We start from the raw sequence: 115343 nt of genomic DNA, 5'->3' as shown, positions 1-115343 counted from the left end.
ATTAATTCAGCCATTAGGTATATTTATTGTGACTGAGCAGTTAGGGTTATCAAAAGAGAGTTTACAGTGGCTATTAACAGTAAATGGTGCAGGAATGATTGTTGGCGGAGCATTAGCGATGGTATTTGCGAAAAACGTTGCTCCGCAAAAGATGTTAATTATCGGTATGCTTGGTCAAGCAATTGGTATTGGCATTATAGGATATTCTACAAATTTATGGGTGACACTTACAGCGCAGCTTTTTAGTGGTTTAGCTCTTCCTTGTATCCAAATTGGTATTAATACGCTTATTATTCAAAATAGCGATACTGATTTTATAGGTCGTGTAAATGGTATTTTAAGTCCGCTTTTTACTGGTTCAATGGTGGTAACGATGAGTATTGCCGGTTCTTTAAAAGAGATGTTTTCATTAAGTATGATGTATGAAGGGACGGCTTTACTTTTTATAATTGGATTATTGTTTATTTTACCTATATACAATTTAAAGCCAGTAATAGTGGTGGAAAGTGAAATAAGTGGTAAAGGAAGTGCTGTACAAAATGAATCCTAATCCAAATGTTAAATACCCTATTGAAGGGAATCAAAACGTTCAATTTATAAAAAATACAATAACAAAACCTAATATACTTGTTGGTGACTATTCTTATTATGATACGAAAGATGGAGAAACATTTGAAGATCGAGTATTACATCATTATGAATTTCTAGGGGATTGCCTTACAATTGGAAAATTTTGTAGTATTGCATCTGGAATTAACTTTATTATGAACGGAGCGAATCATCGAATGGATGGATTTTCAGCATATCCATTTAATATATTTGGAAATGGGTGGGAGAAGTATACACCTAGTTTGTCTGATTTACCTTATAAAGGTGATACAGTTATAGGAAATGACGTTTGGATTGGTATGGATACAACAATTATGCCCGGAATAAAAATAGGGGATGGTGCAATCATTGCAGCTAAATCTGTTGTGACTAGAGACGTTGCACCATATACAATTGTTGGTGGAAACCCTGCAAATAAAATAAAAGAGAGATTTTCAAATGAAATAATCCAAGAATTATTGCAAATTCAATGGTGGCATTTTGACATTGAAAAAATAACTGAAAATATTGATGCTATTGTCCGAGGAGATATTGAACCATTAAGAAAGCTAAAAAGGGAATAAAAAATGAATGACAAATAGTATCATACCTCCGAATTTTGTTAATGATAATAGAACAAGGAGGTGTGATACTATGGCACAAGACGTTTTATGTGAAGTAAACAACTGTAAATTTTGGGCAAACGGTAATAAATGTAGTGCAGAGGCAATTTACGTAGTAAGTCATAAAGGTAAACATGCATCTACAACGGAAGAAACAGATTGCAAAACATTTGATCCAGAAGTGTAATTTCTTTAAGGGTAGCCAAATCGTGGTTGCCCTTTTATTAATCATAGTATTGATAATAAATATCATTTTCATTCATTGTTTTTAACTTTTCTTGTTATTTTTTCATATTTTTTTCATAAGTGATGTAATCCAACTCAATTCATGTTCAATTCGTGATTTACTAAATTCAATGACTTCAGTAATAAAAGATGAGGTGACATCTAGAGTCTGAATAGCAGTAAGCTGATTATGTAGTACGTTTTGACGTACAGTCAAAATCTCTTTTCTATCCTCATAGTCAAGTTTTTCAAATAGCGCAATACGAACTAGAAATTCTGTATTGTTTGTCGCAAGTTTTTCAGGAAACTCTCGTAACATTTCAGAAAAAATTTCTTCTCCTGTTTCTGTTATATCGTACATATTTCGGTTTGGTTTTCCGACTTGTTTATGTATTTTTTTCGTTATAGCACCCATATTTTCAAAGCGCCGAAGGGCAGGGTAAAGCATGTTGTGATTTAACTCAAAATTCTCACCTAAACGATTTTGAACATTTTTTTTGATTTCATATCCATGTTTTGGTCCTGTCGTTAATTCTGCTAGCAGTAAAATGTCAACGTACATAAAACTCCCCCTTATATATTTCTCAAGTTCTCTAATGAAAACTCTCCTTTTGTATATGTTAAAATAACATATGATAGTTTATACAACTTTGAACTGCCGACCTATCACTTTTATTGTAAAAGAAAAGGGAGGAAAGAACTATGGCTTCACCTGAAAATGTTATTTTAGTTCATGAAATTTCAAAGCTGAAAACAAAAGAAGAGTTATGGAATCCATATGAATGGTATCGTTTGATGAGGGATAATCACCCAGTTCATTATGATGAAGAGCAGGATGTATGGAATGTTTTTTTATACGATGATGTAAATCGTGTTTTATCAGATTATCGCTTATTTTCAAGTAGAAGGGAGCGCAGACAATTCTCAATTCCTCCTTTAGAAACTAGAATAAATATAAACTCTACAGATCCACCAGAACATCGCAATGTACGTTCCATTGTTTCTAAGGCATTTACTCCAAGAAGTTTAGGACAGTGGAAACCTCGAATACAGGCTATCGCAGATGAACTTGTACAACATATCGAAAAATGTAGTGAAGTTAATATCGTTGAACAGTTTGCTGCACCTTTACCTGTTACCGTTATTTCTGATTTATTAGGAGTCCCAACAACAGATCGTAAAAAAATTAAAGAATGGTCTGATATTTTATTTATGCCGTATAGTAAAGAAAAGTTTAATGATCTGGATGCCGAGAAAGGGATAGCATTAAATGAATTCAAAGCATACCTTCTACCGATTGTTCAGGAAAAGAGATATCATTTAACCGATGATATCATATCTGATTTAATTCGAGCTGAATATGAAGGCGAAAGATTAACCGATGAGGAAATTGTAACCTTTTCATTAGGTTTACTAGCGGCTGGGAATGAAACCACTACAAATTTAATTATTAATAGCTTTTATTGCTTTTTAGTAGATTCACCTGGAATTTATGAAGAGTTAAGAAAAGAACCTAACTTAATTTCAAAAGCGATTGAGGAAGTATTACGCTATCGCTTTCCTGTTACATTGGCCCGGAGGATTACAGAGGATACAAATATATTTGGTCCTTTAATGAAAAAGGATCAGATGATTGTTGCGTGGGTTAGTGCAGCGAATTTAGATGAGAAAAAATTTTCACAAGCCTCTCAATTTAATGTACATCGAACAGGAAATGAAAAACATTTAACCTTTGGGAAAGGTCCTCACTTTTGCTTAGGAGCACCACTTGCACGTTTAGAAGCTGAGATTGCATTAACTACCTTTATAAATGCTTTTGAAAAAATAGAGCTATCTCCATCTTTCTGTTTAGAAACATGTATATTAGAAAATGAACAAACATTAAAATACTTACCTATTCGATTGAAAGCCAAATAAAAATCATAACAAGGTGCATACATTTGCATCTTGTTTTTTGTTTCTCAATTGTGAGTTTTCGGAAATTACCTTAATATGGAATTATATAAAGCGTAGAGGAGGATTCTTATGTTGACTTGTAATGGAAGTAAATCATTTCAAAAGTTTATTAAAGGTGTTACAGATCTTATGGAAAACAGTTTATTTGAAGAAGAAATAGTGTGTGGCATTGAAAAATTATTAGAAGAACTTTTAGAAAAGAAAACATGGCTTCCGTTAGATAAACAGAAGGCCAATTTGACTCAATATGCACGACATTTATTGTATGAAGATCCGCTCAAACGTTTTGAAGTACTAGCTCTCGTATGGAAAGATGGACAATCTACACCTTTACATGATCATGACGGCACATGGGGAGTAGAAGGCGTATTTTCAGGAAGGATAATGGTGCAGAACTTTATACAAACGAAACAACTTGGAAATTCACTTGTTTATTTAACACATACAGGAAATCTTTATTTGGGAGAAGGAGAAACTGATAAAGTAATTCCACCAGCGGATTGTCATATTCTTGAAATCAGCAAAAATGAAAGCGTTATTACGATTCATGTCTATGGAAAACGGTTAGAAAAGTTTAAAGTATATATCCCAACTGAAGAAAAAAATGTGTACATGTGTGAGACAAAATACATTAGTTATAATTCATAGTTTAAAATCCGAAGCTTTTTTAAAAAGAAAAGCTTTGGATTTTATTTTTAATTATTTCTTGACCTGAAACGCTTTTCATAAATTATAAATAAGAAGTACCTCACGAGGGTTGTATGAAAACGATACCTAATAATTAATTAAAACTCGTGTATTTATAGAAAGTGGTGAAGAAATAATGAAATTAATCGCAATTGATTTAGATGGAACTCTTCTTTCAGGGAATAAAATGATAAGTAAAGAAAATGCAGAAGCAATTCGAACATGTCAAGAAGCTGGTCATGTTGTAGCAATTTGTACAGGACGTTCTATTGTTGACATTGAGCGATTATTGTTAGAAGTTGATTTAGAGTGTCCAATCATTGCGGAAAATGGCGCCCTTATATATAAAGATAAAAAAATGATGAAGAGATATCCAATTCAAAATATGCAGGCACTTGAAATTGTAGAATATCTTGAAGAGAATGGTTTATATTATCAGCTTTATACTGATAAAGGTGTGTATGTGCCGGATTATGGAGTAGAGAGTGTACGTAATGAAATTGAGTATGTGAAGAATTCAAAAGAAAATTTCGACTTGAAAGAGTTAGAAACAATCGCAGCATTATATCTTGAGCATACAGCGTTTCATAGTGCGGAAAGTTGTAAACCAATTGTAGAAACAGATATATATGTGCATAAACTATTACCATTTTCTTATGATATTGAGAAATTAAAAAAACTAAAAGAAACATTTCTTCATAATACAGATTTAGCAATTACATCTTCATATTGGCACAATTTAGAGATTAATCATCGAGATGCTCAAAAAGGGAATGGATTATATACTTTAGCAGAACATCTTAATATTTCGGTTGAAAACACTGTAGCGATAGGTGATGGGCTAAACGATGTTTCTATGATGGAAAAAGCAAACATATCAATTGCAATGGGGAATGCAGTTGAAGAAATAAAAGCAATGTGCAAATACGAAACGTTATCAAATGAAGAACATGGTGTGGCACATGCTTTATATAAATATGTAATGTAATTAAAAAAGAAAAAAGAATCCAAATGGATTCTTTTTTCTTTTTATTAGGGGTAAGGTATTCTATGAGATTCATAGAAGCCTTATTACATTTTATTATATAGAATATATTGGAATAAATGTTTATATTTTTCATAAAAATTGTGAATATTTTATGAACTTTATATTTATTGCATGTTTATACCGCTATTAGTGACACGTATGACTCTCAAGTGAAAATTCAGTGAATGTAAGGAGGAATTCAAGTTACCTAGACAATAAGTGAGGAATCAACGAAATATATACTAATTAAAGGTATATTCAGTATATATATTCTTTTCTTATTTTAATTGAAAAATAAAATTTGTTCGAATAATTATTCTACAGCTATATACCTACACTAGCTTTCTTCGTATAATGGAGAAGTATGAATTTTACATTTGTATTAATTTTACATATTGAGGTGAAAAAGGAATGAATTCGCGGCTAATGGAACTTATTGATGTGAGTACAATAGAAACCATGGCAGAACAATTTTATAAATTAACTAACATATCACATCAACTTCTTGATGCTGAAAAAGAGTGTGTTTTTTCATTCGGAATGAATGAGATGAAAAAGAGTAAACTTCCAAAGATTGAAATCCCCATTTTCTTATACAATCAACATTTAGGATCTTTTGTTGTATGGTCCAAAAAAAGTGAAATTTTCAGTTGTCAAAAATACTTTGAAATGCTCTCGAATTTAATTTTAGATGGTGCAATAAAAATATTTCAAAGTAAAAATACAACGTTGCTTTCTCGGAAAGAGGAGGAACTACATACGATTTTACAAAACATGCCTGTTATGGTCGATGCGCTTGATTATAATGGAGATTTTGTTTTGTGGAATCGAGAATGTGAAATTGTAACCGGTTATACCGCTGAAGAAATAATTGGAAATCCCAATGCACTGCAATTATTGTATCCTAATCATAATTATCGCCATCAAATACAAAAGAAATTTTTAACTTGTGGAAAAAATTTCAGAGATTGGGAAATGCACTTAACATGTAAAAATGGTGAAATCAAAACAATAATGTGGTCGAATATATCAGAACAGTTTCCTGTAACAGGATATAGTTATTGGGCTGTTGGTGTAGATATTACCCATTTAAAAGCGATAGAAGAGCAGTTAAAACAACAAACATCTGAACTGGAATTAATTTTTAAAGCTTTACCGGATTTATGTTTCTTAACAGAAGATGATGGTACAATCATAGATTACAAGGCAGGATCTCCTACAAAGTTTTACGTACCCGCAGAAGCTTTTATGGGAAAAAAGTTTTACGAAGTATTACCATCTTCAGTAGCACAGCAGTTTCAGGAAGCCATTAATCAAGTGAAGGAAAAAGGAACGAATGTAATTGTAGAATATCCACTCACACTTAATGGAAGTATTGATTTCTTTGAAGCGAGGTGCTTACCATTATTACATGATAAAATTATGATTATTGTACGCGACATTACAGAGCGAAAAAAGACAGAAGAATTGTTAAACAAATCAGATACACTTGCAGCAATTGGTCAATTAGCAGCTGGCGTGGCTCATGAAGTAAGAAATCCTTTAACTGTAATTAAAGGTTTTATACAGTTATTCCAAATTAATAAAGAAGATCAAGAAAGATATTTTGATCTTATGCTTTCTGAAATTGAAAGGATAGAAGCAATCCTACAAGAATTTCTATCAATTGCTAAAACAGATGAGATAAATACAGAAAAGAAAAATATTTATCAAATTTTTAAAAATGTCGTATCGTTAATGAATACAAAAGCAATTATGACAAATATTCAAGTTGAACTATTTACGGATGACAAAGATATAATTATTGAATGCTCAGAAAATCAATTGAAACAAGTATTTATTAATATTTTGCAAAATTCAATCGAAGCTATGCCAAATGGTGGGGAAATTTCAATTCACATAAAAGAAATAAATGATGATGGTGTCATCATTCATGTAATAGATGAAGGAATAGGAATACCTGAAGAAAGAATTAAGAGATTAGGTGAACCTTTTTATAGTACGAAAGAAAAAGGGACTGGTATTGGATTAATGTTAAGTTATAAAATTATTGAAAGTCATCAAGGGACAATTAGTATCATGAGCGAGGTTGGTGTCGGGACAACAGTAACTATTCACTTACCGAAAGTACTAAGTAAACAATCTCTTTCTAATTGTGACGACAAATGTATAACGATACCCACTAGTAGTAATTCTTAAATGAATTAATACCCAATAACAAAGCGATTAGTGAAAACTAAGCTTTTTGTTATTGGGTATTTTTTATATTTAATTTAGTAAACTTTACCTTTTCTTTACCTTTGTTTTAATTTCTATTAAGTTTTAAACATTATATTAATATTTGTACAAAGCAATGTATAGAAATTGTACATTACTTTTAATATAGAAATGTGATTATTATTTGGAATATTGTAAGGAGGAGATTATGACAAGGTGAAAAAGCAAGAGAAGAAAAGTGGGAGAGTAGTACCTCTCCGGTTAAATATTTTATTCCTTTGTGTATTTTTATTATTTTCTGGCATTATTATTCAGTTAGGGAAAGTACAAATTTTTGATGGAGAAACATATAAAAATGAAGTAGAGAAGAGAGAAAATACAACCGTGGGTCTTTCTGTACCACGTGGGAAAATATTTGATCGTGAAGGAAATCCAGTAGTTGATAATAAGTCTTTACGTACAATTACATATACAAAGGTGAAAGGTGTAAAACAAGAAGAAATATTAAAATCAGCAAGACAACTTGCAGATATTATTGAAATGCCACAAGAAGATATAGATAAGTTAACGGAGACTGATAAGAAAGACTTTTGGATGCAATTAAATCCAGAACTTACTCAAGACTTAGTATCAAAAAAAGAAATAGATAAGTTCCGAGATAAGGATATTACCGGAAAAGAGCTAGACAAAAAAATAGAAGATTTAAAAAGGAAGCGCGTTACAGATAAAAATCTTCAAGAATTAACGGCTAAAGATATAGAAGTGTTAGCTATTAAAAGCAAAATGAACTCAGGTTTTCAAATGGCACCTCAAATTATTAAAAAGAACGTTAGTGAACAGGAATATGCGGTGATTAGTGAAAATTTAGCGAACCTTCCAGGGGTAGATGCATCAGTTGATTGGGAGAGAATCTATGTAAATGATGGGTTATTCCGTTCTGTCCTTGGTAACGTTTCAAATGCTGATGAAGGATTGCCACGTGAAAGATTAGATTATTATTTAGTGCGTGATTATAGCCGAAATGATAGGGTCGGCAAAAGTTATATAGAACAGCAATACGAAGATGTACTTCATGGTACAAAAAAAGAAGTAAGAAGCATTGCTGATAAACAAGGAAATACTATTAGAACGGAAACTGTTACTGAAGGGAAAAGCGGTAAAAATTTAACTTTAACAATAGATATGGAATTGCAAAAAAAAGTAGAGGAGAGTATAGAAAAAATATTAAAACAATATAAAGGATCAGAATCAATGTTAGACCGTGCTTTCGTAGTGATGATGAATCCAAAAAATGGCCAAGTATTATCAATGGCTGGGAAAAAGCTTGTAGAAAAAGACGGGAAAATGGAAGTAGAAGATTATGCTTTAGGCACGCTGACTAGTTCTTATGAGCTTGGATCAACGGTTAAAGGTGCGACAGTGTTAACAGGGTTTGAAACAAATGCAATAACTCCTGGAACACATTTTTATGATGCACCTATGAAGTTTAAAGGAACTAAGGAGAAGAAGTCTTGGAAAAATTTTGGTGATATAGACGATCTAAGAGCGTTACAAGTTTCTTCAAACGTTTATATGTTTAATATAGCATTAAAAATTGCTGGCGTGGATTATGTGAAAAATAGTTCACTAGATATTAAACAAGAATATTTTGATAAAATGAGGTATTATTTCAGGCAATTTGGACTAGGCGTACAAACTGGTATTGATTTACCAAATGAAACTGCAGGACAAATTGGAAGAAAAGATAATCAGCCTGGTTTCTTATTAGATTATTCTATTGGACAATATGATACGTATACACCACTTCAGCTTGCACAATATATTTCCACTATCGCAAATGGAGGGTATCGAATGAAACCACAAATTGTTCAAGAGATTAGAGAACAAACCGTTCAAAAAGATGAGGTTGGTAAAGTAGTACAATCAATAGAACCCGTTGTTTTAAATAGAATTGATATGAAACAAGAATATATTAATCAAGTAAAAGAAGGATTTAGAAAAGTATTTCAAGAAGGAGATGGAACGGGAGTAAGAGCGTTCCAAAAAGCACCATATAAACCAGCTGGTAAAACAGGGACCGCACAAACTGTATATGGTGGAGAAAATGATATTGGGCGAAATGAGAAAGGCGACCGTAGAGAATGTTATAATTTAACATTAGCTGGATATGCGCCATATGATGATCCAGAAGTAGCATTTTCTGTTGTAGTACCGTGGGTTAAAAATGATAAATCAGGCATTAACTCCGATATTGGAAAAGAAGTTTTAGATGCTTATTTTGATTTGAAAAATAAGCGATTAACTGGTGAAGCGCCAAAAACAGATGACTCTAAAGAGAATTAAAATGGACGAAACGTCTCTAGCATTCATGTGAACTAGAGGCGTTTTTATCTGGGAATAGATTAGAAATGAGGTATATATGAAGCTGTTTATTCTAAAATATTGGAGGAACATAGGTAGCTACATCATAATAATAATTGAGATTATATTTATTAATAACTCTTTTTTTATTTTAATGAGCTAAAATAATTCTATTAACGATTCACGTTTTGTAAAATAAATCATATATTGATAGCATAGGACAAGCAGAAAAGCTTGTTCTAACCTCACAGAACACTCCTTATCACGGTTAGGCATCTACATAGGTAGATGCCTTTTTTTATGTTGATGACTGAAAATTATTTATCAACATAATGTTGCAAGCACATTAGGACTATTAGGGGACGATTACATGTACAAATAACAGTATGCTTAATTAAAATAGTGAAATGTAAGGAGTGAGGAATAAGTGCTAAATATTTTAGTAGTTAATTTTCCAGCAGAGGGACATGTAAACCCTACATTAAATTTAGTAAAAGCCTTTACTGAACGAGGGGATAATGTACATTATATTACAACGGCAAACTTTAAGGGTAGAATTGAAGATTTAGGAGCTACTGTACATACTCATCCGGATCTATTAAAGGGGATTTCTATTGATGCTGAAACCTCATCTGGGTTAAATGCTTTCTTTCATGTGCATGTTCAAACTTCTTTATATATATTAGAAATTACGAAACAATTAAGTGAAAGCATAAATTTTGATTTCGTAATTTATGATATATTTGGTGCGGGAGAGTTAGTAAAGGAGTATTTAAAAGTTCCAGGTGTAGTGTCCTCACCTATATTTTTAATTCCTTCAGAGTTTTTGAAGACATTACCTTTTCATCCAAATGCAGATATACCATTCCAACCAGAGAAGATCTCTGAAAAATTATTAAACCAGATGGAACATGAATTTGGAGTAAAACCAAACAATAATCTTCAATTTATGAATAATAAGGGTGATGTTTGTCTCGTATACACAAGTCGTTATTTCCAACCTAATAGCGAATCATTCGAAGAAAATAACATTTTTATTGGACCGAGTATTTCAAAGCGTAAAACAAATATAAAGTTTCCATTGGAATCACTTAAAGAAAAGAAAGTTATTTATATTTCAATGGGAACACTGCTTGAAGGACTCGAACCATTCTTTAATACTTGTATTGATACTTTTTCAGATTTTGATGGGATAGTTGTAATGGCAATTGGTGATAGAAATGATATTTCTAAAATTAAGAAAGCACCAGATAATTTTATAATTGCTCCATACGTACCTCAATCAGAAATATTAAATGAAGCAGATGTTTTTATTACACATGGTGGTATGAATAGCGTACACGATGCCATTCATTATAATGTCCCATTTGTAATAATACCGCATGATAAAGACCAGCCAATGATAGCGCAAAGATTAACTGAGCTTGAAGCGGCACATAGACTATTGAAAGAACATGTTAATGTGCACACTTTAAAAGAGGCCGTAACAGATGTTCTTTCAAATGAAAAGTATAAACATGGTATAAGAAAACTTAATGATAGCTTTTTAGAATGTGGTGGTTCAAAAGAAGCAATTGCAGTTATTGAATCTCTTTTAAATAAAGTAAAACTTTAATCGATAGGGATTTTACTACCCATAAATAGCGGGATAAATAGTCGTAACTGTATACAAGCATAGAGGTTCTCACCTTTATGCTTGTATATTCTTATCCAGCAAATTGTACAGCAGTATTTGCATGTAAAAAAGCAGTATCAAAAACGGGAACAGTGAGATCATTTTGGGAGATGAGTAAAGGTATTTCAGTACAGCCTAATAATATACCTTCAGCGCCGTTTTGAATTAATGATTTTGTAATTTGTAATAGCTTTTCTTTAGATGTTTCTGAAATGATCCCTCTACTTAATTCATCTAATATGACATGGTGGATAAAAGTTCTTTCCTCGTCATTTGGGATAATTGTCTCAATGTTATATTTCGCTAATCGTGATTTATAGAAATCTTGCTCCATCGTTTGTTTTGTTCCTAATAGTCCGATACGTTTTATATTCTGTTCTACCATTTCTTTAGCACTTACATCACCAATGTGAAGAAGCGGGATAGATATTGCTTGTTCTACTTCCTCGGCAAATAGATGTACGGTATTTGAACACATTAATAAACATTCAGCCCCAGATTTTTCAACTTTCTTTGCAACTGTAACTAGTTCATTTTTCACTTCTTCATATTGATGGTTTTGTAATAAAGTAGTTACTTCACCAAAGTCCATACTATATAAAACTAACTTTGCATTTTGATCGTATTGAGAGAGTGTAAGTGTATTAATATGTTTATAGTATAATGATGTAGATTCCCAACTTAATCCTCCAATCAAACCAATAACTTTCATAATGCATTCCTCCCGAAACGATTTTGAATTTATTATTTCATAATTCCGATAAGAATACAATGATTTAAATGATCTATTTAACAAAAAATAAAAATAGTAAGAAAAGTGTTGAAATTTACATTCTTTAGTGCCATAATACGAATTACAAATTAATACTTATCCAGAGAGGTGGAGGGAACGGCCCTAAGAAACCTCAGCAACCCCTATGCAATTTTATAGGAAGGTGCTAATTCCGCAGAGGACACGATGTGTTTTTTGAAAGATAAGAGGATTCTTGAACGTGACAGAAAATGACCTCTTATGTAAGAGGTCATTTTTTTGTTGTATAGAAAGGGAGTGTCGATGCATAATTCATTTTTAAATTAAATATAGAGTAATAAAAGTTGACTAATATGAGAGGGGAATTGTCATGAACAAATTATCAACAAAGTTAGTAGTAGCAATCGGTATTGGAGCAGCATTATACGGGATATTAGGGCTTTGGGGATTTTCTATTGCACCGAATACATTTATTAAACCAGCATTAGCTATATTAACTGTTTTTGGAGCATTATTTGGTCCAGTGGCAGGACTGTTAATCGGACTTATCGGTCATACCGTAACAGATACGATTGCTGGATGGGGGATTTGGTGGGGCTGTTATCCTACCTTATTAATTTGTCCACTACACCAAGTTAAAAAGGAATTAAAAGACACAGTGATGTGTATTTTTTTTACCCCAAAAAATTAACCTATCTTAAAAAATGTCCGGTATGGTAATATATTTGTTAAGGGTATTTTTGGAAGTTGTAAAGTAGTTTCAGATAGGGGGAGAAATTTGGATAAAATCACTGAATATAAGGGGTATTGGGGAATTAGTTATAAGAGAATTAGAGGGGATCAATTATATGAAGTAATGGTAGCTGGTATCACCAAAAGATATAATGATTTTTTATACATGATGGTTATGGGTACAAATGGAAAAGTTTATTTTGATACTTATAAATATCTAAATGAAGAACTAGGAAATGAGGGATTTAGCAAAAGAGAATTAGCACTTCGTGCTTTAAAGTTACTTTATTCATACATTGAGCTTTTTAATACAGACATAAGATATTTAGATGTGGATGATAAGAAAAAAATTATAACTTTCCTGCAAGGTGGTCAAGGTATTGGACAATATATATTGTATGATTTTATAACTGTACGGAAGAATGCTACTGTTAATTCTTATTTAGGGGTGTATAGAAAATTTTTTCGTTTTTTAGGGATAAAAGGAAACGTATTTGAAGAACAAAGTGGGGTTAAAAAAATTATAGGTAGTGGTAGTGCTTTTAACTCTAAAGCTAATGCAATAGAAGTACAAAAATACTCAATGAACTTAAAGGAAGTTAAAACAAAGATAGTCCCTAAATACATAAAATATACTGAATATTTAGAAATAATGAATTTAATTGAGGATAAATACACACTTCGAGAGAAGATTATAGTCAAATTAATGTATGAATACGGGCTTAGAATTGGTGAGGTTTTAGGTTTAACTTTAGAGGACATTCAAGGAGAGCATATAACAAAACAAAAAGGTAGGTGTCGATTAATATTAAGGAATCGTTTTACAGATAAGCCTTGGCAATACACAAAAGGTTGTTTAAAGATTATATCACGCAGTAATTACAATAATGAGATTTATAATACAGAAGGTGGTGGTTTTCAGATTATTAATATTTCACCTACAACATTTAATTTAATTCAAGAATATATTGATGAAACCACTTCTCCTTTTTCTCTGAGTGATAAAGCCTACAAAAATTACTCGGAGAAAAATATAGCCGATAAAGTTAGTCAAATGGATATTGATAGAAACGCATATATCTTTCTTAGTAAGAATTACACACCAATAGCTGGTGGAGCTTGGAATATGATTATGAAAAACATTTTTCAACAAGTTGGGATCCAAATTGATAGAGGAAAGAAAACTGATAATCTTAACCATCGTTTTCGTCATGGTTTTGCAATGTTTAAGGTATTACATGAAGCGTTTGATGAGATTAAGTTAGCATATGTTATGCGTCATTCAAATACTAACAGTGTGAGCGCGTATTTTAATCCAACGGAAGATGACTTAATTGTTTTCGCTATTAAGCAAGATAAGCTAACTAAGAGAGGTTTAAGGCTATGACAACAGCACCGAATTCATGGGAATTTGATAAATTCCCAACTAAATTAAGTAAGACATTTAAACAGTATGTAGAAAATAATCTAAAAAATGAAGAGTTTAAATCTTTGTTTTGGAATTTCTTTGAGGATCGTTATTTGCATCAATGTTTTTCTTTATATATTCGCAATTCAATTCGTTATAATTTGGAAAGATTCTTATACAGTATATTGAGAAATTACACTATCCGGCATTTTTCTTGGAAACAATATTGTGTGAGTATGAAGTGTATTCGAGAATATAAGACTTGGAGTGATAAAACCAAGAGGATAGCAAGAAAAATGTTGTCCGATTTATATCTTTACACGATAGAAAATATACATTTGAATATAGTAGATTTTAATGAACTAAAAGAAAATAAAGAATTTCTGATTCAGGAAGAACGAAGGACCACCTTAGGAAAAAATGAGTATTTCTTAGATCGAATTAGCACTAACTTTCCTCTTGGTAGTTCACTAGACCAGCTGCACTTTATTGCGGAAGGTCAAATGATAACGAGAGATTATAAGAGTAGTAAAGCCAACATACTTAACTTGAATATTTCTAACAGTCAAATAAAAGCCTTACTTATAGGATTTTATCAAAGTGAAGAACAACAACCTCTTTTACTAAGGTATTTTTTATACTTGTTTCGTTACAGTTTAATGTCGATGAATAAGGAACCGCATTCTATTACTGATTTTACGTTCGAAGTTTTTAAAAAACAGTATCGATTTTATCAAAATCAAAGGCTTAATGAGTTAACTCTTGTATTTAATGAAAAAAGTTATAAACTTTCTCGATATCTCGTTCGATTTTATATGTATCTTTGTAAGGTTATAAAAGAGCAACATATTCAACATAATATTTTTGAGGGAACGTTCTACAACGAACACATTTTAGGGAAAAAATGTTTCTCTGTTTACTATGAAAAAGGATATAAGTTAATTCATTATAATCCTTTTGAAGAGGTACCGTTGGAAAATAGATGGCAACTAATACCTTCTGATGGCTATGCAAACACTAATAAAAATAGGCCGTGTGGTATTGATTTTTTACAAATTAAAGATAAGTCTCTACGCGAAGATTTAAAATATTATGCTTGGAAACAAACTAGTATGTCGGTGAGAACGATGGCGAGAAATATTTATACAATCATTGAATTTTTGAATTTTATCTCTAGCTATAAACAATTAAACAAATTTGGTGAGAATGTTTATGTGAATGCGGATTTGTTGGAACAGTGGAGTTTCTATATAGGTGGTAAAGAAACAAATACAAATACAATAAATGGTTATATCAAGGGGTGTAGGAGTTTTTTAAAATTTTATAAAAAGAAATATCAAATTCCGATCTTGTTAATCGATATGCTTAGGCAAAAACCTCAAGATTATGATGGTGGAAATCCAATGACTAAACATGATATCAATTTGTTTTCTAAAAAGTTTCAAGAAAAAAGGTCACAAAGTATTATGGGGGAACTTTGTTATATAATTTTTAATTTGGCGACTACAACCAAAATTCGTTTTGGGGAAATATTAAATTTAGAAAGAGACTGTATTTTAGAGAAATATGAGCAAGCTGGTGTAATTAAATACTATTCAAAAGGATCTGGTAATCAAAAGATTAAAGTGACTCTAACAATTGAAAAAATTAATCTTATTGAAAAGGCCGCAAGTCTCACAGAAAACGCATACAGTAAAGCTAGTACAGATATTAAAAAATATATTTTTTTGAAGGAAGATGACCAAATAAAAGGGAGGATCATAGATTTTACTTGGCAATTTTGGAATGTTTTTTCTAAGAATCAAAAAGAATTAGAAGGACAACTTGATGGTAAATATCGTCCTTATGATCTTCGATCTACTTTTATAAATAATATATATACCGAAGGTATAAATGATAAAATACCAACTTCTGTAATCGTTCAAATGTCTGGAAATAGTATTCATACAGCTAAGAAGTATTACCGTAAAGCTACTGAAGCTCAAACATATGCTGAAATTTTTGCAGGAGTTACAGTCTCATCAGTCGATGTATATGGGAACATTTTAGAAGAAAAAGATGTTGAGGTTCTTAATCCAGTAGAAGATGGACTTGGTGGATGTAATCAAGGAAGTTGTGTAATTGAAGAAGAACAATACGAATGCCTTATTTGTCCTCATTTCGCTACTACCACCAATAGAATACCGTTATTTAAGAAACACATAACAAGGCTAAAAATACTAAAAGAGGGTATATTAAATAGCCAAGAACGAGGAATAATTGAAGCACAACTTAAATTATATACAGCCTATTATGTAAAACTACTTGAAAAAAATGGAGGTGAGCAAGATGGAGAAAAAGTTTAAATCCTTAAAAGAACTACCAACTTATAAAAATGTACGAGCAGAACTTATCAATTTAAACCTAAAAACTTTTGTGGATTTTTCTATAACTCCTAATATAAATTTTGCAGATGATTTATGGGAATTTGGTGAATTTAAAAGATTTTCAAATGAGGATTGGGCGTATAGTTATGATTTTACTCAATTTGATACAATATATAAAAATTATGCTAAATATATGATTTTAAGAGAGTTATTTAATAGACACCTACGTTTTACAACTGTAAAGAAAAGATTCTATTATGTTAGAGATCTCATTTATTATTTATCTAATCATTATATGTACTATCCTAATCTTATTGATGCTTCTTTTCTTAAAGGATTTTTAGCTAATGTACCATCTGAACGGAATTTAACAGATAAAAAACAGGCTATTAAGACGTTTTTGTCAGAGATAGAACTTAGGGTACCTAATGTTAATTTTTCGGATTGTTATAAATATCTTAATAAACACGACAGTAGGAAAATTAAAATTGAGAGAGAACAAGGGAAGCATAAATTTGTTCCACTGGATATACACAACAAAATAATTTCTCTCGCCATCCAAGATTTAAGAAATGAAGATTTACTCATTACTCAACGTGCGGCTGCTTGTATGATTGTTTTATTAGCTGACACTGGAATGCGTGTCGGTGAATTCAGGATATTGGAAATAAATAAGTTAGACGAAATAAAGGTTACAGGTGAAGATGATGTCTTTTATTATCTTAACTTTAAGACTTACAAGACAGTAAAAGAAAAAGAATATAAATGGACTAGAAGTTTTATAACAGAAAATGCCCTACTTGCATATAACAAACTTACTGAGATATACAAAGAAAGAAGGAAAACACAATATTTATTTGTAAACGATAAGGGGGTAGAAGTGTCAAAAACTTTATTACGTTACCGCCTAGTGCAATTTTTTTATCGACATCAAAATCAATTACAGCTGGATAAAATTGTAGATCATGAGGTAAGTCAATTTGCTGTGACAAGAAAGAGAAACTATAAATCGCTAAAATTTGTTCCAAATGATGAAATGGATAAAGATATATACTATGTTACTTTTCATCAATATCGAGTCGTATTAGCTACGATTTTATACAATAAGGGTTATCATCTAGACTTTATTCGCCAACACATGAATCATTTAACTGAAGAAATGACTCAACATTATATTCGATTTAACGAGATTGAAAAATTAGAAGTAAATGCGATTGAAACGTTGAGAAAGAGGTCAACAAAGGATGGTTTGACACTTAATACGAATATATATGAAACCTCTGATAAATATATAATGGAAGAACTTCGAACTGAAGAATATCAAGAAGTTTACAACCAAATAAATAAATTTTTGAAAAATAATAAACTAAATATTTTTACAGATATAGATGAGATCATATCTAAACTTTCAAGAACTGACAATCCAATCGCAGATACAGAATTAGGTATATGTGCAAAGTCTTTCAACAAATTATGTGAACGTAATCAATATATATCAAGTATTAACGATGCTTATTATCTTGGTGTTCAGATTCATTCGTTAGAAGAATTACCATTCTCTTTAAAACGATTCCAAGAAAAAGCGAACATCGTTGCATACAATGAAAAATTGTACAAGAAAAATCCCAAATATCGTAATGAACTTGAAAGGGAATTAAAAGGTATTAAAAAGTATATTGAACGAAAGTTGAATCCCGAGCTAATGTTACTTAAAGATGAAATAGGTTCGGGAGGGGTTTGTGATAGATATCCTGAGTTAGAAGGTATTGCAAGTAGTATTAATGATATTGAAAAGGAAGTGGAAAAATGGAGCGAGAAAACATTATAGTTGCAACCCAGGAATGCTTAAAACAGTTTAATTTAGGTGATTTAAGTTTTTATAAGGAAAGTACTCAAGAACAATTTTTCACGATTGAACGATATTTCCTCGAAACCGAAGAACGAATTAATAAAACACTTAAAGAAATTAAGTCGGTAAACTTCAATATTCGTGGGATATGTAGGGCAATAAATATTTCTAAAAGTACCGTTTATAACAATCCGAATACATTGCGTTTATATATTGAGAAACGTATTGATGATATTGAAAAGCAAGATTTATTATCAAAAAATAAACAAAGAAAAACACAGGAACGAATGTCAGAACTTGAAAACTTTATTGATAAAGCCATTATAGATCAAATAGAATTTAATAATTTGAAAGTACATAATGAACACTTGCAAGCTGAGGTTCATCGACTTGCTGAAAAAAATAAATTATTGGGCTTAGAACGTGCCGAACTTGTAAAAAAAATAAATGATATGGAATTAGAACTTAGGCGGTTACGAAATAAAAAAGGAACTGTCATTTCATTTACTCAGGATAATATTTAATTTATTTAGTCAATGTTTGTAAACAATATTGCTAATTAATCCATATCAAAATCAAAAGTGCGCTCTAATCTTTAAATTTGAAGGGATGGCAAATGAAAAAGAGAAAGTTGAATCCTGATGTAAACTGAAATGACATCTATTATTTCTATATATTGTAGCGTCTGTATACGTAGTACCTGCTATTAATGGTATCTTTAGTAAAATTGAAGAATATGTAGGCTAAAGCATCCATAGCGGTGCTTTTTTGTTATATAGGATAATATCATATAGGAGTAGAAGCCATGTATATGATAAAAAAGAGCAATTCTGGTAGGAATCCTGATTGTTCCTTGAAATGTATCCTATATTTGCACCAGAACCGGTTAAAATTAAGATGGTCTAGGTGGAGGAAGGAATCTTATGGTGTCTTTTTAGTGAGTTCATTTATATAATTATATTATATAAATGAACTGATTACAGAAAGGTAAGTGAATATTATAATTAATTTTGAACCATTTAATCCAACAATAAATGACATAGTAATCAAACTTGCTATGGTACTGTTTATACCGTTATTCTTAGCATTGTTTGTCAAAGTCATCCTTATGAAATTCATGATAGTAGGAACTAATTTTATAGTGTATAATATTAAATTACCAACAAAAGTAGATACTTCTTAAAATATAGATACCAAGGTGGATATGTTCTGACTAAAAATAAACAATTTTTATCTAGATATAAGTTGTGTACCATTCTTAATTTGTTTAATAAAAAATTCAATTTGAGGGAAGGCGAGTTTCTAATTCTTGTTTAAGTGTTAAGAACCTATTTAAAATGGTATCATTCTCTACTTCCTCAATTAATTTTAATCTCCTATCTAGTAGGTTTTTATTTTGAAATAAATCTAATTCCTTTTCAATATTTTTCAATTCTTTTTCATATTTAATGTCGAATTTTACATTTGAATAATCAAATGCCGCTAGGATGGGGGCATTATCTTGTTTTTTTGTATTAGGATTAATAATATATCGAGCCATTACTTCATTCAGTGCTCTGTCATTAGTCACAAATATAGGTATTTTATCATATTTGATTTCTCGACATACATTAACAACCCAAGCTAAATCAGTAGCAGCGTTCCAAACCCCGTGAATATAAGAATCTCTTTTAGATAAATGTTTCTTTTTTTTAATGTGAATTAAACTCTCCATACCTTTTCCATTGCTTAGTTTAAATCCACCAAAGATTAAAATAGCAACTCCTAAGTGTGCTAGACTTATAAAATCTAATTTCTCAGTGATAAATTGAAAATAACTTCTTAATTTCTCATGATTTTTTTGCTTTCTGTCATCTATAAGTTGTTTTATCTTTAAAATACATATATACGACATAATTAAATTTGTAGTGATATAGGGGAGATCAATAGCTTTAAAAAGAGGTTCCATTATTTCCTTTAGGAAATTTAAGTTATTATTAGATTGGAATTTCCCGGTAGGATATAATACTTGTGATACAGATAAATCTGATAATATATATTCAATACAGTCTACTCTTTTTACGAATTTAGGTATGTTCAAAGAATAATTATTTAAAATATCCCTACAACTTTCATTTAATGCTTGATCCGTATTATATGAAACCTTAAATTCCTTAATGAATTTTATCATATCAAAAAAGTCAGTTAAGGTTTCTAAGTCATTACTTTTTTTCCAACTATCAATAGTTTTTAAAGGATCTAAAAAATAATTTTCTATATAGATGCAGATGTTGGAATCAAGTATTAATATATACTTATTAATATCATACTTCTTTAAAAAGTTTTCTATATTTATACAACGATTTCTGTTTGTAATGGGTGATGAGTATAAAAATGGCATTGGATCATTCCTTATTTAAATTGTTAATATGTATTATATCAATTAATATACTTATTGAACATTAAAAAATTATTTTAGACTAATAGAATTACATCAATTTATATTTAATTGATGATAATTATACCTATATTGTTAACATAAATAAAAGAAGAGGAATTACCAAAATTTTCCTAATGCATAATAAAACATATAACAGATATTAATTCGTTTTTTATATTCTAACACCTTTAATTTTATAGATTTTAGAGTGAGGTTTTTCAACAAAAAAGCTAAGTGCAATTACGTTAATGGGAATGATTATATTTAAAATTATCTATATAAAAATTATGGTATTATATAGCTATATTAGGAATTGAGGAGGTATATTTTTGGGTTTTGAAAGAATACCTATATTACTAAAACGATACGATTTTAAGTCGAAAATGAATATATGCCAACAATACTCAAGAGAAATTATGTCTATTAATGGATTGGTAAGTTCTCAAAAATTAATAGACAATGTGTTACCGTGGGAATTAGAGACGTTTGCTTTATTTTCTACCATTACATTCAAAGAGTATTCTAACCGTAATTTTGAAGACCCAAAAGAACAAAAAAATTTCATTAAGATAATTAATACAATTAAAAATTATATACCACCAATATTAGAGGATTCTAAAAATAACAATAAATTTTTGGATTATTTTTTAATAGTTACTGGGTTAAATCAACTCCAAATACAGGAGAATATAAGGTATAAGCTCTATAGGTATTCTTATATTTTTAATTTTGAAAATGAGACTATAAATATGAAACAAGAATTCTTTAAGAAATTTGGATGCTATTATACTGAATTTAAGAAAATAGGCTTTATTATTCATTGTCTTTGTACTAAAGAGCTAAATGGATTTTTAAGTCCCAATATCCAAGATTATATATTTAAATCGTACCATCATGTAATTAAACACCTTCTTATCGAACGTGAAAATTACATATTGCTTCAAGAATAAATTACCAAAGATATTACTCATTATATATACGGGTTCAAATATTTCTACCAATTCCCTTTTATTTCTTATGATCAAGAGATTTTTTTACCATTACCTCATCTTATTATGCAATCTGAAACAGAGTAGAAGAACAGAGTAGAATGGCGATCAATTGCCCATCCTAATGGCATTCCAATCTTTCTCGTTTCTTTCTCGTTTTATCTTTTTACAATGATTTAAATGTAAACTAATAATAAAAGTTTACATTGGAACATTTTATTAAAATTTTTATACAATAGAGTGTAATTAAAAATGTATTAATATGAAAATGGTATTTTTTTCGTGCAAAAAGCCTAGTTCTTACTAGGCTTTTTGTTCAACCCATTTATATTCTACACAATAAACTCCAAAGTAAAGCATTATTCAAAAGTTTATATTCTAACACTTTTTTTGAAATTTAACGTATAATGTTATGAGCATTTACAACATAGTCTTGGTCGACATAAGAAAAACCACTGCGATTGCTGTGGTTTTTCTTATTAGGGGTCGCCATACAAAAAAGAAAATCGTACGTGTAGACACAATTTGGAAACAAACTAACTATTTTCTTGTACTTTAATAAAAAACAACTGCAAGAGTTGTAGTTTTTATGTTTATGTTTTATGTTTTCTTTTCCCTTTTTGCATTCATCTTTTAATCAGATGAATGCTTTTTTTAGTACATAATAAAAAAATAAAAAAAAACCAGAAAAACTGTCACAAAATCCGTTTTTCTGGTTTCTATATAATACAGGCATCAAATTGAGAGTGAGGTTTTAACTAACATGTTAGCCATAGAAAATGAAGAAAGTCATGCTTCTGATATGACTTTTGAAGATTTATTTAAGCAGTACTATGTTTACGCTGTGAAACAGATCATATGGATTGTTAAAGAACAATCTATCGCTGAAGAGTTAGCTCAAGAAGTATTTTTACAATTATATCGTTCCGATTGGAAAGCAATTGAAAACATACCTGGATGGTTGATTAAATCTTCTACTTATGTAGCTTATAACCATTTGCGATCTGAAAAAAGGCATCAAGCGAAGATTGATAAGGAAATACAATACCACGAAGTACAAAATGTCTCATCATTAGACGATGATTGGATAAGAAAAGAAGAAATTACAAAAGTACAAACGATACTAAATAAAATGAATGATCGAGACCGAACCCTTTTACTAATGAAATTCTCTGATTTTCAATATAAAGAAATTGCAGAAGTACTTCAAACTGAGATATCTTCTATTGGAACGTTATTAGTCCGAGCCAAAATGAAATTCCGCAAGATTTATAAACAAATGGAGGAGGCATAACAAATGAAATGTTATGATATCGGATTTATTCAAACATATATTGATGGAGAACTTTCTCATGATACAAGAAAGGAATTCACAAAACACCTAGATACATGTGAAACATGCCAAGATTTATTAGTAGAAATCAGTAAATTAAACCAATGGGAGAACGTAATGCTAGATGAAGAATCTGCACATTCACCACAAGAAATCAAAATTGATGTAGAACAAGGATGGAAAACATTTGAAAGTCGTTCAAAACTAGACAATGTTTCTAATATAAATTATAAAAAACAACAAAAGAAGGGAATTTTTACAAAAATGAATAAAAAATCAAAACGTTTCATGTATACAGCAGTAGCAGCAGCAGGACTTTTCACAACAGCAATGATTCCACAAGTACAAGTGGCGGCTACAAATGTTGCCTCATATTTTTCGGATGCCGTTACAAATGATAAAGTTGTAAATGAAGGATCGAAAGATGAAAATGGTGTCACAATAGATGGAATGAAGAATGGTCAATATATTCCTATTGATGAAAAAATTACAGATCAAGGTATTACTGTACATTTCAAAGAGTTATATATCGCTGATTCACGTATATCTGTTCATTATAGAATGGAAAAAGCTGATGGAAGTTTAGTACCATTTGAATTTGATACAACGGGATTAAAGCTTGGAAGTGATGGTAAGGTTAATGGACAACAAGAGGAAAATCCTGAGCTTAAAAATGGAGAGGTAATATCCTTTATCCAAGATTCAGATGATCGTCTCCCTTTTGAACTTATGGCATCAGGGAAAAAATTAGAGCATGTAGGTATTCGTGATAAAGATAAACCAGAAGGTGTCGTTACATTTGTTGAAGGTCCTGAAGGGAAAGACGCTTTTAAACAACCCCTTACGTTAGATGTAAATATAAATAAAATAGGAAAAGTAGCTGGATCTTGGAAAGGTCAAATTCAAATTGATACAGCAAAACTTAAAAAATAAAGCAAATCAAAATGAAAAAAAGAATAGTACAATATGTATCTAATGCTCAGTTTATATGTTTCCTTGTTTTCCTTACATTTATTTCTTATATAGTTTTTACTCTATCTTTTATTTATGATTTAAGTTTATAACCTTAAATCAATCATTTAAAACCATTACAAGATAAAAATCCCATAAAAAAGTAGTAAAATAAATAACCGGTTCCTTAACGTATAGGGAATCGGTTATTTTGTGTCTAAACGTACAATTTTCTTTTTTTGATATGGTGCCCCCTTAGAGTAGGAAATTCGTCTCATTTTATGTCGAAATTTGCTTAACGTATATTTTCGTTAAAATGTGGGCGGTACCCCATGCCCATCAAGCTAAGAAAAAACTGTACTCCAAAAGGAAAATTTTGGATGCTTCTAATGCAAATTACACTTATATTATAAGGATTATGATTTAAGATTTGAAATGTAAAGTATACTTGACCTAAACAAAAATTAAATGTAAAGTATACTTAACGTAAAGTTTGCTTTACTAAGATGGTAGGTGTAAAGAATGAAGAATAACATAAAAAATTTGCGTGCCAAATACGATTTTACACAAGATGAATTAGCCGTGATGTTAGATGTATCAAGACAAACGATTATTTCATTGGAGAAAGAACGTTATAATCCCTCCATTACGTTAGCTTTCAAACTCTCGCGTATATTCAGTTGTCAAATTGAAGATATATTCATTTATGAGGAGGATTAAATCATGAGTAGGACTAAAAAGGCGAAGGAAAGTCGATTTATATTTTTAATTTCCGGCTTATTTGTGACTGGTGTATCGACTTATATAAATTTTGATGATGTAATAAATGGTCGATTTCCAGATGTTATTACTATTATGTCTTTTGCATTAGGGATTAATCAATTACTTATGGCATACTTATCTCCACACTTATTTCCAAAAGATGAACGTTCGAAGATGATTTTAGGAAAATCGATGTTCGTGAATTATTTTGTCATATTTGGTACAATTTTGCTTCTATTTATCCTAACCGAATTTAGCGATATTAATTGGGATGCTCAACAAGTCTTAGTAGTACTCACTTCAATTTTGATGTTAACAATCCCTACTACGATGGTCATCTATTCAAAAATTATATAGTTCTTTAAAGAATAATTTTATCAATTGGATAAGGCTAATTTAAGTGTGTATTAATCATTTAAATTAGCCTATTTTATTTCACTAGATTGCCTAAGTTTACATGCACAAGAACTTCAATGCCTCCTATCACCCTCAACCATACAAGAAATCGCTAAGCGGACGGGATTTGTGAAACGAACAAGTAAATACCAAGCAAACGAACTTGTGGCTCTTTGCGTCTGGCTCAGTCAAGAAATTGCCAGTACATCACTTACTCAGCTATGCAGTCGATTAGCGGCTTCGACAGGTGTCTTAATAAGCCAAGAAGGACTTAATCAACGCTTTAACAATGCGGCTGTCGCGTTCCTTAGAGAAGTCTTCACTTTACTCCTTACACAAAAATTATGTTCGACACAATCGTTAAATTCACGCATGCTTGGTGCTTTCAAACGTATTCGCATTTTAGATGCGACAGTTTTTCAGCTCCCAGATTCTTTCGCTAACGAGTATCAAGGTTCAGGTGGAAGTAGTAATAAAGCTGGAGTGAAGATTCAATTGGAATATGATTTACTAAGTGGTCAGTTCCTTAACGTACAGCTTGGGCCGGGAAAGAATAATGATAAAACATATGGTACCGTTTGCCTTGAAACCGTAGAGGCGAGCGATTTGTGTTTACGTGATCTTGGTTACTTCAATTTAGGAGACTTACAAACTATTCAGGATAAAGGAGCTTACTATATCTCGCGGTTGAAGCTGAATACACGGATTTATATCAAGAATTCTGAGCCAGAATACTTCAACAACGGTACGTTAAAAAAGCAAACAGAATACATCCAGCTTGATATGACACAAATGATGTCGGGTCTAATCCCCGGTGAAACGATAGAAATTTGCGAGGCATAAATTGGCCAAAATCAGAAACTTCCAGCACGTGTCATTATCCATCGTTTAACCGATGATCAAACACAAACACGCCTAAGAAACCAAGTGATACGTGAAAAGAAAAAAGGCATTGTCATGAAGGATAAAAGTAAACGTTTAATGGGCATGAATGTATATATCACGAACACGTCTCTAGAAGGAGTACCAACGAATTACGTGCACTCACTGTATTCACTTCGTTGGCAGATTGAAATTTTGTTTAAAACGTGGAAGTCATTTTTTGAAATTGATGAATGTAAAAATATTAAAAGAGAACGCCTAGAGTGCCATTTATATGGCCAACTCATCAGCATTCTCCTCTGTTCTTCTACGATGTTCCAAATGCGACAGTTTCTGCTGAAAAAAACAAAGCAGGAGCTGAGTGAATACAAAGCGATTTATATGATTAAAGATTACTTTCCGTTACTGTTTCAAGCGATAGCCCTTGGCACAGAAGAACTTTTGAAAATTATGCATCGTCTTTATCTACTGCTCAAAAAGAACGGTCGTAAATGTCATCGGTATAAGAAGATGACCGTCTTTGATATTCTAGGGATTGTGTATAAAACGACGGTGAAGCATAGACAAGCTGCCTAGCGAAAAAATCACGTTTTAATAGGCTTCTTTAGTATGCCTACTTTTCTATCAATTGCTAGTTTTGAACCAAGGATCGTTTCATATCTAGTAAGTTACTTGGTTAGCTTGATGGGCATGGGGCGGTACCCCTATTACTTTTGAACTACTCAGAAAAGCTAACAAAAGTACCTAACACAACTGTGCGAAAGATTGTACTAGAATACACTCATTACTATAATTGTGTGCTAATTCAGGAGAAATTAAACTACCTATCCCAAAAAGAATATAAGAAACAGGTAGTTTAGGTATTATGATGTTCATCGTATTTTCAGGTCTCACATCATAAGGCATTTTGTTTATTTAACAGCAATAATGGAGAAAAGCGGTATAGAAGCATAAGCAACTTGCTCAGCTTTTGTGTAGATTAATTCGTGAAAATCTTGTCTTGTTTGAATATCCCGAAATCCTAACTGAAATAGTACTGCCTTATCCCATTCTGGTCGCATAGCAAAAGTGAGTGGTAAATTTTTAGCAATCTCATCTCCTTCGCTAAATAATATTTTTTCATCATAAACTGGAAATCCCAATTGTTTTGCTTTCTCAATATCGTTTTGATAAATTTCGGCATGCATTTTCTTTGCTAATGTGATATTCCAATTTGCATCAAAGATTAGTAACTGACCATCTTTTTTTAACCAATTATACCATTCTGTGTATGTTCTTTCCGGATAATGAAGTGTCCAAGTTACATTACGTGAAACAATAACATCATATGACTCTATATCATCGAAAGGAGAAGCATGTGAAACATGAATAAAATTTACAGAAACTCCTGATTGTAATGCATTTTTTTTTGCAGTTTTAATCATATATTCTGAAAAATCTAAAGCAGTAACCTCGTGCCCCATCTGAGCTAATAAAATAGCAAAGAAACCTGGACCAGTACCAATTTCTAAAATTTTAAGAGGACCTTTCTTACTAATATATTCTTCTAAAATTCGTCGCCACGCTTCTTTTTTAAATCCACTTAGTTCTTCCTGAATAATGCCATCATATATTTCAGCACTTTTGTCCCAGTATTTTTGATGTCTTTTTATTTCTTCCATATTACTCCTCCTGATAAAAAATATTGACAAACTAAACTTACTTTTAATATGATAATCGTAATCATTACGATTTGCAACATAAAATTAGAAAGAGGGTTTGTAATGAATAAAAAGATAATCACTTCATTGTTGACTGTTTTGTTAGTTTTTGTTTTAGCAGGATGCAGTGAAGACAGTAAAGTTACAACTAAGGAAAATAAAGATACGATTCAAGTGGCGCTAACATCTGATAGTGGTGCAGATAAGTTAGATGCAGCTTCTTATGATGGATCAATGCCATTATATACTGCGGTGTATGATCCTTTAGTAGAATACGGAGAAAATGGGGAGATAAAACCTGCATTGGCCAAATCATGGGAGGTTTCGGAAGATGGAAAAACATATACTTTTCATTTACGCAATGATGTCAAGTTTTCTGATGGATCTAATCTCAATGCAGATGCTCTTCTATTTTCCATTAATAGATGGAAAGGCAAAAAAGAACATGCTTGGTTAAAAACAGCAGCGACTTTGGAAAGAGCGGAAAAAATAGATGACTATACTATTAAAATGATATTTTCTGAACCAAGTGTTTTGATTTTTAATGAGTTAACAGCAGCTCGTCCGCTCCGGGTAATGAGTCCAAATTCTGTGGAACCTGCTGGAGATCCAAATGGTAAGTTTGTAAAAGCGATTGGCAGTGGCTCATTGAAAATCGACTCTCACAAAAAGGGGAAAGAGACCGTACTAACTCCAAATAAACATTATTGGAAATATAATTTGAAAAATAAAAAGATAATTTGGAAAGTTATCCCTGATGCGCAAACTCGTTCTTTAGCACTGCAAGAAGGAAGCATTCAGATAGCCGGAGGAGAAATGAGCAAGATATCATATCAAGCCTTAAATGTATTTAAAGATAATAATGCCTATAAAGTAGAAAACAAACCGGGTACAATGAGTTATTTTCTTGCAATCAATAATCAAAAAGAAGCTTTACAAGATGTTAAAGTTCGCCAAGCGTTGAATTATGCCATTAATAAAGAACATTTAGCAGATAAGGTATTAGATAAAAACGGATTACCAGCTAAAGGTTTATTTGCTAGGACTGTACCTTTTGTGACAGAATTGAATAACTCAGGTTATACCTATAACCTAGATAAAGCGAAACAATTATTGAAAGAAGCGGGATATGGTGAAAACGGGAAGGTTTTAAAGCTTAAGTTAGCTTTCCAAACAGAAGAATTTCCTGAATGGAAACAAATTTCAGAAACTATACAAAGTAATTTGAAAGAAGCTGGAGTTGAAATTTTACTTAATAGCATGGAGTCAACCTCCTATTATAATAATTTATGGGAAAAACGAGATTATGACTTATTAATCTATAGAACCTATGCAGATAGTCTCAATCCACAAGGTTTTCTAGATTCCCTATTTGTGGTAAAAAGTGATGGGAAAGGTGTAGCTTATACGGATGAAAATCTGTCAAATTATATTATAGAAGCTGGCAAAGCTATGACTAATGATGAACGTCAGGCAGCATATGATAAAGTATTTTCTTATATGAATACAAATGCAGTGACTGTCCCTCTTTTCTATCCAAATGATATCTTTGTACATCGTGCTGATACAAGAGGTTTTACTTGGGGACCAATCATTGATGACCCGGTCATTTGGAATAACCTAGAAAGGGTAGAATAGAAGATGTGGCGTTTTGCTCTAAACAGATTATTTATCATTTTTTTAACTCTATTTTTTCTCAGTATTTTTTTGTTTTTTCTTGTTCGAATAATTCCCGGTTCACCAGAAATGGTCATACTATTACAGCGTGGAGGAATTATAAATACCGAAGAATTGACTAATCTAAGAGAAGAACTTGGTCATAATACATCATTATTTTATCAATATATTGGGTGGGCAATGAAAATAATAAGGTTCGATTTTGGTGTTTCTTACCAATCGAACCTCCCTGTGGTAGAAGAAATATTTTCACGAATAAATGGCACACTTTTATTAGCTGGACCTTCTCTAGCTATTTCAACGTTGGCTGGGATAATCATTTCTTTTTATGCCGCTCTTTATAACGGAAGTAGATGGGACAAATGGATTGGCAATATATCTATTTTTCTATCATCACTGCCAAATTACTTGGTTGGACTATTATTGGTATTAATATTTTCTATACACTGGAAAATTACTCCTGTTTATGGTAATGATACGTGGTTACATTTCATTCTCCCTATTGTGACTACTAGCTTACCCCTTAGTGCAGTTTTTGTACAATTATTCCGGCAAATCATAGGGGAAGTAATAGAAAGTCTTTATTTTGAAGCGGCTCGAGCAAGAGGTTTAAAAAATGTAGTTTTATACAGTAGAACTCTCTACCTGCCTTGTATTCATGGATTTTTAACGGTGATAGCTGCTAATATTGGTAGTTTGTGGGGGGGTATTATTGTAATTGAAACTATTTTTGCTTGGCCTGGGGTAGGGAATTATATTATTCATGCAGTTTCTGTCAGGGATTATCCAGTTATTATAGGGTTTACATTAATAATGGCATTGTTTACTATGCTTATCTATTTAATAATTGATATGCTTTTAAGATATATAGATCCACGTCAAAAGTGGAAAGAAGGGGGAAGAGAATGGTGAAAAAAGCAGCATGGATTCTCCCGATAACTTGTTTTATTTTGTTAATCTTTGTAATAATAATAGGAATTTTATTTACTCCATATAACCCATATGAAGTAAATGCGTCAGAGAAATTACAGCCACCAAATTCCCTTCACTGGTTTGGAACCGATCATTTAGGGAGAGATATATTAACTAGACTTGTTATTGGAGCACCTTATACTTTGCTTTTTCCGGCCATCGTCTTAATACTTTCTTCTATTTTAGGGACATTCTTTGGACTTATTAGTAGTTTATGGGGGAGAAAAATAGATACTATAATGACTGCTATCATGGATTCCTTCAGTTCTATACCGAATTTGCTTTTTGTTGTTGCCATTACTGGTATTTTGGGTCCAGGGCTTGTTAATACGTTAGTAGCTGTTCTAATTTCTTGTTGGGTTCAATATGCAAGAATCATACGTAACGTGTCGGTTGTTATACGAAATCAACCATTTATTCTCGCTGCACAATTAAGTGGAACATTTGGAATCAAATTGATTTACCGACATCTGCTACCGAACACATTACCTCTTATTCGTGAACTGTTTTTTTTAGATATGGGGACCATTATTCTGATGATATCCAGTCTATCTTTTCTTGGTTTAGGAGCGCAACCACCATTGCCAGAATGGGGTGGCATGATACTTGACGGCAAAAGTTATTTCCAGATTGCACCATGGATTACTTTGATTCCTGCTTCCTGTATTACCATTTTTGTTATGTTATTTTATTTTATTGGAAAGGGGCTAAAAGTAAGTGACTGACAATATATTACTTGACGTGCAGAAACTTTCCATCAAATCAGGCGAGAATATACTAGTAAAAAATATTTCTTTTCATATTTGCAAAGAGGAGATGTTTTGTTTAGTTGGGGAATCTGGCAGCGGTAAATCAATTACTTCTCGCACAATAATGGGATTATTAGACAAGAGAAAAATAAAGATAGATGGTGCCATAACGTTAGATAAACAAAAAAACAATTTGACAATGCTGTCAGAAAAGGAGTGGCAGAAAATCAGGGGGGAAGAAATAGCATTAATTTATCAACACCCCACACTGGCATTACATCCGTTTTTAAAGATTGGAAACCAAATGTTGGATGTGCTAAGAAGTAAAAAGTCATTAGGAAAAAAAGAAGCAGAGAAAGAAGTATTTCAACAACTATCGGAAATGAACTTTTCTGACCCCGAAAAAATAGCAGCTGCTTATCCTTCGCAGCTAAGTGGGGGTATGAATCAACGTGTCATGATTAGTATGGCATTGTTACTACGGCCTCGTTTGTTAATTGCTGATGAACCAACGACTGGTTTAGACACAATTAACCAACAAAAAGTTATTCGAAAACTATTAGAGCTAAAAGAAAAATATAAAATGTCCATTTTATTTATTACACATGATTTACGCCTAGCGGACCAAATTGCAGATAAAGTGGCAGTGATGAAGAACGGTGAAATTATTGAAGTAGCACCGCTTTCTACCATTAGAGAAAATCCACAACACAGTTATACAAGAGAATTATGGAATACACTCCCTAATTCTCAGGGTAGCGAGGGAGGTTCTAAATGCTTTTAGAAGTAAAAAATATTTCTGCATCATTTCAACACTCAGAAAAAAAGATACTTGATAACGTTTCTTTCCTACTTAAGAAAGGACAAAAATTAGGCGTTGTAGGAGAGTCTGGGGGCGGAAAAAGTACACTGACAAGAATTTTATCAGGTTTTCATCCATATACAAATGGAAAAGTACAGATACAAAATCGAGTAATTAAAGAAACAGCTAAAGATAGAAAATGGATAAGCAAAAGATTACAAATGGTTTTTCAGAATCCACTTTCCTCACTAGACCCTCAGCAGACTGTTCAACAGATTTTAGAAGAGCCATTGCTTAATTTCACTTCACTTACTACAAAAGAACGCAAACAAAAAATTTTGGAACTATTAGCAGAGGTGAATTTACAACCTGACGTTTTAAAAAGAAAAAGTAATTCATTAAGTGGGGGACAGGCACAAAGAATTTGTATTGCACGATCATTGTTAGCTAATCCAGAAATTCTTGTATGTGATGAGCCAGTTACAAGTCTTGATATGACAACACAGTTAAAAATAATGAAACTACTAAAGAGAGTTGGTAAAGAGCAGCAATTATCAATTATTTTCGTTTCACATGATATTTCGCTTGTTTTAGAATTTTGTGATGTAGTCCTGGTACTTAGAGACGGGAAAATAGTTGATTATTTTGTAGCAAAGGAGTGGATGCATGCAGATAGAGATGCTTACACAAAAAAATTAATTGAATCAACTGGAATTATCTAAATTATTTAAAAGTATGATTTAATATGTAACTGCAAATGAAGTCTATGTATATGTGAAGTAAGAAAAAAGAGGGCGTATCCGGCCCTCTTTTCTGATTTTAAAATATTATTTATAAAAAGGTTAATTATGGTTCCATATTTTATGAGTAGTAACTAATATCTGATAGGAGTGGAAATAATGATTAACATTAAAAAACTAACTTCTTTTCTAATTGTAAGCGCCTTATTTGTAATTCTTATAAGTGCAAGCGTGTATGGTCTATTAAGTAATAAATAAGATGCTAATAGCTGCACTATTCAAAACGCAGTACCGATTAATGAAGGGAAAATTTATGCTATGAGCTGCAATAATTATGCTTTTCTTAGTACTGAAAATGGACAAACGGATTCAAAAGGAAAAGTTAGTCCTAATTTTACCACCAAAGTTATGCTGAAAATAGACAATGATAGAATTTTCATTGCTGGTATGCAAGGGAAATGGAAAGTTGTAGGATCAAATGGAAGAGATTTAGAGAAAGGGAAATTATCAGATCCACGTACTCCAAGATTTGTTAAAAAAGTACCCATTTTCTTGTCCATATATCGAGACAAGAAAATGGGTACTTCTTTAAACGGAGACACCAAAGTGGATACTTTCTGAATAGACTTCAAATTATAGATTTGAAATAAATACAAGATCTTTGCAAGAAAGACGTGAGGTTTCTAAAAAGATACGATGCTTTACCTCTTCATTTAAACCAATTAGAAGCACACAATATAATACTTTTATTAAAATTAATGAAATAGAAGACTAACTTTATATATCTATAGAGTTAGTCTTCTATTCATAACAACAATTATTTATGAGAATTCAGGTCCTTTTTTTCGTTTTAGGAAACAAAGAATTGCTTAGCTTGATAGCGATATGGCGGAATCACTATAATTAGTCTGTTATCGATTATTTGTTAAATTCTTTGAAAATACATCTTTCGTGATGTAGAAAGAATGCATACCTGCAAATTCTTTAAATTCTTCATTTAAATTTTTGATTTTTTCTTCAAATTGAAATCCGAGCTTTTTCAAAACTCTAATTGATGCTTTGTTTTCAGGGAATACAACAGCAACAACACGCTCTATCCCTATTTTTAAAAATGCGTATTGTAAAAGGGCGTATGTGGCTTCCGTTGCATAACCTTTTCCCCATTTATCATACGATAAAGCATAATACATTTCTGTAGATGTAATCTCAAAGTCTAAAGGATCTAATTCACAATATCCGCTAAACCTTTGAGAAGGTTTTTCAAAAATAGAAAGATTGAATTTAGCAATATTATTTACGTTGTTTTTTTGTTCATCTCTATGCTCCATAGAATAATATCTTGTATTTCTTCTAGTGAATACGACGGAGATGGCATAAAACGGTTTGTTTTGGGATGTTTTTGTAATTCGTATAAAGGTTTTGCATCAGATATGTGATAAGGTTTGATTAATAATCTTTTGGTTTCGATATGAGCCGTACTAACAATCTACAGTACTACGTCTAATCTTGTTTCATTAGTTATTTCAGTAGTATTAATAGCATCAGCTGGAGAATCATTGTTAGTTTGACTAGGTGTCTTCTCTTTATCAGCACGAAACTTGTTTAGCATCTCCATAATAATCCATAAGGGGACACCTTTATCTTTTAACATTTTCCATGAGCAGAAGGAGAATCTTGAGTATTCTTTACTGTACCCACAGTTGAATACTTTGTAGATTGATTTACCCTATGTGCATTTAAACCAATTTCCATTCCTTACACCTGTTTCCTTTAAATGTTTATATATAGATATTACGAGTTAAAAGATACTTTGGAAATATAAATTTATGGAACTATTACTATCAATATTCATTGAAAGATCAACTCTTAGTAGATATTTTTATAAGTATTTTAGTAATTGAATGATTTCTTTTTTAAACTCAGGACTTGCTAATTTCAATAACTTAGGGACTTCTCTAAAGTGTTTTACAAGGGCTTTATTGATTTTATTAGAGTAATGCTTTTTGTCACCTGTAAGCAGGTCTACAATGTCGTTTTTTAACGAAGTACTCACTTTCCCCCATAAAAATTCTGATTCTGTCTTATGTTTATCAATAAATATTTTTACTTGATTAATAAAAGGATCATTTTTATGCTGAATAGCATCTTGTAACTGTGTAATTGTCATCACTTCTGCTTGAAGAGATTGGTACATAGGAGCTGGATTAGCATTTTCGGCAGCACTTACATTTGTTGCGAAAACTCCAATACTACTACATCCAATCATACTAGCCAAAGCAATTCCTGTACATTGTTTTACAAATGATTTTGGTTTTCTTGCGTTCATAATAAATCTGCCTCCTATATTAATATTTTGTCTTACAGGTAAATGCTACCATATTTATAAGGAGTTTGGGCATATCAAATGTTACAATAAAGTTAAATATTAGGATTTTAAACTTTGTGATAATACGTTTAAAGATTCAATTGGACCTGGTAGTTTGGAAAGTAAGTCTTTTTTCTGAAGTTGGATATACGTTAGAAAGGGCTGTTAAACTAGGAATAAATGATAAGGGGCTAAATACTGATGGAAATGTGAGTATGATTAAAATAAAGATTTGATGATAAATAAGAGCACATTTGTATATCCGCTCTTAGAAAGGGAAGTAGACAGTCAGTGATAATACAAGAAAATGATTTATTGGATATAAAAAGGAGATTGGAACACAAGAAAAAATTCAGCGTCGATAAATTGATATGAGCTTTTCTACATGTGAAAGAAAAGAGTCTAATTTTACGAAAGATGAAATCCTATCAGCAGCTCGTGATTTTAAACCTTTTTCTATTGATGAATATGGAGAGAAGAGTTTTGGTGGTAAGCACCCTGATGCAGATATTCTATTTAAAAATAAAGGGTCAAAACGATTAGATAGGGCACATTATTTTACACTTGGTGCAAGAGTAAGTTCAATATTACCAATGAAAATAGCTTCTTATTGTAATGCTTTAGAATGCCTGTTTACTACCGATAAGTCTGAAGTAAGCCGCAAAATTGCAGAACGTGTTGCATTAATGTTAGGCACTTCAGATGAATCAAAGAAAGAGTAATTCGACCTTATTAAAAAGGCTTATGGATGTCGTTCGACTGTGGTACATGGTCAACATATTAAAGGCGAAGAAAGTGATTTCATTGAAATTTCTAAAAAATCAGATGATATTCTAAGACAACTACTTGTTGCAAAACATGAGATATTTTCAAAAAAAGATTTAGAGATAGAGACGTTCTTTACTGATTTACTCTTTAAAACTAAATAACAACTCTACTCAATTTACTAGAAATACCACCAACTCATGATGCACCTATAGATGCAGTAACGATAACTTTTAAAGAAAATTTAAAATAAGATAATCAAATTAAAAAATCTATACAAAAAGAACCAATCATAAATTGCCCGGTTCTTATTGTATATCTAAGAATTATAGTTAACAATAACATGAAATTTATTTTCACATAGCTAATTAACTTTAAATATATACCTTTCTAAAAGAACCCTAAATTATTACACAAGACCAATTAGATTTAGTTCGATAAAATTTTAGTTTTGACTTTCTTGTCTAAATAGTTTAAAGTTTCATGTCTTTGTACAACAGTAGAGGAGGTGTAGAAAGACATAAAAGTCTAAACTAAAAACTTATGAAGAATCGTTGATAAATAGCCATTATTATAAATTTTGTAGGTACTTTCATGTCTTAATAACAGGACATGAAAGTCTAAAACTTTTGAACATAGGACAAGAAACTCTAAACTACTTAGCCAAGCAATATCTGTAACTTATATTATAATAACATATGAAAATAATGAGAAAATCATACCTTTTGCCTAATTACACGTGTGAATATTCTGATACAATAGAATTAAATAAATTTAAAGTTAGGGTGAAGCGTAATGTGGGATAGTCATTTCCATGGTCCTCCAAGTAAAGTGAAAGTTGAAGAGATTTCTTCGGAAAACAATAGTGATAAAACTTTTAAAGTTGGACAAATATATTCACATCCATTATATGTTTATAAACTAGAAATTTCTAAAATTGAAGCGTATATAGGTGAAAGTTATAGTTATAGAAATGCTTCTATATTTGTAAAGCCTTGCTTTCTTAATAGGGAAAATGAAATTGTTAAATTAGATGAGTATGAGATGACTACAGAAGAATTGAACGCAGACAAATGGTGGATTGAATCAGAAAAATAGAGGTGAGAATACTATGATTAATTTACTTATAAATACAGGGCTTTCTAAAAAGCTGTTAAGTGAATGGCATCCTACCAAGAATGGTCACTTGAATCCTGAAGATATTACATATGGAAGTTACGAATATATTTGGTGGGAATGCTCTGAGGGGCATGTTTGGGGATCAACTCCTAGTGATAGGCTGAAAGTTGAAGATGAGCTTTGTCCAAAGTGTATGAAGAAAAAGCAGCAGCTAGATAAATTAAACAATGTTAATAAAATAGAAACTAAATCACTTAGAGATATTGATCCAGGTTTATCTAAGCAGTGGAATTTCAAAAGAAATGCAGATGTAACACCTGATATTGAGATGATTGACGAAGAGAATTGGAATGTTAGATGGTGGATATGTGGTAGGGGTCATGAGTGGAAGGAGTCTGTTAGAAGTAGACTTCATGATAAAACTGTGTGTCCATACTGTTCAAATAAGAAAGTTTGCAAAGACAACTCATTAGCAACAATGTATCCAGAGATAGCAAAGGAGTTTTGTATCTTTGACACATGTTATCGGCAGAAAGTCCGAAATCCATATGAGGCAATTTATACTTCAAATGAAGAAGTAATGTGGGTTTGTAAAGAAGGTCATATGTGGAGAGAAAAAATAAATTTAAGAGTAAAAAATGGTAAGGGATGTAGAACGTGTGAAAAGTATCAACAGTCAATTGCTCTTCATAACCCAGAAATAGCAAAAGAATGGCATCCTACAAAGAATAAAGAAGTATATGGTGTAACAACACCTGAGGAGACATCTACCAGATGTAACGAAAGAGCATGGTGGGTTTGTGGTAAGTGTGGACATGAATATAAAGCAATGGTCAAAGCTAGACATGAAGGGGCTGCAAAATGTCCGTCATGTTATCCTCCAGAACCAAGGGTAAGAAAAAAGAAAAGAGAAGCTTTATTTCAAACTTATAATAAGATGGAAGATAATAGGGTTATCTTTGAGAAGAATTTAAGAGAAAAATTTAAAGATAGTGAAGGATAGCTTGAAATCTTTTTTCAAATTTGTGCTGGGAAGCTAGAAAAACTAAAAAAGTGTTCTTTTTGCTTTTTTTAGTTTTTTACATGTTATTTTGCGGAAATGAATTTAAATAAAATTCCAGTTTTATCTAAATTTATAGGTTGTAAGAATGTAGTGTTTTACTGTATAATTTCATTTATCACGCAAAATACTCAATTTGATTGAGGTGCAGATAATCATGTTAGATTTAGAAAAAGGCGATATTGTTAGAGTAATAACTAATGATTGTTCAGAATGTAAAAAAGGTAAGAATGATAAGTACGATAGAATCGAGCTATTTTTTGGCGAATTTGAATTAATTAATGTTAGGGTAGTGACTCCAAAGTACGTTAATTAGTCCTAACAAATGGGTGCGTGATACCATTAGAGCATATTAATATGTGCAGAAGTACCTATAAATATCAAAGGTGCTCATTTTACTATATCTAGACCTTGCTATTTTGTGTAGCAAGGTCTTTTATTTTATGTTCTATTTATGAAAGTGAATTTTGTACGATAGAATATTTTCAATGCTCCTTGAAATGTGTCCTATATTTGCACCAGAACCGATTAAAATTTAGGTGGTTCAGTTGGAGGAAGAAAGCTTATAGTATCTTTGCAGCGATTTTATTTATATAATTATATTATATAAATAAAAAAATAATAGAAGGGTAAGTGAATATTATAATTAATTTTGAACCATTTAATCCAACAATAAATACCATAGCAATCAAACTTGCTATGGTACTGTTTATACCGTTATTCTTAGCATTGCTTGTCAAAGTCATACTTATGAAATTTATGAGAGAATCAATTGCTGGCAGGCTAGCCTATCTATCTTGTCTATTTTTTATGTACTATGTATTTAAATTTGTTACAGAATAGAAAGGCATCTTATGTGATTTGAACTATAACTTCGCCCAAACGGCAAGGTTATGGTTCTTTTTGTTTGTGGCAAAGTTATGGTTCTAAAAATAAAATGTAACAATCAACTTAATAACAAGTTGCCCCTAAAACGATAAAAATGAACTTCATTGCTATAAAGGAATCTAATTTTTCGTTTTGGGGGTAGTATAGAATTTTAACTCGTTTGTGATGTGGCGCTAAGCTTATAAGGGATCACTATATTAAAGAATAAAATTGTACGTTTAGACACGATTTGGCAACAAACTAACTGTTTTCTTGTACATTAATAAAAACTACAGTAAGAGTTGTAGTTTTTATGTTTTCATTTCCCTTTTTGCATTCATCTTTTAATTAGATGAATGCTTTTTTTAGTACATAATAAAAAAATAAAAAAATAAGAAAAACTGTCACAAAATCCGTTTTTCTGGTTTCTATATAATACAGGCATCGAATTGAAAGTGAGGTTTTAATTAACATGTTAACCATAGAAAATGAAGAAAGCCTTGTTTCGGATATGACTTTTGAAGATTTATTTAAACAATACTATGTTTTCGCTGTGAAACAGATTATATGGATTGTTAAAAATCAACCTATTGCTGAAGAGTTAGCGCAAGAAGTATTTTTACAACTATATCGTAGTGATTGGAAAGCAATCGAAAACATACCTGGATGGCTGATTAAATCTTCTACTTATGTAGCGTATAACCATTTGCGATCTGAAAAAAGGCATCAAGCGAAAATTGATAAGGAAATACAATACCATGACGTACAAAATGTCTCATCATTAGACGATGATTGGATAAGAAAAGAAGAAATTACAAAAGTTCATACGATACTAAATAAAATGAATGAGCGAGAACGAACTCTTTTACTAATGAAATTCTCTGGTTTTCAATATAAAGAAATTGCAGAAATACTTCAAATTGAAATAACTTCTATTGGAACGTTATTAGTCCGAGCCAAAATGAAATTTCGCAAGATTTATAAACAAATGGAGGAGGCATAACAAATGAAATGTTATGATATCGGATTTATTCAAACATATATTGATGGAGAACTTTCTCATGATACAAGAAAGGAATTCACAAAGCATCTAGATACATGTGAAGCATGCCAAGATTTATTAGGAGAAATCAGTAAATTAAACCAATGGGAGAACGTAATGCTAGATGAAGAATCTGCACATTCACCGCAAGAAATCAAAATTGATGTAGAACAAGCATGGAAAACATTTGAAAGCCGTTCAAAACAAGACAATGTTTCTAATCTAAATCATAAAAAACAACAAAAGAAGGGGATTTTTACAAACATGAATAAAAAATCAAAACGTTTCATGTATACAGCAGTAGCAGCAGCAGGACTTTTTACAACAGCAATGATTCCACAAGTACAAGTGGCGGCTACGAATGTTGCCTCGTATTTTTCTAATGCAGTTACAAACGATAAGGTTGTAAATGAGGGGGGTACAGATGAAAATGGTAACAAAATAGATGGAAGGAAGAATGGTAAATATATTCCTATTGATGAAAAAATTACAGATCAAGGTATTACGGTACATTTCAAAGAGTTATATATCGCAGATTCACGTATTTCAGTTCATTATAGAATGGAAAAAGCTGATGGAAGCTTAGTACCATATGAATTTGATACATCAGGATTAGAGCTTGGGAATGATGGTAAGGTTAATCAACAACAAGAGGAAAACCCTGAGCTGAAAAATGGAGAAGTAATATCCTTTATACAAGATAAAGATGACCGTCTCCCTTTCGAACTTATGGTAGCAGGTAAAAAATTAGAAACAGGCATTCGTGATAAAGATAAACCAGAAGGCGTTGTTACATTTGTTGTAAATCCTGAAGAAAAAGATGCTTTTAAACAACCCCTTACGTTGAATGTAAATATAAATAGAATTGGAAAAGTATCTGGATCTTGGAAAGGTGAGATTCAAATTGATACTTCACATTTAAAAAATAATACGAATTAACATGAAAAAAAGAATAGCACAATATGTATCTAATGCTCAGTTTATATGTTTTCTTGTTTTCGTTACATTCATTTCTTATATAGTTTTCACTCTATCTTTTATTTATGATTTAAGTTTTTAGACTTAAATCAATCTTTTAAAACATTATAAGATAAAAACTTCATAAAAAACTGTAAAATCAATAACCGATTCCTTAATGTATAAGGAGTCGGTTATTTTGTGTCTAAACGTACAATTTTTTTGATATGGTGACCCCTACTACTACTATTTTTTGAGGCAAGTTTATGAGTTGAAAAAAGATTTATGGCAATGTAATGCTTCAAATATTACAAGGATGTTCTCTAAAAACTATACCTTTTGATATGCAATGAAATAAAAATGATATAATGCTAACCTATATAACAAAAAAGCACCCGCTATGGATGCTTTAGCCTACATATTCTTCAATTTTACTAAAGATACCATTAATAGCAGGTACTACGCATGCAGATGCTACAATTGCAGAAATAAGTTTAACAAAAAACAAGCTTACAGTCATATTAACACCCCCTGCTCTAATAATAAGCAGAAAACATTACATAAATTTTAAAATCTTATTATATTAATGTTATTTTTGTGTTTATCTTTGTTACAAAGATAAACACGCTCATTAAAGAGCGTGTTTTAATACTGCCAATAATTCATTTATACTTTTCATTTCTTCAATGAAGTCTTCATGTCTTGAATATAGCCAAAATGTGTTCTTATCTTCTTCTGAAACAAATTCTTTAAGTTCGCGTTCTAATCTTTCGTACTTTGCAAAAAAAGCCCTCGAACATTACTGGCTAATTAGTTTAAAGTTTCTTGTCCTATGTTCAAAAAGTTTAAACTTTCATGTCCCGTTATTGAGACATGAAAGTACCTACAAAATTTATGGTAATGGCTATTTATCAGCGATTGTTCATGTGATTTTAGTTTAAACTTTCATTTTTGGGACTTGATTGGGCCGAGAAAATCCAAACTAAAATTTTATAGATTTACAGAACTAAATACATGTAATCTTGTGTGAACGTATAGGTCTAAATACTACGTTACTTTTATTTATAAAGAAAAGGCATTCTAAGATGTGATTTGAATTATAAGTCCGCCACAATTTGAACCATAATATTGCCAGAAAGCATACTTTTGGACGCAGATATATTTCTATAAAAATCAAAGTGTCAAAAGGTTCGGGATAACCTTTTGACGGACTTCAAAAATATATAGATCTTAGGTTAGAATGGGCACAATCCTATACAAGATTAAATGGGTTTATTTCGTTAAATCTATAAAATTTCAATTTAGAGATTCTTTTCGAAATAGTTTGGAGCTTCATACCTTTGTACAAGAAAGAAAAAATTTTGATGAGTTTAAACTTAGCTAAGTTTAGCTTGATAGGCATGTATGGTGAGATCAAGTTATCGGGATTTTTTCATTTCTACAATAAAATTATAAAATTCTGATTTAATTTTATAAAGTAGAAAAATATTACATTTTAAGGAAAATAATACTATGATAAAAAGCGAAGGTAATTAATCATAAAAAAAGGAGGGATTATAATGAAATATTTAAAAAAGAAAGCAGTTCCTGCGTTACTTGTTGGGGGAATGTTATTTAGTAGCGGAGCAATGATTACTAACACTGCTTCAGCTTCTACATATGACTCTAGTCAAGAGTTAGTAGATTCAGTGAAAGGATATGAATTATCACCTGTTGATATGGCAAGAGCTGAAGCAGTTGGGGCATTACCATTGGATAATAACCAACAATCTCATTCTTTAGTTCAAGGACCTCAAAAAGTTGCAAAAGTTAAAGTCAGTCTTGCAAAAGTTAAAGCGGGTGTGAAAAAAGCATGGAACAAACTTCCTAATGTTATAAAAAAAAATGTTAAACTTGAAACTGTTTTAAAAGCGGTAGAAAAATATTACGGAAATTCAAAAACTGTTGAAGAATTAGTATATAAATCCCTAAGATCAGTTGTACCAGGTGTCGTTCCTGATTTTGTAGTTAAGGGTGCTGCGAAAATTATTATGTCTTTCATTTCGATTGAAAAGTAATAAAAAATACCAACTCTTTATATTAAAAAATATTAAAGACATTGAAAGGGGAAAATTCACATGTTAAGTAAAAAAGTTGCTTCTTTTGGTCTAGCGACTATAGTTCTTATGAGTGGAACAGCTAATGCAGCATCTGCAATGGAGCAAAGTTCAACTCTTGATTACCCTATTTCTTCTATTGAATCCACAAAAAAAACGGATAAATTTTTAGATAAATTGATAGATTTTAAAGACAAAGAGAAAGAAGCAAAAAATTATGGAAAGAACCTTCCTAATCATAGAGATAAAATTGTAGTAACACCAAAAGCAAAAGAAGCTTTTAATAACTATGAGCAAAATGGAACAAGGATTAATCAAGCTTTAAGAGAAGGGAAAGTAGATGGATATCCTAAAGAGTATGTAAAAGTAGCAAAGGAATACGCTGCAGAGATGGATAAAGTATTTAAACAGAACGCTGCCAGTGTACCAGATACAATTATGGTATATAGATATACAGATGAGCAACAGTTTGGAATTGCACCGGGGACATTTTTTCCAAAAGATCCAAAAAACCCAAAAGAAACTATAGTTAATAAAGAATCAATTGAAAAGTTCAAGAAGAAATATGAAGGAAAAACTGTTAAAGACAAAGGTTTTACAAGTACGTCACTAGCTATTCTTGATAAATATCTAGGAGAAAAGGCAAAAACAATTCGTATGGATATTGAAGTTCCAAAAGGAACACATGCTGTATATATGGGAAATGAATATGCAGAATTAATATTACCAAGAAATGCTTCATTAAAAATTAAAAAAGTTTCAGGAATTGTTGAAAAAGGAAAACTGATTGTAAAAGTTGATGCAAGCGTGATAAATAAATAGTTTAATAAATCATCACCTTTATAATTATATAAGGGGTCACCATACATGCCCATCAAGCTAAAATTTTGAAGTACCCCCAAAATGAAAATTTTCTTTCTCTACAGTTAGTTACTTTGAGAAGTCAGCTGTTTTTTTCGTTTGGGGGATGATCTATTTTCTTAACTTGACATTCTTTTCTTTATTCTCTATAAGCTATTCATTTTTTCTTTCGAAAATAATATTATAGGTTTTATTCACTAACTCTAGGGTGTTTCTTATAAAACCTTGATAAGGCGTTTGAAGCAGCGAATCTATTTCACTAGCTGCTCTCTGCGCATAGATAAGTGCTTCCTCTAAAACATTTTTTTATACAATTGAAAGCCCAACGAACGGAATCGAGTATTGGGAACTTAATTTAACCTATTACAATGATTCCTTTTATGGCGGAGCTAAATGTACTAATTTCAATCTTCATGTAGGATGGAAAAATTTAAAGGTACAAGATGATAAATCAGCAGCTCAAATTATAATTAATAAAATTAAAGAGAATCTACTTTAAGTCAAAAAGCATTCGAAATGGATGCTTTTTTTCTTTGTTATATAAAAATTATAAAATAAATATACTTAGAAGTTAATTTAAGCATAATGAAGACATTACTTCATATAATGAAATAGAAAGTTTTTCTGACATACAGCTGGTACCCCTACGTTTTATTTGGCACCTGAATAAGGTGCTTATTTTAATGCGCATTTTGAGAAGGACAAGCTCACTCGCTTATATCCTATTTCAATACTCATTTAACACCTTTTTTCTAAATAAGTATATCTGTTTCCGTAGGTACTCTCTTTTTATTGGATAAAGTAGATATTTGAATAGGATTATATTATGTATATAACAATTACTATATTAAAAATGTTAGCGCGATATGGTTGGTGTCTCTTTTGTTGTTAATGAAAAGCGTACTGCCCATGTTTTAATGAAATATACACCAAGTAAATTTATTTCTTTTAGGATATATAGAATAGCTTGAAATATATCCTAAACTTATCTTTAAATCATAGTCTCAATTGGAATTAGTGGTAATGAGTTTTGAGAATTCCTTAAAGTATAAAAATGTTAACATTCCCCCTATAGAGCGAGTTTTTACATGTACTAAAAGTAGGATAAAACTAATACTATAGATTAGGAACAAAAGGAGGGGGCTTATGAGTCAATATCGTATCATTGGAAAAAGTATTCCCAGGAAAGAAGTGATGGAAAAAGTAACGGGACGAGCAAAGTATATTGACGATGCAAATGAAATAGGAATATTGCATGTAAAGCTTTTAACTAGTAAATATGCACATGCGTATATAGAGGGCATTGATACAAGTAATGCTTGGAAAATAACAGGTGTAAGGAAGATTATCACAGGTAAAGATTATCCTTATCTAGTTGGTAGTAGTATAGTGGATCGGCCACCTCTGGCTTTTGAGAAGGTACGATACTTTGGTGAACCAATTGCCATGGTGATTGCAGATAGTGAAGCAGCTGCCCAAAGAGCAGTTTTTTCAATACGTGTAACGTACAAAGAAATTCCTGTTGTCAATTCTTCTATACAGGCATATCAAAACAATGCTCCTCTTGTTCATGAGCGTTTAGGAGAATATAGAATCATAGAGGAAGCATACCCAGAACCCAATACAAATATTGCCACGCGGACAAAAGTTCGGAAGGGGGATATTAAGAAAGGATTTAGTGAGAGCGATATAATTGTAGAAGAGTTTTTCTCATTTCCACAATCTGATCATGCGGCAATGGAAACGAGATGTACAAAAGTAGAGATTAAGCCGAACGGAGTTGTTCTTGTAACATCTACATCTCAGGCACCCTTTGAGATTAGGAAGCAGCTGAGTGACGCATTTCATATAGATGAAGGCAAGATACATGTTCAAGTACCTTTAGTAGGCGGAGCATATGGCGGGAAAACCATGGTGCAACTTGAAATCTTAGCCTATCTTGCTTCCAAATCTGTAGGAGGAAGAAGGGTAAAACTTCGTAATAGCAGAGAAGAGGATTTTATTACTTCCCCCGTTCATATTGGTTTGCAAGCAAAAGTCAAACTAGGTTGTACGAAAGAAGGGAGCTTAAAGTCTGCGGAATTCCTTTTTTTATTTGATGGTGGAGCTTATGCGGATCGAGCTGTTGTTGTCAGTAAAGCGGCGGGTCTAGATTGTACAGGACCTTATTCAATTGAGCATGTAGGGTGTGATTCGCTTTGTATGTATACAAACCATCCTTATGCTACAGCATTCCGTGGATTTGGACATTCTGAATATACTTTTGTTGTAGAGCGAACAGTAGATATTATGGCTAACAAATTAGGTATGTGTCCACTTGAATTTCGATTAAAAAATGCAATCCAACTAGGAGATACGACACCTACACAAGTTCCGGTAACAAGAAGCAATATGGGCAATCCGAAAAAATGTTTAGAAAGATTAAAAAAACTAATAAATTGGAATGAAGGGCAGTATATCCGAATTTCAGATAGAAAAGTACATGCAAAGGGAATTGCTTTTGCATGGAAAAACTCCACAACACCATCAGATGCAGGTGCAGGTGCGTTAATAACGTTTAATGAAAACGGAAGTGTAAATATCCATTGTGGTGCAGTGGAGATTGGAACGGGTACAAAAACTGTGCTTGCGCAAATGGTAGCAGAAAAAATGAAATTGAAGATAGAAGATATACATATCAAAATGGAAGTAGATACACAAGTTGCACCAAAACATTGGAAAACAGCCGCAAGCAGAACTACGTATCTAGTAGGGAATGCAGTGCTAGCTGCTACAGAAGATATCATTTCACAGTTAAAAAAATCTGCCTCTATTTTATTAGGACATCCGATAGAGAGCTTAGAGATTGCCAACAAACAAGTATATGTTAAAGAATCTCCTAATCTTTCTATAGATATAGATCAGATTGCGTTAGGATATGTCGATTCAAGCGGACAGGTAATTAACCAACAGATTATAGGGAGAGGAGCATATACGTTTGAAGGAATCACAGAACCTGATAAGGAGACTGGGAAGGGGAAATCAGGACCGGAATGGGGAATTGCAGCACAAGCAGTGGAAGTTGAATTTGATACGCAGGATTATACATATAAATTAATTCGTGCTTTTAGCGTAATAGATGCTGGAAAGGTATTAAATTTAAAAGGAGCGGAGACTCAAGTAATGGGCGCAATGAGTATGGGGCTTAGCTTTGCAACAAGAGAAGCATTCTGTTATGACAAAAAAGGAACAATATTAAATAATCAATTTCGTTCATATAAAGTAACCCACTACGGTCAACAACCAGAATATAAAGTAGAATTTATAGAAATTCCTCATGACAATTCTCCGTTTGGTTCCCGAGCTCTTGGCGAACATGGCATCCTTGGAATGCCAGCGGCCCTTGCTAATAGCTTATCCGTTGCAGCACAAGTTTCCTTACATCAGTTACCGATTACTCCAGAATTGATTTGGAGAACGAAACTGAAAAAGGAGGATCCTTTATCATGATTCCATCTGATTTTGAATATTATCGTCCCCATTCTATACCAGAAGCGTTACAACTATATTCTAAGCTTTATCAAGAAGGAAAAAATCCGATATATTACAGCGGCGGAACTGAAATTATTACCCTCGGCAGATTTGGGAATCTTTATGCCCAGTCTGTAATTGATATAAAGGAAATTCCTGAATGTAACGTGCTTGGAAGGTATCAGCATTATGTGGTTCTTGGTGCGGCACATACTTTAACTCGTGTTTCAAAATCGAATGTGTTTCCACTTTTGAGTAAAACAGCATCAAGAGTAGCAGATCACACGGCACGGAACAAAATTACGTTGGGTGGAAATATTGCAGGAGAAATCTGCTATAGGGAGGCAGTACTTCCGTTTCTATTAGCAGACAGCACTTTGGGAATTGTAGGAATGAAAGGTATACGTTACGTCTCTATTCATTCACTATTTATAGAAAGACTACGATTAAGTAAGGGAGAATTTCTTTTACAAGTTTTAACTGATATAGAGTATGTCGGACTACCTTTTTACAGTGTGAAAAAGAGAAAACTTGAAAAAATTGATTATCCATTAATTACGCTGGCTGCTTTGAAAAAAGGAAATAAAATCCGTATGGCGTTTAGTGGATTATGCGCTTTTCCTTTTCGTTCTACTGCTATGGAAATTGCTATCAATAATAATCAAATGTCAGTTGAAGACAAGATAGAACATACTGTGTTAAATATTCCAGCGCCTGTACTAGATGATATTCGTGGATCTAGAGAATACCGGTTGTTTGTTTTAAGAAATATATTACGAGACATGTTAGAACATTTTAAAGGAGGGGTATTTTGACTAAAAAGCTTACTCTTTATATAAATGGAGAAAATCGGCAGGGAATAGTGAGAACAGCTGATACCCTTTTAGATACATTGAGAGACCAATTTGATTTAACAGGTGCAAAACGTGGATGTGAAAATGGGGACTGTGGAACCTGTACGGTTTTAGTGGATGGATGGCCGATAAAATCTTGTATCATGCTTGCAGTAGAAGCAACAGAAAAAAGGATAACAACAATTGAAGGCTTACATGGATCCCCTGTACAACAAGCATTTGTAGAAAATTGGGCATTTCAATGTGGGTACTGTACGCCGGGGTTTATTGTAAACTGCCATGCTCTTATAGTAAATCATCCAAAAGCAACAGACAAAATAATTGAAGAGTGGTTAGAATCAAATATTTGCCGATGTACAAGTTATCAAGAAATTAGAGAAGCGGTAAAATCCCTACTTCAAAGTTAAAGGAAAGGTGGATTGAGATGGTTGATATACATGCGGTATTAGAGACGGCAATAGCAAGCCCACAAAGTTGCACTCTTGCGACTATCCTTCGAGTAGCCGGTTCATCATACCGGAAAGAAGGTTCAATGATGGTATTTGGAGAAGATGGGACAAAGGCAGGAATGCTTAGCGCGGGGTGTATTGAGGAAGAACTTTATCTTTATACTAAAGATCTAAGTAATGAAAAATGGAGCATACATGAATTTGATATGAGGGAAGAAAGTGATTTATCATGGGGAGTAGGATGCAATGGAATTATTTATATATTATTAGAAAAAGTGAATTATTTATATAAGGAGTATTTACGCAAAGTAAGAGGATATACAGAAAAAGGGCTACGTGTCTGGATGATAAAAGATTTATTAAATTCGAAGACTCTTTTTTTTAGTGAAGAAGGACATGAGTTTGGGGATTGGGAAGGAGAAATTCCAGCACTTTTTGAATTGAAAAATGGTTGGTATGAACATCTATATGTACATTGCTTCGAACCACGACCAAAATTGTTTATAATCGGTGCAGGAGAAGATGCCAAACCACTTGTCTCCTTAGCAAAAGAAACAGGATTTTTTGTTACTGTTTGTGATTGGCGAGAGGGATTATGTACACCACTACGGTTTCCAGAAGCAGATAGATGTGTTCTCGGTTTTCCAAAAGAGATTATGGCCAAGATATCTATAAAGGAACAGGATTTTATAATGATAATGACACATCATTTCAAACGGGATCAAGAACTACTTAGTCTATTGCAGAACCAACCTTGTCGTTACCTAGGTATTTTAGGGTCCCGATATCGCACCGCACGTTTGCTAGGAGGAGTCAATAAACCTAAATGGATTTTCTCTCCTGCTGGTTTATCCATTGGATCTGAGGGACCAATGGAAATAGCTATAAGCATTATGGCAGAAATGATACAAATAATGAGGATGAAAAACGATGAAAATAGTAGGAATATATCTAGCAGCAGGAAGGAGTAGAAGAACAGGTCCGGGGATACATAAGCTGTGCCTTCCAATGGGAAATACACTGCTTGGGAATATAGCATTAAATACATCACTTTCTTCCAATTTGAGTGATGTTATAATTGTTTCAAATGAACCATCTTGGTTCTTAAAGTATATACAAGTAGAAAGAGTTCATATTCTCTCTAGTAAAAAAGCATGTCTGGGTCAATCGTACTCTCTTCATTGTGGTTTAGAAAAGGCAGAAAGTATGAATGCTGATGGAGTAATAGTAATGCTTGCAGATCAACCGTTTATTACAGTTAAGCTTTTAAATTCATTAATAGATAGTTATGAGCACCTTCCACAGTTTGATTATGTAGCTGCTAGCTTTCAAGGCATACCGCAGCCGCCAATTTTATTTTCAAAGGGGATTTTTCCGAGTTTGAAAAAATTAAAAGGAGATCAAGGTGCGCGTTCCATTTTCTTTGATAAGTCTTTTCAAGGTAAGATTATTGTATATGGCGATGCTAAATTATTTTATGATGTGGATACAATAGAGGATTATAATGTAATTAAGAATTTACTACTATAAAGGGTATCATCATATATAGAAAGACATGAACGTCTAAACTCCTTGAATGTGAGACAAGAAACTCTAAACTATTTAGTCATTAATAATAAAATGTTTATATCATCTGTAAATTTAATCCAATTCTAACAGATTTAATTATTCAAGGTAATAGAGAGGGAGTTTTTCATGTTAATAATCCAATGCTTACAGCAGAAATTTTACTTTCAACGATTCACCATTGGGTAGATTCATCGTTATTCAAATGGACTCCGGAAGAACGCATTGCAAGGGGGTTATCCATTCAACCAACATTTGAACATTTATTTGGTGTTCCAAGTGGAAAATTTGATTTACAACTTTTAAGGGAAACCTTGCATGCTAAATTTAGTTATTGAATAGGCTCGTTGTAATTGATATGAATTGTGATGATCAGAGATATTGAGGAGAACAAAATGTTTATTTTACGAAGGCAACATTCTACACAGCCGTAAATGGAGAAAATTTATTTGTTAAATAAAAAACTTGCTATTAAAAATCATGATAAATATGTACGCAATTATTTATGAATTATGCTTTAATATATTTAAATTATATAACTGAAGCAATCACTTTATGAAAAATTACCCATTTTCATGTCCTTGTTGTATGTAAAAAGACATAAAAGTTTAAACTAAAATCCCATGAACAATTGTTGATAAATAGCCATTATCATAAATTTTGTAGGTACTTTCATGTCTCAATAACGGGACATGAAAGTCTAAACTTTTCGAACATAGGACAAGAAACTCTAAACTACTTAGCCAGTAATACTACAATATTCGAAAGTGAAAGATTACCTCAAAGTAGTAATCAATGGATTAATTATATTAAATCTCTGTGGGCTGCGAGAATTGCGAATGAAGCTGAGATTTAATATAAAAGTTCATATATAATAATAAAATTAATGAGGAATCCTGTATTAACAGGACTCTATTTTGATTGTTTCATTGCTAATTCTTGTAATGTACTTTATAAACTCAATAATGGGATATGATCCTAATGAAGGATACTGTGTGAAAAAGAATTGGAAAAGATTTTTGTATTTCCTATTAGTTGAAAACCCTTAATATTAATCGGACTTTATATATTCTATCTCTTTTAGAAATTTCTTATGAAATAAGCTCGGATATTCACGCCTAAAAAGCCATTTAGCTTTAGCAATAAATCGTCGATACAAAAGAGTCTTCCATATTCTAAAAAGACTTAGATACAAAATAAAAACGGGTTTAATGAGTATTTTATATTTTGTACTTCTATGGACAAAATATATTTATTATCAAATCACTTTTTATTAGTTGTATACAAAGGGTACAACTAATAGAAATATTAGATATTTAGCAAATTTACATTAGCGATAGGATAATGCTTGTTTCCCTAATGCTTCCCATGATTGAATGAAGATATCTTGGCTTACTTTGTTTTCTTTTTTCACAGTTAATGGGTCATTGATATAAATGTATTTGTCCTCCAAACCTACAATAACAACAGCATGTAAATCCAAAGGAGCTGTAATTTTTTTGTCATCATGTTTCCAAGATTCCCATCTATCTGGAAGGCGATAATCTCCTGTGGTCCATACTACTACAGGTTTACCGAGCTTAATTTGAGCTAACACAGTATTAAAAGATTTTCCTGTTAAGTTTACTGTACGATTTGGCAGATAACGTTCCATTAATTCTTGTAACGGTTGAACGTGGACAGCGTATCCCTTATTTTTTCCAGTTATATCTCCAACAAAACCTTCTTTAGGATCTCCCCATTGAATGATGTCTCCACTTTTATTTGTAGACAGTGGGGTAGGATCTTTCTTTATCTCGCTAGCTAAATCCATTTTATTAACCTTAGCGCCTGCATGGTGTAGTACCATCGCTAAACTTGTAACTTTGCATCCATATTTTAATTCTGGTTTTTGCGAAATAAGCGGCACATCTAGAATGATTTTTTTAGTGGCTGAAGTGGGAGATGGTTGTAAAGGTTTACTTTTTGGAAATGAATGTTTTGTGTTTTGAGTCAATTTGTTATCTTTATGTTTAACTTGTAATTCATTCTTTTTAAGAGAGGGTGGTTTGTCTGAACATCCCGCTAAAATTAAAGATAAGGCATACAAAGTTAGAAATCTTTTCATATCATTCACCTTTTTAATAGTACTTACTTGATACCATAATATTTTATTACTCGATATTTTTTAGAGGTGTAGAACGTTGGATAAACTCCATTTTATGCAACAAAGCAAACTAACTACGTGTAATAAAACAGAAGTCCACGCGTACCGAGTAATAATTTGTGGCTTTAAGTTACAGTTATAGTATAAGCGCGTTGAGGAAAGCTATGCAGGAATAAAAAGTATTAAAAGTTTTATTCCCAAAATGACTAATGAACCGGGTATATATCTGTCTAAAATGTTTCGTTAATCAAAATGAACTTTTTTGAACATTTTATGTTTTGTAAAGAGAGAAATGAATATTGAATCCTTTAACAAAATAGGAAGTAAGTATATTTTTTCTTTTTATACAAATTATTAAGAGTAAAATACTTATGGTATCAGTAGCTTTTATTAAGAGATTATAAATTGTTGGGGTGATTCAATACATGCCAAAGTTAGAGGTAGAGGGATGTAGTCTTTACTACATAGTAAAAGGAGAAGGGACTCCTATCATTTTTATTCACCCACCTACACTTACCTGTGAAAATTTTAAATATCAGATAGAAGAATTATCTAGAAATTTTAAAGTAATCGCTTTTGATGTTAGAGGACATGGGAACAGTCAGAGTTCAAGTCAGCCAATTACGTATTCACTAATTGCTAAAGATATGAAGAATTTACTGGATTATTTGGAAATAAAAAAGTCTTTTGTATGTGGGTATTCAACAGGAAGCTCAGTTGCCTTGGAATTTTTATTAACATATCCCGAAAATAGTTTAGGGGGAATTCTAATAGGTGGAATGTCAGAAGTGCGTCAAGGATATTTAAAAAAGAAAATTTCTCTTGGAGTCCAATTAGCGAAAGCAAGAGCAATTTCATTTTTAGCATTTGCCATTTCATGGGGGAACTCTAATACCAAAAAATTATTTAAAAAAATGTTTCGAGAAGCTCGGAAAGGTAATGCAAAAAATATCGAACAATATTATCGCTGTAGTTTGCACTATAATTGTACCAATCGCCTTAAAGACATTCATCTACCTATGTTATTGGTTTATGGACAAAATGACAAAACTTTTTATAGTCATGCAAACTTATTACATGAAGAATTACCATGTAATGAATTAAGGTTTATTACTGGTGCAAAACATCAAATACCAACAAAAGCGGCTACAGAGTTAAATCAAATGATTGAGCAGTTTGTTTGTACTCATTCTAAGGTGCCAAAAGAAATTCTTACATCATAAAGTATTATTTCAAATCTTAAAGAGGATTTTGAAAATTAAATTTGGATCACCATATTAAAAAAGAAATTTGCACGTATTAAAACAGATTAGCCGATTTCCTGTAAAACAAGGAACCGGCTATCTTCTTTTTATGGGATTGTTATGTTTTAAAGTGACAGTTATTAGTTTGGATTACTTTGTTTCTTTTGTGTGTTAGGAGTAATTTCATCTGCAAACTCCATATTTGCCAAGTTTACTTTGGATGGAATAAATGTTCTTGTTTTATTTTGAAAACCTTGGAACGTATGTTTTATAGGTCTCATCATACTTGAATTACGTGTTACAAATAATCCGAAAACTGTTCCTAATCCTAGTAAAGAAGCCCAAATCCATCCTTTATTGTTCTTCTTTTTATTTCCGAATAACTCAAACATTTGTTGAGTTATTTTTTTAGAATTGAATAATGACATCAAAAATTTAAGAATATTCATTTTTTGTCCCCCTTGTAAAATATCGTAAAAAGAAACACTCGTTTCAATTTCACATAATTTATAATGCGATATTTTATAGGGATTTATGATGCCAACTTATACTAATAATTCTTGATTTTCAAACCGGAACTTCCTAATATTACCCAAGTGTTTTTTTCTGAAATACGAGAAATAGTTTTATAAAAAAATCAAAATGGAACTGATAAGTTATGTATTATTAGATTGGAAATTTATCAATTCTTTTTCAATAGTCGGTTATGTAATGTCGAAAGGGTGAGTAACGTAAGAATCGAGCCTACTAAGGCAAGTGACATATCCCATTGTGCATCCCATATATCGCCTTGCATACCTAAAAAGTCTTTTGCTGTTGTTCCTCCCTTTGCTATTTTAAAAGCTAACCATTCGATGATTTCGTATAGTGCAGCAATAGCAAGCGAAACACTTATACAAATCGTAACTAACCAAGGACCTTCGGTAAGTTGAGTTTTCCGTAATAATATTTCTCTTATCACAATGATAAACAAGCCTTTTATCAAATGTCCAAATCGATCATAGTGATTTCGATTTAAATCAAAGACTTCTTTTATCCAATTAAAAAGAGGAACCTTTGAGTATGTGTAATGACCGCCGATGAACATTATGATGGCTAGTATTGCAATAATGATATAAGAGAGAGTAGTAAAGCGAAACTTATTGTATATTGCAATTATAATGATTAGACCGAGAATGGCAGGAATAGCTTCCGCTGCCCATGACGAGTATTTTGCAGGCTTAATAACAGACCATATAAAAACTGCAGTAACAATTAATAATAAAAATAGATGAATCATTTTACTTTTGTCCCTTATCACTTTTTTCACTCCTATTGAAAGTTTTTTTGCTTAAAGTATTTGAAAAAACACAATTTCGTATACAGATTAATTATAACCATTAACTTTATTTTCCAATTCAAGATAGACTTACAGGTATCTAAGAATCCTAGTTTTTCGATAATTAGATTTAATTCTAATTGGATGTATAGGAAAAAAATACTGAAAAAACTTCAGCATATTCTTTTTTTTAAAGTAGATGATAATAGCATAAATATTTAACTGAAAGGAGCAATAATCTCGTGAAGAAAAGAAAATATTTACTTGCTTTTATGTCTACTGTTTTATCTGTAGGTTTGTTATGTGGTTGCAATGGCGTTGATGAAGATGAGCCAGATCCGACGGAAGAACCTTCCGAAGAAATTCGCGAAAACAATAATCAATAATAGCCTAATATAGGAGTTATCAGTAACATACTGTTATCAAACAGCCTAATTGGACTAGGGCAATATGAAGAGTGATTAAATGGAATAAAACAAGCAAAAAAACACCTCTTACTATCGTATTTAATTAAATACGATAGTAAGAGGTGTTTTAGTTATAAATAGTAGCATTTCAAAACTCGTGTACTTTTTGTTCTTTCTAACGATCATCATGCTACCATGCTATTTGATTATAAGTGTCTTGATTGGACAACAAAAATTTTAATATAGAACGTTACATACCTTTCATTATTTAAAGATGCTTGCTCATACGTAATTTTCAGAATATGTATAATATTCTTTGGCCATGTCGATAATGGATATGGAATGAAAGGATGATAAGCATGAAGTGGCTTGTAATTGGAATCGGGGTTCTGTTATTGATTATTTTGTTTATATTGTTTTTGAAAATATCTTTGAAAGTTACTTTCTTATATACAGAAATAGAAAAACAATGTTTACTACAAGTTAAAATATGGAAAATTAAATATACGTTTGATGTATTAGAAAGAATAGAAAAGCAGCAAAAAAAGACTGGACAAAAAATTGAAAAGGCAGAAGAAGAGGGCGGTATTGAAAATAAAGTAATGGCACAGATTGATAGTATGGGAGAGATAGTAAAAAAGTTGCAAGAGATTCATTCTGTACTTAAAAAAAATCTAAAAAAAGTTAAAATCAATCAATGGAGATGGCATTCACAAATTGGAACAGGGGACGCAGCTAGTACCGGAATCATAACAGGGTTTGCGTGGTCAATAAAAGGAATGGTTGTCGGAGTTGCTGGAGAATATATGCACATTATTGATATACCAGAGCTTGAAATTACACCTGTATTTCAAGGGAGAGGTTTTGCATCTAGGTGTGAATTAACAGCGTCATTTCATATTTATCGTTCAATAATAACTGTATTTATGTTACTTATATTCATGAAAAAACAACAATCTGTTAGTACAGAGAAATCTGTTCAAACATAAAGTACTTTGAATTATTTTATGTTTCATTTCAAGGAAGTGAAACAAGCATTTTATAGGGAGATATAAAAGATTTGATTTTAGGAATTCCTCAGGAGGTAAATTAATTAGTCGAATTAATCTTAATTTTGATGTCTCTACTATTACTCATTGAATTGAAATTTATACAATGGTACTACCTGATTCGGAATTAATTTTAAACGAAACGTATAGTCTTTTAACGGGAAGCTATCAAAATAAGACAATGAATCTGTTTGCAGTATCTTTATAACACTAGTTGTTACAGAAAAAGTAAAGTAAAGTTAACTTAACTTATAATAACATCGTTTATGGTGTATTAGAGTTAAAAGAAAAATACGTACCAAATAAAATTGAAGAAGTAAAAAAGGCGTTTCAAACAACAGATTCTCAACACCGTGGAGTAAAAATAACGTATACCTGAAAAGATTGCTTCATTAATAAAAATCCCTCCGAAAAATAAAAGCTTTAGGTAATTCTACAAAGCGCTCTTATAAACAAGGGAAGAATTTAAAAATGAAAATTGGAATACGATTATAGGATTTCAAACAAGAAACTCAGCTCATAGAGCACATGAGTATATTCAAAAAACTGCACTTGAAATAGTTGATGAATCAAATTCAGATGATATTCAGTAGAAATTAGAATGAAAAGCTAAGAGGTTATATAGATTTATTGCAATTGTCCGGAAGCTTTTGCATCATACTTGTAATAGTCTCCAAAGATTTACAGATAGGATAATCTATTTATTAATATTGGATTATTTTTCCGTTGATGTTTGCGCAAGACATATGTATAATTTAAATCGTAATCATTACGATTTAAATGGAGGTTTTATAATGAAAATTGCATTTACAAAGAAGGTAGGTATATTAACTATTAGTTCAATGTTAGTATTAGTAGGCTGTCAGACTTCAAGTTCATCTAAAAAGCAAGAGCAAACATCTGAAAGTCATACACACGAAAATGAACACGATCACAGTCATGATCATAATCATGCTCATGATGAAGAAACAGAAAAAATTTATGAAGGGTATTTCGAAGACAACCAAGTGAAGGATCGATCACTCTCCGATTGGAAAGGAGACTGGCAATCTGTATATCCATATTTACAAGATGGAACGCTTGATGAGGTATTTGCTTATAAAGCGAAACATAAAGGTAAAATGACAGCTAAAGAATATAAGGATTATTATAATGAAGGGTATCAAACAGATGTTAACCGTATTGTGATTCAAGGCAATACTGTAACATTCTACAAAAACAAAGAGGGAAATTCTGGTGAGTATATCTATGATGGGTACGAAATTCTGACATATGATGCAGGGAATAGAGGTGTAAGATACATATTTAAACTAGCAGAAAAAACAGAAGGAGTTCCTCAGTATATTCAATTTAGTGATCATGGTATTTATCCGAATAAAGCTGGTCACTACCACTTGTATTGGGGTGACAATCGTGAAGCTTTATTGGATGAAGTCATACACTGGCCTACCTACTACCCATCGGATATGGATGGACATGATATTGCCCACGAGATGATGGAGCATTAAATTAGGAGCCACGATGATTATTTCTTTGACAAATATGTAAGATTCAAAGGTTATCAGTCTAGAATAGCATTGTTTAATACTCAAAAGTTAACTATAAAAAATACTCTTTTATAATAACAAGTGATTTATACATGCTCTTGGTAGATATTTTAGTAAATGTACTAAATCAAATAAATTGAGAAAAAGTAATCCTACACTTCGGTAAACGGGCTTGTAAAGATACGGTTGCAATAGAATTGTTCGTGGGAGTAGGGTATTCATCTAACGTGAAATCAACTGAACTAAAAGCAGAAGAAATTCGTTTAATTACTAATATCAACTAGAAAATGAAACAAGTGGTAAACCGTTTATACGTATAATGCATCTAATCCCTAAAAATTCATATTTTTGGGGATTTTTCTTTAAATAAATTATATTCTTTCGAATTTATTTATTTGGTTTAACATTAGGTTAAATGGATATTATATAGATCTAAAAAATTTTAGTTTAGACTTTCTTGTCCCAACTAAGTTCCCCAAATGATAGTTTAGACTTTCTTGTCTAATTAGTTTAGAGTTTCTTGTCTTTGTACAATAAGAGGCGATAGAGACATGTTCGATTACATACATACCATTCATTTTCGCGTTAAATCCTTGTTTAACGAATAACTCTGTTATGTGAATAGAAAACAATAAATTATATACTTCAAAAATATTAGATGCTTAAACATCTATTCTCATGAAATCGAAAATATAAAAAGGAAAATGTGTGAAACTAATTATGTAAATCGCGTTCTTATGCAATTTACTAGAAGTAAACTATTTCATCTGTTGATATAGTCTTGAATTAAAAAATTTATAAAAAAACGTTATCCTTTCCAACATATTGAGAAAGGATAACGTTTTTTTATTTAATGGTATTAAAATTTATTAGGGTGAGGAATGGGCAGGAGATTCTTTTAGTGACCTTTAGATAATTTGAGACATTTATTGTAAGTGAAAATCTAGAGTATGTATTTAAAAATATGTTGCACTTATTACTTAATGTTGCTATTTTCTACGAACTCAGAGAAATTATGAAGAAACTTTAGAATAAATTGCAATTCACCTGCATTTTTTTGATGTAATAGAGAAGTAATGATACTAAGAGATTCCTCTCGTTGAGGATTATCGATTAAATTGATATTACCAAAATTTAGAATTTCATCTGGTGAAACCTCTAGACCAATAGCAATTTTTTGCAGAGTAAGCATGGAAATGTTCCTTTCTCCACGTTCAACTCCACCAATATAAGCTTGTTGCAGATTGATTTGTTCAGCCAATTCTTCTTGCGTTAATCCTCTTTTTTTTCGTAAAAAGCGGATGTTTTCCCCAACTAATTTTAAGAAATCAGACAAGTGTATCACCTCTCTATCAGATTAGAGAAGTGTACAAATGAATGTAAGAACACTATAGTGCTTAAAAAATAATTTATAGAACTTATAAGTATTATTTATATATTGAATCGTTTAGTTTATATGGGGAATGAAAATATAAAATAAATAGTACTATAGCCCATTATGTTTAGTTAGTAGAGAATCTGATTGTTTTTAATAAAAGATGATTCATGTAATTATTGTATTACCGTATTAAGCCATACCATACCAAACACCACCGAACCGAACCCAGCCGGGGGGTACCATGCCAAGCCCAACCTGATTAAATGACCTATCTCTTCAGCAACAGGGAGGTCATCTCCTATTGAACAGTTTAAACTGTTTCGACACAATCATGATTTTTTGAGAATGTTCGTGTAACGTGAAATTTGCAGTAATTGTATTTAAATAATTGCTTTATAAACAATTCAGTAAATTATTTCAGTTTAAATCCGTATCAAATCGTACCATACATCTAGTTTTTCTTTATAAAATACACTAACCAAACTATATTTGAATTCATATATTGTTATTATTTCATCAAGAAATATAAAAAATTCTGTTCTACCTTTTCAAAAGTGATTCTTCTTCCCAAACATATTGACGCCAATCTGCTGTTATAACTCCATCTTTTAAAGCTTTTGCAATCATACCGCGATGAAAGTGATCTGCACGTAGAACATGACATTTTCTACAAAGTGTACGTAAATTTTGAAGTCTATTGTCTCCACGTAGCCCACTGATTATATGATCTATATGACAATCATTTAATAGAACTATCTTTTTGCAACGTATACATTTTCTATTATCCCTGTTCCATACAATAGGTCTTATGTTTATCCTCCAAGTTTCATAGGGGGTTCTTTTCTTAGGCATGTGTTTTTTGCTGGATGATGTTAAAATCAGTGACATGGAATCGACCAAATCCAACCTTTCTTGCATCTCCTAATCCAGCGTACGCACCAGCATCTTGGCAAATAGCTCTCATTTGTTCACGGCTAATTAAGGTTCCCTCCCATATTATACTGAATTCTGTTTCCCAACCGGATGAAATAGCTAGACGATAACGTATATTTTTTACTCCTCTTCTTGAAACAGGGCGTACATCAATATATACATCTCTTTTATCATCCCTTGTTATTTTATTAATAGGGGGAAGAAACCGGTTAATAAATATCTTATTATTTAGTACCTGGAGGGTTGAAGACACTTCCGGTTCTAAAGTTCCTCTTCCTTTAGATGTAAACTTTCCTCCTGCACGTAAACAAGAGAAAATATAAATAGGATCCAAGTAAAGTTGACCTTGTGGGGTAGCTTGAAAAGTTTTTTTCCATTCTTCAGGATTGTTTCCTGGTACGCCACACTTTTCTTGTTTCGTTATAGGAATTGCTTCTTCAGTAAATCGATTAAATAAGAGTGGTCTAGTTCCTGAAATTTTTACATTAGCACAAATTATTGACATTTAAGTTCCCTCCTGAAATAAAACTTATAAGTATTTATTGACATTTTTTGATACTTTTAAACACAGGTATGGATTTTAAGCTTAAAATAATTAATAGCAAGAAAACAAATCAATTACTTAAACTCTCAAAAAAGCATCTTGTGAATAGCAGTTGAATTTAATGTTGTGTTTGAAATATGTAGTGCTTTTAGGAACCTAAGAGGATTCAATTAAAAGAATTTTGTAATTAGATGCATGAAAGAGACAATAAATTCAGCTGGAAGATGTAATTAATCTTCCAGTATTTATTATGTATATAAAAAAGTGTCCGATTAAAATAGGGGAATTCTATCACGAAAACAAATTACTGTACTTAATTATCATCATTTTTCATTCAGGTAAGTGTCCAATTTAATACCTAAGTGAAACTCAATGTTTTACTAGATTTGTTTGGGTGGACATATTCTAAAGTAGTATAAGTTGCGGGTTATTAGTTCAGGAATTATTGGTTTTTCAATGGGGCTTATTCAAAGAAGAGTTGGTTTTAGTGTGAAAAACGGGTCGTTTAACAAGGGGGATATTTCTTATTTAGCAATTACTGGGCTAGTTGGTATTGTCATTGCTATTATATTTGCTGGGGCATTCGATATTATTGTGATGGGAGAACCATTTGACAAAATTGTTATACAAGTATTAGGCGCAACAATTTCCGATGTCATCGTTTTCTTAGTACTTGGATTGCCACTTACAATTGGTTTGGCGAAATCCAATAAGAAACATACACATTTAAAAATTGAAAAGTAGGGATGTTAACATGCAACCAATTATTTCGTTTGAACAATTCACCTTTCAATATTGGCATGCTGCGCAGCCTACTTTAAGTGATATTACCTTTCATATATACCCTGGGGAAAAAGTGCTAATTGCTGGACGAAGTGGTTCAGGCAAGTCGACATTAGCTCATTGTATAAATGGGCTAATCCCATTTTCTTACGAAGGGACTAGTACAGGTAACGTTTTAATTGCCGGTAAAGACCCGAGGGAAGGAAGTATTTTTGAACAAAGTAAACAGGTAGGAACAATTTTGCAAGATCAAGATGCCAATTTATTGGTCTGACAGTAGAAGAAGATGTAGCTTTTTATTTAGAAAATGAATGTGTAAAGCAAGATGATATGAAAAAGATTGTTTCGGACTCATTAAGAAAGGTGAAGATGCATACGTTTCATAAACAAAGTCCACATGAATTATCAGGAGGTCAAAAGCAAACAGTTTCCCTTGCTGGTTTATTAACAACAAATGCGGATATATTATTGTTCGATGAACCGTTAGCAAACTTAGATCCACTAAGCGCCATACATACGATAGAACTTATGAAAGATATACATGAACAATATAATAAAACGATTGTTATTATCGAACATAGGATAGAAGAAATTTTAAAACTGGATTTAGACAAAGTTATATTAATTGATGAAGGTAAAGTCATTGCGATAGGAACACCAAAAGAAATCTTAGCGTCAAATATATTACCACGTATCGGCTTAAGAGAGCCTATTTACATCGAAGCATTAAAGAGATTACATTTTGATAGTAATAATGACGTAATATATCCAATGGAAAACCTTCAAAAAGAAAAGGTAAGCAACGTTATAAAAGAGTGGATGGAGAAACAAGTCATATTAAAAGGGAATACTAAAAACAAGGAATTACTTAAAGTGGAGAATTTATCATTTTCATACTCTAATAAACAAAAAGTATTAGAAAATGTAAACCTTTCAATATATGAAGGAGAAATTGTGGCACTGTTAGGACATAATGGAGCAGGGAAATCAACATTAGCTCATAGTCTTATAGGCATAAACAAAATGAAAAATGGGAAAATCTTGTTAAAAGGTGAAGATATTAGTTCTTGGTCTATTCGTAAACGTGGGGAAATCATATCTTACGTGATGCAAAATCCAAATCATATGATTACACAGCCTACTGTTTTTGAAGAAGTTTCATTTACATTAACATTACATAATTTTTCTAAGGAAGAAATTAAGAATAGAGTAGAAGGAACTTTAAAAATTTGTGGTTTATATCCATTTCGTAATTGGCCAATTCAAGCACTAAGCTATGGGCAAAAAAAGAGATTAACAATCGCATCTGTATTAACAACAAATCCTAAACTTATCATATTAGATGAACCGACAGCGGGACAAGATTATTATCACTATAAACAATTTATGTCTTTTATTAAAAACCTAGCTAAAAAGGGTATTTCATTTGTTTTTATCACTCATGATATGAATCTCGTACTAGAATATGCAGACCGTGCAGTAGTTCTACATGAAGGGAAAATTATTGCGGATAATACAGTGTTTGATGTATTAGGCGATCAAGAAACGTTACAAAGAGCCAACTTAAGAGAGAGTTCTTTAACCAAGCTTGTTAAATTTAGTGGGATTGCATGTCCAGAAAAATTTATGGAGCTTTATTTAGACAGTAATAGGAGGGAGGAAGGTGCATAGTACATATTTTCATCGTATGGATGGGGTAGTGAAATTGTTTTTATTTATTTTTTGTATGACGCTTACTTTTTTGTTTTTTGATTTTCGGGTGTTGCTAATATTATTTATTATTGGGTGTATCGGGCTCAGCATTGCTAAAATTCCATTTCGTAAAATTTTAATTGTTTTTAGTGTCATATTTACATTTAGTTTATTAAACTCTGTCATGATTTTATTGATTACACCAACTCATGGATCTGAATTAACTGAATCATATACCGTGTTTTTACATGTTGGATATGCAACGATTACATATGAAACATTATTTTATGCAGCTACACTTTCATTAAAGTATTTTACGTTATTACCATTTACACTTCTTTTTATTTACACGACAGATCCAAGTGAATTTGTAAGTAACTTAAGTAAACTGGGTATTCATTATAAGATTACTTATGCAATAAATATTGCACTACGTTATATTCCTGACATCCAGTCTGAGTATAAAATTATTAAACACGCGCAAGAAGCGAGAGGAGTGGCTTTTGAAAAAGGAGAAGCAAGTTTATGGGTTCGTATGAAGAACCGTGTTTTAATTTTCTGGCCACTAATCATTCATTCTCTAGAAAGAATAGATACGGTTTCAAATGCAATGGATTTAAGAGGATTTGGAAAGAAGGATAAACGTACATGGTTTTATACAAGTAAGGCGAAACGTGAAGATTTCATCGCTTTATTTGCCGGTATTTTCATATTTATTGTTGCGGTATATTTAAAATTAAACGTATTTCAAAACTTTTGGTATCCATTTTAAAGCACTCTTTAAACGAGTGCTTTTACTTATTTTTATGTAGACATGCTCAAAAAAGGGATATACACATAATGTATAATACGAACCAGTTAAAATGATCAACTACCTATTAGTTTTCAAACCAAAAGGAGGAGAAAATATGAGTTACGGTGGTTCTTGTGGTTTTGGTGGAGGTTTCGCTTTATTAGTTGTGTTATTCATTCTATTAATAATTGTAGGATGCAGCTGCTGGGGCGGAGGATACTAATTTTTAATTAGTCTTCACAAATGTAAACTAAAAAAACATTGAAGATACTTATGTATCGAAACAAATAAAAAAGGAGCGACTATGCTCCTTTTTTATTTGTTTTAATGTGTATTCTTACTATATTTCGGGAACGTAATCGTTAAAGTCGTTCCTTTACTAACGATACTTCTGATTTTTAAACTTCCATGCATCGTCTCAATAATCTTAACAGCAACCATTGTACCTAAACCAGTTCCTTTTGTTTTTGTACTAAAATATGGTTCACCGAATCGATGTATTTGCTCCTGTGACATTCCAACTCCGCTATCTTCAATTCGTATTTCAACTTTACTATTATTGATGGATGAGGAAATATTTAAGGTACCACCATTAGGCATTGCTTCAATACTATTTTTTATTAAGTTTAAAAAACATTGTTGAAAGTGCTGTTTATTACCAACAATGATTGCCTCAGAAAAATCCTGTGTAATATGTATCGTATTCATATTACACAATGGCAATATCATATTAATAACTCGATTTAACTCTTGTTTTACTGAAATTTGATCTAATTTTTCTGGAGCAGGTTTGGCAAACGTTAAGTAATCATCGATAATTTCTTGGGCACGATTTAACTCTTCAAGTATATGTTTAATATATTCGTCTCTTGATTCGGGAGTTAAATTTGGTGTTTTTAAAAGCTGTGTAAATCCTTTTACAACCGTTAAGGGATTCCTTACTTCGTGCGATATACTTGCAGCGAGTTGGCTAACAATCTCCATTTTTTCCATTTTAATTAATTTTGAGCGCATTAATACAGCATCTTTAATAACTTCATTTATATAAACAATAAATAACATTAAAGTAGTCGGTAATACCATGAAATAAATAATATACAAATTATTCACTTCAAAATCTGATAAGGTTAATACAATTAAAGTTGTAAATATTGCTAGGAAAAAGGTTAAAAGCATGGAAAAAGCTACTTTAAGTTTTCTATTATATGTATTAAATTTTGAAGATGCGAGTGCTGTAACGATGAACATTATTCCGTAAACAACAACTGTCAACATGTTAAAGCCATAAAATAAAAATCTCGTAATTAATAAAATTGCAAACAATATGATACCGACAGGGAATCCACCATAAAGCGTACCTATTATGACCGGAATTTGTCTTAAATCATGAATACAACTTTCATCCATATAGATAGGGTATCGCATACATAAAATAAGCGGGATACTAGAACAAAGGGTGATCAGTAGTATTTTATATTTCTTTAAATAGTGCCGGCTATCATATATGAAATAAAAAACAAATATACTACATAAAATGTATAGAAGATTATTTAACACGTTTTGATTAATATAAACAAAGTCCATAATATTTGCCTCGTTATTCTGAATTTCCTTTTCATATGTATTATACATGATAACATGTGTTAAGGTGAATAAACCTTGTTAATAGAAGATTTATTTGGATTTTGGTTATAAAATGCAAACATTAGCTAGCCAAAGCTACTTTTACCAAAAATTTTTTACTGGTTCTTCCTCCGTCCAAGTCTGGATGGAGCTTTTTTCTTTTTTGGTAACTCAACAAAATTAGCAGGATTTCTAGAAATAATATTTTGTTTAACTGCTAGATTTAAAGCTGTTTTTAGTATTCGATGCAATTATTTGAAATACCATTATCTAGTGTTAATTTATAGCATTTTTGAATGTGCATAACATTTAATTTATGAAGTGCAATTATTCCTATACTAGGTATAACATGGTGGTTTATATTGCTATTATAAGAAACTTTTCTATACTCACCCTTTTAATTTCTAACCACTGAACCATATAGTCTTTTAAACTAAGCTTAGTCGGCTCCACAAAAGCCCCTTCATTTAACTCCTTAATCTTTTTCGGCTTCTTTTTCCTATCTCTGGATCACGACCAATATTAATAAAGATACGGTACTTATTTCCTCTTTTTCGAATATGTCCTTCCGCTTAAAACACTCCTTCATTTTATTTTGAGCCATGGTGTATAAGTCTTGTTTTAATTTAACTGCTATGAAAATTACATAGTTGGACATATGAGAGATGGATATATTTTACCATATTTAGATTGTTATTAAGGAATAAAAAAAGAGCCATAAGGCCTCTTTTTTGCTGTGTTCATGGAAAAAATTGAAAACGTTTGATAAATAGCTGCAAAAGTACAACATGTGGTTGCTAAAACACTAGCTAACCATCTTGAAGCATGAGTTTTTAACAGTAAGATATAAACTAATCCAAAAGTAACCAAGCGGAGGTTTGTTGATTCTTATTAGGATTAATTTGTTTTTTTGAGATTGATTGTTGTGGTGTTAAATTTGGGACACTCCCCATTTTAAAACCTCCATTACTTATGTATAGAATTTAAATTGTTTAAAAGTATTATATATGCTAAATAGATAATTTTAAACCTATCTGGATAAAGAGAGGTTTTATAAAATTTAAATAAAATTCTTATTTGAACAGAAAAAAAGCGTCCGGGAAAGCGCTCTTTGACTAAGACTCAGATCAAGTGAAAATGTAGCAGTAATTTATTTTATATATGTTTCTAGGATATGCGCAAATTTCAAATGATATAGTTATTTTACTATAGAAAAATAAGTGACTCAGTAATTGTGTCAGCCGAGTCACCCAGTACTATCGATCCAGATAATATTCTTTTTTATATGTAGTTATAGCGAGTTCTTAGAGGCTAACTCAAAACCGCAGTTAAAGAACAAAGAAATTTATTTTAGAGAGTTTTAGAATTTGTTATGTTAATGCTACAACAGCAAGAGTTAAGCCCAACGTATTTAATGTATTAGAATATGGTCCTACATTAACAGTAAGAGTACTTGTTATACCTAAAGGTGTAGTGAAAATAGCGGGTGCTGATATAGAAGTGAATCCTGCAGTATATCCCAGAGAAGTACCAGAGCCAATAATTGGGTTATTATTAAGATACATAGTGATACCTGCCGAATTACCTCCTGGTTGAATGATAACTTGCACTTCATAGATTGCCAAATAGGTTCTTCCACCTTCAAGTAAAACAGTTGTTGGTGGTGTGAATGAGATTGCCGTACCATTAGAATTTACCACGGTATCTAATGGAATCGCAGAATTTACAGAGACTATTGATGGGGTAGTTTGAACAACATTTAAACTGTTAGCCGTGGGGGATGGACAAGTGCAAGATTTGTGAATGTTTGAGTTATTATCATTTTGGTAATTCACAAATAATCAAGCTCCTTTGCGTAAGATAATTTTTTATCCTATATAAAACGTAGCTTTTTTGTATCTAAGTTATTTTTAATAAGTCTTTAAAGATAAGTCAAATATTGGTGGTCAGTCAACTCTTAAAAGTATTTGATATTCTGGGATTTCAAAGTGTATCTGATAAATATATATGAAATTTTTTTAAGGACATTACCTTAAGTTCGGAAACATAATAAAATAGTTATTTTGTTAAATAAAAAAACATGCACAAAAATTGTGCATGTTTAAAAAAAGTTATGTCTTGTCTATGTAAATATATGCTTAACTAATATATACCGTATGTATGTTTGAGCAAAATGGTTATTTATTAACAAATATAAAGAGCGCTTTTTAAGGTGCTCCATGAACAAGCCTAATATTGAAAAAGAATCTCACATGATATTTTATGTATGTTCTTAATACATGTGCAGATTTTTCTTTTGTGCAACGAAGCAGCCAGTTAATAAAACTAACTGCTTGTTGTACAAAAGAAACGTTGCGCTTACAGAAATAGTTTGTAACATTAAGTTACAAAAATAGTATGAACAGAGTTAAAAATGTTATTCAGAAGTGAAAGAAAAAAATAAAAAAGAGCACCATGCATTGAAGTGCTCTATAAGATAGGCGGTAACACTTTGAGCTGGATGTTTAGGTTAAAATTATATGTCGTAGAAATAAGACCTAAAATTTATTTTCAACTCAATAGAAAAGAGCAGCTAGCAAAGGCTAACTGCATTGAGAACATTATAACCATTAATTTAAGGAGTACATATAGTGTGGACAAAAACATCAAGTTTATGTAACAAAAATTAAAATCGAACAGTTAATGCAAATAACTGTTTGATTTGATACAACCTGGGTAAGAAGCAGATTGTATTTTGATTAGTATTAGGGAAAGTATTAAATTTTATTTAGTTCGTTAACAAAATCCTTATTTAAAAATTAAAGAGCGCCTTGGGAGAAAGGCACTCCATGACCAAGATGTTTAAATGATTAATAATAAGATGATCATGATTATTGTATGTACATTTCTAATGAATGTGAAGTCTTTAAATGCATTCAAAAAGAGCACGTATATACATGCTCTTTGACAAGAAAGGTAGATTTTTTATGAGTGGATTCCCCCATCCAATAACATATGCTTGTCCAGTTAAAAGATGAAAGGGTTTAATGAAATCTTTAATTGGTAGAAAGGGATTAGTTTAGTTTTGATTCTGCTAATCCCCAACTAATTATAAAAAGTAAGCCGAATATGAGAGCGTAAATAATACAGGAAATTATTAAACTAGCTATAGCGACTTTTTTGTGATGAGCCTTTTGGAGCAAAAACAGCTAAAACAATTGAGACAGGTATTAAAAAGAGTATATAAATGTTTGAAAGCATTGATAATAAACCAAAAAATACGATTAAAGTTAATAAAAATGAAGTGATTCCAAAGTATTTCCTCATTACTTTAGCCTTTCTTGGAAAAAATAAATAATACAGATTATACCATAAATGAATAAGATTGAAGTGAAATTTTAACAAAAACGCTATTTTAATAAGAGTTGGTTCTCACTCAAAAGCAAGGGTTGCATAGGGAGTTCCAAAATGTTCTTTTTAGATGTATTAATGGTTAGGGAAACATAAATCTGGGAATAAAACTTGATATTCTGGGATTAATCGAAGGTCAACAGTTGTACTTGCAAAGAATTTATATTTTGTTTCTAATTCAGCTAGTGTAACTAGGTGATGCGTACCTAAGCCCTTCTGTATGCTATGTTTAGAAAGGGTTGGGCCAATTTGTAATTTTCGATTTTTCATAGCTGTGTTCCATGGACTGTAAAAGAATTTTAAAACGAAAGCAGGGTACATGTAAACGATAAATGAATGATTTGACCAATGCCTTCCGGCTATATAGTTACCATGCGAATAATTGTGGATTAGTCTACCTCCGTAGTAAGGGGCAGGTGGAGTAGGATCGAGTATTCTCCCATGATAACGCTGTTTGACAAGGGGAATTCCGTATCTCGGATTGGAATAACCATGAGTAGGGTCATCTACCATCAGAATAGTCCTAATAGCATACATGTTTTTCCTTAAAGTGACGAGAGATGAGAAAAAGGCTTCCTTATCAAAACAGCAAAGAAATTCAGTAGTATTTAAAACCATTTTCCACCCCTTAATTTCTTTTTCTATTTCCATTATCTCTTTATCAACTAATATAGCATCAAACTCTAATACTTTTGAATCTCGGATTTCCCAATGAGGCGCAAATAATTTACATATTTCTACTGAACGATCAGTAGAGCCTCGATTAATAAGAATACCGTGATCAAATAGTTTTGTGTGGTGCATTAGCCACCATGGGAGTAGATACTCTTCATTGTAAAAATGGGAAATTAAAGTTGTCTTAATAAAAACCCCTCCTTATAAACATGGATAAAATAATTCTTGCTCTAGTATAATGCTTATCCTAGTAAATACATATGTCTTGAGTATATTTGAGCAAAATGTTTATTTACAAATAAAAAGAGCGCTTTGGGAGGAAGGTGCTTTATAACCAAGTCTTTTTTTTGAAAAAAGGTTCACATCATATTGTATGTATGTTTCTTAGATAGGTGTAGTTTTATACAAAAATCTTTATTTTATAACAAGAAAAAAGAGTACATGTTTATATGTGCTCTAAGATAATCTTTTTAATATCTGTACAAGTGTTTCATTAGCGCAACAATATTAGTAAAGCTACGGTCAAAAAAGATGGATTTAAATGAAAACGTTATTTTGGGGAAGTTGAGCAATGGAGTTAAAGGAGTATGCCATTTATAAGGGAAATCTAAATGGCTAATATGTACTAAAACAATACAGGAGTGCGCTCAACATTTGAGCGTACTTCCTAAGAAAATCCTCTTTTATAAAATAACGGATAATAGAAAGAAAGTGACTAGTAGAAAGCAAGCTCATAATTATTTAACTGTTATGCTGTTAGGCGAGGTCTAATATGAAAATTTTATTTGCATCTAATTTGTTTCCCGGCTCATAAGATATTAATGGGCAAAAAACGAAATAAAGGATGAAAGGGGAAATAACAGTAAATGAGTTTACAAGAGCTGCTAATATCAAGAACAAATACAGCGGTGGTCATGAAATCAGGAAATGATTCAACAGCATTTATTGGAGGGAACCCTTTTAAAACAATTAATGGTGCGATTACAGCGATTAATACTACAGGAGCTACAGGGATTACAATTTTTGTGTTTCCTGGAATTTATGACGAAAAGGTAGTTATCCCTAATGGAAATTCATTACGAGGAATTAGTCTATGGACAGTAATAATTCGTCAACAGAATGCAACATCAAATACTACTGTACTCACAATGGGAGAAAATACAAGAGTAGAAGATATTACGGTATTAGGAACCTCTTCTATCCATGTGGATTTAACAGGAATTGCTTTTCCTGGAACAACATCACAAACTTCTAGATTAAGAACAGCAGTTATAACTGTGGATAATTCTACAGCATCAACAAGTGGGACTTCAAATGTTTATGGAATTCATTCTTTTGGAACAGGAATTCCAGATGAAAGTATAAGTACTGTAAGAGCAACAACGATAACAGTAAAATCAGCCGGTTTAGGGAATAAAAGAGCCATATTGGTTAATACAAATTCACATAATTTTCATTGCCGTGATGTTAATTTAACCACTACTAGTTCAGTTGGAGCAGGATCTTATATTGGGGCAGAAGTAAATCGAATAGGAGCACAATTAAGTTTGCGTTTAGCGTCGATTCAAGGCACTACAGCGGATATATCACAATCAGCTGGAACATTGATTTTAAGTTCAGCGAATCTTATAAATTCTAACGCTAATAATTTGGGCTTTTCTACAGTTTTACAGCCTACTACAATTATTTGGGCAGATCCGTCGGGTCTACCAACTGGAGGGACTCGTTTTTATAGACCAGGAACAGCGGCTGTTTCAAATACAGAAGTATTTATCCGATTAAGTCAAAAATCTGTTATAAAATCACTATCGGTACGTGCTCGAGTTGGCCCTGGAGGGACAAATATTGATACTTGGACTATTCGAAAAAATGGTGTGGATACACCTCTTGTAGTTTCATTAACTGGTGCCCAGACTTCTAATATAACTAATAATATTTCAACAACATTCCAAGCAGGGGATAGTATCTCGTTAAAAGTAACAGTTTCTACGCTAAGCGCGATAGCAGATACTGTAATACAAGTTGATATTTTCTGAAAGTTAACAAATGAATTGTTGTGTTAATGCAAGGGTAAGTAATGAAACTTATTTCTTTTAAAAATACATCTATATAAGTGAAGCGTTTAAGAGGAATTCTATAAGTTGATAATCTTTGTATCACAATGTAAAAGAAATTTATTTAAACATGAAAAATTAATAAAAACTTCATTTTTTTAGAGAAATGGTGTGATTAAGTATGGGCATTGAATACGGAATGTTTGTATAAAAAAAGAGTAGACTTTAACCTACATATAAAAGTACTGGAATTTTTCTAAAGGAAGGAATATCTGAAATATAAATATAATTGAGGGGAGTGAAATAATAATGGAAACTAGTACTTTTTTAGGGCTGTTCTGGGGATGGATGACGGTTATCGTATCAGGAATACTTTTCGTCCGTCCATCGGTGCTACGTGATTTGAAAAAATTAGTGGTTGAAGACAGAGGGTTTGGTATTATGTATGGTTTTCTATCAATTTTCCTAGGATTAGGTACTGTAATTCTACATAATGTATGGGTATTCAACTGGAAGGGATTCCTAACAGTTATTGCATGGCTTGCATTATTAAAGGGAATTTATATAATTGCATATCCTGAACCTTCCAAGAAAACAGACTTTGAAGTAAGGATACTTTCAACACGTATAGTACTCGCTATCATTGGTGCTTTGGCTTTATGGATGCTTATAGTAATCTATATAAAATAATCTTTTTTTAATAAATAAAAGAGCCTGATGTGAGAGAAAAGGCCTTTTCAAAAATTGTATATGAGGAAAATCAATGTCAATAGTTTAATACCAATAAATTAGAATTAATTCCAGGTATTAAGTATTGAGAAATAAAATTGAACGCAACAAATTGGTTAACTTTATGAGCTAACCAATTGTTACACAAAAGAAAATTAGGCCCTATAAGTAATAGATGTGTAACTTAAAGTTACAGTTATAGTGTAAGCGAGATTGAAAATGTTATACGAAAGTAATTCTGTTTAAAAGTTTTATTTTGTCATAAATAAAAGAGCAGTTAGCCCAGCCTAACTGCTCGATACAGAGGTAATAGTCTAGCTACATAGATATTATATGCTGAGTTATTGATTTTATTTGTGTAAAACACAAAAAAGAGCAGCTAGCAAAACCTAGCCGCTCTAAACAGTGATGTGTCTCTAGATGTAGTTGTAGTATAAACAGAACGTTGAGTTTTATTCATGGGGAGATAGAAATTGGCTTGAAAATAGAATATAGTCCGGCTAGGAAACTAGAGGACACAAATAAAAACCTTTAACTTCCGCTAAAGATAATTATGTTAATGATCTAGTGATTGCGGTTCTGGTAAGGGCAAGAAGAGGACCGTGTAAAAATAGAGTTGTAGAAATAGAAAGAGTGGATTCCTTGTGAGAGAGTAAGGATCCACTTTTTTCTTGCAACTGATAAAGAGACACTATATCTGACTTATATAAATATCCTATTTGTTCAAATTTGTACTTGCTAATGGTACAATTATATTCATGGAGGGATATTATGGTAAGTTTTTATGTAACACTGTTTCTTATATTTGGTACTGCGATATTTTTATTTTTCTTGTCTGGTTCATCAAAAATTAAGGCTAAAAATCTATCATTGATAATGATCTGTTTAAGGATAAATCTACTCACAAGTCCAATGGCTTTATTTATAGGTGTGATGGCAACAGACTCTCCATATAGCACTACGCTTGATTTTTTTGAGGATGTCTCTTTATTCAGGGAATACCGCTCCTCCTCCTACTTGCAGCTTTTTTGAAGTTTGCAATAGCAAAGAAAACAAAACAAGTATAGTATAAACTCTATATTTCTTTTAATAATTTAAGGTTATATATTTTCTGTATTAGCCGCTTTTAACCACGCTTCGTAGAATTCTATAACTGATGCATACCGTTCTGCCCGATTGTCACTTACAGCACGATACGCTACCTCATATAATTCCTTACTTGCTTCCCATTTTATAAAGGAACGATCTTTTTCACCGCCTAAAAGTGAGAAAGCCATTGCTCCCATATTAAATACATTTGTTCTTTCATCAATTATAGCGTTTAGTTCAAATTCCTCTGGTGACATAAAACGGGAGGAACCCCATAGCCGGCCCATTTTATTTATGTAAGGTTTCTTACTGTATAAATCTATATCACAAATTTTTGTCTCGTTTGTATTAAAATTATATAGAATACTACCGTCATAAAAATCTATTGCTACATAGTTTTTCTTTTCTACATAAGTATGGAAAGAAAAAATGGAATGTAAGGAATGAATTCGTTCTATAGCAGATAAATGTCTAAATTTATAAAATGGAGAGTTTGGATTTTTATATTTCTCAGGAGGTGGGAAACTCCAATGCGAATGAAGACATTCACCATCAAACCAATCGAAAATTAATACATATCCAGATTGAACTGGAAAATGATCAATTAGTCTTATGAGCGATTCATGCTTTAAATCTTCATAGATAGTAACTGAATTTTTTAACCTTTTAATAGCGTGACCCGTTGTTCCTTCAAATGCAATTGTTTGTGCTCCTGCGTATTTAATAAATTTCTTATGCCCATCTTTTTCTACACCAAAACTTATATTACCTGAGTCTTGCTGGTCAAAAACTGCAAATACGGTCCCTAATTTAATAAGCCAATCAAAATTATGATATTCTTTTAATTGGAATGTTACGTTATTTAACTGAATTTCCACGGAATTTTCTTTCATATATTACCTCACATTTAATATAATTAAGTTGTACATTCCACTATTCGACATATTTTATGGAAATCCTATGCTAATAATATAAAATTTTATAAATATAATGATAATCACTTATAAAGAGGTGAATACAATGGATCAACAAATTGTTATTAAAGCATATCAAAAAGACTGGGTTGAAGAGTATATAAAAGAAAAAGAGAAATTCTGTTCCTTGTTAGGACAAGAAATAATTGCCGTTGAACATATAGGAAGCTCAGCAGTAGAAGGATTAGGAGCTAAACCTCTTATTGATATGATGATTGGCGTAACAGACTTACAAATTACTGAAAACTGGATTGAAGTTCTATCGGAAATTGGATATGAGTATGTTCCAAAAGATGCAACGAATTGGCGTTTTTTTAGAAAGGGAAAATGGAGAGCGGGTACTCATCATTTGCATATTTATATTTATAATAGTGATGAGTGGAGAAACAATATTTTATTTCGTGACTTTCTAATAAGCCATGAATGGGCACGTAAAGAATATAGAGAATTAAAAGAGAGGCTTGCTATTACATATGCTTTTGATCGTGTTTCATATACAAAGGCAAAAGCGCCGTTTATTCGAAAAATATTAGAATTGGCTAGAACTCAATGAATTTATAGATTCCTATCTAACTAGTTTTGAAACCCCTTCCTATACTTTTTATAGGGAGGGGGATTTTTTTATGTCAAAATATATAATTTCTAATTATTGGAGGCAAACTATTTTATTTATTTTGATATTTCTAGTACATTGGAAATATTAAGGGGGAATTAAGCAATGAAAGCTATTGTACATCAATATGAAAAAGGATTAGAGGGATTAGAATATAAATTTCTACCTGAGATAAGTCCTAATGCAGGTGAAGTAAAAGTCAAGTTAAAAGCTGCAGGATTAAATCATAGGGATTTATTTATTATAAATAATAGAAAAGAAATGGATCTACCATTAGTAATAGGGTCAGATGGATCAGGAATTGTTACAGAAATAGGAGAAGGAGTTTCAAATATTACACTACATACAGAAGTTATTATTAATCCTAGTATTGGATGGGAACATGCTACTGAAGTACCAGAGTTACCGGAAGTGCTAGGTGGACCGAAAGGTGGAACGTTTGCTGAATATGTAATTGTACCGGCTGAAAATGTAGTAGAAAAGCCGGCATATCTTACTTGGGAAGAATCAGGTGTTTTATCTTTATCCGCACTAACTGCATATAGAGCACTTTTTACAAAGGGTAGATTGAAGTGCGGTGAACATGTTTTAATTCCGGGAATAGGCGGTGGTGTTGCTACATTTGCCATGTTATTCGCGAAAGCAATTGGTGCTAAAGTGAGTGTTACCTCAAGGGTAGAGAATAAAAGGGAACATGCTGAAAAATATGGTGCAGATATTTCTTTTAATAGTACCGGAAATTGGGAAGAGAGCTTACAAGGTGAAAAAGTAGATTTAATAATAGATAGTATAGGCCCGGCAACTTTCTTGAAATATTTTGATGTATTAAAACCAAATGGAAGAATCGTGAATTTTGGTGCAAGCTCAGGAGATACAATTGAATTACCATTACGCGCATTATTTTATAATCAAATTGATATTATGGGAACATCCATGGGTAGCCGTGAGGAATTTAATGAGATGATAAAGTTTATTGAAAAATATCAAATTAAACCAATTATTGATAAGGTTTACTCGTTAGAAGAAGCAATTCGAGCACTAAGCCGTATGGAACATGGGGAACAATTCGGAAATATTGTACTTCAAATGAATTAAAAAATATGATTTTACAATTAGTATATTTAAATGAATATGTTATGTATTTCAAACATGAAAAAAATACGAACCGCCTTATTATAAAGGCTTACCGGTTTTATACATAAATAGCGTATAAAATTTGTTTTATAATTGTCGCATGAGTAATAGTAAAATGAGAATTAGATGAAAAAAGTTTAAGCCTATTTTCATAATGGTATTGTATACTGTGTAAATCAAGAACACTTGTATGTAAGGAGAGAGTTTAATGAATTACACAGTATTTCAGTGGTTTAATAATTTTGCTGATTCATCCAAACTATTAGATACGTTAATGATTGCTATTACAAATAGCGCTGCATACGTAGCCGTTCTATTTATGTTTATCTTATGGTTTAATAATGGAAAGAAAGAGAAGGCAATTAGAAAACAATATACAGTTTTATATACGACGCTTTCGGTTATTATTGCATTAGTAGTAAATGTTCTTATACACGCGGTATATTACCATCCGCGCCCGTTCGTATCACATGATGTACACCAATTAGTACCACACGCAGCAGATTCATCATTCGTTAGTGATCATTCTGTACTTGTATTTTCAATCGCCTTCGTATTTATTCTTAGAGGAGAAAAACTGAAATATATCGCGCTATTATGGGCAGTACTAGTCGGTATATCACGTATGTACGTAGGTGTTCATTATCCTTTAGATATACTTGGTGCAGCATTCTTAACACTTATTACGAGCGCTTTAGTAATGCAAAGTACACGTATGTTTGAACCAATAGCGAAACTTGTATTCAAAATGTATGCATTAGTAGCGAGACGAATTCCTTTCTTAGCGAAATATAACCATATCGCATAATTTTCCTATAAAAAGTTCCCCTTTGGACATCCAGAGGGGAATTTTTTATAGGAAATACGAAAAGAGTTTAGAGTGCTCTGTAATCAAGTTGTACTAATTAATATTCTGAAATTTCACGCACCATATTTACAATATATAAAATAATGACGCAAAATAACAACAGTTAGTTTTGCATTGTTTTAAAGGAATTAAAAAGAAAACTTCGAAACATATAGTATCGCAAACAAAAACTACAAATTTTAAAACGGATCTTCGTACGAATCCATTCCAAAAGAGAGGAGATAAGTATGCAAAAACTCCAAACGAATAAAGGCGCTCGATATATGATGATTGCTTTTATTGTTTTGTTTCTTATTATGATTTTGCGTATATTCTATATTCAGGCAGTAGGAGTCGTGCATAATGTGAATGTAAAGGATCTCGCGAATGAACAACATAATAAAAAAGGTGTTTTAGAAGCGAATCGTGGCACTATCTATGATCAAACCGGAAAGGTGTTAGTACAAGATTCTACAACGTATCGAGTTGTTGTGAATTTAAAAGGAAAAGATAAAGTTAAAAATAAAGATGAAACCGCACAACAATTAGCCGATGCGCTTGAAATTGATAAAGAAGAAGTATTAAAAAACTTTCATGAAGGGCGTACGCAAGTTGAAATTGGGAAAATTGGTCGGAACTTATCTAGGGAAAAGAAGGAAAAAATTAATGATTTAAAAATACCAGGTGTATCTTTTATGTCGGAAAAAGCAAGAGTGTATCCGAATGAAGACTTTGCATCCTATATACTTGGTTTTGCTAGACCAGATGATAAAGGGAATACGGAAGGGAAGTTTGGGCTTGAAAAGAGTTTGGATAAATATTTGCGCTCTACAAACGGGAATATAGAATATGTGGGTACACGAAGGGGAATTCCGCTTACAAATGATATAGGTAAAGTAGAACCAGCTAAAAATGGGAATAACGTATATTTAACGCTTGATAAACAAATTAATAGTTTTTTAGAAGAAGCGATGAACAAAGCGCAAGAACATTATGATCCTTCTATGTTAATTGGCATTATTGCTGATCCAAAAACAGGAAAGGTTTTAGCGATGTCTAGTAAACCTAGTTACAATCCTAATGTAGGTGATATCGAATACTTTTTAAATGACCCGATTGCAAATGCATATGAACCAGGTTCAACAATGAAAGTTTTTACGTTAGCAGCTGCCATTAATGAAGGTGTATATAACGGAAAAGAATATTTTCAATCTGGAAAATATTCCGTTGGTTCCTCTGATATAAAAGACCATAATGGTGGATTTGGATGGGGATCAATTACATTTGATGAAGGTTTTGAAAGGTCATCAAACGTAGCTTTTTCTATTTTAGAAGATCAGTTACTGAAACCAAATAAATTTAAGCAATATATGAATAAATTTGGTTTCAATCAAAAAACAGGGATAGATTTACCTGGAGAAAGTAAAAATACTTTATTATTAAATACACAAATTCAACAGGTTACAACTTCTTTCGGTCAAGGTTCTACAGTAACTCCGATTCAATTAATCCAAGCGGCTACTGCTATAGCAAATGACGGGAAAATAATGCAACCATATATCGTTGATAAAGTTGTAAATCCAACAAACAAAGAAGTTATTATGGAAAATCAACCGAAAGAAATTGGGAATCCGATAAAAAAAGAAACAGCGGACAAGGTTAGAAGCTTAATGGAGCGTGTTATAACATCTTCAAAAGGAACTGGTACAATGTATAAAGTGGATGGTTATCCAATTGGAGGTAAGACAGGAACAGCACAAATCCCGAATCCTGAAAACGGCCGATATATGGAAGGGAAAGAGAATTACATTTTCTCCTTTTTAGGAATGGCTCCAATTGATGATCCGGAGTTAATCGTATACTTAGCTATTAAGCAGCCAAAGTTAAAAGGAGATGAGTATGGAGCTCAGCCTCTTGCTGAAATATTTAAACCTGTTATAAAAAACAGCCTTGAATATTTAAAGGTGAAACCGTATACCGAAAAACAAATAGCTGATGCAGCGAAACAATCTCAATTAAAAGTACAAAATTATGTAAATCAATCGATGGGTACAGCAGAGAAAAGTGTAGAAAAAGAGAAGCTACAGCCGGTAATTTTAGGAGAAGGAAAAATAATAAAACAATATCCACAGTCTGGCGAGGTAATGAGTGAAGGTGATCGTATATTTTTATTAGGGAATAACGCACAAATGCCAAATGTAAAAGGTTGGTCCATGCGTGATGTTATGTATTTCTCTAAGCTTTTGAAATTAGATTTGAAAACTTCTGGTACAGGTTATGTAACGAGCCAAAGTATTGAAAAAGGACAAGATTTACAAGAAGGAGATACACTAGAACTAGAATTAGAACCGCCGTTACAACCGTTAACAGAGGCGAATACGAATTAATTCAAACTTGTTGAAGAACCTATATCCAATAGGTTCTTTTTTAAAAATTTATGAGTAATTTCACGCACCGTATTTTTTAAGAAAATAATAAATAAGATTTTTAACAGTTACTAAAACAAAAAAACTTACATATATTGAAATTAGAACGATTGTTCAATTTTTTTATATTAAACGACAGAAGGAGTCTACATTGAATAAAAGACGATACGATAGCGATTTAGCCAAAGAAATAATAGCAGAGAAAGCGATAGAGTTATTTTCCTTAAAAGGGTATACAAGGACCTCAATTGATAACATTGCGAAAGCCTCTGGTTATAGTAAAGGACATATATATTATCATTATAAAAATAAAGAAGAATTATTTGTTTATTTAGCTAAAGACAGTATGAGAAACTGGCACGATAAATGGAAAATAGTAGAAAAACAGTATGCAAATGCTACTGGGAAATTATATGGAATGGCTAAATTTGTACTTTATAATTACAAAACGCCGTTATTAAGGGCAGGGCAAGAGCTTGCCTCTGATCCGAGCACGAATCCTTCTACAGTAAGACAGCTTTATGGTTTAGCTGCTATCCCTTTAAAGGCATATCATAAAATTTTGGATGAAGGTATACAAAGTGGCGAATTTTATATAGAAAATGTTGAGGACTCCAGTCTTTTATTAGCTTCATGGCTTGGTGGTTTATGTCAATTCATTCATTCAATTGAAACAGAGAAATTAGAAGCTTTATTTGATAAAACCATTACAATTTTTTTACTCTCTATTACAAACAAACATGTGTAGCGTTACAAGCGAATTAGAACGATTGTTCAAATTCTTACACTCGTCCGTTTTCATTATATGTATAAACAACAGGAGGTTATTTATATGGATGAGCAAAGAGTCGCAATTATAACTGGCGGCGCTTCTGGTATTGGTAAAGCTTTAGCCATTCAATTAGCAAATAAAGATATATTTGTAATTATCGCTGATATTAATGAAGTCAGTGGCCAGAACCTTGTGAATAATATAAAAAATAATAATCAACTAGCTAGGTTCGAATATTTAGATGTTACTAACGCTGAATCCGTAGAAAAACTTATTATAAAAATAGTTAATGAGTTTGGTAGAATTGATTATATGTTTAATAATGCAGGAATTGCTATGTATGGAGAAGTATACGATATGTCTTTGGGTGATTGGAAACATATTATTGAAATAAATTTATTAGGAGTAATTTACGGAACACAATTGGCTTACCAATTCATGAAAAAACAAGGATTTGGTCATATCATTAATACTGCTTCTGCAACTGGTTTAGGACCAGCTCCCCTTTGTACCGCGTATGCAACAACCAAACATGCTATCGTAGGTTTAACAACTTCATTACATTATGAGGCGGAAGAATACGGTGTAAATGTAAGTGTGCTTTGTCCAACTTTTGTAGATACACCCATATTTGAAAAATCAATTGCAATTAATATGAATAAGAATCAAATTATAAAACAACTAAAAACAAATAAGCCAATTTCAGCTGACAAGTTTGCTGAAATTGCACTGAAAGCTATTCATAAAAATAAATTAGTAATTTGTCCAATGCCATTAAAAAAAACGATGGACGTATTCTTTACTTTATTTCCTTATCTTCATAAAAAGCTAATGCGTTTCGTATGTCGAATTGGTCGTAAAGCAAAAATGACGAAAATATAAATATCTGATTATTTTTTATTTACAGTTAAAAATAATTGTGATAATATGGTAAAAATCAAATGCAGTGAAGAGAAGAGTAAATAAAATGAATTTTTCACAGAGAGCTCCATTTAGCTGAAAAGGAGTAAAAATTCTTTATTGAACCAAGCCTCTGAGCAGCGCATCGGAACCTATTATTAGGGGATGGTGTGACGGGAGCTCCCGTTATAGAGCTATGGTATAAGCATGAGTTAGAATGCAGTACCTGATAAGGTTAATATGGTGACATATTAACAAACTAGGGTGGCACCGCGATGATAAATCTCGTCCCTAAGATTAAAAGTCTTGGGGGTGGGATTTTTTTATTGTTGTAAAACAATTTGGAAAGCGGGGGCCAAAAAATGAAAAACTTACTTAAAGATTGGAAATATCCTTTATTACTATTGTCCGGAGTTGGTATTGCGAATTTAGGGGCATGGATTTACTTAATAGCACTGAATGTACTTGTCTATCATATGGGCGGCTCAGCCTTAGCTGTTGCTGCTTTATATGTAATAAAACCATTAGCCACTTTATTTACAAACGCTTGGTCTGGGAGTATGATTGATCGTTTAAATAAACGGAAATTAATGATTCACCTCGATATATATCGTGCGTTATTTATCGCTATTTTACCTTTACTTCCGTCACTTTGGATTGTTTATGTATTTGTATTCTTTATAAGTATGGCCAGTGCAATTTATGAGCCAACTGCTATGACGTATATGACGAAATTAATTCCGGTAGAACAAAGACAACGTTTCAACTCATTACGTAGTTTAATAGGATCTGGTGCATTTTTAATTGGTCCGGCGATAGCAGGGGTTTTATTAATTGCGAGTACATCAGAGTTTGCTATATATATAAATGCTATAGCATTTCTCTTATCAGGATTCATTACATTACTTTTACCTAATCTTGATAAGAAAAAAGATTCGGATACAACTAGTAATACATTATCCCTTACAGTATTAATAAAAGATTGGAACACTGTTATAAATTTTAGTAGAAAACATGTGTATGTCGTATGTGTGTATTTCTTATTTCAAAGTATGTTCGTATTAGCGACTGCTACTGATTCACTTGAACTATCGTTTGCGAAAGAGGTATTACTACTAACAGATAGTGAATACGGTTTTCTAGTTAGTATAGCTGGTGCAGGATTTATTTTAGGTGCCATAACAAATACAATTTTATCAAAGAAATTAGCACCTTCATTTCTAATTGGAATAGGATCATTATTTATTGCAATTGGTTATTTAATTTATGCTTTTTCAAATGTATTTTTAATAGCTGCTATTGGATTCTTTATTTTATCTTTTTCAATGGCATATGCAAATACAGGATTTTATACATTTTACCAAAATAATATCCCTGTTCATATGATGGGACGGATTGGGAGTATATATGGACTTGTTATTGCGATAGTAACAATCTTTATTACAATATTATCTGGTGTTGCGACTCAGTTCATTTCTATACAACTTGTAATTATTGTAGGTTCATTGATTATGTTATTTATTACTGTCGTCTTGTGTGTGTTTACTTTATTCCCATCACAATCTAAGTTGTATTCTACTGAATCAATAAAGTGAAACTTTAATCAGGGGGGCATCCCCCACTGATTATCAGCCCTCACCAATCGGGCTTTTACGGGCAGCAGGGTCCCCACTTAACTTCTTTGCTTTCGCTGAATTTTGAGATGGGGGTCTTACTGCCCACAAATAGCGGGATAAATTCGAAATGAACTTTGTGTTCTCATTAACAATTTATCGTATTTAATAAAAGGGTTCTTTCCCCTTTATATGGAAAAATCAATAAGGGGAAAGAACAATACCGAAAGATAAGGGTGGTTGTCGTGATAAAAACAAAAGATGAAATTGATAAAATTGTAAAAGAAATACAAAAGAAAATAAATTTCTCAGGGGTAGTTTTAGTACAAAAAGAAAAAGACTTAGTCTATGAAAAAGCTTTGGGTTACGCAAACCAAAGTGAATGTATAAACAATACGATACAAACAAGATTTGGCATTGCCTCAGGATGTAAAATTTTCACTGCAATTGGCATCTGTCAACTTGTTGAAAAAGGTTTTATTTCTTTTCATACAAAATTAAAAGATTGTCTAGAGATAAAATTTTCAAACTTCGATGAAGATATTACAATACATCAACTACTAACGCATAGCGCTGGTATACCAGATTATTTTGATGAAAGTATTATGGATAACTTCGAAGATCTTTGGAAACAAACACCTATGTATCTATTAAAGAGCTTAAAAGACTTTTTACCATTATTCCAAAAAAGTAATATGATGTTTGCACCTGGAACTAAGTTTCACTACAACAATGCAGGTTTTATCATACTTGGATTAATAATAGAAGAACAGACGGGACTTAAATTTACGGAGTATATAGAAAAGAACATTTTTAATTCGATTGGCATGAATGATTCTGGCTATTTTTCGTTAGATAGATTACCAAGACATACAGCTCTAGGATATATAAAGGACGAAACCAACCAAAATTGGAGAACAAACGCCTACTCTATACCGATAAAAGGAGGAGCTGATGGAGGTGCATATGTTACTGCACCAGACATGCTGAAATTTTGGGCGGCCCTATTTAATAATGAAATTTTAGGAAAGGAATATACAAAATTACTTTTAACTCCCCACATTCAAGTAAATGATAAACAGTCGTACGGATATGGAATATGGATTGAAACACAAGAAAACAACATTTTTAAATACCATGTTATGGGTTATGACCCAGGCGTGAGTTTTCGCTCGGCTGTATATCCAGACTTAGGCATTACATTGGTTATTGTTTCAAATAAATGTTCAGGGCCTGAAAAATTATTGACAGAAATCGAAAGAGCTTTTTAATTATATGGATATAAAAGAAGAGATACGAAAACAATTTAAACGGGTTTATGACTGTTTCTGTTTTGAAAAGTATTTTAGTTAATGAGTAACCCTTTATTTAGTAAATAAAGGGTTTTTGTAATTCTGCACAATTACATATGATTATATGGATTTTTAAATTAAAAAACATTACTATATAGTTGTAAATTATAACTATTAATTTATATGAAAGGATGTGTTAGTAATTTGTATATGATCAACGGTAGTTTGTTTATTATTTTAGGGGTTATTTGTTATTTAATTGTACGTGGAATATTAATTGTTACCAAAAATAAAAAACATGTGATTTGGTGGAAAGAAATAATAAGTTTTTTATTCGTGGTCTACATTTGCATGGTTGTTGCAGTAACTTTATTCCCTTTACCAATCGGTTTTCCTTCTAATCTTGAAAATTTGAATCGCTCGGTCAATATAATACCATTTGCATCAATTATTAAAGACATCAATCAAATTGGTAGTGCTTATGATGGAGATGCCCTATTTATGATTGGTCTAATTGTAAGAAATGTAGGCGGAAATATTTTATTATTAATGCCTTTAGGATTTTTAGCACCAATCCTATGGGATAAATATAAGAAATTCAAAAATACAATTTTATTAGGATTTTCTATATCAGCTAGTATTGAATTGTTACAATTAATTCAGTCTTTATTTAGTGGAGTGGGACGTATTACTGATATTGATGATGTGATCTGTAATGTTCTAGGTTCTATTTTTGGATATTGTATTTATAAAATACTTTTAAAACTATCTACTAAATTCAATATTCGAAAGTCAGAAAAAAATGATGGTAGTAATCTGGAATTTATTAATAAATGACATTGAAAATAAATTCATCCTGTGTTTAACGACACTGTGAACGGTAATACTAATTAACATTGAACTTTTACAACAAGGGATGATAATATGATATACATTTACACAGATTTTGGTGGAACACATACTACCTCACTAGCTGCAGCGTATCATTTAAATAAACTACCAACGGATCGCAAATTAACGAAAGAAGAAATTTTGAATGTAGATTACTTTAATAAATTGAAAACAGAAGATATGGGAAAAATTATTTTTCATGGGATCGATGAACATGGTCATCCTGTATATACGATTGGATGCGGCGCATCAAAAGTTGTTGTACCTGCGATGAAGCATTTAGGAGAAATCTTGCAAAAACATTATCAAAGTCATGAAAAAATTATTTTTTCTAATACATCACCAACCGTACCTTTACCAATGACTTTCGGTGGTCTGTTTTCTAGAAGGTTCCATATCGACTTTATTGGTGTACCGTTACTCGTATGGGGAGCAAAAATTTGCTGTGATAATATACAAAGGCTTGTTAGTTATACTAAAGAAGCTGGCCGATTAACGAATGATTATGTTGTAATTTTAGATAATGAAACCTTTAAATAGTATATGATAAGAAGAAAATCGAGCAAATTCCTTGATTTTCTTTTTTATTTGTGAAATAGACAAGAAATAGTCACAATTAATATGCATCTACTATAGCCAAAACAATAAAGTCCTGTTACTATTACAGGGATATTCTCTTTTCGTAACATAAATATATAGAAAAGTCAGAAAAGAGGAATTGAATTAAGGGAGGAACAACATGAAGCGTGTTGCTTGGATTACTGATAGTACAACTGCGAGTTTTAAAACAGAAGGAGATAACTTTGTTATCCCAATTGAAGTTATTATTGATGGTGTGTCGTACAAAGATTGTGAAGAAGGTGTGCGTGAGCGCGTTTATAACGCTTTGAACGAAGGTAAAACTGTCACTACATCACAGCCTAACATAGGGGAAATGGTAGAGTTATTTTCGAAATGCAAAGAAGAATATGAAGAGGGATTTGCAGTTGCTATTAGCGGAAAAGTAAGTGGAACTTATCAAAACATGAAGTTAGCTGCAGAAATGGCAGGTTTCCCATTAACGGTATTGGATAGTGAAACAACAAGTTATCCAATGGATGAACTAATTAGAAAAGCGAAATCGTTATACAATGATGGTATGACGTTACAAGATATACACAAAACATTAGTAGATGAAAAAAGAAGACCCTTCCACGTATTCCCGAAAAGTTTAAAAGGCCTTTACGCAAGTGGGCGTGTAAAAGGAGTTCAATTTTTACTTGGAAGTTTATTAAGTGTGAACTTAATATTAGAAGTAAAAGGTGGAGAGCTTTTACTTGAAAAAAAAGTTCGTAAAATCCAAAAATGTCGAGAATATATTAAAAATGAACTTGAAAAAGAATTACCAAAAGTACTTCACATGTTCCATGCTAACGATAAAACTGGAGCTGAAGAATGGATTGCAGATATTAGACAAGCATTTCCTGAAATGGATTTCAAATTATATCCATTACCAATTTCATTTGCGGTTCATGCAGGTGAAGGTACAATAGCAATTAGTTATTAAAGTAAAACCCGTGAATGATTCACGGGTTTTTTCAGAGTGTTGGGAAAGACCTTATAGTATATAAGGTCTTTTGTACTTCTTAAAATGACTTGAATAGCGTTTATTTGAGGTCATTAGGTAGTTAGAGATTGATGACTATCTTTAAATGTTAATAAATCGGAATTTTCTTCCTTTTATTTCTACAGTTGCAATCTATTTACATATAAGATTATTAGGATTATATTGACAATGAAAGAGAAAACAATAGATGGAAGGGGATGTTTTTTATGTTTAAAAAAGCAGCACTAGGGATTTCATCGTTAGCAATCACAGCGTTCGTCGGATTAGGGATGGCAACAGAAGCTTCAGCTGGACCAGCAGCACCACTTACTTCACTAAACGTCGTACAAGTAGAGTCTGAGCTAGGCGGGGTAGAAACAATTAATCAGAATAGCTTCAGCACATCGCGTAACCACGGGGGAAAATATTTATATATTACAACGAAAGAAATGGGCTATGGCCAAAACCCATTTGCTAAAATGAATGGTTCTAATGTAAAAAGTATTGATTACACTATAATTGGCGGAAGACCAATCGTTGGCTGGTATTATAAATGGGATGCTTCTGGACACCAACAAGGAACCTTTGAGTACCAAAAGACATCTATAAATGCACCATTTAATACAATGCGTACGTCAATTTATATCCAATAATTTTGAAAGCGTTCGCACATATAGAATAGTAAAAAAGGTACTTCTAGGAGTACCTTTTTTTTGATTTGAATCACGTTCATCTATATTTACAATCCCGATTCCACAGCAAGAATGCTTCCCATAAAACAAAATCCTAAACGTCTATAAAATTGATATGAACGCGTAGTACAAGTCCTCTACAATAAAAGTACGTAACCTTAAATATTTTCAACTCAATGAAAAAGGAGTAGCTAAACTTATATAAGTTTAGCTTAATGGGTATGTGGCGGAACCCTAAAATTAATTACAACTTTTTCATAGTATAAATAATTTTGCATAGGGCGATGAAAGGATTTCTTAAAATAATAAAGAAGTATGTATAAACAAATATATAAATGGTTGTGATTAGGATGAAAATCAGTAAGTTTGCAGAAGTAAATAATGTAAGTATAGATACGATTAGACATTATATGGACCTTGGACTTGTTATTCCTGAGAAAAAAGGAAGTCACTATTTTTTTGACGAGTATTATCAAAAGGATATAGAACTTATATTAGAGTACAAATGGCTAGGGTTTAGCTTGAATGAAATTAAAGAACTGTTTCTTTATAAAAATTTAGGGAAATCTTTAGACTATGAAAAGGATATTTTTTATCAGTCTTTATTTAAAGTAAAATATGAAAAGATTGAACAAGAAATAAAGACCTTAGAGGAACGAAAAGATAAATTAAAGGAAGCGTTACATAATTTATCTATAGAAACTGAAATTTCGAGTTCAATTTTAGGGGTAGATTTAAAAGTACTCCATTTATTTAAATGTGTTAAGTGTAACGGAAATTTAATTCTTGAAGATGGCTTTATCAATAAAAATCAAATTATTGAGGGAAAGTTAATTTGTAATTGTGGTGAAGAATACGCGATTATTTCAGGGGTTTTAACAGCTGACAACTCATTGAAAGCGTATGAAAAGACATCACTTGAATATTCTATTTCGGATTATATCCATGAAACTGATACTGCTTTTTTGGAAAATGTTCAAAGAGGAGGAGAATGGGCGAAAAAGAAACTAATGCAACTAGATTTAAATGAAAAAATACTACTTGATTTAGGATCTGGTATTGGGTTCTTTTTACGAAATATTTATGAAGAACTACCGGAAGAGTGTTTATATATTGCTGTTGATCGAGATTTGAATAAACTTTTACTTTTAAAAGATTTAATTGAGAGAAGAAATGCGAAAAGAAATATTGTATTTATTTGTGCCGATTTTCTAAACATACCTATTCAGAGTAATTCTGTTGATATTGTAATCGATCAATCAGGTACAAGTAATTATAGTTTTGAACATGAGGAGTTTTTATTGCACGAATTAAATTCCCTTTTTAAACACAATTGTTATTTATTAAGTTCATTTATTTTATTTAATAAATTTAGTATAAATAGCCAAATTGTACCTAGACTCCGAGGGAATTTTACATCTGCAAAAGTAACGAAAGAAATCCAAAATTTACAGTTTCAATCGATTGATGAAAGTACTTCAAATTATTTAAAACGAGGCGGAAAGTACGAGGATTTCTTTGTTCAAGGAGAAGAAATTTATACATATTCATTTTTCGGAAAAAGATGGGGCTAACTCCATCTTTTATTTATTTTTCCTTAAAACTTTTCAAATCGTACATATTGCTATTGGGTTGACCCAAGAACTTACAATGTACGTAATACAAAGTTATGCAGGGGGAAAAGTGATGGGAAGTTTACGATTACATATAGAAAATAAAAATAGAAACCAAGAACTAAGAAATATTTGTTTATATTCAATTGCAAAAACAGTATCACTATTCGGTAGCTCTATTTATAGTTTTGCATTAGGATTGTATGTTTTACAAATAACCGGATCTGCGTTGAATTTTGCGATTACGCTCATATTAGGAACGATTCCAATGATTGTTATGAATCCATTTGCTGGTGTCATTGCTGATAAGGTTGATAAAAAGAAACTCGTCGTTTGCATGGATGTACTAAGCGGGTGCTTATTAATAACTGTTTATATATTAAGCAACTATTATGGATTAAACTTATTCATTATTTATACTACTACCTTTCTTATGACAGTATTTACAACGTTTTTTGGAATAGGATTAGAGGCCGTAAAACCGAATATGGTTACTAAAGAACGGTTAATGAGTATTAATTCTATAAGTAAAATTATCGATTCTATATCTTTAATTTTAGGGCCTATGTTAGGGGGCATTGTTTTTGCAGTCTTTGATATGAAAACTTTTATAATTATTAACGGTATTTCATTTATCCTTTCGGCTATATCCATATTGTTTATAAACTTTAAATTGTGCGAGCAAAACATACATGAGGAATGTTCAATTAGAGAAATTAATTTTATTGAAGATATAAAGGAGGGATACTCTTACTTAATGGAGCGGAAAAGCTTAAAAAATACTTTTAGTATTTTAATTTCCCTTAATTTCTTTTTAGGCTTTGCTGTAACTGTTCCGTTGCCATACATTATTAACACAGTTCTCAATCTTAGTTCTAAGCAATTTGGTATGATTCAAGGGACATTTCCGATAGGTATGATAGTTCGTGCAATATTAGTAAAAAAGATAACTGATTGTTTTTCTTATTCTTATCTATTGAAAAAAATAAGTTTTATGTTGGCAATTTTTATGATAGTTTCAGGAATACCTGTTTTATTTAAATCTATTGTAGTAAATAATTTGGTATATGTTACTACGTATTGCATGATTATGTTCTTTTTAGGATTTATGATAGCACAAATTGATATTCCTTTAATGTATTTCATGCAAAATGAGATTCCTGAAGAATATAGAGGAAGAGTTCTTAGTATTGGATTAAGCATAGGTAAAATAATGCAGCCAATAGCACTTGCAATATCAGGACTATTATTAAATTACATGCCAGCCTATATGCTTCCCATTGCAGGGGGGATTGTATTTTTTATTTTGAATAAAATTTTAGCAAATAAGTTAAATTTAGAAATTCATTCAAAAGGGTATAGTGTTGAACATAATTAAATAATATCGAAATAGCGCAGGATGATGATCCTGCGCTTATCTATCGTAATTCAGCTGTTTTTCTAATGACAATTTTATCAATTTCATCTTCTTCATCACCGATAAATAACCCGCGTTCTTTTAAATATGCCTCAAAATATAAATCTGCTTCAGCGCGTTCGTCATATGGCTTTACAGAGAGAACGAAACCTAATTTGTTTTGTTCTTCTAAATGAGAAGTGGAGATGTAAGCCGGTACATTATGGCGTAAAAACAGTTCTTTAACCGGAATAATCATATCTTTCATTAATTTCGTTAGCATACCCATTTCAAACTCGAAATTAAAGCGATCTATACTAGATAAATCAGCGAATACTACACCGATAAAACCTGTATTAAATACTTCTTGATATTCTACATCTTTGTCATGGCCGCCGTAAAAATTCTTTTCGATCAAATAATTTACAAAATAAGCAACGCCATCACTTTGTTCAAATGGTTTCGTTGAAAGAACAAAGCCAATTTTCTTTTGTTTATGTAAATACACACATGACATGTATGCTGAAATGTTATGTTCTTTAAACAAAGCGCTTGTTGCTCCAGAGAGACCATCTAATACGTGATGAACAATTTGAAGTTTTTTACGAGCGAAATAATAGGATTTCTTTTGTAACTCCAATGTATCAATAAAGACAGAGCCGATAAAGCCTGTATTTGAAATAATAGGTGCTTGCTTTTTTCTTCCTCTGCGCTTTAATGAAGCCATTGTTAAAATCATCCCTTCATGTACGTTTAAAATAAAAAAGAACGTTTGTTCGTATATTTATATTTTACTATTAAAACGCTATAAAGTAAAGGGTTTTTAATGAAAATATAACAAAAAAGACACCTTATAAAAGGTGTCTTAAACACTGTAGGGAATAGGATTTACCCTAACTATTTATATTATGATACAGAAACAATCTCTTCTGTATCTTCTACATCTAAATGACAGTCCATAGTACGAACATCTTGATCTTCATGACTTCCGAAATAAATAGTAATTTTCATATGTATCGCTCCTTTATTCTAGGAATACCTAAAATAATTACTAGTAATGTTAATATTTATTATATACCACTTTTTTCATTCCGACAACGTTATATCATTTTTAATTATTTTAAACTATAGAGCACAATTTAAAGAGGTACTTTTTATAGAAAAAGGTAAATTTCTAATATGTTATATTTAATATAGAAGAATTCGAGTATTACTTTTTATGAAAAGGAGAACTATTGATGAATTATAAACAACTACTAATAGATAACTTTGCATATAAAACTTCATATGTTGCGCAATTTGTGACCGGAACGAGTATAAAAGAAACGAAAGATTATATTGCTGTTGATTGCGGATTACCTGCCGATACATTTAATATCATCACTCTACTAAACAATAATTTAACGGTAGGGATAGAGAAATTATATAAGGAGGTAGACTACTATAATCAAAAGAAATTTCCAATGAGTGTTTGGTTATGGGATGAGGAGCAAGAGCGGGATATAAAAAGCGAGTTAATTAAAATCGGTTTAAAAGAAGCGGAGCAAAATATCGCGATGGTAGCAGATTTAAAAACAATTTCTCCAACAATAAACATGCCAGTAAGTTTTACAATTCAACAAGCATCATCACCTGGACTAATAAAAAAATTTGGAAAAACGTTAGCTAATCTATTTGGCACATCAGAGGAAGGTATACATGTACAAGCATTCTATAATCAAATTTCTACTCTTGATTTATGGAACAGTGAGAATATGAAACTATTTTTAGGATTTTATGAAGGCGAAGTCGTAACTGTTGGTTCATTGATATGTTCAAAAGATAGTATTGGTATTTATGACATAGCAACGAAAGAAGAAATGAGAGGACGAGGATTCGGATCTATTATGTTCAATTTCCTTCTGCAAGAAGCACAAAAATTTAAAAATACGTATTGTGTATTACAAGCTTCACCCGATGGAATCAATATTTATAAAAAATCGGGATTTCAAGCTATCGGCAAAATGACTGTATTCGAAAATCGACATTTAATTAAGTAAATCATTCAAGTTAAATCGTCTTTATATAGGAGCTTATAAATCGTTATGAAAAAGATATATCTCGTTACAATAATTTGTGCCTTTATAGTAATAAGTATCTTTGTTTTTCAGAAAACAAATGAATATAAGTATAATAAGGCTATTAACCAATCAAATCATATAAAAAATATCGCACATAGAGGCGCTTCTGCGTATGCACCTGAACATACAATAGCAGCATATCAATTAGGACAACAAATGAATGGAGATTATATAGAAATTGATCTCCAAATGACAAAAGATGGACATTTAGTGGCTATGCATGATGAAACATTAAACCGTACAACGAATGGTACTGGGCTGGTGAAAGAGCATACATTAGAAGAAATAAAGCAACTAAATGCTGGCTCTTTTTTCAATGGAAAATATCCGAACTTAGCAAAGAAAGAATTTGAAAATGTTAAAGTCCCAACATTAACAGAAATTCTTGAAACGTTTGGGCATAACGCGAACTATTATATCGAAACAAAATCACCTGATGAATATCCAGGAATGGAAGGAAAATTATTAGAAATTATTAATCACTACGAAATACATGATAAAGTTATTATTCAATCGTTTAGTGAAGAAAGTCTACAAAAGATTCATAGCTTAAATAGTAATATATCCATAGTACAATTATTACCTTATAAAAAAGTAGTTCAATTAACAAAATTAGAGATAGAAAAGTATAAAATGTACTGCATAGGTCTTGGTATGAATTACAAATATATTGATTCAGATTATGTAAAGAAAATAAAGAAAAGCGGATTAGAAGTTCATCCATTTACAGTAGATAATGAAAATGATATGAAAAAGTTGCTTGCATGGGGAGTCGATGGAATGTTTACTAATTATCCAGATCATTTACATTCAATATTGGATTTGAAAAATCATGAATAAGTAGTGTTATTCATAAAGGGAAAATTTACACAACCTGTATACTAGGATTATCAATGCAAGAAGGCAGGTAGCATATAAAAAGAAAATACCAAAAACCGCAACTGGAAGACTTAGGTTGTGGTTTTTTTATTGCTTCCATTTCAGTTTACAAAGTTTGAAGCTAGAAGTGAAAACCTTTTTAGATGAATTGGCTTCTTATGTATTTGTACTTCGTGTCGTTCTAGGTATATGTACAACCCATGAGATGAATTTTGCATAGGATAATAGAAAAGGAGATGTTGCATATTGAAATACCACAATAGAAATGTAAGTAATCTGAATAAATTAGCGGATAATACGAAAGCTGCAGCTTTTAAGTGGTATCAGTACTGCATTAACAATGGTATTGAAGTGTTAATTTATGAAACAATCCGTACGGTCGAGCAACAACGTGAATATGTTCGTAAAGGAGCATCACAAACGATGCGCTCATATCACTTAGTAGGACAGGCATTAGATTTTGTTCCAATTCAGTCGAATGGTACAGAAGATTGGAATGGCTATAATAAAGAACCGTGGGCATCAGCAATTCGTTATGCTAAACAAATTGGCTTTGAATGGGGCGGTGACTGGAAAGGATTCGTGGATAGCCCGCATTTGCAATATAACTACAAAGGATATGGAACGGATACTTTTGGGAAAGGTGCTCAAAACGTAGTGACTTCTCCTCCATCGAATGATAGTGTAGGGGTTGCGTATATTAACGGTAGTAATGTAAATTTACGAAAAGGACCTGGTACTGGATACGGCGTTATTCGTCAATTAGGGAAAGGAGAGTCCTACAAAGTATTTGGAAAATCAAATGGCTGGTTAAATTTAGGTGGCGATCAGTGGATTTATAACGATCCATCATATATTCGTTATACGGGAGGGAATGTACCAACATCTTCACAATCATCAAACGATGGTGTAGGTGTAGTTACTATAATCGCTGATGTATTGCGTGTTCGTACCGGCCCAGGAACAAATTACGGCATTGTGAAAAACGTGTATCAAGGTGAAAAATATCAATCGTTTGGATATAAAGATGGTTGGTATAATGTTGGTGGAAATCAATGGGTTTCTGGTGAATATGTTACGTTTATAAAGTAAATATAAGAGCCGTCCTGTTGGGCGGCATTTTATTTTAAATATTCATAGGGCGAGCACTCATAATATCATTCGTGATACATAGAGTATAATTTTTCATTCTAATAATCAGAAAGTAATCAAAATGTAATTAATTTCAACTACGCTTTTTATATTTTTTTGATACACTGGCTACGAGGGGAATACCAATTAAGGTGGGGAAAAACCAAAACCATATTGGCGGAAGTAAATTTATAATAGGAATATGGATGCCGACATTTACTAAAAGTGCGGTGACTGCACCTATATAAGAACCTAACATACCTCTGATGTGGTGATGGAGCCAATTTTTCCAACGTTTTTTTCGTGCAAGGTATCCATAAATCGCAAATGAATAAGAGAAGATTGCTACATAAAATAAATATGCGACTTTATCCCAGTTGATAATGGATAATATTATTGCCGTAAGGGTAATGACAACATAGGATGCATGATATATTTCGCCCCATTCGGTATGTTTTCCTTTCTTCTTTTGGGCAACCATCGCTACAATACCAGTGATTAAGCATATTGTTCCAAATAGGATGTGTATGGTTAAAAGAATGTTAAAAATGCTCATAATAATTCCTCCTTTTTTATTTTTATAGTATTACAGTATAGGAGAAAAGTTGAAAAATATAGTTAGTTCGGCTTAATATATTGAAATAAAGGTACTCCTAGAACAAAATCCAATGATTGAAATGTTTTCTTAAATTTAGTGAGATGATTATTACGTTAAGTGAAGGAGAGACTTCTATGTTTACATCTATTACGTATTTACAATCGGGCAATGACAAGCAACAAAAAATATATGATGTTTTGAATAACCTAAACATCATGGAGGATTTAGCTTTATATAATCCCGTTCTTTGTGGGACAATCCCGATAAGAATTGATACTCCTCAATCTGACTTAGATATTGTAATGGAAGTATATAACTTTGATGTTTTTGAGCAGGAAATGAGATCTTTATATGGTTCTTATGGAGGGTTCAACATTAAAAAGAAAAAAATTAAAGGTACTGAATCGATAAAGGTGAATTTTGAATTTGAAGGTTTTGAATTTGAATTATTTGCTCAACCTAAGCCAGTGCGTAATCAAAATGCATATAGACATATGATAGTGGAGCACATGTTATTAATGCAGCATCCCCATATAAGGGAAGAAGTTATTCGCTTAAAGGAACAAGGTTTAAAAACAGAACCTGCATTTGCTCAAGTATTAAATATTGACGGAGATCCTTATGAAAAACTTATTTTATTAGGGCAGGAAATGAAATTGTGGTAAATAAGATACGTAAAAAAATCCTCCAAAAACAAAAGAGGATTTTTTTATGCCGTTAACTTTCGAATTAATTCACTGAGCAATTTAACCCCGTAAGTCATTTGTTCTGGAGAAGCATATCCATATGATAAACGAATGTACTGATCTGATTCTTCTTCATAAATACGTCCCGGGTTTAAAAGAATTCCTTTTGATAGTGCCTCTGAAAATAGTTTTTTCATCGGAATGTTATGCACAACCTTTAGCCATATAAAAAATCCACCACTAGGAATATCCCACGATGCAACATCTGCACAATACTTATTTAAAGCTCGTATCATTATTTGTCTTCGTTCTTTCAGGTGAATTCTTACGTTTGCTACATGGTCTTCATAAAAACCTTCATTTATCCATTCAGCAGCTACTCTTTGAGATAAAGAGCTGGATCCATAGTCTGTTTGCATTTTTATATCTGACAATCTATCAATAACAGGTTCTGGTCCGATTATCCATCCAATTCTAAGTCCTGGGGTAAGTGTTTTAGAGAGACTACCAATATATAATACATGTCCATGTTTATCCATTGACTTTAAAGGAGCTGGTGGTGATTTATCAAGCCATAACTCTCGGTAAATATCATCCTCGATGATAGGCACTTGCTCTTTTTCACATATTTTTAATATTTCTTTTCTTCGCTCTTTGGACATCAATATCCCCGTTGGATTTTGAAAACAAGGGATTGAATATAAAATATTATTTTTTTGACTATACTTAATTCGTTTTAATAAGTCGTTAGGTAAAATACCTTGATTATCCATTGATATACCGGATAAATTTATATTTGCTGATTGAAAAACATGAAGTGAATATAAGTAAGAAGGTTGTTCAAGTAAAACAGTTGATTTTCTATGTAAAAGACCAATTGATATTAATTGTAATGCTTGGAGTGCACCAGAGACTATTAATATAGAACCCGGTGATGCATGTATTCCAAATGATTTTACGTATTTGCTTATTGCTTCACGTAACGGATAAAAACCTTTTTGTTCTTCGTATCCGAAATAATCTAATTCCTCACTGACGTTTTTTATTATAGATTGCATAGTTTCAAGCGGGAAAAGATGAGGTGCAAGTTCACCTTTACTAAGATGAATAAGCGTTTTATTTGCTTCCGCTTCATTTATTTCTCGCACCATTAACTTACTTGGTTTATGAATACCGGCCTTTACATATTCACTCCAATCGGGCGGGGGATTAGTTGCTAATAATGACCATGTATTATTTGTTACAATTGTTCCTGCTCCGATTTGTCCTTGAATTAAACCATCTGCCATAAGTTCATCTAGCGCAGTTATTACAGTACTTCGATTTACATGAAATAATTTTGCTAACTGCCGCTGACTAGGGATTTTACTTCCAATTGGCCATTCTCCGTTTTCAATTTTTTCTTTTATATAGTCTATTATCTGCCAATATTTAGGCACTTTTTTATCGGTTGTCATATAAAAAACTCCCTGGTTTATTTAAAAGATTCAAAGTGGTTGGTTTTTCCGATAAATAACTGGTTGAAGACATTGTATCAACTATTAAATATGATGAAAAGAAATAATTGGTAATTTAAAAATGGTTGGTTTTTTAGGGAAGGAGAGAAAACATGCATAATAAAAAATGGGATTTACGCATTATATGTGCTCACGCTTTTACAATTCTTATATGGGGAACTGCTTTTCCAGCAATTCGTATGGGGCTTGAATCTTATACGCCTGAACACCTTACTTTACTACGTTTATTAATCGCCTCATTTATACTTTTGTTATTTTCATTTATATACAAACTACGACTACCGGATTTAAAGGATATCCCAGCATTTTTTATATTTGGTGCTTTAGGGTTTACTATTTATCACATCGCATTAAACTACGGCGAAAAAACAGTAAATGCTGGATCTGCAAGTTTAATTATTTCAGTCACTCCAATAGTGACGGCAATTCTTGCTTCTGTTTTTTTGAATGAAAAAATGAAATTAAATGGCTGGATCGGTGGTGTAATGAGTTTTGCAGGAATTGTCTTAATTTCACTTAGCCAAGGCGACGCTATTCAATTAAATAGCGGGGGATTATTTATATTATTAGCGGCGATTTCAGAAAGTCTATTTTTCGTTTTCCAAACATCTTACTTAAAAAAATATGGCTTCTTACCATTTACCATATATACAATTTTGTCTAGTACTGTATGTATGCTTATTTTCTTACCCGGAGTTTATCAAGAAATACTAGCAGCCCCTCTTGAAGTTAACTTGAGCGTTATATATTTAGGTGTCTTTCCAACAGTACTCCCGTATATTACATTGGCCTATATTATATCTCGTACTGGTGCTTCTGAAGCAACAAGTTCTCTATATTTAACGCCAATAACTGCGTGTTTCATTGCTTGGATATGGTTAGGAGAAGTGCCAACTTTAGTTTCAATAATTGGCGGAGGAATTACTATACTTGGAATTGTGATTGCTCATATACCAGTATTAAGAAAAGAAAAACATAGGAATTTAGCAAATAATCAATCCGTATAATGTAATTCAATAATGATTTTATAATACTTTTTTATATAGTTTCTTTCTTATGTTGATAAATATAATATTTTGTATTTCAGTTAAATATTGTATGTTACATTTTATGTAGTAAGCATTTTAAAAGGAGATGACAACATAATGAATGGAAAAAGAAAAATTTTCACATGTATTTCTATTATAGGAATCGGACTAGCTAGTTTTTCTAATTCTAGTTTCGCAGCAAATGTAACGGACAATTCAGTACAAAATTTTATTCCCATAGTTAATCAACAAGTAGCTGCTGCAAAGGAAATGAAACCATTTCCCCAGCAAGTTAATTATGCAGGCGTTATAAAACCGAATCATATTACACAAGAAAGCTTAAATGCTTCTGTAAGAAGCTACTACGATAATTGGAAAAAGAAATATTTGAAAAATGATTTATCTTCTTTACCTGGTGGTTATTATGTAAAAGGAGAGATTACAGGTGATGCGGATGGATTTAAGCCACTTGGAACTTCAGAAGGTCAAGGGTATGGGATGATAATTACAGTATTAATGGCTGGTTATGATTCGAATGCTCAAAAAATCTATGACGGTTTATTTAAAACAGCAAGAACTTTTAAAAGTTCTCAAAATCCTAATTTAATGGGATGGGTTGTCGCAGATAGTAAAAAAGCACAAGGTCATTTTGATTCTGCTACTGATGGGGATTTAGATATTGCGTATTCTCTTCTTCTTGCTCATAAGCAGTGGGGATCTAATGGAACAGTTAATTATTTGAAAGAAGCACAAGACATGATTACAAAAGGTATTAAAGCTAGTAATGTTACAAATAATAACCGACTAAATTTAGGAGATTGGGATTCTAAAAGTTCACTTGATACGAGACCATCTGATTGGATGATGTCACACCTTAGAGCATTTTATGAATTTACAGGTGATAAAACTTGGCTTACTGTTATTAATAATTTGTACGATGTTTATACGCAATTTAGTAATAAGTACTCTCCAAATACAGGACTTATTTCAGATTTCGTTGTAAAAAACCCACCACAACCCGCACCTAAAGACTTCTTAGATGAGTCAGAATATACAAATGCATATTATTACAATGCTAGTCGGGTACCATTGAGAATTGTAATGGACTATGCGATGTACGGCGAGAAAAGAAGTAAAGTCATTTCTGATAAAGTTTCTTCGTGGATTCAAAATAAAACGAATGGAAATCCTTCTAAAATTGTGGATGGTTATCAATTAAATGGATCTAATATTGGTAGTTATTCAACTGCTGTATTTGTTTCACCGTTTATTGCTGCAAGTATAACGAGTAGCAATAATCAAAAGTGGGTAAATAGTGGATGGGATTGGATGAAGAATAAGAGAGAAAGCTATTTTAGTGATAGTTACAATCTATTAACTATGCTTTTTATTACGGGAAATTGGTGGAAGCCTGTACCCGATGATAAAAAAACACAAAATCTAATAAATGATGAAATCTATGAAGGATACGATAAATAATCAAATTTGAGAATATTTACCTAAGAAAAGGAATTAGCATACGCTAGTTCCTTTTTATATCTTGTAAAACATTATCCATTTTAAACTTTGCATATGTATACTTGCTTTTATACAATTTTGGCAGTATTGCTGCGATTCTTATAAAGTACGGAAAAGATCTAACGATTGTTGATGTAGGAAGATTTATCTCGTTAGCAATTGCTTTTAATTTATGGAATGATTTAATGCTAAATGTAAAAGCAATATATTTCATGGGTGGTGTTTTTTTAGAAGTAGGAAACGTTACGCCGTTAGCAGAGGCAAATGTGTATGGAGATTCTATAGCAAGTAAAATTGTTTTCCATCAAGCAAAGAATTTATTAATATTCCCTTTAAATGTAACAAACAAAGCTGTGTTAACACCAAATGTATTTAGCTATATTCAAGCTAATACAAAGAATCCATTTCATATGATAATGAAACCAATGTATGATTACTATTTATCTGCATACCAAAAACTTAATCCATCTATCGAAGGACCTTTGCTACATGATGTGGTTGCAATAAGTGGATTAGTAAATCCAAGTTTTTTTGAATTTGTGCATCGTACAGTAAATGTAGATACATACGGAGATACGAAAGGACAAACATTTGCTGATTTCCGCCCTAGCTCTATATCTGAAGGGGCCCATATAGCATTAGAAATAGATGAACAAAAATTCATTCAAGATTTTATAAAAATCATGTTATAAGTTGTTGTCGAAAAAGGGAATTATTTCAATGCGTTGAATATAAAAATACATCCCTCTAGATAAAGGAGCTTACAATATTGAATGTCCAGTTAAAGGTTGTTACGAGAGAAAATTGGGAAGAAGCATTAAAGCTACAAGTTAAAGAAAATCAGTTGAAATTTGTTCCATCCGTAGCAGTTTCGCTTGCTAAAGTATATATAAAACCAGATGGTGACAATGTAGAGTACATACCATTCGCTATATACGATGGTGACCTTATGGTTGGTTTTGTAATACATGCAGTTGTAAGAGAGACATCGGATATGTATTGGATTAACGGATTTATTATTGATCAATCGCAGCAAGGTAATGGTTATGGAAAAGCAGCCTTACAAGAAAGTATTAATATAATAAAAAATACGTTTAAGGCGTGTAAAGAAATTAGATTAACCGTACATAAAGATAATATCTCTGCAAAGAAACTATATGAACGATACAGTTTCAAATCATTAGAACAGGAGTATGATGGCGAGCAAGTATATCGTTTATTCGTTTAACTATTAGGAAGTAAAGGCGTGAAATGAAATATGCAATTTACTGAAGTGAAAATTGAAGTGTTCATTCCTGAAGAATATATTGAAACATTAAGGGATGAATTAAATAAAATTGGAGCATGTAAAACGGGCGAATATGACCATTGTTTTTCCTATAGTTCAGTGAAAGGATATTGGAGACCTTTAGACGAGGCATCTCCTTTTAATGGAGAAATTGGTCGAATATGCGAAGGGCAAGAATGTAAAGTTGAAATAAAGTGTAAACGAGAACTTGTAAAAGATGCTCTTGAAGTTATTAATGATATTCATCCGTATGAAACACCTATGATTTATATTATACCAATACTAAATGACTATTTTGAGCAACTATACATTGAATAATTAGGAGGAATATCAATTGAAAAGTAAATTTCATCATATTGTACGAGCAGTCATGATAAAAGATGAAAAATTATTAGTTGCTGAATATATTGGCCATCATTATTTTTTACCTGGTGGCCATGTTGAGATTGGAGAATCAGCAGAGAATGCATTAATAAGAGAGTTAAGAGAAGAACTTGGAGTAAACTGTAGTATACAACAATTTTTAGGAGTCATAGAAAATCAATGGCAAGATAAAGAAGTGCTTCATCATGAAATTAACCACATTTTTGAAGTAGAGTCACAAGATTTACATACGGACTTACCACCGAAATCTAGCGAGTCTCATTTAGCATTTCACTGGATAGATTATAATAAAGAATCCTTAAATGATTATGAAATCATGCCAATGCCTTTAGTGAAGGAATTACTTGAAAGAAAGTTAAGTGATGAACTACTAAATTGTTGGATTAGTAATTTTTAAATCACTTTATTTATAGTAAATACGTCCATCGAATGAATATAAAGAAAATAGGCTCAAAAACAAGGTACATCACCTAGTGTAAGTTCATATTTTGTTGATGTACGTATTTAGTCTATAGCCTTGTTTCAATCTTGTTTACAAAAATATATAAACTTTAACGTTTGGGCGGAATTTAAATTTATAAATGGAGGGGTTCGTAATGAATCAATTTCAACATGAACTACAAACATTAAACCTTAATGATTATCAAACTGGTAATGTTGTGTATTGGGATCAACAACAAAGTCAATATCCATACTATTACATTCAAGACGATGCACGTCGTTGCGGAGGATGCGGAGGATGCGGAGGTTGTGGTGGACGCTGTGGCGGTTGTGGCGGCGGTAGATGTGGTGGCTGTGGTGGACGTTGCGTAGGTTGCGCTGGTTGTTTTGGTTGCTTTAATTGCTGGAACTGGTGGATTATTTAAATATATTACATCATTAATATTTTATATGAAAGAAAGGTGTAAACATTGTTTATACTTTTCTTTCATGCTGTAATTTTCGAACGTATTAAGGGGGATTTATTTGTATACATACGATAAGTTGATTTCTTGGGTAGAAAATATTAAAGAAAAAAATCATAGTTCTGCTACAGCACTTTGTATTATAAAAAATAATAAAATCGTACTAGAGCATTATAGTGGTTACCACTCAAATATCTCTACAAGTAAAAAAGTAACCGCGTCATCACAATTCAACGTTGCTTCTGCGAGAAAAAGTTATTTAGGTTTAATGGTAGCATACGCACTTTACGAGGGGAAAATAAACTCTATTGATGATGAAGCGACAAAGTATTTTAAAGACTTTGATTCTGCATTGCTTGGTAAAACAACGATAAGACATTTAGTAACACATTCGCACGGATTAGAAGAAACGAATGACGGGACAATTTTTCGTGAATTTGAACCGGGACAATCATGGGCATATAGAGATATTAATGTAAGAATGATGACACGTCTTATTTACCAGCTATATAACAAAAGTGTTCCTGAATTGTTAAAGGAGCGTGTGTTTAAACCTGCTAATTTTCAAGAAACAGGTTGGAGAGTTCAGCGAGATGAAAATTTAGTTGACGTTGTTAATAATCCAAATGAAGACGCAATTAGTGAAATTGGTACAGTAGATGACGGTACTGAAAAAAATCTGTTTGTCTCAGCTAGAGAATTTGCTTATTGGGGTAATCTTCATTTAAATCAAGGTGTGATAAACGGTAAACAAATTGTTCCAAAAGAAGTTATAAAAATCGCTACGAGTTTGCAGAGTCCAACATTTATAAACAAAGAGCTACCACAAAATGGGGTGTTTTGGTTCGTCCAAAATGAACCTGCACAATTAAGTGAGCTTGGTGAACGTATTCCAAAAGGGTCGTATCAAATATTAGGGATTACTGGACCGACTATTTTAGTAATACCTGAATATAATGTAGTTGTTGCAAAAATGTATAACAAAAGATATAACTACGGCGGTGATAATTACTTATATTATTTACGTGAATTTAGCAATTTAGTCACTGATACATTTAGTAGCGGTAATAGGGCATAATTAATCCTATAACAAAAAGGAGTGATTGAAAATGAAAGATAAAGTGAGCAAAAATAAAAAACAAAATATAAAAGATGTAAATACAGAGCAAAATGCAATTTACAGCGATCCTAAAGATGCAGCAAATATGCAAACTGTACCGCAGCCGAAGGATTTTGATGAAATCGAATATTAATTTTTCATCCGACTATATGATGAATGAAAAATACGTCTTAAGTCCCATCACATATAATAAATTATTTGATAACATATATACATAAGCATTTGAAAATGTCTTATCTTAACAAAGCTTTCTTTAGAAACATTCGATATAACCTGCAAAAAGGCACTTCTTTATGAAGTGTCTTTTTGTGTATATGAACTTAATTACCATTTTCCGTACAGTATCTTACAATTTATGATGGATATACTAACTGTGAAAATTCATGTCAAGATAAAAGAAGGGGACAGTTAGTATGAAACAAACTTCTATAAATCCGTTACTAATTGTTCTAGGTACAATCATTGTTCAAATTGGCCTTGGAACAATTTATACATGGAGTTTATTTAATCAACCCCTTGTAAGTAAGTTTGGATGGAATCTTAATTCAGTAGCGATAACTTTCTCCATAACAAGTTTTTCTTTATCATTCTCAACTTTATTTGCAGCAAAATTGCAGAAAAAATTAGGACTTCGGAAACTTATTGCTACTGCAGGAATTGTTTTAGGACTCGGCTTAATACTTAGTTCACAAGTTTCTTCCTTACCACTATTATATTTATTAGCTGGTGTCGTTGTTGGTTATGCGGATGGAACGGCTTATATTACATCACTATCTAATTTAATTAAATGGTTTCCAAATCGGAAAGGGCTTATTTCAGGTATATCTGTATCAGCATATGGAATGGGCAGCTTAATCTTTAGGTATATAAACGGAAATCTTATCGATAACCTTGGTGTATCACAAGCATTCTTATATTGGGGTATTATCGTGTTACTTTTAGTATTAATCGGATCGTTCTTCTTACGTGAGGCAATTGTAAGTAATGCTGTAACTGAAACATTACACAATGACTATACTCCGCGTGAAATGATGCGAACGAAACAAGTATATCTCCTATTTTTTATGTTATTCACCTCGTGTATGGGTGGTTTGTATTTAATAAGTATGGTAAAAGATATCGGCGTACAACTCGTTGGACTTAGCGCAGCAACCGCTGCAAACGCCGTTGCTATGATTGCAATCTTTAATACAGTAGGTAGAATCATTCTTGGGACGTTATCAGATAAAATCGGCCGCATGAAAATTGTCTCTGCAACGTTTATTATTATAGGTTTGTCAGTCTTTACTTTAAGTTTTATTCCGCTAAATTACGGAATCTATTTTGCTTGTGTAGCAAGTGTCGCCTTTTGCTTCGGCGGTAATATAACTATATTCCCAGCTATTGTCGGAGATTTCTTTGGATTAAAAAACCATAGTACAAATTATGGGATTGTCTACCAAGGTTTCGGATTTGGTGCGCTTGCAGGATCATTTATTGGAGCGATACTCGGGGGATTTCAACCAACTTTCATTATAATCGGTGTTTTAAGTGTTATTTCCTTTATTATTTCAATATTAATTCGTCCACCAAATGCAGAAAAGAAAAAGGAACTAAAACATTTACATCGGAAAGTAGCTTAATACTAAAAAGAGTCCTAATATAGGTCTCTTTTTTTGTGTAGAGAGAATAGAGTTATTTAATTTAAAATGAAATGATTTGAGAAGCAATAAAGTTGTTTATTTCTTAATGAACTAAGTAGCAGATACGTAGAATATTCATATTGTTTTATAAAGGAACTAACATGTTGTTAAAAAACATTTAGAAAATTACAGTTAACCAACTTTGTGATGGAACGTGCACTTCATTCATAGACCATTATTTTCTTATAAGTTTACAATGAAAGTAGTTGGCTTATATTGATTACAACCATAATTTCTTCTGTTGTGGCATTCGCTACAACAAATATTGATGACATTTTTATACTGCTTGTTTTATTTTCACAAGTAAGAACAGAAGTAATTAGGAAAGAAGGTAAAGCTGTCCGCGAAAAAGTTATGAGAAAAAAACTTTATATTGTTATTGGACAATATTTTGGGTTTAGTATGATTGTTTTTCTAAGTATCGTTGGGTCTTTAAGCTCTTTTTTCATTCCTGTTTCGTGGATTGGGTTATTAGGATTCGTGCCAATTTATATGGGGGTTAAAGGACTGTTGTCACTTCGTTCTTATAAAAGTAATGAAGTTATCGATAACGTTACTGGTTCATTATTTAAAGTAGCTTCAATTACATTAGCTAATGGAGCTGACAATATTTCGATTTATATACCAATGTTTGCTAGTCAAACTCTTGAAACAAATATCGTTACATTAGTTATCTTTTTTTTCATGATAGCGATATGGTGTTTTATTAGCTACAAATTGCTAAAAGCTCCTATACTAGCTAAAGTACTTGAGAAAAACTGTTATATTATTGTTCCAATTGTTCTAATTGGTTTAGGAATGTTCATTCTTTTTCGCAGTGATACAATTGGACTATTCTCCTAAGGTGTTGAAATAACGGAAGTTTTCATAAAAAAGAATTGAACAATTTTAATATTTTTTTGAGCAATTACATTCATTGAGATTAATTGGATTCTACACAACGTATATAAGTCTTATTACAGATGAAATGTAGTAGGGCTTTTTTATTTTAGTGAAATGAAACAATTGTATTAGTCATCTACGACTATTATTTAGACAGGACATTAGAATTATGAAGTTGAATAGCTATCGTAAAAGGAGTGTGACACTTAAAATGAAAATAGTACAGCAGTGGGTACAAGAAGATAGTGATTACATAAGAGAGAAAGTGATTGAATACAATCAAAAATATCTTGCAGATGAAGAAAAAACCCCTTCAGAGAAGGTTAGTTTCATAGTAAGAAATGAAAAAGAAGAAATCGTAGGTGGGGTAACAGCAATAATTTTTTGGCACCATGTACACGTTGACTTTCTATGGGTTTCTGAAGAATATAGGCATGAAGGCTACGGAAGCAAGTTAATAAAACTTATTGAAGAATTTGCAATTGAAAAAGGGTGTAGGTTAATTAATTTAGATACTTTTAGTTTCCAAGCTCCTGATTTTTATAAGAAACATGGATATAAAGTAATTGGAGTAAGTGAAGATCATCCGAAAGGACATAATCATTATTATTTAGAAAAACGGTTAAAAAGTATATAGAATTTGTTAACGTTAGTATTTGAAATACAAATGCAATAAGGGCGAGGTTAATATTAATTTCAGTATTAATTGAATCAATTTTTATACTAAAACTGCAAGAACGTACTTTGGATAATCTTCCTAAGGTACGTTCTTTTTTTATATCAGTAGCCTATTCTTATTAACTCCAACAATAGTGGTAAAGGCAAGACTTAACTAACTTATATATATTAAAAGGAGTTAATGGTAGAATGAATAGAAGACAGAAAATTCCTTTTATTTAAAATAGAGGAGGTACATATGAAAAAAGTTAATGTTACATACGCGATTTTGTACGATAAAACTAATGAAAAGATCTTAATGGTAAAAAACAAAGGGGAAAATGGTTCTTATTATACATTACCAGGTGGCGCAGTTAAACTAGGAGAAACATTAGAAGAAGCAGTAATTCGAGAAGTAAAAGAAGAAACAGGGTTACATATAAATGTAAACGGGATTTGTTCTATCAGCGAAGCCTTTTTTGAGGAAAGAGATCATCATGCAATTTTCTTTAATTTTCTAGGCGAAATAATCGGCGGAGAGACATATATATCAAGGCCAAAAGAAATCGAAGAGATTACTTGGATGGAATTACATATAGCAGCTCCATATTTACGCATACCAGAACATTTACTAGATTTATTACAAAAGAAAGAAACAGTACCTTATTTTTTTAACGGAACAATCGTTCATCAATCTTCATAAAAATATTATCTTATGTAAGGCGGGGAAAACATGGAGTTTATCGTTAATCACAAACAATTCACTCAATCACTTTCAGAAGTCAACAAAGCAATATCAACAAAATCTTTAATTCCTATATTATCTGGTATAAAAATAACTGCAGATCAATCTGGAATTACTTTAATTGCAAGTAACTCGAATATTTTTATTAAAAAATTCATTCCTGTTTCAATTGAAGACGAAAAAATTGCAACTATTTTAAAGGCAGGAACTATTGTTGTACCTGCAAAGTATTTCATTGAAATAATAAAGAAAATGCCAAGTGATATAGCAATAAAAAGTAAGAATGAGCAAATTATTAAGATACAATCAGAAGAAATCACATTAAGTTTAAATGGATTTCCTGCAGATGAGTTTCCGAATGTACCGCTTATAGATAATCATGCAGAAATCAAAGTAGAGACAGAGCAATTGATTGAAGTATTTAAACAAACAGTCTTTGCAGTAGCAAAAAATGAATCTAGACCTGTTCTTACTGGGGTGCATATAGAGTTATCTAATAATAAGTTCATTTGTGCTGCAACTGACTCACATAGACTAGCTATACGCGAAACATTGCTTTCCTCAGATGTAAAAGCAAATTGTATTGTACCAAGCTCAACCATTAGTGAACTTCTAAAATTAATAAACGGCAATTCGGAATTCGTATATATCTACCTTTCAGAGAGTCATATTATATTTACGCTCGGAACAACTACATTATATTCAAGACTAATTGAAGGGAAATATCCTAATATTTCTAACCTTATTCCAAATGACTTTAAAACGATTATTAACATAGATAGAAAAAAGATATTACAAGGTGTAGATCGATCAAGTTTATTAGCAAGTGAATGGGCCAATAACAATGTTAACTTAGAAATCATAAACGAATCTACAATTAAAATTTCTTCAAACGCTTCTCAAATTGGGCAAATATCCGAAACGCAACAGATAGATGCGATTCAAGGTGAAAAACAATTAAATATATCTTTCGATGGGCGTTTTATGGTTGATGCTTTAAGAGCAATAAAAGAAGAAACGATTACTTTAAGCTTTGGCGGTTCTATGAGACCGATATTGATTGAAGCAGGAGAGCAATCTGCAGCAGTACATCTTATATCACCAGTAAGAGCTTATTAGGGATAGAGGAAGTGATTACATTATGTACAAGCAGACTTTTGTTTTATGAAATCATAAATTAATACATTATAAGAATGATGTATTAGTATAGCAAACAGTTTACTAAATCCTACATAATATAATTCAATCATAGACAAAGCAGCAATGGTAATCTGAAATACAAAGCAAAATAATAATAACCTAAATATAAAAGCCATAGATTAATCGATATGGGGTGAGTACGATGAAGAAAATAATTGTTTTACTCATTGGTATAGTTTTAATTATTTTTGCTTTTTATCAATACAACAAAAAAGATTATGCAGCTAAAAGTACTAACTTGTATGTAGAAAACTTTAAAGGGGAAAATGATTCAATAAAAATACAATCTGCTATTAATAAAGCAGAGTCTAGTAAAATTAAAACTGTATTGCTTGATGATAAAAAGTATAAAATCACGTCACCAATCATTGTTAAAAAAGGTGTGAAATTATTATTTGGTTATGGATCCCAATTTGTAGTTGAGGGAAACTTTAGAGTTTTAGAACTAGAGAAAAACGCACCCATTGAAGGAGCGTATATAGCTATTGACGATCCTAAATTTAACTCTGAAGTTATTTATTTAGACGGTAAAAATAAATATTATAACACTTGGAACAAAACACAAATAAAAGATATAAATATTATCAATTGGACGGAAACGAATAAAGGTACCGGAATTTCTTTATACTCTGCTGGAAAAGAAAATGAAATTTCGTTTGTTAACTTCGAAAATATTAAAGTTGTAGGAATGGAAACTGGACTGAAATTAGTAGCGAAAAAACCGAGCACCGGACAAGCTTGGATAAATGCCAATCGTTTTATGAACTTTTCTTTAGAAGACTGTGTAAATATGATTTATATGGATAGTCAAGTAACTACGCCAAATGAAATTAGTGGGAATCAATTTACAAACCTTCAAATACAGCCTTCAAATAAAACAAAAAGCGTTATACAGGTAAGTGGTCAACATAATGAATTTCATGGGATGGTGTGGGATTTAAATAAAATAAAACATGAAAACGAACTCATTGAACTGACTGATAAGAGTATGAATACAGTGGTTGAAATGTCCAGTGTACCAGCAAATAGAGTATTAGATAGTGGGAGATCCAATATAGTAAAATAAGTTTAAATACAGAAAAAAGAGCGAATTCTTTATAAGAGGATTCGCTCTTTTTATGTTTTAAAATTAAATTTCCTTCCACCAAGCTGATAAAGGATAGTCTGTAGATTTTAACGTAATAGATTCGCCAATTTGTGGTGTTGTAATTTTCACTCCTAAACGGTTGGCTTCTTGTGTAACACGTTCTATCGGGTCACTCCATTCGTGTAATGCTAACGTAAAAGCACCCCAATGAATCGGAAGAAGTAATTCTCCTTTAACATCAATATGGGCTTGTACCGTTTCTTCAGGCAACATATGAATAGCAGACCACCTCGGATCATATTGTCCGCATTCCATTAATGTAAGATCGAATGGACCGTATTTATCACCAATTTCCTTAAAGTGAGGGGCATAACCGCTATCACCACTAAAGAAAATTTTAGTCTTTTGACCAAGAATAAGCCATGAACACCATAATGAACAATCTCTATCTGTCATACCACGTCCAGAGAAATGCCTTGCAGGCGCACATACTAACTTAATATTATCAAACGTAATTTCGTCCCACCAATTATGCTCACTAATTTTACTAGGTGAAACACCCCATTTAATAAGATATTGTGCAACTCCAGTTGGAACATAAAAGTGCTTTGCGCGATCTTTTAACTGCATAATACTTTTGTAATTCAAATGATCATAGTGATTATGAGAAATGATAATCGCATCAATTTCTTGAAGGTCATCACGTTCTAAAGAAAAAGCACCACTATAGCGTTTACTATTAAACAAAGGAAATGGGGAAGAGGCATCTCCAAACATAGGGTCTAATAATAGTTTTTTACCTTCTATTTTCAAAAGAGAAGCAGAATGGCCAAACCATGTAACACTCTCAAACGATTCATTATCTTTATTTGATAAAACGATAGGCAAATCCTTTATAGGACGCAGCTTTGATTTCATTTTAAAGTAATCCGTCATTAAACTTATAATATCTTTCGGTTTAAAACTCATATCAGTATGAATTTGATTTGTATATTTCTTATTCATCAGTTCTCCTTTTTACGATTAACAATTTACGTATGTGGTTATTGTAGCTATTTGTAGTTTAAACTATATCATTTTACCTTTCATCATAAATTCGTCAAATTCATTATTCGTATCTATAAAGTACAAATCGCAAAGTGGCAGCTAAAACAAATATTAAGTACATGTTGTAAATTGTTTTTATTTAGTAAATTCCTTCTTATACGCAACAAAGAACATACGTTTCGTTGTGTGTTATAGAAGAAAATATGTCTCTAATAAAAGAAAGGAAGGAGAGGATGTAAGTGCACATAGAGCGAAAAAAGAAATCAAAATGTAAACTATCAAAAGCTGAAATCATTCATATGTATGCAGAAGGGGAAAGTACTTCAGAAATCGCGATGCTTGCTAATGTTTCTGCAAGGTATATTCGTATGGTTCTAACAGACAACAACGTTCCAAGGCGCGCTATAGGGAGCTGGAAGAGAAAGTATGACATAAAAGAAGATTATTTTAAAACTTGGTTAAATAATATGGCTTATATTTTAGGATTTATAGCAGCAGATGGTGTTATACAGAAAGAAAATCAATACAACTATTTTCAAATTGGATTTATAAAGACAAAGATATTTATTTGCATAGAAAATATGAAGTGTTTCAGAAAGAAAGTCTGAGTTTAGATCAATTACAAGATTGAAAATTAAAACAAACTCAAACTGCCGTTAAACAAAGAAAACAAAATTTCCTTGAAGAATATATGAAAAATAAATGTAATGCTACAACTTGTTCAAATTTAGAAATAAGCGAATCGGCTTTCAAACGTTGGCTAAAAAATGATAATTAATTTAAAAGAGATTATGAAAAGATTAAGTTAATTAAAGATAACTTATTAATTGAAATTGAAGCAATTGCTGTAGCAAACTAATTTTAAGAACTTATTCGTAATCATATCAATGCAATTCATTTAATGCGTTCAGTTAAAACGAATTGCATTTTTTATTGTCTTAAATATAATTTATATCTGGAGACATTATCATCAACAACTCATAAAACAACAACAAATAAGCACACAATCGATTACACAGAATGAATCCGATGAAAAGGGAAGCGTAACAATCTAAACTAACATATAATAAGTTTATTACTTTTATCCAGTTAACATAATATATATTATAGGAAGTTATAGAAACAAATCGATTACAGGTATCAAAAACCAAGTAAACTATACTTAATGAGACAGAGCAGAGATTTTTAGTGAGATTCACATGAAATCTTATCTAAACAAATTTCTTCAGTTTTTATCGTTTTTATTTGTTATAAATTCATCACAGCAAATCTTAATCAATAATCGCTTGAGATTTAACGAATCCAAATCATTTTTGATCGGCAAGAAATTTTTATACAGAAAAATTATTTCTATACAAAATATAAATTAGTGATTTTATTTTATGTTTTACTTAATGAATTGATTGCTATTTGCACACGTTTTACAACTTTACATTATTTGTTGTTATTTCTGTTATTTAGGCTTGACTTTCATTACACTCATTGTTTTTTATTCTAGTTAACATAACGTTTATTTTTAATATAAAAAAATCTTCCCTTACCTTCAGGAAGATTTTTTGTTTGCTATTATTTTATTTATATCTTCTAGTAACAATCCCAATTGTAAATGACATTGGAAAAATCTAGATTTAACAGCTCTTCCTTACGTATAAAGAAATTAGCAACACCAGAATCTCCCCACATAATATTTAATGAATCGTCTGTATCGATTTGCAGCAATAATATGTCATGCTGTTGGTATTTTTCTTCCCATTCTCTCGGATCTGTCTGTGTGAAAAATGGATATCCGCCAATTTTATGTCCTTGATCTTTACATAAATCATCATACAGTTCGCCTAATTCTATATTATTTTCTTCATCAACAATTTCTTCCCAATCAATGTTATCACTAAAAATCATTTCAAATCGATAATCTCTTGGTGTTACTGGTTGATATGCCAACTCAAACTTTAGTTTTGCTGCTTCGGGTATGATAAAATTCTCTAAATCTAAAGTGTTTAAATAACTAAAATCAGTAATCACCTTAGTTAAATCCGCTGTGATTGTAGAATGATAAACAATTCGAAAGTCTTTTTGGCTTGTGGGATGATCAAAATCTGCTCCAAAAAGATCTTCTTCAGCACTTATGAAAAACTGTAACATTCCATGTTGAGGCATATGTTCAATGTTTGGTATTTCTTCAAGGTTTAACTGCGCAAGTAGCATCATAGGTTGTCCGTTTGAGTCTTTAGGATGCTCTTGATCTATAGGTAAATACGGATAACCACCAAACTTACTTTCAAAAAGGGTTGTCTCTGCTAATGTTCCAGACACTTTAACATACGGTTTCACACTTTCTTCTAAAATACTACGATACTGTTCTAGTTCTTTCGGAATTTGAAGTTGATACGTATTCTTCACTACATTTGCCTCCCTTTAGTAATGAATTGAAAATGCCTAACTTAATTATATAGCAAGCGATAGCTTAATTGAAAATCGTTAAAAATCCATTTTCACCCTCATTTTTTGCGCGCTTGGTGGACAAAGTAAATTATGCTCTAAAACCTTTTTATTGATAGTTCGAATTAATTCCGCTGCTTCTGCCGTATTTGTATTTTCTTTTAGCTTTTCTTTTAAATCATCAATTTCCTTTGAAAGCTCAATCCACCTAGGTAATACATGATTATTTTTCAAAGTTCTATACAGTTGCTTTTCAGGATTGTACGAAAGATCTTTATCTAGATTTAGAGGTTTCTCCTTACCAGGTAAATTATCAAAAGACCCTTTCTTTTTTGCTTCTTTTACGATAGAACTAATATGGTCCTCATACGTAAATGTCCAAACTTTCTCATCTTTTACTAAAATCTCTTGCTTTTTTAGTTTTTTATCTAGTTCTTCTTGATTCATAGAATCTCTCCTCTTTACATTTTATAGTAGCGTTTTTGTACGTTTCAATGCTTTCAATCCATCAAATAACTTTTCTCGCCACCAAATACCGTCATATCCGCCTTGAAACTCTTCATAAGTAATCTGGATACTCTTTTTCTTTTAAAGCTTTATACAGGCGTCTATTAGCCGTTAAAAGAGGTTTGTTTTCGAGTTCTCCTGCTGCAATATAAAAATGAGGTTGAGTCGCATTTAAATCTATAGATGAAATTTGATTTTCATAACCATCCTTTTTCCAATGCACGGATCCAGACATTGACAACACGTTTCCGAAAACATGTGGATTTTAAAGCGCTGCATAAAAAGCTGCTAGGCCACCAAGACTGAAACCAGCAATTGTTGTATGATTCCTTTCTTGATAAACGTGATACTTAGATTGAATCCACGGAAGTAATTCCTTTGTTAAAAATGTATTCATTTTATCGTTATAAGTTAGCTCTTCTAATCGATCAACAGGATCTATAGCAACAGCAATGCAAGATGGGATTTCTTTTTCGTAAATTAAATAATTAAGTGTTTTTTCAATTGAAAGGCTCTGAATGAATGAATTCCCATCAAATACAATGAGAAGTTCTTGAAGATGTGAAGTGTGAGAATAATCATGAGGCGTATAAATATGAATTTTGCGTGTGTTATTTAAAATCGAACTATAAAAAGAATATGTTTCAATCTTTCCGGATGGATAATCCTTTGAAGGAAAACGACTGCTATATTGCACCTCCATTCCTATGTTTAACACAGACGCTTTATTGGTACCTTCTCCAAATGTATTTCGATTAAATTGGTCTATTTCGTACTGTTCACTACGCTTTATCCAATCATTTTCGAAAACATCGTTTACTGAAAAATAGTACGTTGAAATAAAACTCTTATCCGTCCTAAACGTTACATACCAAATATCTGTCTGTAACAATCGTTGTAATTGATTTACAGACAAATCCCAACCAGGAAAACTACCGAATACATAAACGTTTTCAGTGTTTTGATCCCCTAACCATATATACGTTATAAGCTTATACTGATTATCTGCAGGGCATTGTTCTATTAGTGGCGTGTGATTTGACTTTATTTCATGCAAAAAAGTATAAAGAGCTTTTTCGTTTCCATTCTTTAATTGATTTTTAAGCTTCTCTAACTTAGGACTGATTATTGTAGTCACCTCTCTTCCTCCTTTGTAGTATTCTATATGTAGTTTTTTTCATTAGAACCCCTATATAAAAGTAGTCGTAAGTTATTTGTTTAGCGAAGTTATTTATTAGAAAAATAATCAATTGCCTGAATAGAAAGTTCCAACGATTTTATTCTTCTTTCTAAAAGCGTTCTTTGAGGACTACCAAGCTTTGACTTAACGTAAATCTTTTCAATTGATGGAAGCAAACCAATCAGAACATTACGAGCTTCTGCTAAATCTTCCTGAGTATAATTATGAGTTTCTTGCTTCCAAACACTTTCTA

103 protein-coding genes, 15 pseudogenes, 1 riboswitch and 1 other annotated feature (2 of these 120 running past the window's edge) are annotated in these 115343 nt (G+C 31.7%); of the genes and pseudogenes, 91 read left to right on the top strand and 27 right to left on the bottom strand.

The features are described from left to right. The 3 genes from CGQ22_RS13565 to CGQ22_RS13555 form a co-directional block, all read left to right on the top strand. Positions 1-550 carry the end of an MFS transporter gene (locus tag CGQ22_RS13565; protein WP_000106397.1) on the top strand. The gene continues 734 nt to the left of window position 1, outside the view, so the window shows 550 of its 1284 coding nt (coding positions 735-1284); its start codon lies beyond the left edge, outside the window; its stop codon occupies positions 548-550. Next, entirely contained in the window at positions 540-1172 is a 633-nt protein-coding gene (locus CGQ22_RS13560; protein WP_001069256.1) for a Vat family streptogramin A O-acetyltransferase, read from the top strand. Before CGQ22_RS13565 ends, CGQ22_RS13560 begins: the two co-directional genes overlap by 11 nt. Positions 1173-1242: 70 nt before the next feature. Continuing rightward, a complete protein-coding gene (locus CGQ22_RS13555) occupies positions 1243-1398 on the top strand; it encodes a DUF1540 domain-containing protein (protein WP_000046095.1) in 156 nt (51 codons plus the stop codon). 102 nt (positions 1399-1500) lie between these two features. Here CGQ22_RS13555 and CGQ22_RS13550 read toward each other — a convergent pair whose 3' ends face one another. After that, a complete protein-coding gene (locus CGQ22_RS13550; RefSeq protein ID WP_000289125.1) occupies positions 1501-1998 on the bottom strand; it encodes a PadR family transcriptional regulator in 498 nt (165 codons plus the stop codon). Between the two features lie 140 nt (positions 1999-2138). On the opposite strand from CGQ22_RS13550, the gene CGQ22_RS13545 reads away from it, so the two are divergent. The 6 genes from CGQ22_RS13545 to CGQ22_RS13510 all read left to right on the top strand — a co-directional run bounded on the left by CGQ22_RS13545 (position 2139) and on the right by CGQ22_RS13510 (position 11299). Beyond that, the gene (locus CGQ22_RS13545) at positions 2139-3353 is read left to right on the top strand and encodes a cytochrome P450 (protein ID WP_061884232.1); all 1215 of its coding nucleotides are present in this window, start codon (positions 2139-2141) and stop codon (positions 3351-3353) included. Positions 3354-3461: 108 nt separating this feature from the next. Continuing rightward, the gene (locus CGQ22_RS13540) at positions 3462-4040 is read left to right on the top strand and encodes a cysteine dioxygenase family protein (RefSeq protein WP_000954441.1); all 579 of its coding nucleotides are present in this window, start codon (positions 3462-3464) and stop codon (positions 4038-4040) included. Between the two features lie 175 nt (positions 4041-4215). Next, positions 4216-5067: a Cof-type HAD-IIB family hydrolase gene (locus CGQ22_RS13535; RefSeq protein ID WP_000766388.1), complete on the top strand. Its 852-nt coding sequence runs from the start codon at positions 4216-4218 to the stop codon at positions 5065-5067. Positions 5068-5517: 450 nt separating this feature from the next. Then, a complete protein-coding gene (locus CGQ22_RS13525; protein ID WP_001088564.1) occupies positions 5518-7305 on the top strand; it encodes an ATP-binding protein in 1788 nt (595 codons plus the stop codon). Positions 7306-7539: 234 nt separating this feature from the next. Further along, the gene (locus tag CGQ22_RS13520; RefSeq protein WP_000743782.1) at positions 7540-9666 is read left to right on the top strand and encodes a peptidoglycan D,D-transpeptidase FtsI family protein; all 2127 of its coding nucleotides are present in this window, start codon (positions 7540-7542) and stop codon (positions 9664-9666) included. 445 nt (positions 9667-10111) lie between these two features. Next, positions 10112-11299, top strand: coding sequence for a macrolide family glycosyltransferase (locus CGQ22_RS13510; protein ID WP_000932162.1), 1188 nt, complete (start codon positions 10112-10114; stop codon positions 11297-11299). Positions 11300-11390: 91 nt separating this feature from the next. On the opposite strand, the gene CGQ22_RS13505 is transcribed toward CGQ22_RS13510, so the two are convergent. Beyond that, positions 11391-12071, bottom strand: coding sequence for an aspartate/glutamate racemase family protein (locus tag CGQ22_RS13505; protein ID WP_000864394.1), 681 nt, complete (start codon positions 12069-12071; stop codon positions 11391-11393). 153 nt (positions 12072-12224) lie between these two features. Continuing rightward, positions 12225-12340, top strand: a riboswitch (SAM riboswitch). A gap of 140 nt (positions 12341-12480) precedes the next feature. Between CGQ22_RS13505 and CGQ22_RS13500 the strand changes: the two are divergent. From CGQ22_RS13500 to CGQ22_RS13480, 5 genes and pseudogenes are all read left to right on the top strand, one after another. Further along, positions 12481-12708, top strand: a pseudogene (locus CGQ22_RS13500) (ECF-type riboflavin transporter substrate-binding protein); the annotation flags it as partial. 180 nt (positions 12709-12888) lie between these two features. Next, positions 12889-14229, top strand: a complete 1341-nt coding sequence (locus tag CGQ22_RS13495) for a site-specific integrase (RefSeq protein WP_089148837.1) — start codon at positions 12889-12891, stop codon at positions 14227-14229. Then, a complete protein-coding gene (locus tag CGQ22_RS13490) occupies positions 14226-16595 on the top strand; it encodes a tyrosine-type recombinase/integrase (protein WP_089148836.1) in 2370 nt (789 codons plus the stop codon). The genes CGQ22_RS13495 and CGQ22_RS13490 overlap by 4 nt, the downstream gene beginning before the upstream one ends. Next, positions 16579-18444, top strand: a complete 1866-nt coding sequence (locus tag CGQ22_RS13485) for a tyrosine-type recombinase/integrase (RefSeq protein WP_089148835.1) — start codon at positions 16579-16581, stop codon at positions 18442-18444. The genes CGQ22_RS13490 and CGQ22_RS13485 overlap by 17 nt, the downstream gene beginning before the upstream one ends. Beyond that, on the top strand, positions 18423-18989 hold the full coding sequence (locus tag CGQ22_RS13480) for a hypothetical protein (RefSeq protein ID WP_089148834.1): 567 nt from the start codon (positions 18423-18425) through the stop codon (positions 18987-18989). Before CGQ22_RS13485 ends, CGQ22_RS13480 begins: the two co-directional genes overlap by 22 nt. A 755-nt stretch (positions 18990-19744) precedes the next feature. Here CGQ22_RS13480 and CGQ22_RS13470 read toward each other — a convergent pair. Beyond that, on the bottom strand, positions 19745-20845 hold the full coding sequence (locus CGQ22_RS13470; RefSeq protein ID WP_089148832.1) for a hypothetical protein: 1101 nt from the start codon (positions 20843-20845) through the stop codon (positions 19745-19747). A 368-nt stretch (positions 20846-21213) separates the two neighbouring features. On the opposite strand from CGQ22_RS13470, the gene CGQ22_RS13465 reads away from it, so the two are divergent. From CGQ22_RS13465 to CGQ22_RS31445, 7 genes and pseudogenes are all read left to right on the top strand, one after another. Beyond that, on the top strand, positions 21214-21834 hold the full coding sequence (locus CGQ22_RS13465) for a hypothetical protein (protein WP_089148831.1): 621 nt from the start codon (positions 21214-21216) through the stop codon (positions 21832-21834). Between the two features lie 802 nt (positions 21835-22636). After that, on the top strand, positions 22637-23167 hold the full coding sequence (locus CGQ22_RS13460) for an RNA polymerase sigma factor SigX (protein WP_089148830.1): 531 nt from the start codon (positions 22637-22639) through the stop codon (positions 23165-23167). Between the two features lie 3 nt (positions 23168-23170). After that, positions 23171-24139 (top strand): DUF4179 domain-containing protein, encoded by a 969-nt coding sequence (locus CGQ22_RS13455; protein ID WP_089148829.1) that lies wholly within the window; start codon positions 23171-23173, stop codon positions 24137-24139. 540 nt (positions 24140-24679) lie between these two features. Further along, positions 24680-24877: a helix-turn-helix transcriptional regulator gene (locus CGQ22_RS13450; RefSeq protein ID WP_089148828.1), complete on the top strand. Its 198-nt coding sequence runs from the start codon at positions 24680-24682 to the stop codon at positions 24875-24877. 3 nt (positions 24878-24880) lie between these two features. Continuing rightward, on the top strand, positions 24881-25276 hold the full coding sequence (locus CGQ22_RS13445; RefSeq protein ID WP_089148827.1) for a hypothetical protein: 396 nt from the start codon (positions 24881-24883) through the stop codon (positions 25274-25276). Positions 25277-25351: 75 nt separating this feature from the next. After that, positions 25352-26773 (top strand): annotated as a pseudogene (locus CGQ22_RS13440) (IS4 family transposase). Between the two features lie 143 nt (positions 26774-26916). Beyond that, positions 26917-27057 (top strand): annotated as a pseudogene (locus CGQ22_RS31445) (IS3-like element ISBt2 family transposase); the annotation flags it as partial. Positions 27058-27108: 51 nt separating this feature from the next. Here CGQ22_RS31445 and CGQ22_RS13435 read toward each other — a convergent pair. Next, positions 27109-27858 carry a class I SAM-dependent methyltransferase gene (locus CGQ22_RS13435; protein WP_089148826.1) on the bottom strand — a complete coding sequence of 250 codons (750 nt, stop codon included), beginning with the start codon at positions 27856-27858 and terminating at the stop codon, positions 27109-27111. Between the two features lie 102 nt (positions 27859-27960). Here CGQ22_RS13435 and CGQ22_RS13430 point away from each other — a divergent pair, with 102 nt between their 5' ends. From CGQ22_RS13430 to CGQ22_RS32455, 6 genes are all read left to right on the top strand, one after another. Further along, positions 27961-29535 (top strand): ABC transporter substrate-binding protein, encoded by a 1575-nt coding sequence (locus CGQ22_RS13430; protein WP_089148825.1) that lies wholly within the window; start codon positions 27961-27963, stop codon positions 29533-29535. Between the two features lie 3 nt (positions 29536-29538). Further along, positions 29539-30486 carry an ABC transporter permease gene (locus CGQ22_RS13425; protein WP_089148824.1) on the top strand — a complete coding sequence of 316 codons (948 nt, stop codon included), beginning with the start codon at positions 29539-29541 and terminating at the stop codon, positions 30484-30486. Then, on the top strand, positions 30480-31271 hold the full coding sequence (locus CGQ22_RS13420; RefSeq protein ID WP_089148823.1) for an ABC transporter permease: 792 nt from the start codon (positions 30480-30482) through the stop codon (positions 31269-31271). The genes CGQ22_RS13425 and CGQ22_RS13420 overlap by 7 nt, the downstream gene beginning before the upstream one ends. Continuing rightward, positions 31264-32079 carry an ABC transporter ATP-binding protein gene (locus tag CGQ22_RS13415; RefSeq protein ID WP_089148822.1) on the top strand — a complete coding sequence of 272 codons (816 nt, stop codon included), beginning with the start codon at positions 31264-31266 and terminating at the stop codon, positions 32077-32079. The genes CGQ22_RS13420 and CGQ22_RS13415 overlap by 8 nt, the downstream gene beginning before the upstream one ends. Continuing rightward, a complete protein-coding gene (locus CGQ22_RS13410) occupies positions 32070-32819 on the top strand; it encodes an ABC transporter ATP-binding protein (RefSeq protein WP_089148821.1) in 750 nt (249 codons plus the stop codon). Before CGQ22_RS13415 ends, CGQ22_RS13410 begins: the two co-directional genes overlap by 10 nt. A gap of 336 nt (positions 32820-33155) precedes the next feature. Then, on the top strand, positions 33156-33458 hold the full coding sequence (locus CGQ22_RS32455; protein ID WP_254704102.1) for a hypothetical protein: 303 nt from the start codon (positions 33156-33158) through the stop codon (positions 33456-33458). Between the two features lie 290 nt (positions 33459-33748). On the opposite strand, the gene CGQ22_RS13400 is transcribed toward CGQ22_RS32455, so the two are convergent. The 3 genes and pseudogenes from CGQ22_RS13400 to CGQ22_RS13390 form a co-directional block, all read right to left on the bottom strand. Further along, the gene (locus tag CGQ22_RS13400; RefSeq protein ID WP_254704103.1) at positions 33749-34165 is read right to left on the bottom strand and encodes a GNAT family N-acetyltransferase; all 417 of its coding nucleotides are present in this window, start codon (positions 34163-34165) and stop codon (positions 33749-33751) included. Between the two features lie 158 nt (positions 34166-34323). Continuing rightward, positions 34324-34494 (bottom strand): annotated as a pseudogene (locus CGQ22_RS32450) (DUF3914 domain-containing protein); the annotation flags it as partial. A gap of 222 nt (positions 34495-34716) precedes the next feature. Further along, entirely contained in the window at positions 34717-35163 is a 447-nt protein-coding gene (locus CGQ22_RS13390; RefSeq protein WP_089148820.1) for a hypothetical protein, read from the bottom strand. Positions 35164-35573: 410 nt separating this feature from the next. On the opposite strand from CGQ22_RS13390, the gene CGQ22_RS31980 reads away from it, so the two are divergent. The 16 genes from CGQ22_RS31980 to CGQ22_RS13300 all read left to right on the top strand — a co-directional run bounded on the left by CGQ22_RS31980 (position 35574) and on the right by CGQ22_RS13300 (position 50686). Then, positions 35574-35924, top strand: coding sequence for a hypothetical protein (locus tag CGQ22_RS31980; protein ID WP_175423365.1), 351 nt, complete (start codon positions 35574-35576; stop codon positions 35922-35924). A gap of 39 nt (positions 35925-35963) precedes the next feature. After that, complete coding sequence (locus tag CGQ22_RS31975; RefSeq protein ID WP_175423366.1) at positions 35964-36131, top strand: hypothetical protein; 168 nt, start codon at positions 35964-35966, stop codon at positions 36129-36131. A 631-nt stretch (positions 36132-36762) separates the two neighbouring features. Continuing rightward, complete coding sequence (locus tag CGQ22_RS13375; RefSeq protein WP_089148818.1) at positions 36763-37065, top strand: hypothetical protein; 303 nt, start codon at positions 36763-36765, stop codon at positions 37063-37065. A gap of 13 nt (positions 37066-37078) precedes the next feature. Further along, complete coding sequence (locus CGQ22_RS13370; protein WP_089148817.1) at positions 37079-38089, top strand: zinc-ribbon domain-containing protein; 1011 nt, start codon at positions 37079-37081, stop codon at positions 38087-38089. Between the two features lie 214 nt (positions 38090-38303). Further along, entirely contained in the window at positions 38304-38462 is a 159-nt protein-coding gene (locus CGQ22_RS31970; protein WP_175423367.1) for a hypothetical protein, read from the top strand. Between the two features lie 317 nt (positions 38463-38779). Continuing rightward, the gene (locus CGQ22_RS32445; RefSeq protein WP_089148815.1) at positions 38780-38989 is read left to right on the top strand and encodes a hypothetical protein; all 210 of its coding nucleotides are present in this window, start codon (positions 38780-38782) and stop codon (positions 38987-38989) included. A gap of 496 nt (positions 38990-39485) precedes the next feature. Further along, positions 39486-40016 carry an RNA polymerase sigma factor SigX gene (locus CGQ22_RS13355; RefSeq protein ID WP_089148814.1) on the top strand — a complete coding sequence of 177 codons (531 nt, stop codon included), beginning with the start codon at positions 39486-39488 and terminating at the stop codon, positions 40014-40016. A gap of 3 nt (positions 40017-40019) precedes the next feature. Then, the gene (locus CGQ22_RS13350; RefSeq protein ID WP_089148813.1) at positions 40020-40994 is read left to right on the top strand and encodes a DUF4179 domain-containing protein; all 975 of its coding nucleotides are present in this window, start codon (positions 40020-40022) and stop codon (positions 40992-40994) included. A gap of 1577 nt (positions 40995-42571) precedes the next feature. After that, positions 42572-43069: a hypothetical protein gene (locus CGQ22_RS13340; RefSeq protein WP_089148812.1), complete on the top strand. Its 498-nt coding sequence runs from the start codon at positions 42572-42574 to the stop codon at positions 43067-43069. A 60-nt stretch (positions 43070-43129) separates the two neighbouring features. Next, entirely contained in the window at positions 43130-43930 is an 801-nt protein-coding gene (locus tag CGQ22_RS13335) for an ADP-ribosyltransferase (protein WP_089148811.1), read from the top strand. A 1185-nt stretch (positions 43931-45115) separates the two neighbouring features. After that, positions 45116-47458, top strand: coding sequence for a xanthine dehydrogenase family protein molybdopterin-binding subunit (locus CGQ22_RS13325; protein ID WP_139032755.1), 2343 nt, complete (start codon positions 45116-45118; stop codon positions 47456-47458). Continuing rightward, positions 47455-48294 (top strand): FAD binding domain-containing protein, encoded by an 840-nt coding sequence (locus tag CGQ22_RS13320; protein ID WP_000613082.1) that lies wholly within the window; start codon positions 47455-47457, stop codon positions 48292-48294. Before CGQ22_RS13325 ends, CGQ22_RS13320 begins: the two co-directional genes overlap by 4 nt. After that, positions 48291-48740, top strand: a complete 450-nt coding sequence (locus tag CGQ22_RS13315) for a (2Fe-2S)-binding protein (RefSeq protein ID WP_089148810.1) — start codon at positions 48291-48293, stop codon at positions 48738-48740. The genes CGQ22_RS13320 and CGQ22_RS13315 overlap by 4 nt, the downstream gene beginning before the upstream one ends. A 17-nt stretch (positions 48741-48757) precedes the next feature. After that, positions 48758-49753, top strand: a complete 996-nt coding sequence (locus CGQ22_RS13310; RefSeq protein WP_089148809.1) for an XdhC family protein — start codon at positions 48758-48760, stop codon at positions 49751-49753. Beyond that, positions 49713-50312, top strand: coding sequence for a xanthine dehydrogenase accessory protein PucB (gene pucB / locus CGQ22_RS13305; protein WP_089148808.1), 600 nt, complete (start codon positions 49713-49715; stop codon positions 50310-50312). The genes CGQ22_RS13310 and pucB overlap by 41 nt, the downstream gene beginning before the upstream one ends. 98 nt (positions 50313-50410) lie before the next feature. Continuing rightward, positions 50411-50686, top strand: coding sequence for a hypothetical protein (locus CGQ22_RS13300; RefSeq protein ID WP_347361461.1), 276 nt, complete (start codon positions 50411-50413; stop codon positions 50684-50686). Positions 50687-51678: 992 nt separating this feature from the next. Here the strand turns inward: CGQ22_RS13300 and CGQ22_RS13295 are convergent. Beyond that, the gene (locus CGQ22_RS13295) at positions 51679-52455 is read right to left on the bottom strand and encodes a C39 family peptidase (RefSeq protein WP_089148806.1); all 777 of its coding nucleotides are present in this window, start codon (positions 52453-52455) and stop codon (positions 51679-51681) included. 464 nt (positions 52456-52919) lie between these two features. Between CGQ22_RS13295 and CGQ22_RS13290 the strand changes: the two genes are divergently transcribed. Continuing rightward, positions 52920-53717 carry an alpha/beta fold hydrolase gene (locus tag CGQ22_RS13290; RefSeq protein WP_089148805.1) on the top strand — a complete coding sequence of 266 codons (798 nt, stop codon included), beginning with the start codon at positions 52920-52922 and terminating at the stop codon, positions 53715-53717. Positions 53718-53878: 161 nt separating this feature from the next. On the opposite strand, the gene CGQ22_RS13285 is transcribed toward CGQ22_RS13290, so the two are convergent. Both CGQ22_RS13285 and CGQ22_RS13280 read right to left on the bottom strand, forming a co-directional pair. After that, a complete protein-coding gene (locus tag CGQ22_RS13285; protein ID WP_089148804.1) occupies positions 53879-54187 on the bottom strand; it encodes a hypothetical protein in 309 nt (102 codons plus the stop codon). A 233-nt stretch (positions 54188-54420) separates the two neighbouring features. Next, positions 54421-55038: a DUF2238 domain-containing protein gene (locus CGQ22_RS13280; protein ID WP_139032757.1), complete on the bottom strand. Its 618-nt coding sequence runs from the start codon at positions 55036-55038 to the stop codon at positions 54421-54423. Positions 55039-55298: 260 nt separating this feature from the next. Here CGQ22_RS13280 and CGQ22_RS31965 point away from each other — a divergent pair, with 260 nt between their 5' ends. The 5 genes and pseudogenes from CGQ22_RS31965 (at position 55299) to CGQ22_RS13260 (ending at position 58020) form a co-directional block, all read left to right on the top strand. Further along, on the top strand, positions 55299-55442 hold the full coding sequence (locus CGQ22_RS31965) for a hypothetical protein (RefSeq protein ID WP_000746489.1): 144 nt from the start codon (positions 55299-55301) through the stop codon (positions 55440-55442). A gap of 371 nt (positions 55443-55813) precedes the next feature. Next, positions 55814-56452 (top strand): DUF2953 domain-containing protein, encoded by a 639-nt coding sequence (locus CGQ22_RS13275; RefSeq protein ID WP_089148802.1) that lies wholly within the window; start codon positions 55814-55816, stop codon positions 56450-56452. 307 nt (positions 56453-56759) lie between these two features. Continuing rightward, a pseudogene (gene sat / locus CGQ22_RS32915) lies at positions 56760-56891 on the top strand (sulfate adenylyltransferase); the annotation flags it as partial. An 85-nt stretch (positions 56892-56976) separates the two neighbouring features. Beyond that, positions 56977-57105: pseudogene (sat, locus tag CGQ22_RS32910) on the top strand (sulfate adenylyltransferase); the annotation flags it as partial. Between the two features lie 201 nt (positions 57106-57306). Further along, a complete protein-coding gene (locus CGQ22_RS13260; protein ID WP_089148801.1) occupies positions 57307-58020 on the top strand; it encodes a ZinT family metal-binding protein in 714 nt (237 codons plus the stop codon). 1015 nt (positions 58021-59035) lie between these two features. On the opposite strand, the gene CGQ22_RS13250 is transcribed toward CGQ22_RS13260, so the two are convergent. The 3 genes from CGQ22_RS13250 to CGQ22_RS13240 form a co-directional block, all read right to left on the bottom strand. Next, entirely contained in the window at positions 59036-59395 is a 360-nt protein-coding gene (locus CGQ22_RS13250; protein ID WP_089148800.1) for a helix-turn-helix domain-containing protein, read from the bottom strand. 582 nt (positions 59396-59977) lie between these two features. Further along, a complete protein-coding gene (locus CGQ22_RS13245; protein ID WP_089148848.1) occupies positions 59978-60289 on the bottom strand; it encodes an HNH endonuclease in 312 nt (103 codons plus the stop codon). Next, complete coding sequence (locus CGQ22_RS13240) at positions 60282-60875, bottom strand: hypothetical protein (protein WP_089148799.1); 594 nt, start codon at positions 60873-60875, stop codon at positions 60282-60284. Before CGQ22_RS13240 ends, CGQ22_RS13245 begins: the two co-directional genes overlap by 8 nt. Positions 60876-61340: 465 nt before the next feature. Here CGQ22_RS13240 and CGQ22_RS13235 point away from each other — a divergent pair. The 4 genes and pseudogenes from CGQ22_RS13235 to CGQ22_RS13220 all read left to right on the top strand — a co-directional run. Beyond that, positions 61341-61658: pseudogene (locus CGQ22_RS13235) on the top strand (ECF transporter S component); the annotation flags it as partial. Positions 61659-61668: 10 nt separating this feature from the next. Then, positions 61669-63368 (top strand): annotated as a pseudogene (locus tag CGQ22_RS13230) (ABC transporter ATP-binding protein). After that, on the top strand, positions 63361-64161 hold the full coding sequence (locus CGQ22_RS13225; protein WP_000556378.1) for an energy-coupling factor transporter transmembrane component T family protein: 801 nt from the start codon (positions 63361-63363) through the stop codon (positions 64159-64161). The pseudogene CGQ22_RS13230 and the gene CGQ22_RS13225 overlap by 8 nt, the downstream one beginning before the upstream one ends. A gap of 136 nt (positions 64162-64297) precedes the next feature. Beyond that, the gene (locus CGQ22_RS13220) at positions 64298-64405 is read left to right on the top strand and encodes a YjcZ family sporulation protein (protein WP_000120182.1); all 108 of its coding nucleotides are present in this window, start codon (positions 64298-64300) and stop codon (positions 64403-64405) included. 101 nt (positions 64406-64506) lie between these two features. Here CGQ22_RS13220 and CGQ22_RS13215 read toward each other — a convergent pair whose 3' ends face one another. The 5 genes and pseudogenes from CGQ22_RS13215 to CGQ22_RS13200 all read right to left on the bottom strand — a co-directional run bounded on the left by CGQ22_RS13215 (position 64507) and on the right by CGQ22_RS13200 (position 69999). Beyond that, entirely contained in the window at positions 64507-65766 is a 1260-nt protein-coding gene (locus tag CGQ22_RS13215) for a sensor histidine kinase (protein WP_002164044.1), read from the bottom strand. Between the two features lie 147 nt (positions 65767-65913). Beyond that, positions 65914-66365 (bottom strand): annotated as a pseudogene (locus tag CGQ22_RS32720) (site-specific integrase); the annotation flags it as partial. Positions 66366-66677: 312 nt separating this feature from the next. Next, positions 66678-66758 (bottom strand): annotated as a pseudogene (locus CGQ22_RS32715) (septum formation initiator family protein); the annotation flags it as partial. Between the two features lie 417 nt (positions 66759-67175). Next, positions 67176-67640 (bottom strand): hypothetical protein, encoded by a 465-nt coding sequence (locus CGQ22_RS13205; RefSeq protein ID WP_089148797.1) that lies wholly within the window; start codon positions 67638-67640, stop codon positions 67176-67178. Positions 67641-69270: 1630 nt separating this feature from the next. Beyond that, positions 69271-69999, bottom strand: a complete 729-nt coding sequence (locus tag CGQ22_RS13200) for a hypothetical protein (protein WP_000546535.1) — start codon at positions 69997-69999, stop codon at positions 69271-69273. A gap of 737 nt (positions 70000-70736) precedes the next feature. Here CGQ22_RS13200 and CGQ22_RS13190 point away from each other — a divergent pair. The 3 genes and pseudogenes from CGQ22_RS13190 to CGQ22_RS32430 all read left to right on the top strand — a co-directional run bounded on the left by CGQ22_RS13190 (position 70737) and on the right by CGQ22_RS32430 (position 73720). Further along, entirely contained in the window at positions 70737-71906 is a 1170-nt protein-coding gene (locus CGQ22_RS13190) for a pectinesterase (RefSeq protein ID WP_000058013.1), read from the top strand. A gap of 327 nt (positions 71907-72233) precedes the next feature. Further along, entirely contained in the window at positions 72234-72614 is a 381-nt protein-coding gene (locus CGQ22_RS13185; RefSeq protein ID WP_000450246.1) for a hypothetical protein, read from the top strand. 810 nt (positions 72615-73424) lie between these two features. Beyond that, positions 73425-73720: pseudogene (locus CGQ22_RS32430) on the top strand (hypothetical protein). 33 nt (positions 73721-73753) lie between these two features. On the opposite strand, the gene CGQ22_RS13175 reads toward CGQ22_RS32430, so the two are convergent. Continuing rightward, positions 73754-74635: a protein kinase domain-containing protein gene (locus CGQ22_RS13175; RefSeq protein WP_000662484.1), complete on the bottom strand. Its 882-nt coding sequence runs from the start codon at positions 74633-74635 to the stop codon at positions 73754-73756. 127 nt (positions 74636-74762) lie between these two features. Here CGQ22_RS13175 and CGQ22_RS13170 point away from each other — a divergent pair, with 127 nt between their 5' ends. The 15 genes and pseudogenes from CGQ22_RS13170 to CGQ22_RS13105 all read left to right on the top strand — a co-directional run bounded on the left by CGQ22_RS13170 (position 74763) and on the right by CGQ22_RS13105 (position 90472). Beyond that, positions 74763-75269: a GrpB family protein gene (locus CGQ22_RS13170; protein ID WP_000372676.1), complete on the top strand. Its 507-nt coding sequence runs from the start codon at positions 74763-74765 to the stop codon at positions 75267-75269. A gap of 165 nt (positions 75270-75434) precedes the next feature. Further along, positions 75435-76424 carry a zinc-binding dehydrogenase gene (locus tag CGQ22_RS13165; RefSeq protein ID WP_000644508.1) on the top strand — a complete coding sequence of 330 codons (990 nt, stop codon included), beginning with the start codon at positions 75435-75437 and terminating at the stop codon, positions 76422-76424. A gap of 247 nt (positions 76425-76671) precedes the next feature. After that, positions 76672-77271 carry an undecaprenyl-diphosphatase gene (locus CGQ22_RS13160; RefSeq protein ID WP_001110128.1) on the top strand — a complete coding sequence of 200 codons (600 nt, stop codon included), beginning with the start codon at positions 76672-76674 and terminating at the stop codon, positions 77269-77271. Between the two features lie 287 nt (positions 77272-77558). Continuing rightward, positions 77559-79697: a penicillin-binding protein gene (locus CGQ22_RS13155; RefSeq protein ID WP_089148795.1), complete on the top strand. Its 2139-nt coding sequence runs from the start codon at positions 77559-77561 to the stop codon at positions 79695-79697. 190 nt (positions 79698-79887) lie between these two features. Further along, a complete protein-coding gene (locus CGQ22_RS13150; protein WP_089148794.1) occupies positions 79888-80484 on the top strand; it encodes a TetR/AcrR family transcriptional regulator in 597 nt (198 codons plus the stop codon). 84 nt (positions 80485-80568) lie between these two features. Beyond that, a complete protein-coding gene (locus CGQ22_RS13145; protein ID WP_089148793.1) occupies positions 80569-81390 on the top strand; it encodes an SDR family NAD(P)-dependent oxidoreductase in 822 nt (273 codons plus the stop codon). Positions 81391-81445: 55 nt separating this feature from the next. Then, positions 81446-81704: a binding site (T-box leader), on the top strand. Between the two features lie 66 nt (positions 81705-81770). Further along, positions 81771-83003, top strand: coding sequence for an MFS transporter (locus tag CGQ22_RS13140; protein WP_089148792.1), 1233 nt, complete (start codon positions 81771-81773; stop codon positions 83001-83003). A 263-nt stretch (positions 83004-83266) separates the two neighbouring features. After that, on the top strand, positions 83267-84292 hold the full coding sequence (locus CGQ22_RS13135) for a serine hydrolase domain-containing protein (RefSeq protein WP_000598053.1): 1026 nt from the start codon (positions 83267-83269) through the stop codon (positions 84290-84292). 13 nt (positions 84293-84305) lie between these two features. Further along, positions 84306-84374, top strand: a pseudogene (locus tag CGQ22_RS32905) (GNAT family N-acetyltransferase); the annotation flags it as partial. Between the two features lie 143 nt (positions 84375-84517). Next, complete coding sequence (locus CGQ22_RS13130; RefSeq protein ID WP_000281845.1) at positions 84518-85150, top strand: VanZ family protein; 633 nt, start codon at positions 84518-84520, stop codon at positions 85148-85150. Positions 85151-85237: 87 nt separating this feature from the next. Beyond that, entirely contained in the window at positions 85238-85744 is a 507-nt protein-coding gene (locus CGQ22_RS13125) for a DUF3189 family protein (protein WP_000639421.1), read from the top strand. Between the two features lie 199 nt (positions 85745-85943). After that, complete coding sequence (locus CGQ22_RS13120) at positions 85944-86750, top strand: DegV family protein (RefSeq protein WP_089148791.1); 807 nt, start codon at positions 85944-85946, stop codon at positions 86748-86750. Positions 86751-87016: 266 nt separating this feature from the next. Next, complete coding sequence (locus CGQ22_RS13115; protein ID WP_089148790.1) at positions 87017-87442, top strand: DUF4879 domain-containing protein; 426 nt, start codon at positions 87017-87019, stop codon at positions 87440-87442. A gap of 389 nt (positions 87443-87831) precedes the next feature. Further along, positions 87832-89055, top strand: a complete 1224-nt coding sequence (locus CGQ22_RS13110; protein WP_089148789.1) for a MerR family transcriptional regulator — start codon at positions 87832-87834, stop codon at positions 89053-89055. 112 nt (positions 89056-89167) lie between these two features. Next, entirely contained in the window at positions 89168-90472 is a 1305-nt protein-coding gene (locus CGQ22_RS13105) for an MFS transporter (protein WP_089148847.1), read from the top strand. 40 nt (positions 90473-90512) lie between these two features. On the opposite strand, the gene CGQ22_RS13100 is transcribed toward CGQ22_RS13105, so the two are convergent. After that, complete coding sequence (locus tag CGQ22_RS13100) at positions 90513-91217, bottom strand: hypothetical protein (protein WP_000157646.1); 705 nt, start codon at positions 91215-91217, stop codon at positions 90513-90515. Positions 91218-91728: 511 nt separating this feature from the next. On the opposite strand from CGQ22_RS13100, the gene CGQ22_RS13090 reads away from it, so the two are divergent. The 3 genes from CGQ22_RS13090 (at position 91729) to CGQ22_RS13080 (ending at position 94581) form a co-directional block, all read left to right on the top strand. After that, positions 91729-92529, top strand: a complete 801-nt coding sequence (locus CGQ22_RS13090; protein ID WP_001107070.1) for a GNAT family N-acetyltransferase — start codon at positions 91729-91731, stop codon at positions 92527-92529. A 45-nt stretch (positions 92530-92574) separates the two neighbouring features. Further along, positions 92575-93450 carry a glycerophosphodiester phosphodiesterase gene (locus CGQ22_RS13085; protein WP_089148788.1) on the top strand — a complete coding sequence of 292 codons (876 nt, stop codon included), beginning with the start codon at positions 92575-92577 and terminating at the stop codon, positions 93448-93450. Positions 93451-93735: 285 nt separating this feature from the next. After that, a complete protein-coding gene (locus tag CGQ22_RS13080; protein ID WP_000873745.1) occupies positions 93736-94581 on the top strand; it encodes an SH3 domain-containing protein in 846 nt (281 codons plus the stop codon). 133 nt (positions 94582-94714) lie between these two features. Here CGQ22_RS13080 and CGQ22_RS13075 read toward each other — a convergent pair whose 3' ends face one another. Next, positions 94715-95176: a DUF2306 domain-containing protein gene (locus tag CGQ22_RS13075; protein WP_089148787.1), complete on the bottom strand. Its 462-nt coding sequence runs from the start codon at positions 95174-95176 to the stop codon at positions 94715-94717. Between the two features lie 176 nt (positions 95177-95352). Here CGQ22_RS13075 and CGQ22_RS13070 point away from each other — a divergent pair, with 176 nt between their 5' ends. Next, positions 95353-95883, top strand: coding sequence for a DUF4269 domain-containing protein (locus CGQ22_RS13070; RefSeq protein ID WP_000495166.1), 531 nt, complete (start codon positions 95353-95355; stop codon positions 95881-95883). 44 nt (positions 95884-95927) lie between these two features. On the opposite strand, the gene norG is transcribed toward CGQ22_RS13070, so the two are convergent. Further along, on the bottom strand, positions 95928-97361 hold the full coding sequence (norG, locus tag CGQ22_RS13065) for an efflux pump transcription regulator NorG (RefSeq protein ID WP_089148786.1): 1434 nt from the start codon (positions 97359-97361) through the stop codon (positions 95928-95930). Positions 97362-97513: 152 nt separating this feature from the next. Between norG and CGQ22_RS13060 the strand changes: the two genes are divergently transcribed. The 15 genes and pseudogenes from CGQ22_RS13060 to CGQ22_RS12990 all read left to right on the top strand — a co-directional run bounded on the left by CGQ22_RS13060 (position 97514) and on the right by CGQ22_RS12990 (position 109896). Beyond that, positions 97514-98428, top strand: coding sequence for a DMT family transporter (locus CGQ22_RS13060; RefSeq protein WP_000551614.1), 915 nt, complete (start codon positions 97514-97516; stop codon positions 98426-98428). Between the two features lie 138 nt (positions 98429-98566). Continuing rightward, a complete protein-coding gene (locus CGQ22_RS13055; RefSeq protein WP_001013584.1) occupies positions 98567-99928 on the top strand; it encodes a family 8 glycosyl hydrolase in 1362 nt (453 codons plus the stop codon). Positions 99929-100035: 107 nt separating this feature from the next. Beyond that, a pseudogene (locus CGQ22_RS13050) lies at positions 100036-100659 on the top strand (nucleoside hydrolase); the annotation flags it as partial. A 77-nt stretch (positions 100660-100736) separates the two neighbouring features. Continuing rightward, positions 100737-101195: a GNAT family N-acetyltransferase gene (locus CGQ22_RS13045; protein WP_089148784.1), complete on the top strand. Its 459-nt coding sequence runs from the start codon at positions 100737-100739 to the stop codon at positions 101193-101195. Between the two features lie 30 nt (positions 101196-101225). Then, positions 101226-101573 carry a divalent cation tolerance protein CutA gene (gene cutA / locus CGQ22_RS13040; RefSeq protein ID WP_001160786.1) on the top strand — a complete coding sequence of 116 codons (348 nt, stop codon included), beginning with the start codon at positions 101226-101228 and terminating at the stop codon, positions 101571-101573. Positions 101574-101589: 16 nt separating this feature from the next. Next, complete coding sequence (locus CGQ22_RS13035; protein WP_000836825.1) at positions 101590-102036, top strand: NUDIX domain-containing protein; 447 nt, start codon at positions 101590-101592, stop codon at positions 102034-102036. Positions 102037-102235: 199 nt separating this feature from the next. Next, positions 102236-102505: a heterocycloanthracin/sonorensin family bacteriocin gene (locus CGQ22_RS13030; protein WP_001071341.1), complete on the top strand. Its 270-nt coding sequence runs from the start codon at positions 102236-102238 to the stop codon at positions 102503-102505. Between the two features lie 100 nt (positions 102506-102605). After that, the gene (locus tag CGQ22_RS13025; RefSeq protein ID WP_046945046.1) at positions 102606-103622 is read left to right on the top strand and encodes a serine hydrolase domain-containing protein; all 1017 of its coding nucleotides are present in this window, start codon (positions 102606-102608) and stop codon (positions 103620-103622) included. Between the two features lie 31 nt (positions 103623-103653). Continuing rightward, entirely contained in the window at positions 103654-103797 is a 144-nt protein-coding gene (locus tag CGQ22_RS31955; RefSeq protein WP_000653685.1) for a hypothetical protein, read from the top strand. Positions 103798-104077: 280 nt separating this feature from the next. Further along, positions 104078-105286 carry an L-lactate MFS transporter gene (locus tag CGQ22_RS13015; RefSeq protein WP_000815134.1) on the top strand — a complete coding sequence of 403 codons (1209 nt, stop codon included), beginning with the start codon at positions 104078-104080 and terminating at the stop codon, positions 105284-105286. A gap of 276 nt (positions 105287-105562) precedes the next feature. Beyond that, positions 105563-106189 (top strand): cadmium resistance transporter, encoded by a 627-nt coding sequence (locus CGQ22_RS13010; RefSeq protein WP_089148783.1) that lies wholly within the window; start codon positions 105563-105565, stop codon positions 106187-106189. Between the two features lie 250 nt (positions 106190-106439). Further along, a complete protein-coding gene (locus CGQ22_RS13005; RefSeq protein ID WP_000706900.1) occupies positions 106440-106865 on the top strand; it encodes a GNAT family N-acetyltransferase in 426 nt (141 codons plus the stop codon). A gap of 279 nt (positions 106866-107144) precedes the next feature. After that, positions 107145-107588: an NUDIX hydrolase gene (locus CGQ22_RS13000; protein WP_000757606.1), complete on the top strand. Its 444-nt coding sequence runs from the start codon at positions 107145-107147 to the stop codon at positions 107586-107588. A 30-nt stretch (positions 107589-107618) separates the two neighbouring features. Then, a complete protein-coding gene (dnaN, locus tag CGQ22_RS12995; RefSeq protein ID WP_000394491.1) occupies positions 107619-108749 on the top strand; it encodes a DNA polymerase III subunit beta in 1131 nt (376 codons plus the stop codon). 223 nt (positions 108750-108972) lie between these two features. Then, complete coding sequence (locus CGQ22_RS12990; protein WP_089148782.1) at positions 108973-109896, top strand: hypothetical protein; 924 nt, start codon at positions 108973-108975, stop codon at positions 109894-109896. Between the two features lie 63 nt (positions 109897-109959). On the opposite strand, the gene CGQ22_RS12985 is transcribed toward CGQ22_RS12990, so the two are convergent. Beyond that, positions 109960-110922 carry an MBL fold metallo-hydrolase gene (locus CGQ22_RS12985; protein ID WP_001037077.1) on the bottom strand — a complete coding sequence of 321 codons (963 nt, stop codon included), beginning with the start codon at positions 110920-110922 and terminating at the stop codon, positions 109960-109962. Between the two features lie 281 nt (positions 110923-111203). Between CGQ22_RS12985 and CGQ22_RS12980 the strand changes: the two are divergent. Next, positions 111204-111742, top strand: a pseudogene (locus CGQ22_RS12980) (hypothetical protein). An 806-nt stretch (positions 111743-112548) separates the two neighbouring features. On the opposite strand, the gene CGQ22_RS12975 reads toward CGQ22_RS12980, so the two are convergent. The 4 genes and pseudogenes from CGQ22_RS12975 to CGQ22_RS12960 form a co-directional block, all read right to left on the bottom strand. Continuing rightward, entirely contained in the window at positions 112549-113364 is an 816-nt protein-coding gene (locus CGQ22_RS12975; protein WP_000799802.1) for a YwqG family protein, read from the bottom strand. Between the two features lie 78 nt (positions 113365-113442). Further along, positions 113443-113850: a DnaJ family domain-containing protein gene (locus CGQ22_RS12970; RefSeq protein WP_001070929.1), complete on the bottom strand. Its 408-nt coding sequence runs from the start codon at positions 113848-113850 to the stop codon at positions 113443-113445. Between the two features lie 21 nt (positions 113851-113871). Beyond that, positions 113872-115048: pseudogene (locus CGQ22_RS12965) on the bottom strand (alpha/beta hydrolase-fold protein). Positions 115049-115137: 89 nt separating this feature from the next. Further along, positions 115138-115343 carry the 3' portion of a hypothetical protein gene (locus CGQ22_RS12960; protein WP_000800306.1) on the bottom strand. 160 nt of this gene lie beyond the right edge of the window, so only the last 206 of its 366 coding nucleotides appear in the window; the start codon falls outside the window, past its right edge; the stop codon is at positions 115138-115140.

Origin of the sequence: Bacillus sp. M13(2017) (assembly GCF_002218325.1) — a bacterium.
Classification (GTDB): Bacteria; Bacillota; Bacilli; order Bacillales; family Bacillaceae_G; genus Bacillus_A; species Bacillus_A thuringiensis_K.
Note: the sequence above shows the minus strand (reverse complement) of the source record. Positions and strands in the feature narration are given on the sequence as shown.

What these genes read in the sequence shown, in the direction of transcription:
- CGQ22_RS13175 (WP_000662484.1), bottom strand. Translation starts at nt 74,635, where the DNA reads ATGAAAGAAAATTCCGTGGAAATTCAGTTAAATAACGTAACATTCCAA.
- CGQ22_RS13295 (WP_089148806.1), bottom strand. Translation starts at nt 52,455, where the DNA reads ATGAAAAGATTTCTAACTTTGTATGCCTTATCTTTAATTTTAGCGGGA.
- CGQ22_RS13400 (WP_254704103.1), bottom strand. Translation starts at nt 34,165, where the DNA reads ATGGAGCATAGAGATGAACAAAAAAACAACGTAAATAATATTGCTAAA.
- CGQ22_RS13105 (WP_089148847.1), top strand. Translation starts at nt 89,168, where the DNA reads ATGGGAAGTTTACGATTACATATAGAAAATAAAAATAGAAACCAAGAA.
- CGQ22_RS13030 (WP_001071341.1), top strand. Translation starts at nt 102,236, where the DNA reads ATGAATCAATTTCAACATGAACTACAAACATTAAACCTTAATGATTAT.
- CGQ22_RS13505 (WP_000864394.1), bottom strand. Translation starts at nt 12,071, where the DNA reads ATGAAAGTTATTGGTTTGATTGGAGGATTAAGTTGGGAATCTACATCA.
- CGQ22_RS13110 (WP_089148789.1), top strand. Translation starts at nt 87,832, where the DNA reads ATGAAAATCAGTAAGTTTGCAGAAGTAAATAATGTAAGTATAGATACG.
- CGQ22_RS13215 (WP_002164044.1), bottom strand. Translation starts at nt 65,766, where the DNA reads ATGGACTTTGTTTATATTAATCAAAACGTGTTAAATAATCTTCTATAC.
- CGQ22_RS13190 (WP_000058013.1), top strand. Translation starts at nt 70,737, where the DNA reads ATGAGTTTACAAGAGCTGCTAATATCAAGAACAAATACAGCGGTGGTC.
- CGQ22_RS13410 (WP_089148821.1), top strand. Translation starts at nt 32,070, where the DNA reads ATGCTTTTAGAAGTAAAAAATATTTCTGCATCATTTCAACACTCAGAA.
- CGQ22_RS13435 (WP_089148826.1), bottom strand. Translation starts at nt 27,858, where the DNA reads ATGGAAGAAATAAAAAGACATCAAAAATACTGGGACAAAAGTGCTGAA.
- dnaN (WP_000394491.1), top strand. Translation starts at nt 107,619, where the DNA reads ATGGAGTTTATCGTTAATCACAAACAATTCACTCAATCACTTTCAGAA.
- CGQ22_RS13200 (WP_000546535.1), bottom strand. Translation starts at nt 69,999, where the DNA reads ATGCACCACACAAAACTATTTGATCACGGTATTCTTATTAATCGAGGC.
- CGQ22_RS13285 (WP_089148804.1), bottom strand. Translation starts at nt 54,187, where the DNA reads ATGAATATTCTTAAATTTTTGATGTCATTATTCAATTCTAAAAAAATA.
- CGQ22_RS13125 (WP_000639421.1), top strand. Translation starts at nt 85,238, where the DNA reads ATGATATACATTTACACAGATTTTGGTGGAACACATACTACCTCACTA.
- CGQ22_RS13455 (WP_089148829.1), top strand. Translation starts at nt 23,171, where the DNA reads ATGAAATGTTATGATATCGGATTTATTCAAACATATATTGATGGAGAA.
- CGQ22_RS13355 (WP_089148814.1), top strand. Translation starts at nt 39,486, where the DNA reads ATGTTAACCATAGAAAATGAAGAAAGCCTTGTTTCGGATATGACTTTT.
- CGQ22_RS13350 (WP_089148813.1), top strand. Translation starts at nt 40,020, where the DNA reads ATGAAATGTTATGATATCGGATTTATTCAAACATATATTGATGGAGAA.
- CGQ22_RS13555 (WP_000046095.1), top strand. Translation starts at nt 1,243, where the DNA reads ATGGCACAAGACGTTTTATGTGAAGTAAACAACTGTAAATTTTGGGCA.
- CGQ22_RS32455 (WP_254704102.1), top strand. Translation starts at nt 33,156, where the DNA reads ATGAGCTGCAATAATTATGCTTTTCTTAGTACTGAAAATGGACAAACG.
- CGQ22_RS13485 (WP_089148835.1), top strand. Translation starts at nt 16,579, where the DNA reads ATGGAGAAAAAGTTTAAATCCTTAAAAGAACTACCAACTTATAAAAAT.
- CGQ22_RS13015 (WP_000815134.1), top strand. Translation starts at nt 104,078, where the DNA reads ATGAAACAAACTTCTATAAATCCGTTACTAATTGTTCTAGGTACAATC.
- CGQ22_RS31955 (WP_000653685.1), top strand. Translation starts at nt 103,654, where the DNA reads ATGAAAGATAAAGTGAGCAAAAATAAAAAACAAAATATAAAAGATGTA.
- CGQ22_RS13535 (WP_000766388.1), top strand. Translation starts at nt 4,216, where the DNA reads ATGAAATTAATCGCAATTGATTTAGATGGAACTCTTCTTTCAGGGAAT.
- CGQ22_RS13000 (WP_000757606.1), top strand. Translation starts at nt 107,145, where the DNA reads ATGAAAAAAGTTAATGTTACATACGCGATTTTGTACGATAAAACTAAT.
- CGQ22_RS13245 (WP_089148848.1), bottom strand. Translation starts at nt 60,289, where the DNA reads ATGCCTAAGAAAAGAACCCCCTATGAAACTTGGAGGATAAACATAAGA.
- CGQ22_RS13220 (WP_000120182.1), top strand. Translation starts at nt 64,298, where the DNA reads ATGAGTTACGGTGGTTCTTGTGGTTTTGGTGGAGGTTTCGCTTTATTA.
- CGQ22_RS13525 (WP_001088564.1), top strand. Translation starts at nt 5,518, where the DNA reads ATGAATTCGCGGCTAATGGAACTTATTGATGTGAGTACAATAGAAACC.
- CGQ22_RS13370 (WP_089148817.1), top strand. Translation starts at nt 37,079, where the DNA reads ATGATTAATTTACTTATAAATACAGGGCTTTCTAAAAAGCTGTTAAGT.
- CGQ22_RS13055 (WP_001013584.1), top strand. Translation starts at nt 98,567, where the DNA reads ATGAATGGAAAAAGAAAAATTTTCACATGTATTTCTATTATAGGAATC.
- CGQ22_RS13070 (WP_000495166.1), top strand. Translation starts at nt 95,353, where the DNA reads ATGTTTACATCTATTACGTATTTACAATCGGGCAATGACAAGCAACAA.
- CGQ22_RS13170 (WP_000372676.1), top strand. Translation starts at nt 74,763, where the DNA reads ATGGATCAACAAATTGTTATTAAAGCATATCAAAAAGACTGGGTTGAA.
- CGQ22_RS13450 (WP_089148828.1), top strand. Translation starts at nt 24,680, where the DNA reads ATGAAGAATAACATAAAAAATTTGCGTGCCAAATACGATTTTACACAA.
- CGQ22_RS12990 (WP_089148782.1), top strand. Translation starts at nt 108,973, where the DNA reads ATGAAGAAAATAATTGTTTTACTCATTGGTATAGTTTTAATTATTTTT.
- CGQ22_RS13420 (WP_089148823.1), top strand. Translation starts at nt 30,480, where the DNA reads ATGGTGAAAAAAGCAGCATGGATTCTCCCGATAACTTGTTTTATTTTG.
- CGQ22_RS31970 (WP_175423367.1), top strand. Translation starts at nt 38,304, where the DNA reads ATGTTAGATTTAGAAAAAGGCGATATTGTTAGAGTAATAACTAATGAT.
- CGQ22_RS13375 (WP_089148818.1), top strand. Translation starts at nt 36,763, where the DNA reads ATGTGGGATAGTCATTTCCATGGTCCTCCAAGTAAAGTGAAAGTTGAA.
- CGQ22_RS13540 (WP_000954441.1), top strand. Translation starts at nt 3,462, where the DNA reads ATGTTGACTTGTAATGGAAGTAAATCATTTCAAAAGTTTATTAAAGGT.
- CGQ22_RS13005 (WP_000706900.1), top strand. Translation starts at nt 106,440, where the DNA reads ATGAAAATAGTACAGCAGTGGGTACAAGAAGATAGTGATTACATAAGA.
- cutA (WP_001160786.1), top strand. Translation starts at nt 101,226, where the DNA reads ATGCAATTTACTGAAGTGAAAATTGAAGTGTTCATTCCTGAAGAATAT.
- CGQ22_RS13430 (WP_089148825.1), top strand. Translation starts at nt 27,961, where the DNA reads ATGAATAAAAAGATAATCACTTCATTGTTGACTGTTTTGTTAGTTTTT.
- CGQ22_RS13075 (WP_089148787.1), bottom strand. Translation starts at nt 95,176, where the DNA reads ATGAGCATTTTTAACATTCTTTTAACCATACACATCCTATTTGGAACA.
- pucB (WP_089148808.1), top strand. Translation starts at nt 49,713, where the DNA reads ATGAAAATAGTAGGAATATATCTAGCAGCAGGAAGGAGTAGAAGAACA.
- CGQ22_RS13310 (WP_089148809.1), top strand. Translation starts at nt 48,758, where the DNA reads ATGGTTGATATACATGCGGTATTAGAGACGGCAATAGCAAGCCCACAA.
- CGQ22_RS13165 (WP_000644508.1), top strand. Translation starts at nt 75,435, where the DNA reads ATGAAAGCTATTGTACATCAATATGAAAAAGGATTAGAGGGATTAGAA.
- CGQ22_RS13060 (WP_000551614.1), top strand. Translation starts at nt 97,514, where the DNA reads ATGCATAATAAAAAATGGGATTTACGCATTATATGTGCTCACGCTTTT.
- CGQ22_RS13240 (WP_089148799.1), bottom strand. Translation starts at nt 60,875, where the DNA reads ATGTCAATAATTTGTGCTAATGTAAAAATTTCAGGAACTAGACCACTC.
- CGQ22_RS13480 (WP_089148834.1), top strand. Translation starts at nt 18,423, where the DNA reads ATGGAGCGAGAAAACATTATAGTTGCAACCCAGGAATGCTTAAAACAG.
- CGQ22_RS12970 (WP_001070929.1), bottom strand. Translation starts at nt 113,850, where the DNA reads ATGAATCAAGAAGAACTAGATAAAAAACTAAAAAAGCAAGAGATTTTA.
- CGQ22_RS13560 (WP_001069256.1), top strand. Translation starts at nt 540, where the DNA reads ATGAATCCTAATCCAAATGTTAAATACCCTATTGAAGGGAATCAAAAC.
- CGQ22_RS13260 (WP_089148801.1), top strand. Translation starts at nt 57,307, where the DNA reads ATGAAAATTGCATTTACAAAGAAGGTAGGTATATTAACTATTAGTTCA.
- CGQ22_RS13425 (WP_089148824.1), top strand. Translation starts at nt 29,539, where the DNA reads ATGTGGCGTTTTGCTCTAAACAGATTATTTATCATTTTTTTAACTCTA.
- CGQ22_RS31980 (WP_175423365.1), top strand. Translation starts at nt 35,574, where the DNA reads ATGAGCTTTTCTACATGTGAAAGAAAAGAGTCTAATTTTACGAAAGAT.
- CGQ22_RS13140 (WP_089148792.1), top strand. Translation starts at nt 81,771, where the DNA reads ATGAAAAACTTACTTAAAGATTGGAAATATCCTTTATTACTATTGTCC.
- CGQ22_RS13335 (WP_089148811.1), top strand. Translation starts at nt 43,130, where the DNA reads ATGTTAAGTAAAAAAGTTGCTTCTTTTGGTCTAGCGACTATAGTTCTT.
- CGQ22_RS13545 (WP_061884232.1), top strand. Translation starts at nt 2,139, where the DNA reads ATGGCTTCACCTGAAAATGTTATTTTAGTTCATGAAATTTCAAAGCTG.
- CGQ22_RS13085 (WP_089148788.1), top strand. Translation starts at nt 92,575, where the DNA reads ATGAAAAAGATATATCTCGTTACAATAATTTGTGCCTTTATAGTAATA.
- CGQ22_RS13340 (WP_089148812.1), top strand. Translation starts at nt 42,572, where the DNA reads ATGAAATATTTAAAAAAGAAAGCAGTTCCTGCGTTACTTGTTGGGGGA.
- CGQ22_RS13100 (WP_000157646.1), bottom strand. Translation starts at nt 91,217, where the DNA reads ATGGCTTCATTAAAGCGCAGAGGAAGAAAAAAGCAAGCACCTATTATT.
- CGQ22_RS13145 (WP_089148793.1), top strand. Translation starts at nt 80,569, where the DNA reads ATGGATGAGCAAAGAGTCGCAATTATAACTGGCGGCGCTTCTGGTATT.
- CGQ22_RS13120 (WP_089148791.1), top strand. Translation starts at nt 85,944, where the DNA reads ATGAAGCGTGTTGCTTGGATTACTGATAGTACAACTGCGAGTTTTAAA.
- CGQ22_RS13290 (WP_089148805.1), top strand. Translation starts at nt 52,920, where the DNA reads ATGCCAAAGTTAGAGGTAGAGGGATGTAGTCTTTACTACATAGTAAAA.
- CGQ22_RS12985 (WP_001037077.1), bottom strand. Translation starts at nt 110,922, where the DNA reads ATGAATAAGAAATATACAAATCAAATTCATACTGATATGAGTTTTAAA.
- CGQ22_RS13470 (WP_089148832.1), bottom strand. Translation starts at nt 20,845, where the DNA reads ATGCCATTTTTATACTCATCACCCATTACAAACAGAAATCGTTGTATA.
- CGQ22_RS13325 (WP_139032755.1), top strand. Translation starts at nt 45,116, where the DNA reads ATGAGTCAATATCGTATCATTGGAAAAAGTATTCCCAGGAAAGAAGTG.
- CGQ22_RS13460 (WP_089148830.1), top strand. Translation starts at nt 22,637, where the DNA reads ATGTTAGCCATAGAAAATGAAGAAAGTCATGCTTCTGATATGACTTTT.
- CGQ22_RS13390 (WP_089148820.1), bottom strand. Translation starts at nt 35,163, where the DNA reads ATGAACGCAAGAAAACCAAAATCATTTGTAAAACAATGTACAGGAATT.
- CGQ22_RS13320 (WP_000613082.1), top strand. Translation starts at nt 47,455, where the DNA reads ATGATTCCATCTGATTTTGAATATTATCGTCCCCATTCTATACCAGAA.
- CGQ22_RS13275 (WP_089148802.1), top strand. Translation starts at nt 55,814, where the DNA reads ATGATAAGCATGAAGTGGCTTGTAATTGGAATCGGGGTTCTGTTATTG.
- CGQ22_RS13115 (WP_089148790.1), top strand. Translation starts at nt 87,017, where the DNA reads ATGTTTAAAAAAGCAGCACTAGGGATTTCATCGTTAGCAATCACAGCG.
- CGQ22_RS13090 (WP_001107070.1), top strand. Translation starts at nt 91,729, where the DNA reads ATGAATTATAAACAACTACTAATAGATAACTTTGCATATAAAACTTCA.
- CGQ22_RS13445 (WP_089148827.1), top strand. Translation starts at nt 24,881, where the DNA reads ATGAGTAGGACTAAAAAGGCGAAGGAAAGTCGATTTATATTTTTAATT.
- norG (WP_089148786.1), bottom strand. Translation starts at nt 97,361, where the DNA reads ATGACAACCGATAAAAAAGTGCCTAAATATTGGCAGATAATAGACTAT.
- CGQ22_RS13550 (WP_000289125.1), bottom strand. Translation starts at nt 1,998, where the DNA reads ATGTACGTTGACATTTTACTGCTAGCAGAATTAACGACAGGACCAAAA.
- CGQ22_RS13155 (WP_089148795.1), top strand. Translation starts at nt 77,559, where the DNA reads ATGCAAAAACTCCAAACGAATAAAGGCGCTCGATATATGATGATTGCT.
- CGQ22_RS13185 (WP_000450246.1), top strand. Translation starts at nt 72,234, where the DNA reads ATGGAAACTAGTACTTTTTTAGGGCTGTTCTGGGGATGGATGACGGTT.
- CGQ22_RS13160 (WP_001110128.1), top strand. Translation starts at nt 76,672, where the DNA reads ATGAATTACACAGTATTTCAGTGGTTTAATAATTTTGCTGATTCATCC.
- CGQ22_RS13490 (WP_089148836.1), top strand. Translation starts at nt 14,226, where the DNA reads ATGACAACAGCACCGAATTCATGGGAATTTGATAAATTCCCAACTAAA.